This is a genomic window from Trinickia sp. (assembly GCF_051953955.1).
Classification (GTDB): Bacteria; Pseudomonadota; Gammaproteobacteria; order Burkholderiales; family Burkholderiaceae; genus Trinickia.
The window spans coordinates 55,710-171,052 of sequence record NZ_JBQCIF010000026.1 but is presented as its reverse complement, the minus strand read 5'-3'; the positions used below and the strand labels follow the sequence as shown (position 1 = coordinate 171,052).

Annotated in this window: 93 protein-coding genes, 3 pseudogenes and 1 riboswitch (2 of these 97 cut by a window edge); of the genes and pseudogenes, 47 read left to right on the top strand and 49 right to left on the bottom strand. The window is 63.5% G+C overall.

The window, feature by feature from the left end; genetic code table 11:
* Positions 1 to 1,168: the 5' portion of a peptide MFS transporter gene (locus ACTHNZ_RS05495; protein WP_440541480.1), read on the bottom strand. 344 nt of this gene lie to the left of the window's left edge; 1,168 of the gene's 1,512 nt are visible here — the first part of the coding sequence; its start codon is at positions 1,166 to 1,168; its stop codon lies beyond the left edge, outside the window.
* 386 nt (positions 1,169 to 1,554) lie between these two features.
* Here ACTHNZ_RS05495 and ACTHNZ_RS05490 point away from each other — a divergent pair, with 386 nt between their 5' ends.
* Positions 1,555 to 2,940: an OprD family outer membrane porin gene (locus ACTHNZ_RS05490; protein WP_440541479.1), complete on the top strand. Its 1,386-nt coding sequence runs from the start codon at positions 1,555 to 1,557 to the stop codon at positions 2,938 to 2,940.
* A gap of 124 nt (positions 2,941 to 3,064) precedes the next feature.
* On the opposite strand, the gene ACTHNZ_RS05485 is transcribed toward ACTHNZ_RS05490, so the two are convergent.
* The gene (locus ACTHNZ_RS05485) at positions 3,065 to 3,310 is read right to left on the bottom strand and encodes a hypothetical protein (protein ID WP_206957965.1); all 246 of its coding nucleotides are present in this window, start codon (positions 3,308 to 3,310) and stop codon (positions 3,065 to 3,067) included.
* A 256-nt stretch (positions 3,311 to 3,566) separates the two neighbouring features.
* Entirely contained in the window at positions 3,567 to 4,136 is a 570-nt protein-coding gene (locus tag ACTHNZ_RS05480; protein ID WP_440541478.1) for a TetR/AcrR family transcriptional regulator, read from the bottom strand.
* Positions 4,137 to 4,541: 405 nt separating this feature from the next.
* Here ACTHNZ_RS05480 and ACTHNZ_RS05475 point away from each other — a divergent pair, with 405 nt between their 5' ends.
* On the top strand, positions 4,542 to 5,204 hold the full coding sequence (locus ACTHNZ_RS05475) for a DnaJ domain-containing protein (RefSeq protein ID WP_440541497.1): 663 nt from the start codon (positions 4,542 to 4,544) through the stop codon (positions 5,202 to 5,204).
* Between the two features lie 37 nt (positions 5,205 to 5,241).
* On the opposite strand, the gene ACTHNZ_RS05470 is transcribed toward ACTHNZ_RS05475, so the two are convergent.
* The 3 genes from ACTHNZ_RS05470 to sbcD all read right to left on the bottom strand — a co-directional run bounded on the left by ACTHNZ_RS05470 (position 5,242) and on the right by sbcD (position 10,934).
* On the bottom strand, positions 5,242 to 6,081 hold the full coding sequence (locus ACTHNZ_RS05470; RefSeq protein ID WP_440541496.1) for an oxidoreductase: 840 nt from the start codon (positions 6,079 to 6,081) through the stop codon (positions 5,242 to 5,244).
* A gap of 147 nt (positions 6,082 to 6,228) precedes the next feature.
* Positions 6,229 to 9,696, bottom strand: a complete 3,468-nt coding sequence (locus tag ACTHNZ_RS05465; protein ID WP_440541477.1) for an AAA family ATPase — start codon at positions 9,694 to 9,696, stop codon at positions 6,229 to 6,231.
* Complete coding sequence (gene sbcD, locus ACTHNZ_RS05460; protein ID WP_440541476.1) at positions 9,693 to 10,934, bottom strand: exonuclease subunit SbcD; 1,242 nt, start codon at positions 10,932 to 10,934, stop codon at positions 9,693 to 9,695. Before sbcD ends, ACTHNZ_RS05465 begins: the two co-directional genes overlap by 4 nt.
* 216 nt (positions 10,935 to 11,150) lie before the next feature.
* On the opposite strand from sbcD, the gene ACTHNZ_RS05455 reads away from it, so the two are divergent.
* From ACTHNZ_RS05455 to ACTHNZ_RS05425, 7 genes and pseudogenes are all read left to right on the top strand, one after another.
* On the top strand, positions 11,151 to 11,483 hold the full coding sequence (locus ACTHNZ_RS05455) for a hypothetical protein (protein WP_440541475.1): 333 nt from the start codon (positions 11,151 to 11,153) through the stop codon (positions 11,481 to 11,483).
* Between the two features lie 116 nt (positions 11,484 to 11,599).
* A riboswitch (SAM-I-IV-variant riboswitch) is annotated at positions 11,600 to 11,703 on the top strand.
* A gap of 41 nt (positions 11,704 to 11,744) precedes the next feature.
* The gene (locus tag ACTHNZ_RS05450; RefSeq protein WP_440541474.1) at positions 11,745 to 12,095 is read left to right on the top strand and encodes a hypothetical protein; all 351 of its coding nucleotides are present in this window, start codon (positions 11,745 to 11,747) and stop codon (positions 12,093 to 12,095) included.
* Positions 12,096 to 12,400: 305 nt separating this feature from the next.
* The gene (locus ACTHNZ_RS05445) at positions 12,401 to 12,640 is read left to right on the top strand and encodes a hypothetical protein (protein WP_440541495.1); all 240 of its coding nucleotides are present in this window, start codon (positions 12,401 to 12,403) and stop codon (positions 12,638 to 12,640) included.
* Positions 12,641 to 12,740: 100 nt separating this feature from the next.
* Positions 12,741 to 13,028 (top strand): H-NS histone family protein, encoded by a 288-nt coding sequence (locus tag ACTHNZ_RS05440; protein WP_440541473.1) that lies wholly within the window; start codon positions 12,741 to 12,743, stop codon positions 13,026 to 13,028.
* Between the two features lie 105 nt (positions 13,029 to 13,133).
* Positions 13,134 to 13,277 (top strand): annotated as a pseudogene (locus ACTHNZ_RS05435) (NupC/NupG family nucleoside CNT transporter); the annotation flags it as partial.
* A gap of 154 nt (positions 13,278 to 13,431) precedes the next feature.
* On the top strand, positions 13,432 to 13,821 hold the full coding sequence (locus ACTHNZ_RS05430) for a cytidine deaminase (protein WP_440541472.1): 390 nt from the start codon (positions 13,432 to 13,434) through the stop codon (positions 13,819 to 13,821).
* Between the two features lie 28 nt (positions 13,822 to 13,849).
* Complete coding sequence (locus ACTHNZ_RS05425; protein WP_440541494.1) at positions 13,850 to 14,815, top strand: nucleoside hydrolase; 966 nt, start codon at positions 13,850 to 13,852, stop codon at positions 14,813 to 14,815.
* Positions 14,816 to 15,036: 221 nt separating this feature from the next.
* Here the strand turns inward: ACTHNZ_RS05425 and ACTHNZ_RS05420 are convergent, their stop codons facing one another.
* Positions 15,037 to 15,837 (bottom strand): CerR family C-terminal domain-containing protein, encoded by an 801-nt coding sequence (locus ACTHNZ_RS05420; protein ID WP_440541471.1) that lies wholly within the window; start codon positions 15,835 to 15,837, stop codon positions 15,037 to 15,039.
* Positions 15,838 to 15,958: 121 nt separating this feature from the next.
* Here ACTHNZ_RS05420 and ACTHNZ_RS05415 point away from each other — a divergent pair, with 121 nt between their 5' ends.
* The 6 genes and pseudogenes from ACTHNZ_RS05415 (at position 15,959) to ACTHNZ_RS05390 (ending at position 25,114) form a co-directional block, all read left to right on the top strand.
* A complete protein-coding gene (locus ACTHNZ_RS05415; RefSeq protein WP_440541470.1) occupies positions 15,959 to 17,101 on the top strand; it encodes an HlyD family secretion protein in 1,143 nt (380 codons plus the stop codon).
* A complete protein-coding gene (locus ACTHNZ_RS05410) occupies positions 17,094 to 18,695 on the top strand; it encodes an MDR family MFS transporter (RefSeq protein WP_440541469.1) in 1,602 nt (533 codons plus the stop codon). Before ACTHNZ_RS05415 ends, ACTHNZ_RS05410 begins: the two co-directional genes overlap by 8 nt.
* A gap of 285 nt (positions 18,696 to 18,980) precedes the next feature.
* Positions 18,981 to 20,771 (top strand): annotated as a pseudogene (locus tag ACTHNZ_RS05405) (glycosyltransferase); the annotation flags it as partial.
* A 308-nt stretch (positions 20,772 to 21,079) separates the two neighbouring features.
* The gene (galU, locus tag ACTHNZ_RS05400) at positions 21,080 to 21,970 is read left to right on the top strand and encodes a UTP--glucose-1-phosphate uridylyltransferase GalU (protein WP_440541468.1); all 891 of its coding nucleotides are present in this window, start codon (positions 21,080 to 21,082) and stop codon (positions 21,968 to 21,970) included.
* 310 nt (positions 21,971 to 22,280) lie between these two features.
* The gene (locus tag ACTHNZ_RS05395; protein ID WP_440541467.1) at positions 22,281 to 24,392 is read left to right on the top strand and encodes a phosphocholine-specific phospholipase C; all 2,112 of its coding nucleotides are present in this window, start codon (positions 22,281 to 22,283) and stop codon (positions 24,390 to 24,392) included.
* A 275-nt stretch (positions 24,393 to 24,667) separates the two neighbouring features.
* Positions 24,668 to 25,114 (top strand): HU family DNA-binding protein, encoded by a 447-nt coding sequence (locus ACTHNZ_RS05390; RefSeq protein ID WP_440541466.1) that lies wholly within the window; start codon positions 24,668 to 24,670, stop codon positions 25,112 to 25,114.
* A gap of 70 nt (positions 25,115 to 25,184) precedes the next feature.
* On the opposite strand, the gene ACTHNZ_RS05385 is transcribed toward ACTHNZ_RS05390, so the two are convergent.
* The 8 genes from ACTHNZ_RS05385 to ACTHNZ_RS05350 all read right to left on the bottom strand — a co-directional run bounded on the left by ACTHNZ_RS05385 (position 25,185) and on the right by ACTHNZ_RS05350 (position 36,919).
* Positions 25,185 to 26,648 carry a cytochrome-c peroxidase gene (locus tag ACTHNZ_RS05385; RefSeq protein ID WP_440541493.1) on the bottom strand — a complete coding sequence of 488 codons (1,464 nt, stop codon included), beginning with the start codon at positions 26,646 to 26,648 and terminating at the stop codon, positions 25,185 to 25,187.
* Positions 26,649 to 26,774: 126 nt separating this feature from the next.
* Complete coding sequence (locus tag ACTHNZ_RS05380; RefSeq protein WP_440541465.1) at positions 26,775 to 28,442, bottom strand: phospholipase C; 1,668 nt, start codon at positions 28,440 to 28,442, stop codon at positions 26,775 to 26,777.
* A 402-nt stretch (positions 28,443 to 28,844) separates the two neighbouring features.
* Entirely contained in the window at positions 28,845 to 30,011 is a 1,167-nt protein-coding gene (locus tag ACTHNZ_RS05375; RefSeq protein WP_440541464.1) for a porin, read from the bottom strand.
* Between the two features lie 386 nt (positions 30,012 to 30,397).
* Positions 30,398 to 31,294 (bottom strand): YihY/virulence factor BrkB family protein, encoded by an 897-nt coding sequence (locus ACTHNZ_RS05370; RefSeq protein ID WP_440541463.1) that lies wholly within the window; start codon positions 31,292 to 31,294, stop codon positions 30,398 to 30,400.
* 49 nt (positions 31,295 to 31,343) lie between these two features.
* Positions 31,344 to 33,521, bottom strand: coding sequence for an EAL domain-containing protein (locus ACTHNZ_RS05365; RefSeq protein WP_440541462.1), 2,178 nt, complete (start codon positions 33,519 to 33,521; stop codon positions 31,344 to 31,346).
* 96 nt (positions 33,522 to 33,617) lie between these two features.
* Positions 33,618 to 35,186, bottom strand: coding sequence for a methyl-accepting chemotaxis protein (locus ACTHNZ_RS05360; RefSeq protein WP_440541461.1), 1,569 nt, complete (start codon positions 35,184 to 35,186; stop codon positions 33,618 to 33,620).
* 325 nt (positions 35,187 to 35,511) lie between these two features.
* Positions 35,512 to 36,087, bottom strand: a complete 576-nt coding sequence (locus ACTHNZ_RS05355) for a chorismate mutase (protein ID WP_440541460.1) — start codon at positions 36,085 to 36,087, stop codon at positions 35,512 to 35,514.
* Positions 36,088 to 36,361: 274 nt separating this feature from the next.
* Positions 36,362 to 36,919 carry a hypothetical protein gene (locus tag ACTHNZ_RS05350; RefSeq protein WP_440541459.1) on the bottom strand — a complete coding sequence of 186 codons (558 nt, stop codon included), beginning with the start codon at positions 36,917 to 36,919 and terminating at the stop codon, positions 36,362 to 36,364.
* Positions 36,920 to 37,437: 518 nt separating this feature from the next.
* On the opposite strand from ACTHNZ_RS05350, the gene ACTHNZ_RS05345 reads away from it, so the two are divergent.
* Positions 37,438 to 38,685 (top strand): AVRPPHE avirulence protein, encoded by a 1,248-nt coding sequence (locus tag ACTHNZ_RS05345; protein WP_440541458.1) that lies wholly within the window; start codon positions 37,438 to 37,440, stop codon positions 38,683 to 38,685.
* 76 nt (positions 38,686 to 38,761) lie between these two features.
* On the opposite strand, the gene ACTHNZ_RS05340 is transcribed toward ACTHNZ_RS05345, so the two are convergent.
* The 6 genes from ACTHNZ_RS05340 to ACTHNZ_RS05315 all read right to left on the bottom strand — a co-directional run bounded on the left by ACTHNZ_RS05340 (position 38,762) and on the right by ACTHNZ_RS05315 (position 44,406).
* Positions 38,762 to 39,634, bottom strand: a complete 873-nt coding sequence (locus ACTHNZ_RS05340; RefSeq protein WP_440541457.1) for an ABC transporter permease — start codon at positions 39,632 to 39,634, stop codon at positions 38,762 to 38,764.
* Entirely contained in the window at positions 39,631 to 40,494 is an 864-nt protein-coding gene (locus ACTHNZ_RS05335) for an ABC transporter permease (protein ID WP_440541456.1), read from the bottom strand. Before ACTHNZ_RS05335 ends, ACTHNZ_RS05340 begins: the two co-directional genes overlap by 4 nt.
* Before the next feature lie 13 nt (positions 40,495 to 40,507).
* Complete coding sequence (locus ACTHNZ_RS05330; RefSeq protein WP_440541455.1) at positions 40,508 to 41,761, bottom strand: ABC transporter substrate-binding protein; 1,254 nt, start codon at positions 41,759 to 41,761, stop codon at positions 40,508 to 40,510.
* Entirely contained in the window at positions 41,758 to 42,882 is a 1,125-nt protein-coding gene (locus ACTHNZ_RS05325) for a LacI family DNA-binding transcriptional regulator (RefSeq protein ID WP_440541454.1), read from the bottom strand. The genes ACTHNZ_RS05330 and ACTHNZ_RS05325 overlap by 4 nt, the downstream gene beginning before the upstream one ends.
* Positions 42,875 to 43,615 (bottom strand): DUF1868 domain-containing protein, encoded by a 741-nt coding sequence (locus ACTHNZ_RS05320; protein WP_440541453.1) that lies wholly within the window; start codon positions 43,613 to 43,615, stop codon positions 42,875 to 42,877. Before ACTHNZ_RS05320 ends, ACTHNZ_RS05325 begins: the two co-directional genes overlap by 8 nt.
* A gap of 71 nt (positions 43,616 to 43,686) precedes the next feature.
* A complete protein-coding gene (locus ACTHNZ_RS05315) occupies positions 43,687 to 44,406 on the bottom strand; it encodes a MotA/TolQ/ExbB proton channel family protein (RefSeq protein ID WP_440541452.1) in 720 nt (239 codons plus the stop codon).
* A 572-nt stretch (positions 44,407 to 44,978) separates the two neighbouring features.
* Here ACTHNZ_RS05315 and ACTHNZ_RS05310 point away from each other — a divergent pair.
* Complete coding sequence (locus ACTHNZ_RS05310; protein ID WP_440541451.1) at positions 44,979 to 47,723, top strand: PAS domain-containing protein; 2,745 nt, start codon at positions 44,979 to 44,981, stop codon at positions 47,721 to 47,723.
* Here the strand turns inward: ACTHNZ_RS05310 and ACTHNZ_RS05305 are convergent.
* The 3 genes from ACTHNZ_RS05305 to ACTHNZ_RS05295 all read right to left on the bottom strand — a co-directional run bounded on the left by ACTHNZ_RS05305 (position 47,720) and on the right by ACTHNZ_RS05295 (position 52,622).
* Entirely contained in the window at positions 47,720 to 48,097 is a 378-nt protein-coding gene (locus ACTHNZ_RS05305) for a hypothetical protein (protein ID WP_440541450.1), read from the bottom strand. The two genes, ACTHNZ_RS05310 and ACTHNZ_RS05305, sit on opposite strands and share 4 nt — an antisense overlap.
* Before the next feature lie 133 nt (positions 48,098 to 48,230).
* Complete coding sequence (locus ACTHNZ_RS05300) at positions 48,231 to 50,441, bottom strand: glycerophosphodiester phosphodiesterase family protein (protein WP_440541449.1); 2,211 nt, start codon at positions 50,439 to 50,441, stop codon at positions 48,231 to 48,233.
* A 288-nt stretch (positions 50,442 to 50,729) separates the two neighbouring features.
* The gene (locus ACTHNZ_RS05295; protein WP_440541448.1) at positions 50,730 to 52,622 is read right to left on the bottom strand and encodes a hypothetical protein; all 1,893 of its coding nucleotides are present in this window, start codon (positions 52,620 to 52,622) and stop codon (positions 50,730 to 50,732) included.
* Positions 52,623 to 53,073: 451 nt separating this feature from the next.
* Here ACTHNZ_RS05295 and ACTHNZ_RS05290 point away from each other — a divergent pair, with 451 nt between their 5' ends.
* From ACTHNZ_RS05290 to ACTHNZ_RS05280, 3 genes and pseudogenes are all read left to right on the top strand, one after another.
* Entirely contained in the window at positions 53,074 to 53,307 is a 234-nt protein-coding gene (locus ACTHNZ_RS05290) for a hypothetical protein (protein WP_440541447.1), read from the top strand.
* A gap of 416 nt (positions 53,308 to 53,723) precedes the next feature.
* A pseudogene (locus ACTHNZ_RS05285) lies at positions 53,724 to 54,287 on the top strand (hypothetical protein); the annotation flags it as partial.
* 158 nt (positions 54,288 to 54,445) lie between these two features.
* Positions 54,446 to 54,988: a hypothetical protein gene (locus tag ACTHNZ_RS05280; protein ID WP_440541446.1), complete on the top strand. Its 543-nt coding sequence runs from the start codon at positions 54,446 to 54,448 to the stop codon at positions 54,986 to 54,988.
* A 260-nt stretch (positions 54,989 to 55,248) separates the two neighbouring features.
* Here ACTHNZ_RS05280 and ACTHNZ_RS05275 read toward each other — a convergent pair whose 3' ends face one another.
* Entirely contained in the window at positions 55,249 to 55,449 is a 201-nt protein-coding gene (locus ACTHNZ_RS05275) for a hypothetical protein (protein WP_440541445.1), read from the bottom strand.
* 423 nt (positions 55,450 to 55,872) lie between these two features.
* Here ACTHNZ_RS05275 and ACTHNZ_RS05270 point away from each other — a divergent pair, with 423 nt between their 5' ends.
* Positions 55,873 to 58,608, top strand: a complete 2,736-nt coding sequence (locus ACTHNZ_RS05270; protein ID WP_440541444.1) for a hypothetical protein — start codon at positions 55,873 to 55,875, stop codon at positions 58,606 to 58,608.
* Positions 58,609 to 58,624: 16 nt separating this feature from the next.
* On the opposite strand, the gene ACTHNZ_RS05265 is transcribed toward ACTHNZ_RS05270, so the two are convergent.
* From ACTHNZ_RS05265 to sctU, 12 genes are all read right to left on the bottom strand, one after another.
* On the bottom strand, positions 58,625 to 59,197 hold the full coding sequence (locus ACTHNZ_RS05265) for a LuxR C-terminal-related transcriptional regulator (RefSeq protein WP_440541443.1): 573 nt from the start codon (positions 59,195 to 59,197) through the stop codon (positions 58,625 to 58,627).
* 94 nt (positions 59,198 to 59,291) lie between these two features.
* A complete protein-coding gene (locus ACTHNZ_RS05260) occupies positions 59,292 to 60,638 on the bottom strand; it encodes an MFS transporter (RefSeq protein WP_440541442.1) in 1,347 nt (448 codons plus the stop codon).
* A 157-nt stretch (positions 60,639 to 60,795) separates the two neighbouring features.
* Positions 60,796 to 61,251: a CesT family type III secretion system chaperone gene (locus ACTHNZ_RS05255; RefSeq protein ID WP_440541441.1), complete on the bottom strand. Its 456-nt coding sequence runs from the start codon at positions 61,249 to 61,251 to the stop codon at positions 60,796 to 60,798.
* A gap of 59 nt (positions 61,252 to 61,310) precedes the next feature.
* Entirely contained in the window at positions 61,311 to 61,562 is a 252-nt protein-coding gene (locus ACTHNZ_RS05250) for a hypothetical protein (protein WP_440541440.1), read from the bottom strand.
* A 3-nt stretch (positions 61,563 to 61,565) separates the two neighbouring features.
* Positions 61,566 to 62,603, bottom strand: a complete 1,038-nt coding sequence (gene hrpD5 / locus ACTHNZ_RS05245) for an HrpD5 family protein (protein ID WP_440541439.1) — start codon at positions 62,601 to 62,603, stop codon at positions 61,566 to 61,568.
* A 45-nt stretch (positions 62,604 to 62,648) separates the two neighbouring features.
* Entirely contained in the window at positions 62,649 to 63,404 is a 756-nt protein-coding gene (locus ACTHNZ_RS05240) for a hypothetical protein (RefSeq protein WP_440541438.1), read from the bottom strand.
* A complete protein-coding gene (gene sctS, locus ACTHNZ_RS05235) occupies positions 63,401 to 63,661 on the bottom strand; it encodes a type III secretion system export apparatus subunit SctS (RefSeq protein WP_440541437.1) in 261 nt (86 codons plus the stop codon). Before sctS ends, ACTHNZ_RS05240 begins: the two co-directional genes overlap by 4 nt.
* A gap of 24 nt (positions 63,662 to 63,685) precedes the next feature.
* Positions 63,686 to 64,333: a type III secretion system export apparatus subunit SctR gene (gene sctR, locus ACTHNZ_RS05230; RefSeq protein ID WP_440541436.1), complete on the bottom strand. Its 648-nt coding sequence runs from the start codon at positions 64,331 to 64,333 to the stop codon at positions 63,686 to 63,688.
* Positions 64,317 to 65,381 carry a type III secretion system cytoplasmic ring protein SctQ gene (sctQ, locus tag ACTHNZ_RS05225; RefSeq protein WP_440541435.1) on the bottom strand — a complete coding sequence of 355 codons (1,065 nt, stop codon included), beginning with the start codon at positions 65,379 to 65,381 and terminating at the stop codon, positions 64,317 to 64,319. The genes sctR and sctQ overlap by 17 nt, the downstream gene beginning before the upstream one ends.
* An 18-nt stretch (positions 65,382 to 65,399) precedes the next feature.
* A complete protein-coding gene (sctP, locus tag ACTHNZ_RS05220; protein ID WP_440541434.1) occupies positions 65,400 to 66,185 on the bottom strand; it encodes a type III secretion system protein SctP in 786 nt (261 codons plus the stop codon).
* 14 nt (positions 66,186 to 66,199) lie between these two features.
* Positions 66,200 to 68,260, bottom strand: coding sequence for a type III secretion system export apparatus subunit SctV (sctV, locus tag ACTHNZ_RS05215; RefSeq protein WP_440541433.1), 2,061 nt, complete (start codon positions 68,258 to 68,260; stop codon positions 66,200 to 66,202).
* Complete coding sequence (gene sctU, locus ACTHNZ_RS05210) at positions 68,257 to 69,372, bottom strand: type III secretion system export apparatus subunit SctU (protein WP_440541432.1); 1,116 nt, start codon at positions 69,370 to 69,372, stop codon at positions 68,257 to 68,259. Before sctU ends, sctV begins: the two co-directional genes overlap by 4 nt.
* A 272-nt stretch (positions 69,373 to 69,644) precedes the next feature.
* On the opposite strand from sctU, the gene ACTHNZ_RS05205 reads away from it, so the two are divergent.
* The 10 genes from ACTHNZ_RS05205 to sctC all read left to right on the top strand — a co-directional run bounded on the left by ACTHNZ_RS05205 (position 69,645) and on the right by sctC (position 79,159).
* The gene (locus ACTHNZ_RS05205; protein ID WP_440541431.1) at positions 69,645 to 70,121 is read left to right on the top strand and encodes an HrpB1 family type III secretion system apparatus protein; all 477 of its coding nucleotides are present in this window, start codon (positions 69,645 to 69,647) and stop codon (positions 70,119 to 70,121) included.
* Positions 70,122 to 70,130: 9 nt separating this feature from the next.
* Positions 70,131 to 70,547 carry a hypothetical protein gene (locus ACTHNZ_RS05200; protein WP_440541430.1) on the top strand — a complete coding sequence of 139 codons (417 nt, stop codon included), beginning with the start codon at positions 70,131 to 70,133 and terminating at the stop codon, positions 70,545 to 70,547.
* Positions 70,548 to 70,558: 11 nt separating this feature from the next.
* The gene (gene sctJ, locus ACTHNZ_RS05195) at positions 70,559 to 71,353 is read left to right on the top strand and encodes a type III secretion system inner membrane ring lipoprotein SctJ (protein WP_440541429.1); all 795 of its coding nucleotides are present in this window, start codon (positions 70,559 to 70,561) and stop codon (positions 71,351 to 71,353) included.
* Positions 71,350 to 72,039: a type III secretion protein HrpB4 gene (locus ACTHNZ_RS05190; RefSeq protein WP_440541428.1), complete on the top strand. Its 690-nt coding sequence runs from the start codon at positions 71,350 to 71,352 to the stop codon at positions 72,037 to 72,039. Before sctJ ends, ACTHNZ_RS05190 begins: the two co-directional genes overlap by 4 nt.
* Positions 72,024 to 72,785 (top strand): type III secretion system stator protein SctL, encoded by a 762-nt coding sequence (gene sctL / locus ACTHNZ_RS05185; protein WP_440541427.1) that lies wholly within the window; start codon positions 72,024 to 72,026, stop codon positions 72,783 to 72,785. Before ACTHNZ_RS05190 ends, sctL begins: the two co-directional genes overlap by 16 nt.
* A 1-nt stretch (position 72,786) precedes the next feature.
* On the top strand, positions 72,787 to 74,109 hold the full coding sequence (locus ACTHNZ_RS05180; protein WP_440541426.1) for a FliI/YscN family ATPase: 1,323 nt from the start codon (positions 72,787 to 72,789) through the stop codon (positions 74,107 to 74,109).
* Complete coding sequence (locus ACTHNZ_RS05175) at positions 74,106 to 74,600, top strand: hypothetical protein (protein WP_440541425.1); 495 nt, start codon at positions 74,106 to 74,108, stop codon at positions 74,598 to 74,600. The genes ACTHNZ_RS05180 and ACTHNZ_RS05175 overlap by 4 nt, the downstream gene beginning before the upstream one ends.
* A 5-nt stretch (positions 74,601 to 74,605) precedes the next feature.
* Positions 74,606 to 75,442 carry a type III secretion system export apparatus subunit SctT gene (gene sctT, locus ACTHNZ_RS05170; protein WP_440541424.1) on the top strand — a complete coding sequence of 279 codons (837 nt, stop codon included), beginning with the start codon at positions 74,606 to 74,608 and terminating at the stop codon, positions 75,440 to 75,442.
* Between the two features lie 368 nt (positions 75,443 to 75,810).
* Positions 75,811 to 77,256 (top strand): helix-turn-helix domain-containing protein, encoded by a 1,446-nt coding sequence (locus ACTHNZ_RS05165; protein ID WP_440541423.1) that lies wholly within the window; start codon positions 75,811 to 75,813, stop codon positions 77,254 to 77,256.
* A 28-nt stretch (positions 77,257 to 77,284) separates the two neighbouring features.
* Positions 77,285 to 79,159, top strand: a complete 1,875-nt coding sequence (gene sctC / locus ACTHNZ_RS05160; protein WP_440541422.1) for a type III secretion system outer membrane ring subunit SctC — start codon at positions 77,285 to 77,287, stop codon at positions 79,157 to 79,159.
* A gap of 239 nt (positions 79,160 to 79,398) precedes the next feature.
* On the opposite strand, the gene ACTHNZ_RS05155 is transcribed toward sctC, so the two are convergent.
* The 4 genes from ACTHNZ_RS05155 to ACTHNZ_RS05140 all read right to left on the bottom strand — a co-directional run bounded on the left by ACTHNZ_RS05155 (position 79,399) and on the right by ACTHNZ_RS05140 (position 84,934).
* The gene (locus tag ACTHNZ_RS05155; protein WP_440541421.1) at positions 79,399 to 80,928 is read right to left on the bottom strand and encodes a hypothetical protein; all 1,530 of its coding nucleotides are present in this window, start codon (positions 80,926 to 80,928) and stop codon (positions 79,399 to 79,401) included.
* A gap of 72 nt (positions 80,929 to 81,000) precedes the next feature.
* Positions 81,001 to 81,750, bottom strand: a complete 750-nt coding sequence (locus ACTHNZ_RS05150) for a hypothetical protein (RefSeq protein WP_440541420.1) — start codon at positions 81,748 to 81,750, stop codon at positions 81,001 to 81,003.
* 424 nt (positions 81,751 to 82,174) lie between these two features.
* Positions 82,175 to 82,972: a response regulator transcription factor gene (locus ACTHNZ_RS05145; protein WP_440541419.1), complete on the bottom strand. Its 798-nt coding sequence runs from the start codon at positions 82,970 to 82,972 to the stop codon at positions 82,175 to 82,177.
* A gap of 618 nt (positions 82,973 to 83,590) precedes the next feature.
* Positions 83,591 to 84,934, bottom strand: a complete 1,344-nt coding sequence (locus ACTHNZ_RS05140) for a sigma-70 family RNA polymerase sigma factor (protein WP_440541418.1) — start codon at positions 84,932 to 84,934, stop codon at positions 83,591 to 83,593.
* 125 nt (positions 84,935 to 85,059) lie between these two features.
* On the opposite strand from ACTHNZ_RS05140, the gene ACTHNZ_RS05135 reads away from it, so the two are divergent.
* The 6 genes from ACTHNZ_RS05135 to ACTHNZ_RS05110 all read left to right on the top strand — a co-directional run bounded on the left by ACTHNZ_RS05135 (position 85,060) and on the right by ACTHNZ_RS05110 (position 91,231).
* A complete protein-coding gene (locus ACTHNZ_RS05135) occupies positions 85,060 to 85,404 on the top strand; it encodes a hypothetical protein (RefSeq protein ID WP_440541417.1) in 345 nt (114 codons plus the stop codon).
* A 72-nt stretch (positions 85,405 to 85,476) separates the two neighbouring features.
* Complete coding sequence (locus ACTHNZ_RS05130) at positions 85,477 to 85,821, top strand: hypothetical protein (protein ID WP_440541416.1); 345 nt, start codon at positions 85,477 to 85,479, stop codon at positions 85,819 to 85,821.
* 325 nt (positions 85,822 to 86,146) lie between these two features.
* The gene (locus ACTHNZ_RS05125; RefSeq protein ID WP_440541492.1) at positions 86,147 to 87,028 is read left to right on the top strand and encodes a substrate-binding periplasmic protein; all 882 of its coding nucleotides are present in this window, start codon (positions 86,147 to 86,149) and stop codon (positions 87,026 to 87,028) included.
* 144 nt (positions 87,029 to 87,172) lie between these two features.
* On the top strand, positions 87,173 to 89,332 hold the full coding sequence (locus ACTHNZ_RS05120; protein ID WP_440541415.1) for a response regulator: 2,160 nt from the start codon (positions 87,173 to 87,175) through the stop codon (positions 89,330 to 89,332).
* Positions 89,329 to 90,624 (top strand): response regulator, encoded by a 1,296-nt coding sequence (locus ACTHNZ_RS05115; protein WP_440541414.1) that lies wholly within the window; start codon positions 89,329 to 89,331, stop codon positions 90,622 to 90,624. The genes ACTHNZ_RS05120 and ACTHNZ_RS05115 overlap by 4 nt, the downstream gene beginning before the upstream one ends.
* Complete coding sequence (locus ACTHNZ_RS05110; protein WP_440541413.1) at positions 90,599 to 91,231, top strand: response regulator; 633 nt, start codon at positions 90,599 to 90,601, stop codon at positions 91,229 to 91,231. The genes ACTHNZ_RS05115 and ACTHNZ_RS05110 overlap by 26 nt, the downstream gene beginning before the upstream one ends.
* 21 nt (positions 91,232 to 91,252) lie before the next feature.
* On the opposite strand, the gene ACTHNZ_RS05105 is transcribed toward ACTHNZ_RS05110, so the two are convergent.
* The gene (locus tag ACTHNZ_RS05105; RefSeq protein ID WP_440541412.1) at positions 91,253 to 91,474 is read right to left on the bottom strand and encodes a hypothetical protein; all 222 of its coding nucleotides are present in this window, start codon (positions 91,472 to 91,474) and stop codon (positions 91,253 to 91,255) included.
* A gap of 341 nt (positions 91,475 to 91,815) precedes the next feature.
* Here ACTHNZ_RS05105 and ACTHNZ_RS05100 point away from each other — a divergent pair, with 341 nt between their 5' ends.
* The 5 genes from ACTHNZ_RS05100 to ACTHNZ_RS05080 all read left to right on the top strand — a co-directional run bounded on the left by ACTHNZ_RS05100 (position 91,816) and on the right by ACTHNZ_RS05080 (position 99,483).
* Positions 91,816 to 92,292 (top strand): hypothetical protein, encoded by a 477-nt coding sequence (locus ACTHNZ_RS05100; RefSeq protein ID WP_440541411.1) that lies wholly within the window; start codon positions 91,816 to 91,818, stop codon positions 92,290 to 92,292.
* Positions 92,289 to 92,753 carry a type III secretion system chaperone gene (locus ACTHNZ_RS05095; RefSeq protein WP_440541410.1) on the top strand — a complete coding sequence of 155 codons (465 nt, stop codon included), beginning with the start codon at positions 92,289 to 92,291 and terminating at the stop codon, positions 92,751 to 92,753. Before ACTHNZ_RS05100 ends, ACTHNZ_RS05095 begins: the two co-directional genes overlap by 4 nt.
* Positions 92,754 to 92,830: 77 nt before the next feature.
* Positions 92,831 to 94,579 carry a hypothetical protein gene (locus tag ACTHNZ_RS05090; protein ID WP_440541409.1) on the top strand — a complete coding sequence of 583 codons (1,749 nt, stop codon included), beginning with the start codon at positions 92,831 to 92,833 and terminating at the stop codon, positions 94,577 to 94,579.
* A 407-nt stretch (positions 94,580 to 94,986) separates the two neighbouring features.
* The gene (locus ACTHNZ_RS05085) at positions 94,987 to 97,596 is read left to right on the top strand and encodes a 2-oxoglutarate dehydrogenase E1 component (protein WP_440541408.1); all 2,610 of its coding nucleotides are present in this window, start codon (positions 94,987 to 94,989) and stop codon (positions 97,594 to 97,596) included.
* Positions 97,597 to 97,938: 342 nt separating this feature from the next.
* On the top strand, positions 97,939 to 99,483 hold the full coding sequence (locus ACTHNZ_RS05080) for a methyl-accepting chemotaxis protein (protein ID WP_440541407.1): 1,545 nt from the start codon (positions 97,939 to 97,941) through the stop codon (positions 99,481 to 99,483).
* Between the two features lie 89 nt (positions 99,484 to 99,572).
* Here the strand turns inward: ACTHNZ_RS05080 and ACTHNZ_RS05075 are convergent, their stop codons facing one another.
* The 5 genes from ACTHNZ_RS05075 to ACTHNZ_RS05055 form a co-directional block, all read right to left on the bottom strand.
* Positions 99,573 to 104,027: a type III effector protein gene (locus ACTHNZ_RS05075; RefSeq protein ID WP_440541406.1), complete on the bottom strand. Its 4,455-nt coding sequence runs from the start codon at positions 104,025 to 104,027 to the stop codon at positions 99,573 to 99,575.
* A gap of 143 nt (positions 104,028 to 104,170) precedes the next feature.
* Positions 104,171 to 105,289, bottom strand: coding sequence for a hypothetical protein (locus tag ACTHNZ_RS05070; RefSeq protein WP_440541405.1), 1,119 nt, complete (start codon positions 105,287 to 105,289; stop codon positions 104,171 to 104,173).
* Between the two features lie 61 nt (positions 105,290 to 105,350).
* A complete protein-coding gene (locus ACTHNZ_RS05065) occupies positions 105,351 to 106,097 on the bottom strand; it encodes a metal-dependent hydrolase (RefSeq protein ID WP_440541404.1) in 747 nt (248 codons plus the stop codon).
* On the bottom strand, positions 106,094 to 107,011 hold the full coding sequence (locus ACTHNZ_RS05060) for a fatty acid desaturase family protein (protein WP_440541403.1): 918 nt from the start codon (positions 107,009 to 107,011) through the stop codon (positions 106,094 to 106,096). Before ACTHNZ_RS05060 ends, ACTHNZ_RS05065 begins: the two co-directional genes overlap by 4 nt.
* 5 nt (positions 107,012 to 107,016) lie before the next feature.
* A complete protein-coding gene (locus ACTHNZ_RS05055) occupies positions 107,017 to 107,748 on the bottom strand; it encodes a hypothetical protein (RefSeq protein WP_440541402.1) in 732 nt (243 codons plus the stop codon).
* Here ACTHNZ_RS05055 and ACTHNZ_RS05050 point away from each other — a divergent pair.
* The gene (locus ACTHNZ_RS05050) at positions 107,740 to 108,159 is read left to right on the top strand and encodes a hypothetical protein (RefSeq protein ID WP_440541401.1); all 420 of its coding nucleotides are present in this window, start codon (positions 107,740 to 107,742) and stop codon (positions 108,157 to 108,159) included. The genes ACTHNZ_RS05055 and ACTHNZ_RS05050 overlap by 9 nt on opposite strands.
* Positions 108,160 to 108,405: 246 nt before the next feature.
* A complete protein-coding gene (locus tag ACTHNZ_RS05045; protein WP_440541400.1) occupies positions 108,406 to 109,902 on the top strand; it encodes a methyl-accepting chemotaxis protein in 1,497 nt (498 codons plus the stop codon).
* A gap of 285 nt (positions 109,903 to 110,187) precedes the next feature.
* Here the strand turns inward: ACTHNZ_RS05045 and ACTHNZ_RS05040 are convergent, their stop codons facing one another.
* Positions 110,188 to 111,279, bottom strand: a complete 1,092-nt coding sequence (locus tag ACTHNZ_RS05040; RefSeq protein ID WP_440541399.1) for an ABC transporter ATP-binding protein — start codon at positions 111,277 to 111,279, stop codon at positions 110,188 to 110,190.
* 346 nt (positions 111,280 to 111,625) lie between these two features.
* On the opposite strand from ACTHNZ_RS05040, the gene ACTHNZ_RS05035 reads away from it, so the two are divergent.
* A complete protein-coding gene (locus ACTHNZ_RS05035; protein WP_440541398.1) occupies positions 111,626 to 112,714 on the top strand; it encodes a porin in 1,089 nt (362 codons plus the stop codon).
* Between the two features lie 61 nt (positions 112,715 to 112,775).
* Here the strand turns inward: ACTHNZ_RS05035 and ACTHNZ_RS05030 are convergent, their stop codons facing one another.
* On the bottom strand, positions 112,776 to 113,687 hold the full coding sequence (locus tag ACTHNZ_RS05030; RefSeq protein WP_440541397.1) for a LysR family transcriptional regulator: 912 nt from the start codon (positions 113,685 to 113,687) through the stop codon (positions 112,776 to 112,778).
* Positions 113,688 to 113,817: 130 nt separating this feature from the next.
* On the opposite strand from ACTHNZ_RS05030, the gene ACTHNZ_RS05025 reads away from it, so the two are divergent.
* Together ACTHNZ_RS05025 and ACTHNZ_RS05020 are read left to right on the top strand one after the other, a co-directional pair.
* Complete coding sequence (locus tag ACTHNZ_RS05025) at positions 113,818 to 115,002, top strand: acyl-CoA dehydrogenase (protein WP_440541396.1); 1,185 nt, start codon at positions 113,818 to 113,820, stop codon at positions 115,000 to 115,002.
* A 13-nt stretch (positions 115,003 to 115,015) separates the two neighbouring features.
* Positions 115,016 to 115,343, top strand: the start of a protein-coding gene (locus ACTHNZ_RS05020) for a CaiB/BaiF CoA transferase family protein (RefSeq protein ID WP_440541395.1). 911 nt of this gene lie beyond the right edge of the window; only the first 328 of its 1,239 coding nucleotides appear in the window; its start codon is at positions 115,016 to 115,018; the stop codon falls past the right edge of the window.

Genomic DNA, 115,343 nt, shown 5'->3' with positions numbered 1-115,343 from the left:
CCAGCGAGTTCAATCCGTATCCCCACACCATGAACCAGGACGAAACGCGGCCGTCCACGGCGTAGCGGCCGCTCATTGCATAGATGACGAATCCGATCGCGACCGCGACGTATCCGATCGCGAATTTCGCGGCAATGCTGATGTCGCCGCGGCCTTTCGCGAGCCGCGTATAGGTCGATGCAAGCACGGGACTCAGCAGCATGATCCAAATCGGATTCAGCGCTTGGAACTGCGCAGCGCTCCACGAGAACAAGCGTGTGCCGAACAGGGTGAACGCGGGATCGACGTTGCGCAGCGCGAACAACGTCAGCGACGTCATCTGCTGCTGATAGAAGATGAAGAACAGAATCGACTGCAACACTAGGATCAAAGCCGCGATGAGGCCGGCCCGCTCCGAGCGATTGCATGTGGCGATCATGTAGCCGAACAGCGCAAGGATCACCACGCCGCCGATGTCGACGCAGGTCACGGCAAGCGCTTTATGACCCAGCACGTAGGTCGTCGCCGCACCGACCGCGACGGCGCCCGCGGCAACGGCGCCGAAGCGGCGCCAGACGATCGGCTTGGCGTCGGGTGCCGAGCCGACGTTCGACAGTGAACGGTAGCGCAGCAGGAAATTCAACACGCCCAGCACCATGCCCGCGCAGCAGACGGCGAATGCCGCGCGCCATCCCCAACGATCTTTGATCCAGGGCGTGGCCAGGATCGAGATCGTCGAGCCGATGTTGACGGCCATGTAATAGATCGTGAAAGCGCTGTCGATGCGCGCATCGTCGCCTTCGTAGATCCGGCGCACGAGATTGGCCGAGTTGGCTTTGAAGAGCCCATTGCCGACGACGATGACGCCGAGCGAAGCGTAGAGGAACGACAGATCTTCATTCGGCATCGCAAGCATGCCGTAACCGAACGAGAGCACGACGGCGCCGATCAGCATCGTGCGGCGTGAGCCGAGGATCTTGTCGCCGATCCATCCGCCGATCGACGGTGCGGCATAAACGAGTGCCGTGAACGCGCCCCACGTGAGGTTCGCGCGTGCATCGCCGAAGCCGAGCCGCTCGACCATGTAGAGCACGAGCAGCGCACCCATGCCGTAATACCCGAAACGCTCCCACATCTCGACCAAAAAGACCGTCGTGAACGATCTCGTTTGCGAAGCCGACGAATTCATCAAGTTCTCCCTCATAGGTCGAATGACGTCCGCATGTCGTGCGTGCGGATTCCGAATGCCGTGGATGGATTGCGCGCGGTAACGCGCGATGTTCCTAGCGTCGGCATCGAGCGTTACACGGGGTAGGCATCAGTGAGTGACCCCACACCGTTGCTAGCTGCGCTCGACGGCGCGCCCGTGCTCTGATGCGCGTTGCAATCGGCCGTTGCATCGTTTCGGCCACTTCCTTCGAACCGTTACTCGCCGTTATGAAATCAACGCCGCTCTTCGCGAGGGCGTCGTCGCGCATCGATGCGACGGGCGCTATCGTACTCGTACTCGACCGCCCGTGGTCGAGGCCCCACTCCCTTGATAGGGTCCCCAACGCGACGTCGCGCGTATTCGCAGTGGCGTGCGGCGTGCAGGCGCTTGCAGGCGTTGCCACCGCTTGGGCAGACGAGCCCCCACCACCGATGGCCCAGCAGGCCACGACACCGAGCGCCATCGTTGGCGCCGAAGCCGCGTTGACGCAAGCGCGTGCCGCGCCACGTTCGAGTCAAGCGGCGAGTGCTGGCTTCGTGGCCGACAGCCGGCTCGATCTGGAATGGCGCAACTACACCGACTATTTTCACGCGGCCGGGGTGAGCCGGCATGCGTGGGCCGAAAGCCTTCAGGCCAAATTCGATTCGGCCTTTACGCGCGGACCGATCGGTTTCGGCCTCGACGCCTCCGCCTTCGGCGAGCTCAAGCTCGATGGCGGACGCGGCGCACACAACATGGTGTATGTCGGACGGCACGGTGACGGCGAGCGCCGGCGGGCTTGGGCTTATCTTGGCGGTTATGGCGTCAAGGCACGTATTTCGGAGTCCGTACTGAAGTACGGTTTGCAAGACGTGTCGAACCCATTCTTGGATCCTCACGACAATCGTGCGCTGCCTCCGACGTTTCTCGGCGCTTCGCTGCTGAGCCGAGAAGTGAACGGTCTATCGATGCAAGCAGGCAGTTTCACGAAGGTGGACCCGCGCGGGCAGACGAATTTGGTCAGCCTGAGAACGTCGTACGGAGGCGTTCGATTCGAACGAGTGTCGTATGTCGGTGCAACGTGGGACTATTCGGCGAACGGCTCTGCATCGCTCTATGCCGATCAGGCCGACGACGTATGGCGCCAATACTATGCATCGCTGCAGCATGGCGTCGGCACCATTCAGTCGATTCGGCTGACGGGGTTTGCGAACCTCTACTCGACGCACGATACCGGTGCGTCGCTGCAAGGACCGATCGACAACAACGCCTTCAGCGTTTCATTGTCGGCACAGCACGGTGCGCATGGCGTATTGCTCGGCTATCAAAAGATTCTGGGCGATCAGTTTTTCGATTACATCGACGAGACGGCTGGCGTTTATCTCGTCAATTCGATGGACGTCGACTACAACGCGCCGCACGAGCAATCATTGCAGCTGCGTTATACGTTCGACGGCAAGCACGCCGGGATGCCGGGGTTTTCGGCCATGCTATGGGCCCAGCAAGGATGGGGTGCCGATGCATCGGCAGCGGCGCAGCGTTTCGGGCCCAATGCGCCGCCGTTCGGCTCGCTCTATGTCAGAAACGGGCAGCCCGTGCACGGGCGCCATCACGAATTCGGCTTCATTCCCACCTACGTCGTACAAAGCGGAACGTTGCGGAATGCGAAAGTCACCTTGATCGCGCAATGGCACGTCGGGTCCAGCTATTACTCCGACGGTGCGAACCAGGCATACCGTCTTCTCGTGACGATGCCCATGCAGATCTTTTGAGGCGTGGGACGATGGCCGACGCGCTCGTGGCGGCAGTCACGGCCGCCGCGAGCACTCGGGAATGGCTGATCCGACAAAGAGTCGAAGATGAGCAAAGACGGAAGCGAACGTTTTTCCGGTAATTTCAACGAACGTGCTGTTCGCCCGGTAATTCTGCCCCATGGGCGCGGATCGCCGCGATCAATTCCGCCGGCGTGATCTCATAGCGTACTTCGCGATGGATGCCGGGCTTGCGCTCGTCGATTTCGATCAGATGAATGCTTTTGCCGTCGTCTGTCGCTTCTAGCCGCAGTGTGCGGACGACGTGTCCGCCGGTGTCGTGGATTTCGGTGAGCAGGGTCATTGCCCCGGAAGAGCCGGTGGTGCGCATCGAACGTTTCCTCGAGTCGTGGTGAAGCGATTGTACGGGCTTACGACGGCTTCCGTCTGTCGCCGCGCGCGCATGGCGCCGCCTGCGACAGGCAGGCGCAGCATGCCTCGCGCCCATTTCATGCCAATGAGTGTATCGCGAAGTTCGAGCGCGTCAGCACCTTTTATCAGTGCGCGAACACAAAGCGCCACAGCAAGCCCGCCCGGGCTTGACGCTCCCGAATTTTCTCACCATCGGCGCCACGCGCCGGAATCGGTCAGGCGACGTGCATGCGTTCGTTCTCTAAGAGAGCGTGGGCGATTTCCCATGCATCGCGCGCCGCATCGACGCGGCCGCCCAGTTGCCGCGCGAGCGTGGCACCATCGAGCAGCATCGCGCAGCGGCGTGCGAGCCGAGTGGCCGTTTCGCCGTCGAAGCGTTCGCCTAGGATGCGCTCGAGCGAATGAACGAAGGCGCGGCGCTGAGCTTCCGACGCGGCCAGAATTTCGTTCTGCTCGGCATGAAATTCCGCCGCCGCATGGATCAGCATGCTGCCGTTGAATGCGTCGGAGCGAAACCACGTGTCGTGCCACTGGAAGATGGCATGAAGTTTGTCGAGCGCATCCGTATGCGCGGCCACGGCGGCCGCGATGCCTGCCGCCAATGCCGCGCCTTGCTCGTTCAGCACCTCGACGACGAGACGGCTCTTGGATGGGAAGTGTTTGTACATCGTCATCTTGGCGACGCGCGATTCGGCGATGATTCTGTCGATGCCTACTGCGTGGAAACCGAATCGCGAAAATAGGCGTGTTGCGGTTTCGATCAGCGCTTTCTTTTTTTCGCTCATTTTAGAGGCCCGCTTCTATAGTCAAAGTTATGTGTTTTCGCATCGAAACCCGCGGCCTGCGAGGCTTCTTCCTCGAAAATGGCTTTTGGAAGAAACGTTTCGCGGTGTGTGACGGGATTCGGCTTTGCCGCGCAGTCTCTCAATACGCGACAATCTCTCGAAGCCTCGTCATTCAAATCGAACCGCGCGCTGAAATCAAGCCCTCTGCGTTGATAATCGGCTGCACGCGCGTTTTATTCGCACGCTCGCCCGATGCGCGCTCGCGTCGGGGCGGCCTGTAAGCATGATCCTGACATTTTGCTTTCGGTGATATGCGCTGCGCGGCGTTGTTCGCGTCGGCCCCATGTCGCCGGGAGGGCTCGGTGATAGCATCGGTGGCCCGGCAACCGCATTCTTCGAGGAAAGATCGTGACGCTGTACGACACGCTTGGCGTGCGCGAAGACGCCTCCGTCGATGAAATCAAGCGCGCCTACCGAAGGGCGGCGATGCGCGCGCATCCGGATCGCAACCAGGGCCGAGAGGCCGCGGCGCACGATGCGTTTCAGGAGGTCAAGCAGGCCTACGCGATCTTGTCCGATCCGGAGCAGCGGCGCGTTTATGACGCCGTGTTCGCGCAGGAAATGAGCAAACTGCGCGAGCAAGAGGAAAGAGAGGCTCGGCACGCACGCGAGCGAGCCGAGCGCGAAGCGAACGCCGAGCGCGAACGTTACGCGCAATACGTCGCGCAGGCGATGCGTTTTGCGGAGCGCGGCCATAATCGCGACGTCGTGTTCGGCGTGCTGCTCGGCCGCGGGTGCGACGACGCGCTGGCTGCGCGCATTGCCGACGGTGTCGCGGCGCTCTCCGCGGCGCGCGCGCAAGGGTCGCCGACGAGCGAGGGCATCGATTCGACCGGCGCGGGCGAGGGCGAACGAGTGGCCGCGCAGCGAGCACGGGACGACCGGAAGGCACGATCGTCCACCGCGTCGTCACCCGTGCATGAAGACGAGCGCACGCAGGAGGAGCAGGCTACTCATGCGGGCTTGTTCAGCACCATCTGGCACGGCGTGTTCGGCTTGCGTTCTTGACGCTGCGGGCATGACGGCATCACCGCCTCACTGCCCCTCAAGACGAGAAATTCGTCGACGTCGACAGCGATTCCCAGGCATCGATCTGCGCTCGCAACGCGTCCAGCTTGTCGCGCACGCGCTTGACCGCATCCGGCCCTAGCAGCAGGTGCACGGGCGGGTTATCCGACGCAACGATCTCGAGGATCGCACGTGCGGCTTTGGCCGGATCGCCGGATTGGTTGCCGTCCAGCTCCTGTCGGCGTTCCCGGATGGGATCGAACACGGCGTCGTAGTCTGCGATGGAGCGTGGCGCGCGCACCATCGAGCGGCCCGCCCAATCGGTGCGAAACGCGCCGGGCGCCACGGCCGTCACTTTGATGCCGAAACCCGCTACCTCCTGAGCCAGGCTCTCCGAGATCCCTTCGAGCGCGAATTTCGTGCCGTGATACGCACTCAACCCCGGCAGTGCGAGGTAGCCCCCCACCGACGTAATGTTGACGATGCTGCCGCGCTTGCGCCGGCGCATGTAGGGCAGCACGGCTTGAATCATGGCGACGGCGCCGAACACGTTGACGTCGAATTGCTTGCGCCAGTCGGCCAGCGCCGACTCCTCGAGCGTGCTCTCATACCCGTAGCCCGCATTATTGACGAGCGCGTCGATTGCGCCGACTTTGCCTTCGATGTCCGCGATGACGCCGGCAATGGCGTCGATGTGCGTGACGTCCAGCAGCTTGCCGATCGCGCGGCCCGGGCCGAGCAGCTCGAATTCGCCGAGCGCGGCTTGATCGCGCAACGTACCGACGACACGATGGCCGTCGGCCAGCGCCTGCTGCGCCAGCGCCCGGCCGAGCCCGCTGCTGACGCCGGTGATGAGGAACACCTTGCTTTGCGTGATGGACATCGATCCCTCCGGATGGAATGAAGTCGAATGAAGCCGTCGGTGTCTATGCTACGGCAAGCGGCCGATGTCGGCGGGCTGTAAGGCAACCGCACCGGCAACCGCACCGGCAATCGCACCGGCAAGCGCTGTGACGTGCGCGGATTAGAAGACGAGACGGGAATGTCCCATTCCTCCGCCTTTTTCCACCTTGATTTGCGTGGCAATGCGCTCTTTGAGGCCTTCGACATGGCTGATGACGCCGATCATCTTGCCGCCGGCGTTCAGCGTATCCAATGCATCGAGCGCGATTTCCAGCGTGTCGCCGTCGAGCGTGCCGAACCCCTCGTCGAGAAACAGCGATTCGATGGACGTTTTATGGCTCACGAGGTCGGACAAGGCGAGTGCCAGGGCGAGGCTGACCAGAAAGCTTTCGCCGCCGGACAGCGTGCGCGTATCGCGAGCAATGTCCGCTTGCCATCCATCGACGATCTCGAGTTCTAGCTCCCCGGTCGATTTTCGGCGCAGCAGATAGCGTGCGTGCAGGCGATGCAGGTGCGTGTTCGCCAATCTCAGCAAATGGTCGAGCGTCAGGCCTTGGGCAAATTTCCTGAACTTGTCGCCACGTGCGGAGCCGATGAGCGCATCGAGGTGCTGCCACACGTCCGATTCCTTCGTTTGCGCATCGATCCGCGCGAACAGCGCCTGTTGATTGGCGCGCAGGGAATCGTCGCGCGCCAGTAGCTCGCGTTTTCCGCCGAGCTGCTCGTTGATCGACGTCGCCCGTGTCTCGGCCATATCGAGTTGCGCGTTCAATTCGTCGAGCGTTGCTTGGGTCGGGGGCGATGACTGCAAACGAGCGAGCTTGTCCTGTGCGGACTGAAGCAGCGCAACGGCTGCCTGCCTTTCTTGTTCGTGCCGCAGCTTGAGGTCCTGCAGCCTATTGCGCTCCTGCGGCGGCAGCAAGGCGGCGAGGAACGCCGCCGTATCGGCGAACGGGCTTTGCGCGATCGCCGCGTGCCAATTCGATTTAGCCTCTGCCGCCGCGACCCGTTGCAGTGACAGCGCACCTTCGAGTTGACCTACGCGTCCATTCAACGTCGCCAAGTCCGACACGCGTGTTTCGACGCGAAGCGCGCACGCCGCGAGGGCGGCGATCGGATCGCCGACCGCGGAAAGATCGGCGACCTCGTAAGTGGCGCTTTCCGCGTCAAGGCGTGCATCGCCGTCGAGCGCCAGCAGCTTTGCGTTCCAGGATGCCAAATCGGTTCGAGCGGCTTCGCATCGAGCCGTATGGCGCACATGTTCTTGGGACAAAACATGCAGCCGCTGCTGTATGCCCTGCCACTTTCGCCATTCGCTCTCGCGAGCCTTCAGCCAGGTGTCGGCATCGGTCGGAACGTCGTCCTGGGCGATCCCGGCTTCGCGAATCGACGCGAGCAGTTGATCGTTACTGCTTCCTTGCCCGATGCGAAGATCGGTGATTTCCTGTCCCAATTCGGCCCGGCGCTCGGCCATCGCTTGCACCGACCGCTCCAAGAGCGCACCGGCGGTGCGCGCCTCTTGTAGCGATTGCGTGCGCTGCGCGCTGAGAGCGCGAGCATGAGTCAGGTCGTGCTCGATTTGCTCGACGGCATCGAGCGTCTGCTTGAGTTGCATGGCCGCGCGCTCGGCGCACTCGCGGCGTTCCGCCAATCTCTGAGGATGCGACCAATCCGTCGGCTCGAGCGGCCCGTCGGCGCGCAGCGACGTCGCGAGCTCGTCCCAGGTTCGTTGGCTTAGGTCGATTTGTACGAGCAATTGCGCTTGCCGCGCGGCGTGCTGCGCCTTTCCAGCGCGGCTCGCCGCAAGCAGTCGTTCCACCTCTCGGCTCTGCTTCTCCAGCGACCGCGTTTTTTCGTTGAGCGTTCGTAGCGCACCTTCGGTCGCGGAAACGTCGATCGCGCGATATGCGGCGATGGCGGGGTGATCGCGTGACCCGCAGAGCGGGCACGCCTCGCCAAGCTGCAGCCGGTCGCGGTGGTCCGCGAGGCTGCGGATCAGTTGCTCTTGCTCGAGGAGTTTCTGTTTATCGGACGCTCGGGTCTGCAGCGCTTCCCGCTCGCCTTGAAGGGAGACGAGCGTGTTCTCTCGTTCCGCGATCTCCGTTTCTGCCGTCTTCAATGCCGATGCGAGGGTCTCGGCTTCGCCTGCTTGCTCACGCCGCAACCCGGCCGATGCTTCGAGCTTTTGCCATTGCGTGAGGCGGGTCTGCGCTTGCTGCCACTGTTGGCGCAGCAGGGCGAGCGTGTTGCCGGACAAGCGCTGCTGCTGAAGCGTTGTGAGCGCTTGGACTTGCGCGTCCGAATCGGCTGCCGACTTGACGGCGAGTTCGACGGTTGCCGCTTGCGCCGCGGCCTTCTTCTGTTCTTCCGCGAGCTTGATCTCTAGTTCGCCTTTCGTTTTTTCTTTCGCCTCGATGTCGGCGATCGTTTTCCTGCGCTGCTCGAATTGCTGGCGCCAGGCGCCGATCAACTCGCCGAGTGCCTGATGATGCGGGTTCTCGGCGCAAAACCGGTCGAGTTGGTTCCGCTCGGCTTCTAGGGCTTGCAGCCCATCGTGGGCATCCGTTGAAACGCGTGCGGCGAGCTGCACGGCGAGCGCATGCTCGCGGCGCCGTGCAGTCAGTTTCTCCTGCCGGTCGAGTCGCAGCGTATGAATGTCGTTTTCCGTATTGCGAGCCGCTGTTTCCGCATTGCATAGAAGATCGTAATTCGGACGCAACGCTTCGGCCGGTTCGCTCGATGCGAGCCTAGCGAGGTCGCTCGCCGCCATGTCGAGCGCCTGCGTTGCCTTTGCGAGGCGATCCTGCGCGGTCTTGACGTCGCTCTCGGCGGCGGACGAATCGACGCGCCACTGCCGATGCTCGCGAAGCACTTTCGAATGATGGTTGGTGGCTTCTCGTTGTATGACGAGCGCGGCGATCTCCTGCTGCGCGGCGTCTCGCTGCTCGCTCGTCAGCAGGTCCATCCCGTCCGCCTGGGTGCGGAGCTGCTTGAGCGTGTCTCGCGCCGCGGCGGCTTGCTCGAACACGCGCCGCGAGATTTCTCCGTAGATCTCCGTGCCGGTCAATTCCTCGAGCAGTTCGGCACGATCGTTGGCATTCGCATTGAGGAAGGCGGCAAAGCCACCTTGTGCCAGAAGCATCGAGCGAGTGAAGCGGGGAAAGTCGAGCCGCGTAATCTCGGCGATCTGCTTGAGCTTCTCGTTGATGTGGCTCGTCAGTATCGTGCCGTCGCCTTTGGCGAGCTCGACGCGCGGCTGTTGCAGCGCGCCGTCGACTTTGTCGCGTGCGCGCCGTTGGCTCCAAAATGCCCGATATAGCTCGCCTTTGACCTCGAAGACGACTTCCGCCAGGCAGTCGGCGGTGTGGCGCGTCATGATGTCGTTGGCCGATGCCGAAACGGTCTTCAGGCGAGGCGTTTCATGATAGAGCGCGAGGCAGATGGCATCGAGCAGCGTGGATTTTCCCGCGCCCGTCGGGCCGGTGATCGCGAAAAGCCCCGTCTCGGAGAACGGCGGCCGCGTGAAATCGATGTGCCATTCGCCTTTGAGGGAGTTGAGGTTCTTCAGGCGCAGCGTGCGGATCTTCATGCCGCGTCCTCCGCCGTCGCAGCCACGATCGTTCGATAGCGTGCGGTGAGCGCGTCGCGCAGTTCATCGCTCAGCGATTCTTGCTCGAGCCGCCGCGCGAACACGTCGTGCGGATCGAGTTCGTCGAGGGTGACGCCCGCATCGCCGCTCAATTGCGCAGCGGCGGTGCCGCGTTCCCGGCGGATGCGCAATACCTCGACGGGCAGGCCCTCGGCCAGCGCTTGGATGCGCGCCGGCAGGTCCGATAGATAGTCATCCTCGGCTACCGTGACCTCCACCCAGACGGGCCGCTCGTGCGTGGCGCTCTGTGTGGCATGCCGAAAAGCATCGGCGAGCGATTTCAGGTTGCCGCGCAGAGCAACGAGCATTTGGAACACCGGTACGGCGAGCGGCGTGATCTGCCGAAGTCCGGATTCGTCGAGGTCCACGAGCAGCACTTCCTTTTGCTGCGATGCCTCGTCGAAACTGAGGGCGATCGGTGAACCGCTGTAGCGCAGGTGCTCGAGGCCACCGACCTTCTGGGGGCGGTGAATGTGGCCGAGGGCCAGATAATCGACAGGCGGAAAAGCCGCGGTGGGAAAGGCGTCGAGCGCGCCGACGTAGATCTCGCGCACGGATTCCGTCGCGCTGGCACCGACCGTCGTGAGATGACCCGTGGCGATCAGCGGCAGCTTGCGGCCGACTTCGGTGGACAGCCGTTCTCGCAGCACGTTGGCAGCCTCGAAAACGGCTTCGTAGTACGCCGCGATCGAGCGCTGCAACTGTTGTTGTTTATCTTCGGCGCTTTGACCGAATTCGGTTTGCATGATGTCGCGCGCGCGAATGAACGGAATCGCACAGACGACGCAGCCCGGTTCGGCCTTGCCCTCGCGGCGGCGTGTCGGCAGTACGCGCACCTGGCTCTCCGGCGCTTCAGCCGACGGTACGACATGCGTGGAGAGGTATTCGAGCAAGGCGCTGCTTTCTCGCAACGTGGCGACGGAATCGTGGTTGCCGCCCAACAGCAACAAGGCCACCCCGGCTTCGTGAAGGCGCACGACGAGCTGGCTGTAGAGTTCGCGCGCGTAGCTGGGTGGCGCACCGGTATCGAAGATGTCGCCGGCAATCAGAACGGCGTCCACGGCATGTGCTTCGGTCTGGGCGATGAGCCAGTCGATGAGCGCCTGGTGCTCGGCTTGCCGGCTTTTGCCCATGAAGTTCTGGCCGAGGTGCCAGTCAGAGGTGTGAAGAAGGCGCATGGCGTATGGAGCGTGGAGCTTTAGGGAGCGGAAACCGCTTTCGAATTCGGAGCGCGGATGAGGTCGTGGCCGACATTTTAAGCGCGAGTCGGATTAGCTTCGCCGTGGTGGCGCGGGGAGCGGGCGGGCAGAGCGGCGAGGTCGATCAACTGCCCGAATGCCCGCTCGGTGGAGTACGATGGCTACGCATGCTGAAATTTCGGGGAGGGGCAGGCAATGAAGCCGACTTCTGAACATCTCGTCGCATCGAGCGTGGAAGCCATGGCGACGCTGTGCGAATACCTGGAGCTCGCGCTGGACAAAGGTGGCCATCTCGTCATGGTGAAAAGCCGAAGCAGCGGCACGAGCACACTCTACGTCGGCGATGTTTCCGTGCCCGACGAGGACCTGCCCAAGTGCGGCGTGATTCGGAACGACGTCGCGGATGCGATCCTCGACGCTACGCAGTCCGGCTTCAATGAGCTGAACATCAACGGGGAAGCGTATCGATTCATGCGCTTTTTCGCGGACGTCGGCAAGCAAGGCGCAATCGTGTTCGCGGCCGTTTAGCGTTGGCGTGCGGTACCGTACCGTTCATCGAAGTGTCGATCGAAGGAACGACTTGTTCCGCGGATAAAGTTCGGTATAATAGACGCAAGTTCGGCATGCCGAACGATGCGTAGTAAGCAATGCATCCAGAGTCGGACTATCCGACGCCAACCTGCCTTCCCGGGCAAGGTGGAAGCCTTTCAGGCGATGCGGCCGATTCACGGCAACGAAGCGGGAGCAGCGCAGCTGGCACCGGTTCGATAATCTTCATCCGGAGTAGCGATGCGCGCAGATTCCCTCTCTCCTACCGTCAGCGAAAGCTGGTCGCACTGTCTGCCTGGCTTCAAGTTGACGCATACCGTTCATCTGGTATCGAGTTTGGATCTCGATGTCGTTTCGACGGCAGCGGACGTGCTCAAAGCCGAGGACGCCGCGGTCGAGCGATGGGTCGTGACCCGATGCGGCGAGGTGCTCGAGCAAAAAATCGTCCTCGGCGAAATGACGGAAAAGCAAGCGGTTCGACTTCGCGATCAGCTCGCCGGGCTCGATGGGGTGCTGCGCGCTCGGATCGAACATCAATTCGTTCGGGTGCGGATACCTCAAGGCCCGGCTGTGTGGTCGCGCGGCGCCTAGCTCTTTTGAGGCTGGGCCGACGTTGTTCAACTGTGGTTTCGAGATTCGCTAGGCGGCCGTACCGCCTACTCAAACAATCCCCGTGACGTCATAAGAGTTCGAACCGTTGGGCTCGAATCGAATCGTGCGGACCGACGTGCGAATCGTCGATCGATATTTGAACGACGGGCGGCGCAAAGTGCGATCGCCGTCGTGGCATCCGTGCATTGGCGTGGCATACTCGGCCGTTCGAAAAAAATCAATGTTAGGCCAAGGAGTTCTTTGAAATGAAGGACACGTCTCTCTTTAATGCGCGCGTCCACGCGATGGTTCGCTCCGCGGTAGCGGCGACGGCATGCGCGGCTATCGTCGCCGGATGCGGCGGCAGCGCCCCCCTCTTCACGAGCGATGGGCGGCCTACCACGGTCGTCCAATGCTCGGCCGGCAGCGCGTGGGACAACTGCACCGAACACGCGCGCGCCATCTGCGGGGGCGACATCGACATCCTTCAACGATCGGACGCCGATGGGCAGCACAAGCTCCTATTTGCTTGCAAAGCCAAATGAGTCGGCATAGCGTAGGGCCTGTGGGATACCCGTCGATTGCACTTTTACGCGAACGGGCAGTCAGAGGAGCGTTATCCGTTAATCAACAAGGAGGGTTTTCATGCCGACTTACAAGCAGTTGACCGAGCAACTGGCGAAAGTGCAAGCGCAAATGGCGGCTGCGCGCGAAAAAGAGTTGACCGCTACCATCGCTCAGATCAGGGAGCAGATTGCGGAGTACGGCATTACGGCCGAGGAGCTCGGTTTTTCGAGCAAGCGTACTGCGTCGCGTAAATCGGCCGGATTGCCGCCGAAGTACCGCGATCCGAAGACGGGTGCCACTTGGAGCGGGCGCGGGCGGGCCCCCGCATGGCTCGGCAAGCGGCGCGACAAGTTCCTCATTCAATGATCCCGGCAGTGTGCATCTAGCAGTGCACGCTGTGCTCGCCGGCATAGGCGGAGCCGAACGAAAAGCGCATGTGCTTTTCGTTCGGTTGGTGGTTCGTTTAGCATCGCAGCCATCCACGATTTATTCGGCGGGTTCGTGCAATCGAAAATGTTCGCGCTTTTCGGTAGTGGTCGTTTCGTATTCGCCATGCGCGTATTGCCGGCAATCACTTTCGTGACGGCATTGATCTCCGTGCTTTATTACGTCGGTCGACGGTCGCCGGCATGTTTTTGACCTGGCATCGAGCGCCGCGTGGGGCCAGGCGGCTCGCAGCCATTCGAAGCCAATCGAAGCCGTTCGAGGCGATCCGAGGTCATTCGAGCAATCGAAGAACCAATCGAAGAACCAATCGAAGAGGACGTAAATGACATTGGAGCAATTGTTGGACCGGGCGAAGACGGCGCGCGAGAAGGCGTATGCACCGTATTCGAAATTCAAGGTCGGTGCGGCCTTGCTGACGAAGGACGGCCGTGTGTTCGACGGCTGCAACGTGGAGAACGCCTCTTACGGCCTGTGCAACTGCGCGGAGCGCACGGCATTCTTCAGTGCCGTGGCGGCAGGCTGCCGGCGCGACCAGTTCGCGGCGCTCGCGGTCGTCGGCGATACCGACGGACCGATCACACCGTGCGGCGCGTGCCGTCAGGTGATCATCGAACTGGGCGGCCCGGATCTGGCGATCAGGCTCGGCAACGTTCGAGGCGATGTGCGCGACACGACGGCGCGCGACCAACTGCCCGACGCCTTCTACCTTTGATCGACGTATGGCAACCGTGAACATGCCCATGCCCATCCACAAGGTCATCTACGACACCGATCCCGGCGTGGACGACGCAATGGCGCTCGTCTTTCAAGCGCTGCACCCGCAAATCGAACTGCTCGGCGTGACGAGCGTGTTCGGCAATTCGACGATCGAAACGACGACGCGCAATGCGCTTTATCTCGTCGAACGGTTCGCGCCCGGTGTGCCCGTTGCACGAGGTGCGGCAGCGCCGCTCAAATGCGCCGCGCCCGCGCCCGTCGGTTGGATTCACGGCGACGACGGCCTCGGCAATCTGGGCCTGCAGCCGAAGACGCAAAATGCACTCGATCCGCGCCCCGCGCATCGCTTCATCGTCGATACCGTTCGCGCGCATCCGGGCGAGGTCGAATTGGTGGCCGTGGGACCGTTGACGAATTTGGCCCTGGCGCTCGAAGAAGCACCCGATATCGCAACGCTCGTCAAACAAGTGATCGTCATGGGCGGCGCGTTCGGGACGAACGGCAGGAACGGTAATGTCTCGCCTGCGGCCGAGGCGAACATGCACGGTGATCCCGATGCGGCCGACATCGTCTTCCGCGCCGCATGGCCCGTTGCGATCGTGGGCCTCGACGTGACGGAAAGCACGATCATGACGACCGGCTATCTTGCGAAGCTGCGCGACGAGGCGGGCGAGGCCGGGCGGTTCGTCTGGGACGTTTCTCGGCACTACGAAGCATTTCATCGTTCGAGCGTGGCGCTCGAAGGAGTCTACGTTCACGACTTTTCGGCCGTCGCTTATCTGCTCGCGCCGGAACTCTATACGACGCGCAGCGGGCCGGTGCGCGTATTGACCGACGGCATGGCGGCCGGCCATACGATTCAAAAGCCCGCGGGTTTTGCGGCGCCGGCGCCTCAGTGGGACGATCGGCCCGCGTGCAAGGTGTGCGTCGATGCGGATAGCGGGAAGATCCTCGAACTCTATTCGAAGACGCTGCGTCGAGAAGCGTAGGCGCGGGCGGTCCGGGATGCCGGTCCACATACCGGCGTTTCGGCTGCGGACCGACTCCCGAAAACCCTCACCTCATGGGCCGCTCCACCCGCGGCAAAGCCATACCAGCGCTGGCGCGTGGCTTCGCGAATCGGGCCGGTCCCGGAAACACTCACCTTTGCGTTGATCCAGTCGGTGCATGAGCGCCGCGCGCTCGATCGGGATGCTCGCCGGTCGCTTCATCAGCGGCGTGTCGTGCTCCTCGACGCGGCTTGCTTCCGGCGCGGCGGGGCCGTATCCGGTGCGGCATCGGTGCGCGCGCGTGCTGGCACCGCCGGCGCATTGCGCTCAGTGGCCCACATCTGCAGTAGCGAGCGCGAGTTGGAAAAAACCGCGTGCTTCACGAACTCGACCTTTTCCGCGTCGAGATTGGGCCAGCCGAACAACGTCAGCATGCTGCGCGGCGCCATGTGAAACAGCGAAAACTGGCCGTGCAACGTGATCAAGCGGACGATCGTGAGCGGATCGTTCGGCGCTGTGCCGCACACTTTCGCGATGATCTTCGTGGCAACGTCGTTCAATGGACGACGCACGCGTGCTTGGATGATGTCGGTGGCTATTTGGGGCTCCTGGCCTCCCTGCTCCCGCACGAAGAAGAGCTTGAGCGCGGGCGCGCTCGGCGTTTGCAACGCTTTGTCCATCATCACGTCCTGCAAGTCGATGAACGCTTCGATCAGTGCTGCGTCGTCGTCCGTCGATTCGAGCGCGGCCGCTGAACGCCGCACCACCGGCTCGAACTTGCTCCACACCTCGTCGGCAAGATGCTCGGCGCACGCCCGATAGACCCCTTCTTTGTTCTCGAAGTAGTACTGCAGCGCGGGCGCGTTGACGCCGGCGCGCGCCGCGATGTCTCGTGTCGAGGCCGCGACGAAGCCGTGCTCGCCGAACAACTCGATCGCTGCCTGAATGATGCGAAGGCGCGTTTCCTCGCCGCGCGCATATCCCCCTTCGGTCGAGCGGCGCAGGCGCTTCGTCTCGGTCATGGCGTCGATCCTTTCTAACGGTTACGGCGGGTCTGGTCAGAAATATATCACTTGACACATTTTTTCCAACTGGAATAATTGTCGTCGAATCATTTCCTTCTCGCGGCAGGACACTCGGAACATGTCAACGACCATCGACGCGCGCCCGCGCGGCAACACGCAGCAAGAGGCCGGCGGCGGTGCCCCACGGCGTGCGCGCAGTCGCGGCTGGCTCATCGGCATCGTGCTCGTCGTGCTTTTGGCGGGGAGCGCGTTGTTCGCGCATTGGTGGACGGTTGGGCGCTTCATCGAAAGCACCGATGATGCGTACCTGCAAGTCGACAGTGTGACCGTCGCCCCGAAGATCAGCGGGTACGTCACGCAGGTGTACGCGCGTGACAATCAGACCGTCGACGCGGGCGCGCCGCTCGTGCGGCTCGATACGCGGCAGTACGAAGCGTCGCTCGCGCAGGCCCAGGCGACGGTCGACGCGCGCCAAGCCGATCTCGCGCGCGCCGAAGCCGATCTGAAGCAACAGCAGGCCGGTGTCGTGCAAGCACAGGCGCAGGAGCAAGTGGCGCGCGTCGCCGCTTCGCATGCGCAAGACGAGGTAGCCCGCTATGCACCGCTGACGGCCGCGGGCGCCGAGACGCGCGAACGGCTGGCCAGCTTGGTCAGCACGCGCGACCAAGCTCGCGCGACGCTCGCGGCCAACGCCGCCGCCGTGCGCTCGGCCCAGACGCAGATCGATGCCACCACGGCGCAAATCGCGCAGGCCAAGGCGCAAGTGGAAGCGGCACGCGCGAGCTTGCGCCAGGCGCAGCTCGATGTGAGCGACACGACGCTCTATAGCCCCGTCGCGGGCCGCATCGGGGATCGGTCCGTGCGTGTCGGCCAATACGTCCAACCGGGTACGAGACTGTTGACCGTGGTGCCCGTCCAAAACGTCTATCTCGACGCGAATTTCAAGGAAACGCAGATCGGCCATATGCGTCCCGGACAGCACGCGACGCTGCACGTCGATGCGCTTCGCGGCATCGATCTGCACGGCATCGTCGACAGCTTCGCGCCCGGCACCGGGTCTGAATTCGCGCTGCTGCCGCCCGAGAATGCCACCGGCAATTTCACGAAAATCGTGCAGCGCGTGCCCGTGCGGATTCGCATCGAGGCCGGCCCGCAAACGCGCGCGCTGCTGCTGCCCGGGTTATCGGTGACGGTGGACGTCGATACGCGTTCGGCGCAAGCGGACGATCGGCGCCTCGCCGCCGAGAACGCACATGGCTGATGCCTCGCCGAAGGCGAACGCCGGGGCTGCGCCGAGCAGCCCAGAGCGCGCGCACGCCGGCGATTGGATCGCCGTCGCCGCCGGTTCGCTCGGTGCCTTGATGGCGACGCTCGACATCTCGATCACGAACTCGGCATTGCCGCAGATTCAGGGCTCCGTCGGCGCGACGGGCACCGAAGGCACCTGGATCTCGACGGGCTATCTGATGTCCGAGATCGTCATGATCCCGCTTGCGGCGTGGCTCACGCGCGTGTTCGGGCTGCGCAACTTCCTGCTGACGAACGCCGCGCTGTTCATGGGGTTCTCGATGATGTGCGGGCTGTCTCATTCGCTCGAGTGGATGATCGTCGGCCGCGTCGGACAAGGATTCACGGGCGGTGCGATGATCCCGACGGCGCAGACGATCATTCGCACGCGGCTGCCCCGCTCGCAGATGCCCGTCGGCATGACGATCTTCGGTCTCATCGTGCTGCTCGGGCCGCTGCTCGGGCCCGTGCTCGGCGGCTGGCTCGCAGAGAACGTATCGTGGGCATGGTGCTTCTTCATCAACCTGCCTGTTTGCGTCGCGCTGGTTGCCTTGCTGGTCATGGGCTTGCCTGCCGATCCGCCGCATTGGCACGACTTCGTCAACGCCGATTGGGTCGGCATCGTCGGGCTTTCGATCGGGCTCAGTTCGCTCACGCTCGTGCTCGAAGAGGGGCAGCGTCTTCAATGGTTCGAGTCGGGCGAGATCGTCACGTTCGCGGCCGTCGCCGCGCTCGGGTTCATCTTGATCGGCGTATCGCAGTTCGTCGCGGCAAAGCCGATCATCCGGCTTTCTCTCTTGCGCAACCCGCGTTATGCGAGCGTGATCGTCATCGTTTCGGCCGTCGGCGCGGGGCTTTACGGCGTGTCTTACATCGTGCCGCAGTTTTTGAGTCTCATCGCGGGGTATAACGCGGAGCAAGCGGGCAACGTCATGCTGCTCGCGGGGGTGCCCGCATTTTTGATGATGCCGGTCTTGCCGAGGCTGCTCGGCAAAGTCGATTTTCGGTTGATGGTCGTGGCCGGCCTCGTCTGCTTCATCCTGAGTTGCATGCTCGATACGACCCTGACCGCGCAGAGCACGGGGCACGATTTCCTTTGGTCGCAATTACTGCGAGGCGTGGGGCAGATGCTCGCGATGATGCCGCTCAATCAAGCTTCGATGGCGGCCGTATCGCGTGAAGAATCGGGGGATGCCGCGGGCCTTTACAACATGGCCCGCAACCTCGGCGGCTCCGTGGGGCTTGCCATCATCGGCGTCCTCATCGATCGGCGCAATGCGTTTCACGTCGCGACGCTGCGTGAATCGGTAACGGCCAATTCGCTCATCGGTCAGGACCGAATCGCCGCGAGCGCGGCCAACTGGCTCGCACGAACCGGCGATGCCGCTCATGCGAAGATGCAAGCGCTTGCGCAATTCGCGATGCAGATCCAGCAGCAAGCGGCGGTGATGACGTTTTCGGAAACGTTCTACGCCCTCGCGATTGCTTTGTTGGCTTGCATTCCACTCGCGCTGCTCTTGAAGACTCCGGCGTCGCAGCCGGGCCATGCGCGTTCGATGGGGCACTGATCAGGTGCGCAGCGGCGAGCGACGAAGGGCCGGCAGCTTTTACAAGCAGTGTAATTTGGAAACGGTCATCGGCACGGCCGTTTGCTTTCGAAAGGCTGTCAACGCGATGGCCGCGCGCTCACGATCGGAAAAAATCGGCCAAAAACGTGATGGGGCGCAATGATCTACTGATGGCCCCCGCCCGCCACACGTACGGCGGGCGGGCCTCTGCATTTTTTTGAAATAATTTCGAGGATGTATCGGGAATACTTTGTTCGTAGGCTAGGGCGCCTAGAGGAGAAGCGCATGAGCCACGACATTTTCGCCGACGCATTCGCCGCGATCGATCGACACAGCGAGCCCTATCGGGCTGCGCAGCGGGCGCCGATCGCCCGTGTGCCCCGCGTGGCGATCGTCCACGATTGGCTGGTCACCTACGCCGGTGCCGAGCGCGTGCTCGAGCAGATGATCGCCTGTTTTCCGCAGGCCGACGTATTCAGCCTCGTCGATTTCGTCGAGGACCGGCGGTTCCTGCACGGCAAGCACGCGACGACGTCGTTCATTCAGCGGCTACCGCTCGCACGGAAGAAGTACCGCGCCTATTTGCCGCTGATGCCCCTTGCGATCGAGCAGCTCGACTTGAGCGCCTACGATCTCGTCATCTCGAGCAGCCACGCCGTTGCCAAGGGCGTGTTGACCGGCCCCGACCAAGTCCACGTCAGCTACGTGCATTCGCCGATTCGCTACGCCTGGGACCTGCAGCATCAATATCTCGAGCAGTCGAATCTGACGCGCGGCCTGCGCTCGGCGATGGCGCGCGTGGTGCTTCACTACATCCGCACTTGGGATACGCGCACGTCCAATTCCGTCGATCATTTCGTCGCCAACTCGCAGTTCATCGCGCGGCGGATCAGAAAGGTCTATCACCGCGAATCGCGTGTGATTTTTCCGCCTGTGGACGTTCAATCGTTCCTCGTCGGCGAGCAGAAGGAAGACTTCTATCTGACGGCTTCGCGTATGGTGCCGTACAAGAAGATCGACCTGATCGTCGAAGCGTTTTCGCGCATGCCCGGCAAGCGGCTCGTCGTGATCGGCGACGGCCCCGAGATGAAGGCGATCCGCGCGAAGGCAGGGCCCAACGTCGAGATCCTCGGGTATCAGCCGTTCGCCGTGCTGCATGATCATATGCGCCGCGCGAAGGCCTTCGTCTTTGCCGCGGAAGAGGACTTCGGCATTGCGCCGGTCGAGGCGCAAGCCTGCGGCACGCCGGTGATCGCATTCGGCAAGGGCGGGGCGCTCGAGACGGTGCGCGAGCTGGGACAGCCGCGCCCTACCGGCATCTTCTTTCGCGAACAGAGCGTGCCGTCCCTCGTCGCGGCCGTTCGCGACTTCGAACAGAATGCGCATCGCTTCGCGGCCCTCGATTGCCGCGCCAACGCAGAACGCTTCTCGATCGCGACGTTTCGCGAGCGCTTCATGGGATTCGTCGAACAGGTGATGCCGGGGGCGACGAAGCACGATGGCACACCGTCCGCAGGCAACTCGGACGGCGTTGGGCAAACGCGTGCGCCGGAAGCCGTCCGCGTGCTCGCGCTCGATCAGAGCGGCGGGCTCGACGAGGCGGAAGTATCGTTGCTGAACGTCGCCAGTCATCTGAAGGAATCGGTCGAAGTCGTGCTCTTCGACGACGGCCCTTTCCGTCTTGCGCTGGAAGAAGCGGGCGTGGCTGTCGACGTGCTCGATGCGCCCGCGCTTCGCGGCATGACGGGACGCCACGCCGCGCCGAAGTCGCGCACGCTGTCCGGTCTCGTGTCGCTCGTGCGTGAGACCGTGAAGCGAGCACGGCACGTCGACGTCATCTATGCGAACACGCCGCGCACGATGCTCGTCGGCGCGCTCGCGGGCATGGTCGTGCGGCGGCCGGTGGTATGGCACTTGCGTCAAAGCGTCGGGGCCGATCCCCTCGGACGAGCCCAGCGACTCGCACTGAAGTGGTGCGCACGCGTGGCGCTCGATCGCGCGATCGCCGACAGCGCCGCTTCGAAGCACGCATTCGAGGCGTTCACGAAGGCGCCGCGCTTGCGCATCGACGTCGTCGACGAGGAGCCGCAGATGCCGCGCGGCGGCGACGCAGTCAAATCACCATCGCATGCGCCTCGTAAGCAGATCGAGAGCGTCTCGGCTATTTTGGCGCAAGCCGCGGCCATGCGCGGGGCGCGTTGATCGCCGGATTTCGGCGGGTTCGAATGACGAATAGGCGCGCCGCTTCAATGGGCGTGCAATGACCGGGTTTGTATTGGCAGTGCGCGATCGCATGCGGTGATCGATCGTGTCCGAGCGGCGCGAGGCCTGGGATGGGCGCGCGCCGCGATTGCGTTATAACAACGACCCCAAGGGAACGAACGATGTTGAAAGTCACTAAAGCGGTGTTTCCGGTGGCGGGACTGGGGACTCGATTCCTTCCTGCCACGAAGGCGAGCCCCAAGGAGATGCTGCCTGTCGTCGATAAGCCGTTGATCCAGTATGCGGTCGAAGAGGCGATCGAAGCGGGCATTACCGAACTGATCTTCGTGACGGGGCGCAGCAAGCGCGCCATCGAAGATCACTTCGACACGTCCTACGAGATCGAGGCGGAACTCGAGGCGCGCGGCAAGGAGAAACTGCTCGATCTCGTGCGCAGCATCAAGCCGAGCCACGTCGATTGCTTCTACGTGCGGCAGCCGGCCGCGCACGGCCTCGGACACGCGGTGCTGTGCGCGGAAAAGCTCGTGGCCGACTGCCCGTTCGCCGTCATCCTCGCCGACGATCTGCTGCATAGCGAACCGCCCGTCATGAAGCAGATGATCGACGTATTCAATCACTATCACAGCACGATCGTCGGTGTGGAGGCGATCGCCCGCGAAGACAGCCGCTCTTACGGCATCGTCGAGGGCCGAGAGTGGGAAGAGGACATCTTCAAGCTGTCCGGCATCGTCGAGAAGCCTGCTCCCGAGATGGCGCCTTCGAATCTCGGCGTGGTCGGCCGCTACGTCCTGATGCCGAGCATCTTCGAGCATCTGCGCCGGCTCGAACCCACCGTGCTCGGCGAATTGCAATTGACCGACGCGATCCAGGCGCTCTTGACCGAAGAGCAGGTGCTCGCGTATCGGTACTACGGCCAGCGGTTCGATTGCGGCAGCAAGCTCGGCTATCTGAAAGCGACCGTCGAATTCGCCATGCGTCACCCCGAGGTCGGTTCGGCGTTCGGCACGTACCTGCGCGATTACGTTGGGCACCTCATGTCGCCGTCGCCGTAACGGCGTGGTCATGGTGTCGCGGCCCGCATAGCGGTCGCGGCGCTCGCGCGACTACCCTATCCCTTCTGCTGCTTGCATCGCACTTCGCGCGCGCCCGGCCGTCCGCCCGGCGCGCGCGAGTCCGTATACGCGCTCGCATCGCATTGCCTTCATCTTGCGGACATGGTTTCTTCCCATCTTGTTCACCATTTGAGCAGGCAGCCTGTACGCGGCATCGACCTGTCTGATGTGAGGACTTCCGCACCGGAGCGTCCAGTGCGATGATTGGGCGGCGATCGTGGGTCCCCTTCGTCCGATACACGAATTGAATATGACATCGACAAGCCGCCGTGATTTTCTGCGCGCCGCCGCTCGAGCGGCAGGCGCGGCCGCCGCGATGGGCGCATTGCCCGCCGGCATTCGCAACGCGCTCGCGATTCCCGCGAACGATGCGACGCGCAGCATCAACGACATCGAGCACATCGTGATCCTCATGCAGGAGAACCGCTCGTTCGACCACTACTTCGGAACGCTTCGCGGCGTGCGCGGCTACGGCGATCGTCGCGCGATCCGTCTGCCGAACGGCAACGGCGTCTGGTATCAGCCGGGGCCGGCGGGTGCCGGCTATGTCCTGCCGTTCAGGCCGAGCGCGCCCGATCTCGGGCTGCAGTTCCTGCAGGACTTGCCGCACGATTGGACGACGACGCACAACGCGTGGAACGGCGGCCGCTACGATCAGTGGGTCGGCGCGAAAGGCACGACGACGATGGCGTATCTCACGCGCCAGGACATTCCATTCCACTATCAACTCGCCGATGCGTTCACGATTTGCGACGCCTATCACTGCTCGGGCATGACGCAGACCGATCCGAATCGCTACTACATGTGGACGGGCTGGGTCGGCAACGACGGCAAGGGCGGCGGCCCCGTCATCGACAACACCGAGGCGGGCTATTCGTGGCCGACTTATCCTGAAGCGCTGCAGGCGGCCGGCATCTCGTGGAAGATCTATCAGGACATCGGCACGGGCCTGAACGCGGCCGGCTCGTGGGGCTGGACGCAGAATGCCTACATCGGCAACTACGGCGACAACTCGCTGTTGTACTTCAACCAATACCGCAACGCGCAGCCGGGCGATCCGCTCTACGAGAACGCGCGCACGGGTACGAACGCGGCCGGCGGCGACGGCTATTTCGACGTGCTGAGGAAAGACGTGCAGAACGGCACGCTGCCTCAGGTGTCGTGGATCGTCGCTCCCGAGGCGTACTCGGAACATCCGAACTGGCCCGCGAACTACGGTGCGTGGTACGTCGACCAAGTGCTGCAGATTCTCACGTCGAATCCGGCGCTGTGGAGCAAGACGGCGCTGCTCGTCACCTACGACGAGAACGATGGTTTTTTCGATCACGTCGCGCCGCCGTTCGCCCCTTGGTCGAACGAGGCGGGGCGCTCGACGGTCGATACGGCCAACGAGTATTTCGCCGGCAACGCGACCTATCCGGCCGGCCCCTATGGCCTCGGGCCGCGCGTGCCGATGCTCGTCGTGTCGCCCTGGTCGAAAGGCGGTTGGGTGTGCTCCGAGACGTTCGACCACACGTCGATCATCCGCTTCATCGCGCGGCGCTTCGGGCATGCACACGATCTGTGCGAATCGAACATCACGCCGTGGCGCAAGGCTGTTTGCGGCGACTTGACGCGCGCATTCGATTTCGCCGATCCCAACGCGGCATTTCCGCCGCTGCCGAGCACGACCGGATACGTGCCGCACGATAGGGCGCGCCATCCCGACTACGTGCCGCTGCCGCCGCTCGTACAGGCGAAACCCCAACAGGAACCCGGCGTGCGTCCGGCGCGCGCGCTGCCCTACGAGCTGTTCGTGCGCGCGACGCCCGACGCCGAACGAATGCAATTGCGCTTGAAATTCACCAACACCGGCCACGCCGGCGCAGCGTTCCAGGTGTACAAGGCGCACAGCATCGACGCGCCCCGTGCCTACACCGTCGAGCCGCATAAGCACCTCGTCGACGCACTCTCGCTCGATCCGGACGGCAGCTACGATTTCGCGGTGCACGGCCCGAACGGATTTGCGCGGCGTTTCGCAGGCCGCGCCGTTGCCCCAGCGCACGGATGGAACGCGGGCGTGGCCATGCCGGACATCGTCGAGTCCTATGACGTGGCGAACGGCAACATCGAATTGCGTCTCGAAAACAAGGGTTCAGCGGCGTGCGAGTTCACGATCGCCAATGCGTACGACGGCACCACCGTGAAGCGCCGCGTCGCCGGCGGCGAAAGTGTGGACCTGTACGTCGATTTGCGCGCCTACCATGCGTGGTATGACCTCACAGTGACCGTCGACACCGATCCGCATTTCGTTCGGATGCTGGCCGGTCACGTCGAAACGGGCCGCTCGAGCATGAGCGATCCCGCGCTCGGCATGGCCTGAGTCTTACCTGAGTCTTCCCGCCGAAAGCCGCATGGTCTCCGGGTTCGCCCCGTTCGGGCAAACCCTTTCAATCTCGTCGTCGATGGCACTCGCCGTTCGACGACGCGCCTTCCTCCAACGAAAATAGTCGGCCCCACGCAACAAATCCCCCTGTAAACACGATCTCGAAACACAAATTAGATGCATGAAGCCGCGCAGCGCTTGTAGAATCCGGCGTTGAAGCGGCGCACGTCGTGCCCGTTTCGTGCGTTCAACGACCAACAGGTAGGAGAAACATGTCGACTTCCGCAAAGAAGGTTGCGAAAAAGGCTGCTGCCGCACCGGCGAAAAAAGCAGTTGCAAAGAAGGCTCCCGCGAAGACTGCGGCGGCTAAGAAGGTCGCCGTGAAGGCGTCCGGCGCTCCGTCGCCGATCAAGGACACCTTCACGAAGGCCTCGCTGGCTACCCACCTCGCAGAGCGTTCGGCTGTCGAGCCGAAGTCCGTCAAGGCCGTGCTCGCGGCGCTCGAAGATACGATTCTCGGCTCGGTCCACAAGAAGGGTGCCGGCGAATTCACGCTGTCGGGCCTGCTGAAGATCGTCGTCCAAGCCGTGCCGGCGAAGAAGAAGCGCTTCGGCAAGGACCCGTTCACGGGTGAAGAGCGTTGGTTCCCGGCCAAGCCGGCAAGCGTTCGCATCAAGGCGCGCGCGCTGAAGAAGCTGAAGGACGCGGCATCGGCGTAACTTGCTTTCGGCGAAAAAAACCCGCGAAGGTGCATGCCTTTGCGGGTTTTTTATCGCCTGCGCGGCACGATCATTGTGTGTTCGTGTTCGTGTTCGTGTTCGTGTTCGCGCTTGGCTGGTAGCCGTCCGTCAGCGTTCTCAAGAACGCGATGACGTCCTTGATGTCGTCGTCCGTCATCGCGGGTGCGTCGCCCAGGTGGCGATCGAAAGGCGCATCGGCCTTGTCGATGTTGGTGCGGTATGTCGCCGGCAGGTCGTCGTATTGCAGGACTTTCCCGTGTGCATCGCGCGGATAGATCTTGTCCGGCGCGACGTCACGCAGGTTGTAGAACTTCATGACGTCGTCGAGCGTGTGATAGACACCGTTATGGAAGAACACGTGGCGCGTGGCCGCGTTGCGCAGCGTCGGCGTGAGGAACATGCCGCAGTATTGCGTTTGCGTGCTCAGATCGGTGCGATGAGGGCCGCAAACGCCCATGTCGTAGTAGCTCGGGTTGCGGTTGACGGCGAGTGCGGGATTGCGCGGCACCCCGAGCGCCTCGTATTGGTAGTCGGTGAACATCGGCGGCAGGCCATCGCGCGAAGGCTTGGACAGGTGACACCCCGCGCAATTGGCCTTCTTAGGATCGTTGAACAGCTGCAAGCCGTGCAGCTCGGCATGCGTCAGGCGCGCGCGGCCCTCGAGCCAGTAATCGTACTTGCTCGTGTAAGGGTGGAACGATGAGCTCTCCACCTGATAGCGCGCGACGGCGAACATCGCCTCCGACAACAGCATGCGCCGATTCTTGAAGATGTCGGCGCCGAACAGTTGAACGAAGGACGTGCGATATGGGCTGCCGGCGAGTTTGCGCGCGAAGTCGTCCTCGCTCGCGTTCGCCATTTCGACCGGGTTCATCAGAGGCCCGAACGCTTGCGCCTGCAGCGTATCGGCACGGCCGTCCCAGAACATGCCGCCTTGCGGCACCATCGCCGGGGCCGCGGGTGCGATGCCTGCCGTCTTTTGCGCGCGAGCGACGCCCGATGCGGCCGCCGCTTCTTGCGCGAAATTGGCGGCTTCGTCGGCATCGCCTTTGTCGGGCCCGATGCTGAAGTTCGGCTGCCGGTACAAATACATCAGCGAGGGCGGTGGCCGATCGCCTTGCAGCGTCATCGAAGGCCCGCCGAATTGGGCGGGCAATGCGTTCGGCGGACCATACGCCTGCGCGGGGCTATGGCACGACGCGCAGGAAAGCTTGCCCGAAGCCGATAGGTGCTGATCGAAAAATATCTGCTTGCCGAGTTCCGCCATCGCGCTGAGCGGCGCGACCGGGGGGCGCTCGAGGTGCACCGGATGGGGATTGGCGCCGGTCAATCGCTCGACGATGTCGCCCACGGCAGCCGGTGCACGTTCGGGGTAAGCGAATGCCCATGCGCTGGCGCCGGCTGCGGCGATGACGATGCCGATGGCCGTGGTGCGGACGTGCGCGCGGCGGCGCGTCGTGCAAGCGCCGCGATCGGCGGGCGGCGTCGGCGAGGCGGAAGCGAGCGGCGGCATCGTGTCGGTCGTGAAGCGTGGCATGCGGTTCAACAAAAAGCCGCAGCCCGTTGCCGGGCTGCGGGGTTCATCGGTCGACTCGCTCGCGTCGAGGCGCGCTGACGAGTCGAGCTACTCTACGGTCGATCAGCTCTTCGGTGGCGTGCTGACTTGGATGCCCGTGTTCGTGTCGAGGTACATCGGCGTCGTGTTCGGCGTGCCCGAGAAGTCGAACATGCCGTTGATGCTGCCCGCCGTGGCGTCGAACGAGCCGCCGCCGATGCGCTGGCCGCCGAGCCAGTTGTCTTCGATGAAGCGGACGATCGAGGCTTGCGAGATCAGCGTATGGTCGACGTAATTCGGCTTCGCGTACGGCGAGATGACGAGGAACGGGATGCGCGTGCCGGGGCCGCAGCGGCCGTTGACAGGTTGGCCGTTGACGCCGTTGGGCGCCGTGCCCGTACCGCAGATGCCGTTGCCGTTCAGTTGATCGGCGCTCGAGAACGAAGCCGAGGTCGGCGTGACGAACTGATGGTCGTACCAACCGTCCGAATCATCCCAGGCCACGATCACCGCGGTGTTCTGCCAATCGGGCTGCTGTTCGAGGAAGTTCACGACCTTCGTGACGAATGCTTGCTCGTCGAGCGGATCCGAGTAGCCCGCGTGGCCGTCCTGGTAGGCGGGTGCCTTCAGGAAGCTGACCGAGGGAAAGTTGCCGGCGCTCACGGCCGCGAAGAAGTCATCCGAGTCGTACTGGTGGTTGGCCGGATCGACGGTCGTGGTGCCGGGCACCGTCGTGAAGCCGATGGCCGCCGTCGACGTCGGGCGCAAGTGCTTCGGGTTCGACGTCGATGCGTAGTACTGGAACCAGTTGTGGTGAGCAATGTAGTCGGCCGTCGCTGCGCCAACGACTGACGACATCGTGCTGCGCTGGCAGCCCGTCGTGCCGTTGCCGTTCGTCGTGGACAGGTTGAAGCCGCCCATGAAGCCGCCCCACGTGACGTTCGCGGCGTTCAGCAGGTCGCCGATGTTCTTGCCCGTCATCATGGCTTGATCGGTCGCGCTCGAGCACACGTCGCTGCCCGGATCGACGTCGTTGATCATCGTCAAGCCGCCTTTGCCGTCGTCCACATAGTAGGAACTCCTCGACGACTTCACGATTTGCATGCCGTTCGTCTGACCCGCGATGGCTTCGAGCGCACCCGGTGTCGAGGGGCCGTACGTATCCGTAAACGCGTTGTCGCTCATCGCGAACTTCTGTGCGTAGTTCCAGAGCGCCGTGACGGTGTTGCCGTCGTAGTAACCCATGACCTGGCCCGTGGTGCCGAATGCCCCCGCGCCGCCGCTCGTGCCTTTACCCGTGTATTTCGGGAAGAGATCCATGACGCCGTTGTCGTACGCCTGCTCTTCGGCCGTATATGCGTGGTTCTGGTCGGCCGTTGCAGCTTGCGTGCGGTCGAGGCGGAACGGGTTCGTGGCGCCGGTGCCGTTGGCGGCGTTCGTCGAATTCGGGTTGTTCGTCAGCAGAGCACCGCTCAAGCCGTTGACCGTCGGCGTGCCCGCGGCGGCCGTGAACGACGGCTCTCCCGGTGGATTCGTGGCGTTCGGGTAGGTCGCGAAGTAGTGGTCGAACGAGACGTTTTCGCCGTAGATCACCACGACGTGCTTGATCGGCGTGGCGGTTCGAAGCGCGTCTTGCACCGCGACGGCCGGCGTCGAGCTGCCGCTGGTGCTGCTGCACGCGGCGATGACGGTGAGGGAGGTGACGGCCACCGCGATGGCTGCGGCAATAGAGACGTGCTTACGGCGAAACATGCGAACGCACTCCGGGTTTGTCGTTGCCGCGCTTTCCTCATCGGTGCGTCGTCATCCCTTCCCGTGAGACAACAGCCAAGGCGGTCGCGGCCAACGATGGTTTTTTGGATTGGACGGGGCGCATTGGACCACGCGCATGTGAAGGCTCCGCGACATCTAGCTTTCTAATTCATTTCCATGTCGTGCCATTGAACACATCCCGAGGCCAATCCGATTCACGGCTCGAATCCGTAAAGGTCTCCGAAAGACGGCCTCGCTCGCTCTGCCGCGCAAGGACGCAATCGAGGCGATGCGCCGTCGCCGCTCCGCGATGAAAAAAGCCAGCCGGAAGAGATCCCGGCTGGCTCGATGCTGCTTGCGTACTGCTGAGTTTTTGTCTCGCCGATTGCTCGTGAGCGCGTTTTAGAACTTGTGGCGCAGGCCCAAAGCGACGAGTTCTTGCGAGTTCGTGCCGTTGTAGCCGTAGGAGCCGACCGAAGCCTGCGCGCCCACCACATTGCCCGTGCCGGCATCACGGGTGTTGCCGCGTGCGTGCTGATACGCGCCCACGAGGTACACGTCCGTGCGCTTCGACAGCGAGTAGTCCGCACCCAGCGAAGCTTGGTGATAAGTTGCCGACGTATCGCCGCTCGACTTCATGTAGGTGTAGCCAAGGCCCAACAGCAGCGCCGGCGTTGCCTGGTAGTTGAAGAAGCCGCTACCCGAGTTGTACTTCTCGGTCGACCCGAACGTCGAGAAGGCATCCGACTTGTACTGCGCGTTGCTGTAGCTCGCGCCCATCGTGAACGGACCGACCGTGTACTGCCCCGCGACGCGCGCGATGCCGATCGACTTAGCCGTCTGATACGCGAGGTTGATCGGGCCGTCGAACGTGCCGCCCGACGTGCCGTTCCAGGCGGAGCGCAGACCGTTCGTCAACGTGTTCGTGTTATTGGCACGGAAGTAGCCGGCAGCCAGGCCGATCGGGCCGTTGTTGTACGCGGCAGCCAGCGACCACGTTTGACCACTGCCCGTCGAGCCGGCAACGCCGCCGAATGCGTACATGGCTTCGGCTTGGAACCCGGCGAATACCGGCGACACGTACTTGACCGCGTTGTCCGTGCGCGAGCTGTTGTCGTAGTTGTCGACGTCGCCCGGCGTGGCGAATGCGCTGCCGAAGTAGTTGTCGGCCGTGATCGCTTGGACCATGTCGACGACCGGGTCGTATTGACGGCCGAGCGTGAACGTACCGTAGGTTTGGCTCGTCAGGCCGACGAACGCTTGGCGGCCGAATTCGCGATTATTTTGGCCGAGACGGCCGTTCGACGGGTCGAAGCCGTTCTCGATTTGGAAGATCGCAGCGAGGCCGCCGCCGAGGTCTTCTTGACCCTTCAAGCCCCAGCGCGTACCGGCCAGATCGCCGCCGCTGGCGTTGCCCAGCGCCCACAGGCTCTGGTTGCCGTTTGCGTTGTGCACGTACGTGAGCGAATTGTCGATTACGCCATACAGCGTCACGCTGGTTTGAGCGTGGGCAGCACCGGCAACGCCGAGCAAGGCGAGCGAGAGGGTTGACAAAGCGATTTTTTTCATCATTTCTCCACGCGAAACGTTATTAGACTGTTGCGGGAGGGAGAATAGCGCAATGCTCTTGAAAGGATGAGCGGAAAAAAAGTCACTGTCGTCAAAACGTAACAGAGCCGTCGTCCGAACCGTAAAAATGCCTATCGATTATTGTTGACTCGGAAATACTGCATTTGAGAAATCGCAAAATTGCGACGCAAACACGCAAGTTTTTCCCCGACACGGGGCATCGCGCACGGCGGTGGCTCATGTAATACTCTGGATCCACGGCACTTTGCCGCTTGCCGGTGCATCGGGCTCCCGGTGCCTCCGGCGCACTCGTCATTGCGCCGATCCGTATCTGGACAAGCTCCGGGAATTATGTTGGTGCGCAATGCCACCGCTATTAGTCAGCTTTATTCCGCTGCTTTGGGTAAATCGCCGCGCATTCGACCGCGTCCTCTCGCGGCAGCATATTCGGCACCGAGCAACAATACAGCGGCGGAGAAGTAAAGCCACATCAATAAGACGGCGAGCGAGCCCGCGGCCCCGAACGCATTGGAGAGCCCGGCGTGGGCCAGATAAAGCGCGAACAGCTTCTTGCCCGCGGTGAAGAGCAATGCGGCGACGATGCCGCCCGTGAGTGCGTCGCGCCATGCGACGTGCGCGTCGGGCAGAAACTTCAGCAGCGCGGCGAATGCGAAGGCCAGCACGATCACGCTCAGCACCAACTGCACGATGTTGCCGATCACGACGAAGGGCGTGCCTCCCAAAAGCCAGTCGCCGATGAAGGTCACGACCGTATCGAGCACGAGCGAAACGATCGCCAGAAAGGCGACGCCCAGAACGAGACCGAATGAGATCAGCCTTACCTTGACGAGCGCGATGACGCTCGAGACGCGTTCGGACGCGTCGGCCGGCCAGACTACCGAAAGTGCCGTATTCAGCGAGGAGAACGTGGCCGATGCGCCCAGCGCCAGCGCCACGAACGAGATGAATGCGGCCATGCCGCCCGAGCCGCTGTGCGAGCGCGCATTGGCGACGATCATCTGCACGGCCGCGGCGGCTTCGTCGCCGATCAGTAGATGCGCATCCTGGAATATCTGCCCGCGTATCGCGTTGGTGCCGAAGAACCAGCCCGCGACCGCGATCACCATGACGAGCATCGGTGCCAACGAAAACGCCGAGTAAAACGCGATGCCCGCTGCCAACGTCGCACAGCGATCGTTGCCGAACTGCTGCACCGCGTCTAGTGCGCAGGCCCCTTCGACGCGCGCGGCGCGCGGCAGACGACGCAGCGTGGAGATAGCCATTGGTCGACTCTCATGCTTTGGCCCCGGACGCTTTACGCTGTCGCAGGCATCATGCCAGTCCGACATCGCAAGGCACCGGCCAGCTCCTGCCGGCGATGAACCGTGCGCAGACATCCGGCGCCAGCGGATGGCTGAAGAAGTAGCCCTGGAAGCGATGGCAGCCCAAGGTGGAAAGGCGCTCGAGCTGCACCTCGGTTTCGACGCCTTCGACCACGAGCGAGAGCGAGAGCGAGCGGCTGAGGTCGGCGATGCTCTTGACGATGTGTTCGTTGATGCTGCCGGCCGTGACGTCCGCAAGGGATTTGTCTATCTTGACGGTATCCAAAGGAAATTCGCGCAGATAGTGCAGCGAGGTGTGACCCATTCCGAAATCGTCGAGCGCGACCTTGACGCCGGCCGCGCGAAGCCGCTCGAGGTTATTGAGTGCATTGGACTCGGGAAGCAACGCCGTGTATTCGGTGATTTCGAGCTCGAGCACGGACGGCGAGAGCAACTCGCGATCGAGGATGTCCATGACCTTTCGATGAAATCCGCGATCGAGCAATTGCCGGGGCGATAGATTGACCGCGATCACGAAGTCGTCCGGCACGATCCCTTGCCAGGCTGCGCGTTGCCGGCAGGCCAGTGAAAGGATATGGAGGCCGAGGACGTCGGTTTGCCCCGTATCGTCGGCGAGCGTCACTGCAATGGGTGGTGCAATGCGGCCCACGACCGGATGTTGCCAGCGCAGCAGGGCCTCCGCGCCGAAGATTCGCCCGGTCTGCATATCGATCTGAGGTTGGAATTCGAGGAAGATTTGATCGCCTGTCTTCATCGCTTCGCTCAAATCGTTCGCCAGCACCACCGCCATTCTTCCCTCGTTGCCCGGGAGCTCCAAGAAGCGCTTTGCTTTCAAGACGGACTCGGGCGATTCGGCGATCTGAAGCAGCGAGGCGAGCACCTGCCGCGTCTTTTTCGCGGCGAGCGAGTCGGCCACGCGAACGAACGGCGCATAGATCAACGCGCCGGCGGCCAGGCAAAGCAACTGAACGAGCGTTCCGGAAAGCGAGCCGGTCACCGCGTAGCCGCTGTACAAGGCCGGGGTGGTCCACGCAATGCTGTGACCCACTTTCGGCATGACGTGCAATGCGATCGCGGCGTAAGCGAGCAGGGCTTGAGCCAGCGGGGCCAACACGAACGGAACGGCGTAGATGGGATTGAGCACCAACGGCAGGCCGAACAGCAACGGTTCGTTGACGTTGAACACCGCGGGCAACAGCATCAGCAACGCGAACTTGCGCTGGCGGGCGGTGCGGCTGACTGCCAGCAATGCGAGGATGAGGCTCAAGGTGCCGCCCGATCCGCCCATTCGCGCAAACGCGAAAAAGAAATCGAACGTGAAAATGTATGGCAAAGGCGCGCCATTCACGGCGGCCGCCATGTTCGCGCTCGCAGCCGGGTCGAGCACGTGTTGCTCGACGACGTGCAGCGCATTCGGCCCGTGGATGCCGAGCAGCCAAAGCAGTTGCGAGGCCGCCTCGTAGCTCATGCAGAACGACAGGCTGTTGGCGAGCGTCAGGATAGGTTTGCCGATCGCCGCAGTCATCGTGTCGACGAAGTCGGGCCAGCCGAGGCCGTTCAGTACCACTTTCAGCACGGCGAACGTGAGGATCGTCAGCGATGCGGCTGGAATGACGGTGAACACATCGCTGACGAGCGGGTCATTGCCGAAATTGCCGGTCGGGATGCGCAGATGCCGGATCGTGCAGAGCTTCAGAAACAAGCTGCCGCCGATGGACGCCACGATGAGCGCACCGAACAAGCCTTGCCCGAGCGACAGCGATGCAACGAGCGCCGCGTCGTTCCTGGGGGCAAGCACGGTAAAGAAGCACGCCGTCACCACCATCGTGGCGACGGTCGGATTCACCAGGCGATGACCTAATCGCTGGTTGTGCAGTGTCGTCAGCGTTTCCGCGAAACCGTACATGGCCACTAGCGAGCCGATCCCGAACGTGCCGGCGAGCACGCTGTTGCAAAACGAGTCGAGGCGGGGGCCGAACGTATCGAGCAGCGACGCGCGAATGCTTGCAGTGGGAGGGAATCGGATCAGTAGCGCGAACGCGCCGACCATGATGAGCGGAAGCGGGAGGGCGAGTCCCCGCCGGATGGCCACGAAATAAAGCTTGCTGTCGAGCCGCTCGATGGTGGCCTGCAACGTCCGCCAGGGAGCGGATATTTTCGCGATCATCGAATGGAACCCTTATCTTCCGCTTGGATGCGAACAAGCTGATGCTTGCCGTGGTCGGCTAGGTTTCTGCGCAGCCTAGCCGGCACCTGCAAACCGTCAATGCCTCAATGCGCTCGGGCGCGCCGTTCGTCGCGCAAGCATAGGCTGCAGCGTCGACGCGCGCGCGCCCTCGAGCTTGAATACAGATACCGCTTCTGTCAACTTCGCTGCCTGCTCGTCGAGCGAGTGGGCTGCTGCCGCCGCCTCTTCGACGAGCGAGGCGTTCTGCTGAGTGACGTCGTCCATCTGCGAGACAGCCTGGTGGACTTGTTCGATGCCTTGGCTCTGTTCTTCCGACGCAGCAGCAATCTCGCCGACGATATCCGACACTTGCTTGATGGCTTGCTTCACCTCGCCCATCGTCGAGCCGACTTCCGTTGCTTGGCTGGCGCTGCTCTGAATCATCGACACGGACGAAGCGATCAACTCCTTGATTTCCTTCGCCGCCGCTGCGGAGCGCTGAGCCAGCGATCGCACTTCACTTGCGACGACGGCGAAGCCGCGGCCCTGCTCACCCGCTCGTGCCGCCTCGACGGCTGCGTTCAATGCGAGGATGTTCGTCTGAAATGCAATGCCTTCGATCGTACTCGTAATCGTCGAGATTTTATCCGAGCTCGAACTGACCTCGCCGATGGACCGGACCATGCCTTGCACGGCTTCGTTACCGGCGTCCGCCATGTCCGTCGCGCGCGTGGCCAGCGCATTGGCCTGGCGGGCATTGTCGCTGTTCTGTTTCACCGTTTGCGTCAGTTGCGTCATGCTCGCGGCCGTTTCCTCGAGCGACGCGGCCTGTTGCTCAGTCCGCGCCGACAGTTCGGTGTTGCCGCTCGCGATCTGCTTCGAACCCGTGCCGACCGTCTCGGCCGATTGCCGCACCGATTGCATTGCCTCGCCCACGCGTGTCATCAACGCGTTGAACGCCGTCGCCGCCGCGCCGATCTCGTCGTGGGCTAGGACGGGCGCGCGCTCGGCCAGATCGAGCGACGTGCTGGCGCGCTCGAGGGTGGCCTTGATGCTATCGAGCGCGCCCAGAATCGAGCGCGAGAGCGCGGTAATCCAGCCCACGACGAGCACGAGGATGAAGACGAGCACGGTAGTGATCGTCAAATTGGCTTGTTTTCTAGCCCGCTGTGCCTTGCCCGCGCTTTCCTGCGCTTTGTTACGCGTGTCTTCCGTGGAGCGCTCGAGTAGTGCCTCCAAGGGCTTGAAGCTCGTGCGGTAAAGCGCCACCATTTGCTCATTGGCCGTCTTTGCGTCGCTCTTTGCCAGATTGATGATGTCTTGCGACTCGTGGTCGTAGTCTGCCCATCGGGCAAGGATGTCGGTTAATTGTGCTTGCGTTGCGGAATCGGCTATCAACGGCTTGACTCGGTCAGTCCACTTCACGATGTCTTGCTCGGCCTTCGCGAAGACTTGCTTCGTATCGTCGGACGTCGGATCCATTTCGATCGTCGCGTAGGCGTTCGCCTTGATTTCCGTCACGCCCTGCGAAACCTGCAGCGCGTGTCGCGTGGCGATCTGCGCGTCGTTGGCCGAGCTCAAGCTCAGCTCCGCAATGGCAAGGCCGCCGCTGATGGAAACGATGGACACCGCCACGAGGAGTTGGAGCTTTTGCTTGATGTTCATAGACGTAGAAAAATTGAAGACTGACTAGTCTATTAACGGGTACGACGCCGATGATTTGAGGGTAAGGAAATCCTTATTTGCTTGTAATCATGGCAAATGGCGTCATCGCGAGAGAACGACAATTGAATGGAAAACGTTTGCGATCGACGGAATCGAGGTATTTATGGCGAATTTTGAATGCGCGCGCTTTCCGCATGACGATGCAATTAGTCGTTTACCGCGATGATGCGAGGGGATGCCGGCCCACGATCGAAACGAACGAGGGCCGCGGCTATCGTGCCATTGCGTGCGGATGCGAGCAATGCTCTGCGATAGTCGCATTCAATCAGTAGACGCGGCAAAACCCGGCCATGGCGCGATCGAGGGCGAGCACCGGCAGATCGGCCGGATCGAATTGATGCTCGAACGCGTAGCGGCCAACTGCTCGGGCCACTTCCTTTGCGCATTCATTGCTATCGAGCAAGGAATCGGCATTGGCGAGCTCGGCAATCATCTTCGTTTGCAGGCGATCGAGTTCAGGGCGGATTTTTCCGGCGAGATCCACCGGTGCATGCTGGGGAGCGGAGCCTGCACGCCGCCACCTTGCGAGCAGTTCATACTGCACGAGTTTGTTTGCCTCGATTTGCGCTTTGAAAAAGCGCGTCACGTCGGCGGCGGCGAGATTCGCGCGCTGACCCTCCGCGACTGCGTTCGATATCACGGCGCTCTCGCGCGCCAGGTCTTCTACGCTCTTGCCGCTGTCCCACTTCGACACCGCCACTTCTTCGCCGATCTCGAGCCGCTGCGCCGCGCTTTCGACGAGCGGGCGCAGCGCGTTTTTCGCGTCACCGGCGTGCGCCGCCTGCATGCCGAGTAGAAGGAGGGCGGCGCATAGCGTCGCTTTCAAACGATGAGGTTTCATATCGATCCGGATGTTTCGTTGGTTGATTCGAAGCGCCATTCACGCGGTGAGGTAATTTAAATAAATTTTGGTTAAAAGGAAAGCGTTAAATTGAGTTTTCTATAAGCGTAAGGATTTTCCGTAGGGGTATTCAGCCGATGCTTCTGTTTTGAAATTTCACGACCAGCGCCCTTCACTGTGCGGGACCAACACCGGCATGGTCATCGTTCGTCTTGGTGCAAAAATTTTCGCTCACGATCATCGATAAAAGTAAGCGCGTGCCCCTTGCTCGCGGTCAATGGCCACTATAGGTCTCGTATCCGATTTCTCCGTTATCCTCGATCGTCGCGGAGATGAAGTGAGACTTGAATCCGTCGGAAAGGGGGCCCTTTTCGAGCGGAACGTTCATGCCCTCGAGCATTCCTTCCAAGGCCGCTCGCACGTTCCGTCCGGCTTGAGTCGTGCGGTCCCCACCGGCGATGACCGCATTGACTTCAAAGCCGGCCGCGCGCAACACCCGCACTTTTCGTGCAATGGCCACACCTGGCGACGGTACGCCGGGCAAAACGTGAAAAATCGATACTGACGAAGCGGCCACGCTGCCGTCGTCATCGCGGCGTACACCGCCGACGGCTACGCCGGTACACAGCGTGAGTGCAGACGTGCGCAGCGACTCTCCAGGCTCTCGAATGGTTTGTCGCTCTACCTTTGGGGAAAAATCAACCACGTTACGGTACGCGTCGGTTTCGGTCACATGATGCGATGGGCCGGCCTCTTGGCCTCTCCGCGGCAGTCCGGAAAGGACACCTTCTTCCGGATTGCGCGCCGACCACGACGGTTGTTGCTGTGGCACTCCCGCTGCCTCGGAGGAGTGGGCGTATGACGGCACGCCAGAAGTTGACGCGGTCTTTCCGAAACAAATACCAATATCGATCTCCTTTAAAACTACTATTGTCTTCGCATGCCACCGTATGTCGCCGAATCGAGGCGAAACGTATTCTGCGTTGGCGAATTCGCGTGAGCGATTTATCAATGGAACATCGCAGTTCTCTCTGCTGAACGGTGGCTTTTCCGTTGCTTTCGTTGACGCGGCGGTCGCTATGGTGAACGCCGTATCGAGAACGTCCAGGCTTGGAAGCTAGCCCCATTTCGTCGTGGGCTGGACTTTTTCGTTCGGGCGGAGCGGCGTCATTCGGTCTTCGCGCGAGAATGCCGTGCTCATTCGCGAGAAGTCGCACAGGCCGCGAAGCGCATCGCCGAGGTTGCGATGGACCCACAGGGATATCCGTTGAGATCGCATCCGGAACTGGCCTCGGACGACGATTTTTAGCCAACGATTGCTTGCGCATTCCACGCGTAAAGGAGACGTCCATGCCTTCCTCTCTGAAATCGATCCTGAATTGCTTTTGCGCGACGGGGCAGGCGGACGACGACACGCCACGGCATGCCGCCAGTCATTTCGATGCACCCTCGACGAGCGCCCTCCGCGCTTCCGGCGCGTTGGAGGGCCTGGCGCCGCGGCGCAGCAGCGCGACGGCCTCCCCTGGGCGTGATGACCACCGGACGAGTACGGCACTGTCCGATGGCCAATGCCAATTAGGCGGTTACCTGCTGGCCCGCCACCGGCTCGGCGAAACGGTAGGAGGCCCAGCGCTCGATATGCTGATGGGCGGGAACGCGACCGTCGCGGCAACTCGCCAAGCGCTGAGGTATGGCCGCGGCAACGTGCATGACGACATCCGCGATAGCAGCGGCGAGAGCTCGATCCGGACTGAGGCTGGCCGCACCTTGATGAATAAGGTCCCGTCCAAGGTCAAGATCGGCGGTAGGAAGGTCGATGTCTCGGCCGGTGTTCGCAGGGCGGCGGGAGCCATGGTTGCCCAAGCCGGCAGTTGCGGCGAGCACGCCGGCGTGGCGACCTTTATGCACGCAGCGAAGCTGGGGGAGGGGGAAGAGGTCCACTGCGTAGGCAGCAATCAATTGGACCACTCTTGGGCGGAGTTGCACGGGGCGGGTTCCAGCCGCGGGCAACACGTCGTCATGGATCCGTGGGGCAAAGGCCCCGCGATCTTCGCGGAGGACTCCGCCTTTGCGGCAAGCGAGCATGAGGTCGAAGGCAGGTACCACTACGACCGCGCGACCGGCGCCGATGCGCACGGGCAGATGCGGGCGATCCAGCAAAAGCATCAGCGTCGAATGGAAAAGCAACTGCGCCGCGAGATGGAAAAGCTCGGCCCCAATTTCCGGTATTCGCAAGACGGATTGTTTCATCCGACGCCGATCGTCTCCGTTGACTTCGCGTACCGCGCGGCTAGCAGAATGCAGCACGGTCCCCACCCGGACCTGCTGGTCCCGCCCGGCGAAAGCAGCACCGAGCCGTTCGCCGAGCAGGTGTTCGATGCTGAACTGTGGAAGGCGCCGTTGCGCCAGGAGATCCAAGCCACCGAGACGGCGCGAATATTGGGCGCCAGCGGCGTCCACGAGATCGCGCAGGCTGCCACGCGCATCGCGGATGTGGCTACGGATCTGCGTGGCTATCCGCTGGATTCGCATCCGGCGCAGTACGAGCACGGTTACGGGTATGGATACGGATATGGTCATGGGCACGAGGATTACTAGCAGCGCCGGCTCTCAACTCGTGGCCTGGGCGGCGGGATGAGTGTAATTCCCGGCTTGCGCGACGACAGCCGCTCGCTCAGCTTCCCGCTTCGAGGTGACTCGCGGTATCGATTTGCTCGGGCGATTCGCCTCGTTGGTCCATCTTCGCGGCGCGAGCGGCCACGATGAAGATGAGTAGTCCCGGCAGCGTCAGCAGCAAGCTCGATACCGCGGCGACCGGGAATACGATGCCGGCGCCGTCGAGCCGAAAGTAAAGCAATACGGGCAGCGTTTGAACGTTGGGGGCGCCGATCACGAACGTCTTGTCGAATTCTTCCAAGCTCGACGCGAATACGACGAGACTGCCGGCAAGCACCGCATTTCGCGCCAACGGCAGGCCGATATGCCAGATTGCCTGATAGACGTTGGCGCCAAGCGAACGCGCGGCCGCTATCGCATCGTCGGGCAGCCTCATGAAGCTCGCGCACAAGATGCGGATCATGAGCGGCAGCGTGCCGATCAATTGCGCCAGCACGACGCCGGCCCAGGTGTAGCTGAGATGGGCAAGCAAAAGCAATTTACCGAGCGTCGTCGCGATGACGATCCCGGGAACGATCAGCGGAGTAAGAATGGCCCATTCGAAAATGCGGCGGGTGCGCGGTGCCATCCGCGACATCGCCCAGGCCGGTGCAATCGACAGTAGTGCCGACGGCACGGTCACGAGAACGGCGATGGCGATGCTCGAAAGCAACGCGTGACCCAGTAGCGGATCGCTGAGCGCCTCGCGCCAGTGCGCATCCGTATAGGCTTGCGGGAATACGTCGGGCGGGAACCATCCGTCCGATACCGACCAGAGCACGAGCAGCATGAGCGGAACGCCCAGCACCAAGGCCAATTGCCCATACAGGCCCGCGCTGAGCAGCACGCGGCACAAAGCGGCTCGCGTGCTCGGCCCTCCGTGTCCGCTCATGACCTTGCTCTCCTATTGGCATCATGCGTTCGGGCGCCGAGGTCGCGATCGACGAGCGTTTGGATGATGCCGTAATAGAGCCAGGCGACGACGATCGAGGCGGCCGCAAACACCGTGCCGATGGCGCAGACGCGAGGCCAGTCGCCGTATTCGAATGCTTCGTACAAGAGCACTAGGATCGGTTTGGGATAAGCAGGACCGAGCAGACTCGGAATGGCGAACGCGCCGAGCGCCCGCACGAAGCCGAGCAGCGCGGCGGCTGCAATGCCCGGCATGGCGGCGGGCACCTGTATCAGCCAAAATGCACGCCATGCCGTGGCGCCCAACGAGCGGGCGGCCTGCACGACTTCCTTGCGCAAGGTGCCGAATGCGCTCGCGACGATCGCGCCCATCAGTGGCGCTTCTTTCCATGCGAGTGCGATGACGGTACCCGCACCGGCCGGATCTCGCACGATGCGCGGCAATGCGATGCCTAACGGCGCGATCGCCCTCGCCAAAAAACCGCCCTGTTCGAGCAGCGTCAACATCATCAGCGCCACGGCAACGCCAGGGATCATGATCGGCGCCCGGCTGAGCACGCCGAACCACCGCTTTCCGGGAAAGGCGCGGTGCATGAGCGCCGCCCAGGCGAGGCCGTAGACCAGCGCGGCGCTCGTCGATGCAAGCGCATATTCGAGGGAGAAGAACAGGCCGCGCCGCACCGATGCATCGCGTAGCAGCGATTGGTACGCGGCCAGCGAGACATGATGTTTGCCGTCGGCCACGCTGCCGTAGATCGCCCCCGCCAGCGGCACGTAGAACAGCAGCGCCAATACGCAGAACGCCGGCGCGATCGATAACCAGAGTGCAGGCCGTCTCATCGCGTTCGGTCGATCATCGCCGTGCGGCGACTCGAGCGTCGAATGCGCGATCGAGCGCGGTCATCATCGAGACCGAAGGCCATGTCAATCGCGAATTCAAGGACGATTCGGGAACCATGAAGCGCCTCGCCGGGCTCGTGTCGGGCGTGCTGCCGTTGATGTCGACGCGCCCCGTGCGCGATGCCATTTCGTCGAGCTTCCATTGCTGGATCGGGCGGGACAGGGCGAAGTCTATCAGCAGCAGGGCCGCGGCGGGGTGCTGGGTTCCGGCAACGACGAACAGCACGTCCGACGAGCCGGGCATGCCGGGTTGCGGGATCGTCAGCGCAACGGTCGGCTCGAGCAGTTTCTCTCTGCGGAACGTGTACGCGCCGTCTTCCCAGACGGTGCCGATCGTCACGGCTTTGTTGGCCAATAGGTTCTGCGTATCCGCATTGCCGTTCGTGAAGACCGATACCTTCGCTAACGCACGCAGGTATTGCCAAGCTTCGTCGAGGCAACCGCTCGTTTGCACCCAGCGGCTTGCATCCGCATCGTTACGCCATGCATCGGCGAACGTCTTTCGGCATGGCTCGTTCATGAAGCGGTACGCCGCCGCGAGCATCATGCCCTCCCCCGAGCCGCCACTGCGTGGCGCGGTGAATGCGAACTGATAGGGGTGCGCTCGCGCCCATGTCAGCAATGCATCGAGATCGCGCGGGACGGACGCGGCCGATAGGCGCGCACTGTCGTAGGCCAGCGCGGTTTGGTTGAGGTGGAACGGCACGAAGCGGCCGTCCCGCGCAGTCAGCGAGAGCAGCGCAGGCGGATAGGCCGATGCTTGTGGCAAGAGGGAAGCGAGATCGTAGTCGGCCGCTAGCGCGGCGCGGCGGTAGAGCCGCATATGGCCGCCCGGCGCGAAATAAACGTCGGCGGGCGGCGTGCGGCCGAGCGCGCGCAACGCGATCAGCTGCTGATCGGCTAGGACCGGCCGCGTGTTGAAGAAGTTGACCTTGATACCGTATTTCGCTTCGAAGCGCGGAATCACGATCTTCTTCCACAACGGCGGGAAACTGGGCGCGAAACTGTAGAGATCGACGGAGCCTTCCGCCTGCGCTCGAGGTACGACCACTTGATAGAAGTTGTCGCGATCGAGCGCGCGGACATCGAACGCATCGGATGCATTGGCCGTGTCGGCGTGCGCGGGGACGCGCTGCAAGGCCGCGACGGTCAGCACCACCGCTGCCACGACGGCTGCCCCGATGCCGGCGAGCGCGTATCGATTCACAAAACCGCGCTCCGCCGCCGGCTCTTGGGCGTCGTCGATGCGGGCGTGATGGGCAGGGCATGCACGGCGGGCGTGCTTTCGCGCACGACCAAAGGCGCCTCGAAAAACTGCTGGCACTCCGCCAGCTTGGCTTTTCCTTCGATGTGCGCGAGCAGGAACTTCACGGCGGCAACGGCCATGTCGTGTATCGGCGAATGCACGCTCGTCAACGACGGAATACTGAATTCGTCGTATTGCATGTTGTCGAATCCGACCACGGCAACGTCGTCGGGCACGCGGACGCCCAGGTCGTGCAGGCCTTTGAGCGCGCCGAGCGCCATGCGGTCGCTCGCGAAGATCAAGGCGTCGGGGCGGTCGCTTTCGTCTTCGCACAACTCGCGTGCGATCCTGTGGCCGCTGGCCAGCGTCCAGTCTCCGGCGGTCAACCATCGCTTGTCGACGCGCATGCGGTGCTGTTTCATCGCGCGCATGAAGCCGCGCAGCCGGTCGTTCACGTCGTCGTTGACGTGCCCGTCGCGCTGGCCGCCGATGAAGGCGATGCGCCGGCATCCGCCGGCGTGCAAATGATCGACGATGCGCGCAGTGGCTTCGTCGTTGGCCTGTACAACAAAGGGATATTTCGCGTTGGTCGTGCCGAATACGACGAACGGGAATCCTTGACGCTCGAGCTCGGGCAGGATGGGATGCGAGCCCTTTCCGACGACGGCCACCATACCGTCGATCCGGCCCGCCGCGAACAGATGATGAATTTCGCTCAGCGCATCCGTATCGGCATCGGGCAGGTTTCGTTGCAACAGGGCATAGCCGGCCGAATCGGCGACACGCGTGAGCATCTGCACGACGTTGTTCAGGTACGTGTCTTGGATCTGGAACGAGCGATTGTCGTACGAAGCGCGCGGCCCGAAGAAGATGCAGCCGAGCGTGCGTGTGGGATGGCTTCGCAGCGAGCGCGCGGCCATGCTCGGCACGAACCCGAGCGCATCGATGGCGCGCTTGACGCGCTCGCGCGTTTCGTCGGCGACACGCTCGGGGTGATTGAGGACGAGCGATACCGTTTGAAAGCTGACGCCCGCCCGCTTGGCGACGTCGCGGATCGTGATGCGGCTCGCTGCGCTACGCATGGCGAGCGGCAATCCCGAGCGCAATGGACGGCTGCCCTACCAGGAGTTGCATATCGAAAGCATACATATCGTTGAACACGCAGAATTCCGGTGCGTCAAGCTCGAGCACGGAGACATTCTTCTGCAGGAAACGAAGGCAATCGGGCTGAAGGGAAAGATATTCCTCCGTTTGCTCTTCGCTCATCCAATTCACCAAGTATGCCAGCGTCACATGAAAGCCATATTGCTCGTGACCGGGCGCCCGGATTTGCAGCAGATCCGCGATTCTATCGCGCAGGCAGCGAAGCTTCCGGTTTTCGGCGCCGTCGATCGGCTCGAGCCTCACCGTCGCGCCCGAATCCCGACGAGCGCTGAACTCGACGATGCGCATGCGAAACGGCAGCGGTGCGTCGAGTTGGAAATTCGCCAGCTTGCGCTCGAAATGCGCCGTGCAGATGTCGAGCGGCGTATCCAAAGGCAGATCCGCCGGCCAATGGCCGGGCTCGCGCACCTTGTCGCGGGCGCCCTCGAGAACCGTCATGTGATAGCTCGTCGGCGGAGTGAACGCGAGGCAATGGCTGAACGAGCGGTTCTTGATCGCGTCGCGCACGGCGATCAATGCGTTCGACGCCGTCGTCCCGAGCGCGATGTGCGAGAGCACCGTATTGCCGGTGAAGCGGAGCACGCCGCCCCGGGCATCGAACTTTCGATCGACGTCGGCGGGATAGGGCGCGCCGGAATCGGCCGGACGCATGGTGGGCCGTGTCTTGGCTATCGCGCCGGTGCCGCCGCCGCACGAGCGGTTTCGGCAGCGTCGACTCAAGGTCAGGCTCCCGACTTGCTGCCGTTCGACGTGCGCTTGATGGCGTAGAGGGCCGATGCCTGTCCGTCGGGACCGTTGTTTTCGGCGGCGGTGCCCGAGCGCGCGCTCAAGCAGAGGCGCCGGATGCACGCAAGCTTGAGCAACTCGAGCTGCTGCATGCATGTGCTCACGCGCTTGGACAAGTAGCTGTTCGCCGCGGCCCCGACGATGGCGACCGCGAGCCCGCAGCCCACCGCGGTCAGCGCGTGGCCGACGCCGCCCGTGATGGCCTGCACGTTCGGGCCTGCCGCACTGAGCACGTTGAGCGATTCGCCAATCCCGACGATCCCCCCGAGCAGACCGATGAGTGGGCCGAGCGTCGCGGCCGCGTCGAGCAACCACAAGGACCTGTCCAGCGAGGGCAGCGTGCGCATGATGGCTTCGTCGATGTAGCGGTCCATGCTGTCCGCGTCGGCCAAATGGGACGCCTCGACGACCGCCTGCAGCGTGCCGCCGAAAATGCTCGGGCGAAAGCGGGCGGCGAGCTGGCGCAAGAGCGCCTCGTGACGCATATCGACCGTGGGCAGTGTGCGCTCGAGCATGCGAGCGGCCGGCGCCGCGCGGCGGAAGAACACGACACGTTCGACCGTCACGGCGAGGACGATCGCCAGCATGAAAGCGAGGATCGGAATGATGCCGAGCGACAGCTCGCTCAACTGAGCGAAACGCATGAGCGCATCCATGAGTGTTCCTGTTCCTTAGTAAGTGCTTAACGGGTTGGAAGTCCCAATGCGTTATCTGCCGCGGGAGTTTCATCAATCATGGTCGCAGATTTTAGAACGTTCTAAAATAGAGATTAGAACGTTCTAACCAGAACGCATTGTCGGCGGGCTATGTGACGAAAAGATTACGAGCGGATGCAGGGCGCCTCGGCTTGGCCCGGCGAGGATCACCGTCGCCAGCGGCGACGCGCGACCGCTTGGCCGAGCATTGGGAAGGGTGAGGGAATGCAGACTGGAGAAGCAGTGCAGCGGCGGGCTGACCGTGCTTGAAGGCCGACCATCAGCGCTCGACAATCCAATGTCGGCCGATTCGTTCGCATGTGCTCCGATTCGCCGGCCGAGCGAATCGGGCACCGCGGGTGCCGTATCGTCGAGCGGTCACGAACGCCCGATGCGTCGCGCGCGAGCTCTGTCCGCGTCGGGGATGAAGCATATTAATACGATTTGCTCGGGTCGGTCGTGATATCGTTTCTGTCAGCCCAGTTCGAGCCGCGGGCCCATGAGCGGCCGGCTGACCCCCTTGCAGGTAACGCATGAACAATTCTTTGCGTGATTCGCAATTCGACGCACAGGCGCTGCGGCGAGAGAACGCGGCCTTGCGCGAGGCGCTGCAGGCGCTGGAACGGCAGTTGGCCCAGCGCGATACGCGCCTCGTTGCCAAGGACGACGCGTTACTCGACGCAGAGCATCGCTTCGATCTGCTCTTCGGATGTTCGGCCGATTTGCTCTTCCTGCTCGAAGCGACGCCGAGCGGGCGCTTGCGGTTGTCGCGGGTTAACCCGGCCTGCGCAAGCTTGTTCGGGCTTCAGGCCGCCGAACCGGCCGGCGTGTTCGTCGACGAACTCGAATCGAGGGACATCGCGGATTTCATCGATGACTCGGCACGCCGCTGCCTTGTTCAGCGGGCGAAGTTCGAGGACGAGCGCACGATCGCATTGGCCGACGGACGCCGCGATCTGCATGCGGTGCTGCTGCCGCTCGTCGATGCTTCCGGGCGCGTCGAGCGGATCCTCGGCATGGCGCGCGACGTCACGGCCGATAAACGCACGGCCTCCTTCGAAGCGATTCGGTCCGAGCTCGAAGGACAGTTTCGAAGCCTGGCGGAAAGCAGTTCCGACATCATTTGCCGGTACGACCGCGCATGCCGCCTGGTGTTTGCGAATTCGGGATTGACGGCGCTCATGCGCCGGCCGCTTCAGGATCTTTTGGGCAAGACGCCGATCGAGCACGAGCTCGATCAGCGTTTGGCACCCTATCAAGCTTTGCTCGAGCAGACGATCGAGACCGGAGTCCGGCGCGAAATGGAATTGATGTTGCCGGATACGGGCAACGGCGTTCGCTATCACCATATCCGAATTTTCCCGGAGCGGGCGCTCAATGGCGAGACGGTCGGCGCGCTGGCGCTGGGCAGCGACGTGACCGAACGCAAGCTATCCGAAGACCGGCTGCATGCGAGTGAGCAAGCCTTTCGCGCTGTCGTCGAGCACTCGCCCGATTACATCGCGCGGTACGATCTGAGCTTCCGGCGCATTTATGCGAATCCTGCGTTGCGCTCGCTCACGAACTTCGACGTGATAGGAATGACGCCGGCCGAAGGCGGCGCATTCGTCGATCCCGTGCACTACATGAACCGCTTGCGAACGGTCGCGGAGACACGGCAGGAAGTGACGGAACAGATGCGCCTGCGCGATGGGAAGGGGCGGATTCGCTGGGGGCATATTCGCATCGTCCCCGAGTTTTCCCCGACCGGCGCAGTCGCAAGCGTGCTCGCCATCAGCCGCGACGTCGACGACCTGAAGCGCAGCGAGGACCTTTTTCGCACGCTGACCGAGAATTTCCCCGATCTCATCGCGCGGTTCGATTCGAATTATCGGTATCGGTATGTGAATCCAGCGGTGACCAAGGCGTTCGGCATCGCGCAGAACGTAATGGTCGGCAGGCAGCTCGGCGAGTTGCACATCGCCGGTTCGGCGGAGTTGATCGCGTGCATCCACTCGGGTCTGCGGCGAGCGTTCGAGGAAGGCGCGTCGAACGAAGCGGAGGCGCGCTGGCATACCGACGACGGTGTGCGCGTGTTCGAGCTTCGGCACATTCCGGAGCACGATTCGGAAGGGCACGTCATCAGCGTGCTTGGCGTGGCGCGCGACATTACGCGCCTGCGGGCGACGGAAACCGCGCTTCGCGATAGCGAGCGTGCGTTTCGAACGTTGGCCGAGAATGCGCCGGACCCGATCATTCGCTACGACCTCGACTGCCGCCGCATTTACGTCAATCCGGAGTTCGAGCGCGTATGCGGCCTCGATGCGACGAACCTGCTCGGCCGTAAAGCCGGGAATGTGTTGTCCGCGCCACCGGCGATCTCCCGCCGGTTCCGCGACAGGATGAAGACGGTCATGCGAACCGGCGTGTCGGCGAAGTTCGAGCTCAACTGGGAAGCCCCCGGCAAGTCGTACTCGTGGTCCATACAAATGGCGCCCGAATACGACGCGGACGGTGCGGTTCAAAGCGGGCTCACGATCTGGCGCGACATCAGCGAAAGCAAGCAGGTCGAGCGACGCTTGCGCGAGTCGTACGAGATGCTGCGCGAGTTGGCCTCGCGCCGGGAGACGGCGCGCGAAGAAGAGCGCAAGCGCATTGCGCGCGAACTGCACGATGAGCTCGGGCAGCAATTGACGGCATTGCGCATGGGGGCCTCTACGCTCAGGATCCGGTTCGGGCCCGACAACCCCGAGCTGACTCAGCACGTTCAGGATCTGCTGGGGCTGGCAGACCAGACGATGCAAGTCGTTCGCGACGCCGTTTCGTCGCTGCGTCCGGGTGCACTCGACGCGGGCATCTCGGCCGCCATCGAGTGGCTGGCGGCCGAGTTTTCGCGAGGCACGCAGGTGGCTTGCTCGATATCGGTGCCCGACGAGAGCCTGCCGCTCGCGGAGGAGCGCGCGATCGCGCTGTTCAGGATCGTTCAGGAGGCGCTCACGAACGTCGCGCGGCATGCGCGGGCGCGCCACGTATCCGTGGCGCTCGAGCGCGTCGGCAACGACTGCCTGCTCCAGGTGCGTGACGACGGATGCGGATTCGATCCCGTCGCGATACGCAAGCGGTCGTTCGGTCTTGCGGGCATGAAGGAGCGGATGCTGATGCTGGGCGGCAAGATCGACATTTCGAGTGCGCCTGGCAGGGGCACGACGATCAAGGTCGATCTGCCGATTCGACAAGGAGAGGACATCCCCGTCGTATCGGCGCCCGAATGCGCCGCGTCATGCGCGTACCGGAGTTAGGCGTCGCTATATTGCAGTGCCTGCGCGGTGCAGTCGAACACCACCGAGTAGGACCTGACCTCGCACCATTGCTCGAACATCGCTTTCGTTCGCATGGACGGCCATCGCTTTTCGTCCTCGCTCCAGTCGCGCAAGATGTGTTCGAAGAGGATCGCCCAATTTGCTTTGAGCCACTGCGCTCCCGGTGCGTCGAATTCGTCGGGATGGGCCGGGATCAAAAACGCATTGGGATCCGCCCGCGCGGCGTCGAGCGAAACGGGGGTACGCACGTGGGGGCACGCTCGATCGATCCATTCGACGAGTGGCGCTTTCGGCAATACGACGACCACGACCCGGTTCAGGACAAATTGCGGTTCTTCTATCATCGGTTCCAATTGACGTTCATCGAGAGGGGGATATGCGGTGGCGGCGCGCACTATCACATGGCGCTTAGCTCACTTGAAGTCGGTCGAGCCGGATTCTCTTGTCAGAACTTCCTGATGCGCGGCACGCTGTCGAGCGTCGGGCTTAGCTTTTCGCGGCATGCCGCCGATCGGCGGCAGCGCCTGCGCGGACGTCTTCGATCAGGCTTTGGTCGGGCTCGACCTTCGGCGTGCTCCATTCGCGAACTCGTGCGCTCTCCGCAGCAAAGTTCGTATCGATCTTCGCGCCCGGCGGCATTTGCACTTCGAACCCCGAGTGGCCGCGATCCAACTGCCGATCATGGGCGATGGCCCAGACTTCTTCATCGGGCTGATCGGTGAGCAAGTTTTGTGCGGCGTGGCGAAACGCGCCGGCCGTGCCGCGGCGTGCGCCGAATTCCCCCTCCCGCTTCGCATCGAGAATGCGGCCGTGCAAGCTCCAGTAGTAGTGACCTTTGCGTTCGCCCTTCGGCTGCGCCGAGAAATCCTCGTAGCGGTAGCAGAATGCGAACGGCAGCTTCGAATAGGGATGGGACGGATCGCGTAAGCGATCACGCACGATCTCCATCGCCTTGCCCTCGGGCGTCTCTTTCTTCGACTGGACGACTTGGAGCAATACCGGCTTTGCGCCCTGCCAACTATCGAGCCAATCCATCGCGAGTTGGGCGATCTGCTCCGGCTTCATGCGTTGGCCCGGTTCGACGCCCGGCTGCGGGTAGTACTTCAGTAATTCGGGATTCTTCAATTCCTTTTGCGGCATGATCGGCACGAATTTGATTTCCTTGAGATCGGCGCGCAATCGTTCACGCCGTTCGCGGTGTTCCGGTCTCGTCGGGCTGATGCCATAGTGCCGCATGAGATTGCCGAGCAACTGATCGAAGCCGCCCGAATACGCCTGCCCGTAAAGCTTGACCGCCGTCATCGATCGTAGGTGCGGTTTGTCGATCAGCAGCGCGACGGTCATGTCGGCCGACGTCTCCTTGCAGTCGAGCATGACCGTCTTGCCGGGGTGCTGCGCCAAGATGTGCTCGAGCGCCTGCTGGACGGACGGCACCTTTTGATCGGTCGTGACATAGTCGCCGTTGACCGGATTGCGAATGACGAGATTGCGCTCGAGTAGATCGGTGGATGGGATGTGGCTGATCAACCGGTTGTCTGGATCTGCCGTCATCCGGCCCGCCGTGAAGTCGTGCAGCAGGACCGGTACTTCATCGGCCGTGACGGCCACGTCGATTTCGACGCTTTGATAGCCATGCTCGAACGCATTGTCGATCGCCGCGATCGAGTTTTCCGGTATGCCGTTGTGATTGTCGATGAGGCCGCGGTGAACGGCGATGTCTTGGTAGCCCGCGTTGTTCGGGTCGTCGAAGTAGTTCGCATGGGCGAACGAGGGGCGCACTGCATTCGCCCAGCCTTCGAGATCCGCGATGCCGTGGTGCACGTCCGCCTTGTAGAAGTCGGCGCCGCGCGAGGTCGAACCTACTTCGCGCCCCGGATACGGATATTCCAGATGGAGCGCATTGCGATGCCGCACGGGCCAGGGGCGACTCGGTTCGCTGCGCGGGGGGGCACCATTTGGCTTCGTCGATGCCGGCACCGACTGTCCGTTGCCTCGTTTCTTGCCGGGATCGAGCTTGCGCGATGCGGGCGCCGGCGCCGTGGCCGGGCGCCACGCATCGTCGGGGATGCCCGCGTCGTGCGTGCGAAACGCACGGCCGATTCCTTGCAGTGCCGCCGGCGTCAACTCGTCGCCGGAGAAGGCACGCGAGGTATCGACGACGAGCGCCTCGCGGCGCGAATCGAGAAACACCGGGAACCGGTGCGGATCGCCTTCCATGCTGCGGCCGGCTGCCCGCGCCAGCTTCGAGAATGTCTGCTCGTCGACGAGAACGTGATCGAGCTTGCCGGCTGAAAACCGCGCGAGAGGATGATTCCCCGGAAGCGCGCGAACGGTGCCGGTCTTGGCGAACTTCGTCTGAACGGCTTGCAGTGTGATGCGATGAGCCGTCAGCGTGGCTTCGGCCTGTTCGGAGAATTCGCCGCTCAGCGGAACCAGCAGTTTGCCGAGTGCCCGACTGTTTCTCGGCGCGGCGGACGACGGATATTCGACGAGTGGCGGACCGGACTCGAGTATCGGCCGATGGCCGACGGCGGGTTGACCGCGGGCGGAAAGCCGATCGAGCAGGCCGCCGCGCGACGGTGCCGTTTGCCCAGGGATCGGCCGCGACGGGGGGGCGGGCAGTTTCCCTTCGGCGGCCGGCGGCGTGGAAGGCGAATGATGGCCGTGGAGCGTGTAGAACTCGGCAATGTTCTTCATAGCGTATCCGGCGAATAATTAGGATAACTAATCGATATTCGCCGAACGGGGGGAAGCATAGATAGGGCGTTCCGCGGCGGCGACAAGACGAGGAAACGACGAGCGAACAGACTCGTCTATCTCACGCAGCGTACCCGATATGCATGACATGGCCGGACAACTGCCGAAATCGTGGCGCTGCCGGCGAATGTTCGAGTGGGGGGGAGGTGGTGGGGTGGCTTGGCATTCGATCGGCGCGCCGCGAACGGCACGCCGGAGGCACTGCAGCGATCCGTGCCGAGAATCGCTTCAGGCGTTGCGGCCAAAGGCGCGAAGCTGGCCGAGCACGCCCGCATCGATCTTGCCGCGATGCACCGATCCGAGCGCATTCGCCATTTGCTCCCATCGCGCACCGAGCCTGCGGTGAGCCTCGGTTTTGACGTGGGCGGCGGTCAGCTTTCGGAACGGCACGGTGGCTGCCGCTGCGGCATCCATGAGATCTGCGGTATGCAAATGCAAGAACAATGGGCGCGCCGCCTCGCCGCTCGAAAGGGGGCTCGGCCGGATTGCGATTTCGAAGAGCGTGCCTTTGTTTCCCACGTCGCCCGCGGACGGCAACCGGATCGGTGCGCCGACGTGCTCGAGCCCGTTCAGTTGCAGCAAACGCTTCAGGTGCTTTGCTTTCGGGCAGGGCAGGGCCTTGAGGGCGTCCGATTCTGCCGTGGCGATATGCTGGTGAATCGTCGTCAGCGCATCGAGCCGGTCGGTCAATTGTTCGGCCCGTGCCGGATTGGCGGCCGCGCGGCGCACCGACTTGCGCAAGTTGTCCATGTCGCCGAGCCAGCTTTGCACTGCGTTGCGTGCATAGTGCGCCGACTCGATCGGATCGAAGGCGGGATTGCGCAACTGCTCGAGCGTGCCGGTGTCCTTGCCGAGCGCATGGGCGAACGCAATGACGTCGCCATTCGCCTGCTGAGCAAGGGCGCGGTAGCTGACCCGCGGACGCTGAGACGAGGCGGTGTCTTCGGCCGCTGCGGGTTGCGCGCTAACGGCGCCGTGCGCGGGTGCATGAGCGGGCAGCGTGGTCGTCGCCGGCGTTCGCTCGTCGTCCAGCAGCACGGGGGCTGTTGCTGCTTGCTGTCCCGCGATGCTGGACGATGCGCCGCGCGAACCTTGCGCGCTCGTTGCCGGCAGCGCCGGGGCGGCGTCCGCCGCCGACGTCGTCGATGCCGCGGGCGCGCCAGCGCCTGGCCGGGCTTCGTCGAGCGACGCGCGCAAGTAAGATCCGTACGTCTGAAACGCAGCGGCCGTATCGAGCGTGCATCGCCAGAGTTCCGGGTTGTCGTTCGTTTCGATCAGGGCCGCGGTTTCGATACACAGCTGCTCGCTCAGCGCGTCGACGCCGTCCAAGTAGGCCGACGCAATGGCTTTGACATCGGCCAGCGTCTTTGGATCGAGTGCGTGCGCTTCATCGAGCGCATCGAACGCCGCCTGGATGACGGGAACGTCGGCGAGTGCGCGGATCGTTCTAGCATTCATGCGATCGACGATGCGCTCGATCGACGTCCCGGCCAAGTCGAGCCGGTCGACGTGGAGCTCGACGCACAGCGCGTTGATGTCTCGCATGGCGGCCCGAGCGACGATCTTCGATAGCCTCGCCATGTCGACGAATGAGGCATACGCGCCGCCTTGCGCCTGATGAGCGGGGAAGGCATCGACGATTCGTTCGTAGACGCCGTGCCGTTGGCGCGCGTCAGCCAGCTTGCCCAGCCCGAGCGCAATGAGATCGGCCCGCGAAGGAGCCGATGACGGTCCTTGGGGCCGGCGCGAGGGCCCTGGCGCATCCGGGGCGGCGGACGAATCGATTCGGCCTGGCGCGCCGGCCGGCTCTGGCTCGGTGTCGATGTGCACGCCCGTGTCGTGCCATTGCGTCAGTTGATCGAGCAACGCGACGAGCCCGGATTGAGCCGCTTGCAGCATGTACCGCTGCAAACGCCCTCTGACGGCTTCATACCCTCCGGGTGGCTCGGAGCCCAGTTCATAAGCATCGTCGAGTGCGCGCAAACCGCGATGCAAGTGCGCGATGACGTCATCCGCGAGCGCAAGCGTCGTTGCCTTATCGAGCGCGCCCTCGAGTGCCGTTTGCACCTGCCAGCGCCTGGCGTGCCGATCCGCGGCGTCGACGGCGGCGACGGATTCCACGATGCGCTGTTGCGCACTGGGTGCCGCCGCGCCGCGCTGAGGCAACGTTGCGACCCGGCCCGGGCGTTCGGAGGCGGCTGCGCCAGCGCTCGCGCGGCGCGCGCGCAAGCGGCTCAATAGTTCCGAGCGGGACGGCGCGGTTGCCTCGCCCGCTCGGGCGCGGCTTGGCGCCGCAGTGGGCGAGGCCGTGCCGGACGAAGAGGCTTCGCTGGGATCCGCGGGCGCCGTAGGGCGCGCACGACCGATTCGATCGTTGGACATGCAGGCCGATTAGTTCGCCGACGTGCCGTAGAGCGCGCCGCGGGCAGCGTTCGTGTCGACATGGAGGATGGCGGTGGAGCGCCACGTGTGAGAGCGATCCATCGTTCGCTCACGGAGCTCCGGTGATGGCGCGAGCAGCAGAGCGACAAGTGCCCCGCCCGCGAGCAGTTCGGGCGCAACGCGACGTAGTTTGCGGATCATGGCGGATCTCCAGTTTGAACATCGAACGTTCGATGAGGTGCGCGAATCGCCGCCGTCACATCGCGGGGCACACGCCGACCTCAATGCGGGACAGTATGAGGAGAACGAACGAGGTGGCGCGATCGAACCGGCGAAATCATCCATCGCCGAACGAAAGCATGGCTCGCGCAATGGAATGAACGCGCGTTGCGCGGTGCGTGAGCGTGGCGACGATTCGCCGTGAGCAAGCGGTTTTCGCTGGCAGAGGCGCCGCAGACGAATGCGTGCCGCTATCGTCCCGATGGAGCGACGCGTTCGTCCAGGATTTGGGCGAACGTGAATCTTCGCGCTGCTCCCGCGAAAGGACGGCCGTGCGCATACGTGACGGCCACATTGACCATCGAGGCCCTCATGAACGTGAACGTTTCTACGAATAACCAAGTCAACGCCGAACCGATCGGCGAGCCCGCATCCGAATCGTCGTCCAGCCGCAGCGGGATTACCGCTGACTACGAATCGCTCTATGAGTCGGCAATGTCGTCGCTCGAGAAAATGCTGCAATCGGTGCTGGGCAATTTGGCGCAAATCGATTCGGCCCCGGACACGAACGCCGCGCAGGACACGCGAGGAGCCGGGGCGACGCAGCAGGCGGCCCCCGGCATGACCGCGCAGAGCGCAGCCGGCGCCCTGGCCGCCTACATGCATGAGCACAACGTCAACACGGTGAATCCGGACCAGCTCTACGAGTTGGCGTATAAGCCCGACGCCGGCACGCCGCCGGAAGTGTCGCAGGCCGCCAAATTCATGCTGAGCAATCCCGACACGTTCAATCAGGTCGAGACGCACGATGTAGCGGGTTCGGATGGCATTGCCGGCGTGAACGACTTCGATTGGGCCGCGCAGGGCGGCTTGTCCGCTTCGGCCGGTGCTCAAGCGGGTGCGTCCGCCGGCGGCCAAGCCGCGTTCGCCGGCGGAATGGCCGGCGCCGCCGGTGCGCTCGCGGCGTTCATGCATGAGCACTCGATTGCCACGCTGACGCCGAGCAAGCTCTACCAACTGGCGTTCAATCCGCCCGCGGGCACGCCGTCGACGGTGTCGCAAGCGGCAAAGTTCATGCTCGGGAATCCCGACGCGTTCAACCAGATCGAAACGCACGACGTGGCGGGTTCCGACGGCATCGCGGGTGTGAACGACTTCGACTGGGCAGCGCAAGGCGGCCTCGACAAGAAGTGATCGCAAGCGGCCCGCTCGGCTTTCAGGCAGCAACCCTGCCTGCGCCGAGCGGGTGCGCACTTGAAATACGGCGCGCCGTCGCGATGCCCAGTGCGTAGTCGATCGTTCATCGATCGAATCGATGCGATTTCATCTTCATGTGATACCGAATGCCTACCCCGCTCAATCGACTGACCACGCCATCCCACGTCCACTCGTCTCCCGAATTGCCCGGCGAGCGTCCGCGCCCGTCTCCTCAATCGCCGTCAGTGGGTTCGAAGCGCAACGCGGCTAGTGCGCAGCTCGACGCGTTGTCGCCACGGACGTCGGCCGATTCGTCGGAGTCGCACGCTGCGGCGCCATCGCCGGGCCCGGCCAGCAAGCGTCCGAGGTTGGCGCTGCAAGCGCTGTCGCGCCTGTCCGCGGGCGCTTCTGTGGAGGCCGAGCCGGTTTCTTCCCATGCGAGCGCGGGTGCGGGTGCGCAGGCGGAAGGTGTCAAGCCGGAGCCGCCTGTGTTGGGCCGGCACTTCAATGCGCACGAGAGCCATCGATTGGAAGACATCATGCATCGGCTCAGAACGCTGCATCACGACTATGGCTCGGAATTGACGCCGAAATCGATGGAACAGCTCAAGCGTGAAATCAGCGAGCTTCATCAAATTGCGAAGATGGTGCTCGACGTCAAGCGTCGCTTGATGAGACGGATGAAATAACGGACGAAATAACGGGCGAATGAATGGGAATTGCCGATGCGGCGTTCGATAGGAACGCGTGCCGAAATGCGGATATATAGGTGTCGGGGGTAAAAACGAGAAAGGCAGGAGGTGATGCTGTTGCATCGATGAATCGCAAGAGACGATTCGATATTGCTGACGAAACCGCTGGGGCGGATATCCTTACTACTGGGTGCGACAAAGAAAAAAAGGGTGCGCCCCGCGCGGCGCGAGGGCACACCTGAGCGCTGCCTAGTGCATTAGCTCTGCGTCAAGCTCTTGGCATTCTTCGGGCCGGCTTCAGCGAGCTGGTCCTTCGTCATGTCGTTGTTGATCGCGTTTTCGAGCTGCGTCGCGTAGTCTTGCAGGGCGATGCTTTCTGCCGTGTTCTTACCCCAGTCAGCAGCAGCAGCAGCGTTTGCACCCGAACCGACGGCCGACGGGACGTTAAATTTAGGCATGTTCAACTCCTTGATTCACGGTTAAGCCCTAGCGGGGCAATGGTTGAATCGTACTTGCGTACGGGTAACAACTTTCGGCTTGCAAGCTTGTTCGCTTTGGGCCACGCAATGTTGTCTGCGTTGGAATGAAGTTTGCCCGCGTTCCAAAGCCGAGATCGATATGGCAACGAATTTCCTAGGACGATAGCGAATCGACGATGCGGCGGATAGTCGACGAATCCATCGGAGAATCAATCGGTCAATGAAATTCAATGCGATGCGATGCCGCTTTCGCTTCGACGCGTCCCATTTCGTTGCGTGAGTGGGGCGCCGGCGTCGATGCGCAATAAGCTTTCCGTTTCCCTTGATCTCCATCGTTCGCCGAGTGACGGTCGTTCGTTCCGGCAGCGCGCGAATGATGGTTGACGGCTAATGGAGGCAGTCATGGATATCAACCGATCGCACGCTTCGAGCACGCCTGCCGGATCGCCAACGTCGACCGAAGAGCCACGCAGCCCCGCTTCCGCCGCGCAACCCGACGTCAGCGCGGTGACGCAAGAACGCGACGGCACGTTGGCGTCGCTAGCGGGCCGTCGCCGATCGCGCTCGCCCGATGCAGGAGGAGCAGGGACACCCGAGCAGGCGGGGCCCTCGAGCGGCGGCGAGCGGCCGCGCAAGAAGCTGCGCACGGCGCGAGGCGTGCGCTTTGCCGAACCTGCGGGCGACGGATCGTCGCGTGCTGCGCGATCGTCCCCGTCGCAGCCCATGCAGCGTTTGCACGCGATGCCGAGGCATGAGGCCGACGATCCGGAACAGCGCAGCGTCAACCGACAGATCGCACAAAATCAGCGCGCGCTCGCCGATCGGTTGCATGTCGAGCGGCAACCCATGGCGGCGCTCATGCGGCACGACTGGTTTTTGGCCGAAACCGGCCGGCTTTTGCATCCTTCCGACCAACTCAGCTTCTGGAACGACGTCCTGCACTTACCGGAAGAAGCGCGTGCCGAGTTCGCGCGCCTACTGCCGGCAGGGTCTGCCGGCGCCTACCTCTCGCGCGACGAAGAAGCGCTCGCTCATTCGCTCGACGATGGGACACCCGATGTCGTCGTAAGACGCAGCAGCTGGTTGATGCGTGCTGGGCTCACGGGGCGGCATTTCCCGGGGGCGGCGCTGTCGGAATCGATGTTGCGCACCATCGAACAAGCCGAATCGGAACTTCGAGCGCATTTCGAACACGGCGGGCCCAACTCGCAAGCAGAAGCGGTACTCAATTTGGTTGCATCGGTGCTGTTCACTCGGACGCTCGAAGATACTCACCGTCTCGCGCAACTGGTCTTGCAGCCGCGATATGTACGGGCGTTGCCCGATAGCCAGCGGGCAACCACGCTGTGGCTGTTGGCGAACAGCCTGCAATCCGCCAATTACTTTGCCTGGAGCGACTTGTCTTCCGACGCTGCCGGTATGGGAGCGGGTGATGCGCAGGCGCCGGCGGCCGGTGCCGGGGCCGCGCGCATCAACGCATTCGCCGCGATTCATCGACGCAATCTTGCCGAGACGATCCCCATGCTGCTCGAGGCGGCACGCGGCATCGCGCCGATGCCGTCGAACGCAGCGCAAGGCATGTTGTTTGCCGTAGCGCAGATGGCGGCACGCGGTATGCCCGATGTGCCAGCTCAGCGGGCGCTCCTGGATCTGTACGGTCTGCTGTTGCCCCACGTTCACGGTCCTGCGCGAGCCCAGGCATACACCGACCTCGCTTCAATGTTGTCGACCCTCGGCGAACCCGGACTTCAGCGGCGTGCGTTCAATCTCCTGACGCAGCACCGCCCCGGCGTCCCCCGGACGGACGATCGGCTGGCTCACCTCGATCCGGTGGCGAGCACGAGAGTGCTGCTGAGTGTGGTCTATCAACTGAACGTGCTTCCGCAGGAAATGCGCGACGACGCGTTGGCATTGCTGACCGATCAAACGGCGCCTGGCGTCATCGCGCGGTTTTCGGGCGACGATCGCAGGCGTCTGCTCGAACAGGCGCGCGAGCTCGACGTGCCGCCGGGCGACAATTTGACGCTGCTCGCCATCGTCGGGCGTCTGCTCGATCACGCCCCCGTCGATGAGGTCGTGCAATCGCTGCAAGTGCTGCTGGGCCACGCCGATACCGCGGTCGAGGACGATGCGCTCGACGACGCGGTATGGGCAATGTGGGACAGATTCCTGCCGCAGCTGCCCGCCGATCGCAGCGGCAACTTGTTGGCGCACGCGGTTGCCGTCGACACAGCCTACTTGCCGGTGGCCATGCGGCGCTTCGCCGGCGCCGAGCCGAACCGGCTGTATGCCATGCTTGCTGGGCTGAACGACAACAGAAGCCAGCCGTTGGCGAACGAGCTTGTCGAGCTGGGCATTGACGACCCCGACGCGCTTCATGCGTCCTTGCGGGGCATCCTCGACGAACAGCCCCCGGCGCAGCGTGCCGCGGCGGCGGCATCGATCGTCCAAGTGCTCGCATGGGCCGCCGGCGTGCAGCCGGACGCGGAACGCCCGCGGGCGATCGGAAACACGTTGCGGGAAGCGACGCGAATCGTCAACGATGCGCCGGTCCAGGCGCGTGCCGAGATACTGGCCGCCTATTTGCGGCCCGAGCCGTCGGGCAGAGCCGGCGTGTTGGCGTTTCGATATTTGGCCGCGGCGATGTCCACGGGCGGAGAGCCATTTCATCGATGGCTCTCCACCATACCGAGAGGGCTCAGGCTATCGATGGCAACCGGCGTCGCGCGTTTGCTGTCTACGATCCGGAATCCGGACGCGGCCGCACGCGCCGTCACGATCGTCGAAGCGCTCTACCCGCGATCGCTCGATTCATGGAGCGATCATCACGGGCTGGTGGGTGCCTTGACGGACACCGTTGCTCGCTGGCCGGCGACGTTCGGCGTCGAGCGCATGCGCATCGGCGCCATGATCGAACATGGCCTACGTGCGCTGCCGCCAGGGGCCGAGCACGAACGAGCGTTGCGCCAACTTGCCGCGATTGCACGGCACCTTCCGCAGGGCGCTTCGTCGAGCGGCGAGGTGCCGCCGGGTATGCATGCATGGGCGATGCAGTTGATGGAAGCGGAGTTGGCGCGAACCGATGTCGAAGCTCGCGCGCGCGTGCTCAGCGCATTAGGGGATGACCGCGGACGGTGACGAATGCGCGCGCAACCTACGCCACCAAGCGCGCGATTAGATCGTGCGTCGTGCGCACCTGGTATTTCCGCAGCAAACTCGCACGATGAATATCGACCGTACGCGGACTGATGCTCAGCTCCTTGCCGATTTCCTTGCTGGTGAGGCCATGAACGAGGAGTGCCGCGACGTCGCGCTCGCGATCGGTCAGCGTACTCGTGGCATCGGGATGCTTCGCGTTCTCCGATAAGTCGGTGAATGTCCAGATCGCGAGTTCGAACGGCCGCTTCGGGTTGTAGCCGAAGCCGCAGACGGTGACCCAGAAGTGGCTGCCATCGACGCGCCGCATGATGCGCTCGTCGCTGAACCCGGCGCGCTTCGCGAGCAGCGGCGCGAGGCGCCGGCCGATCGTCGCGAAGTCCTTCTGCCGCGGGTAGAGCGTCGCGAACGACTGGTCGATGACGTCGTTGCGGGTTGCCCTGAACAGTTGCAACGCCTTCTCGTTGCATTCGACCATGATCCGCTCTTTCGCCACGATCGCCGCGACAGGCAGGTGCCTGAAGAGGTCTTCGTAGTCGAGGGTGGGCATCGTGTCGGTCATGTTCGGCATCGTGTCGGCGGGTCCGAATCGCGTTCGGACCCACGTTGTCGGGTGGGTTGGCACCTGCCCGTTCGTCGATTGTCGATTGTCTTGCCGCGGTCCGTCAAACCGCGCGTTCGACTCCGCGCTTCGCGCTCTGGCCGGCTCTGCCGGTTGCCGGACCGGCATCTTCGAGCGCCGTCTTCGACGTTTCCGGCAGCGCGAGGCCGCCGATCATCGCGAGGATCGACATGGCAATCAGGTAGTACGCCGGCGACAGGTTGGTCCCGGTCGCGGAGATCAGCCACGTCGCGACGAGCGGGGCGGTGCCGCCGAAGATCGTGTATGCGAGGTTGTAGGTGAGCGCGGAGGCCGTATAGCGCGTTTTCGTCGCGAACACTTCCGACATCAGCGGTGCCGTCACTACGCCCGAGAACACCGCGCCGATGGCCAGCAGTGCGACACCGAGCAACGATTGCGGCAACATGCCCGAACCGCCCAGCGAGAACGCCGGATACACGGACACGATGATGAAGATGCCGGTCGTGGCGATCGTCGCGCGGCGGCCGACGAGGTCCGAGAAGAAGCCGGCGACCGGGCACAACGCTGCCGCGAAGAAAAGAGCGAGGACCGTCACGAGCAGCGACGTGCCGCGCGACAGGTGGCCGGCCACTTGCAGATATGTCGCGAAATACGTGGTGAACGTGTAGAACGACAGCGCCGTCACGGACACGAACGCACCGAGCTTCAGGATGTTCCCGGACTGCGAATGCAGCGTTTCCATCAGCGGCGCATGCGCGATGTCGTGCTTGCCTGCGAGCGCCTGGAAGGCGGGCGTTTCATCGAGGTTGACACGGAGATAGACACCGATGAGGCCGACCGGCGCCGCGATCAGGAATGGCACGCGCCATCCCCAGCCGATCATCGCTTGCGACGACAGCGACGATTCGAGCAGATAGGCGACCACCGCCGCGCAAGCGAACGACGAGAACGTCGAGACCGGCACGAAGCTGCCGAAGAATGCGCGGCGGCGGCGCGGTGCGTGCTCCATCACGTATGCGCATGCGCCGGCGTATTCGCCACCGGCCGAAAAGCCCTGCACGCAGCGGATGATCGTGAGCAGTAGCGGCGCCCAGTAACCGATGCTCGCGTGGGTCGGCAGTAGGCCGATCAGCGTCGTCGAGCCGGCCATCATCAGGATCGTCAGCGCGAGCGTGCGCTTGCGGCCGATCCGGTCGCCGACGACGCCGAAGACCAGGGCGCCCAGCGGCCGAAAGGCGAAGGCCACCGCGAAGACGGCGAACGTCTTCAAAAGACCGATCGTCGGGTCGCCGCTGGGGAAGAATTCGCGTGTCAGGATGGTGGCGAGAAAGCCGTATGCGGCGAAATCGAACCATTCGACGAAATTGCCGATGGACGCCGCGGCGATTACGCGCCGGAGCGTTTTGATGTCGACGTCGTGGGTGGTCATGGTCGTGTCCTCTCTTCGTGTGGGCGCTCGGATCTGCGTCGAGAACCCATGGTAGGGAGGACAATTACCTAGGTCGATAGGTGTCGATTACCTAGGTAATCGGGGCTGGACGGCGGGTGAGACGCGCGATCCCCGTGTCGCGCGGGGCGAAGCCGGGCTAAGCCCGAATCCAGATATAGTCGCCGTTCGCCAGGTGCCGGAACATCTCGTCATCGGAGAGCAGGATGTTTTCGCGCCAGTAGCGGCCGTGCTCGACGTAATGCTCGATCAATTCGACGAGCCATCGACCGTCGGTATTGGCCTCGAGCACGGCGCGCACGATGAGCACGACACCGCCGGTATTGGCTTCTACGCCCAACTGAGCCTGATCTTGCGCATAGACGGAAAGATTGGCCTCGAGCAGCAGCCGGAAGACCCGTAGCGTGCGCCCGCCCGATACGACGCCGAACTGAAAATTGACGTAGATCGCCGCCGGGTCTTCCTTGTAGAAGTCGATTGCAACGTCGAAGTCGTCGATCGCGATGACGCCGCGTTCGATGACGAGATCGGCGTTGCCGATTCCTCTCAAGCTGCAGAGTTCCCGAATGAGCTGGTTTCGACGTTCGAGACTCATGGTGCGGCCGCCTTGTTATGTCGATCGCGACCGCACGGCGGCTCGCCCTTTCGCACGTGTTATTCGGGACGCGTGTCGATTGCCGCGCGGCACAGCTGCGCCGCCGCGCTCAAGCCGTCCACGACGGTCGTTGCTTGTTGGCGGGCCATCGGATCGCTGACTTTGGCGGCTTGCGTGGCAACCGCAGCCGCGGCACGTTCGAGTCCCGCCGCGGCGTGCGCGAGCGGCCGGCGGTCGGAGTCGGGCGTGTCCGCCAGCGTGCCGGCCTTATCGATGGTTTCGATCATTTCGGGCGTAATTGCGTCGTACATGGTTCAACCTCCGTGCGTTTGTCGTGTGTCGGTGTGCGAATCGATGAATTGCTTCGTGCCGTCGCTGGCTTCCACATATTGCAAGGCGTCCACGGCCAGCGCCGATTCGACGTTGGCGGGTGCCGCAAAGCTGTCGTTCAGTGCAAAGCGCTGGTCGATCCGCGTGACCATCGGCGCCAAGTCCGTGCTCATTCGATCGAGCGTCTCGTGTACCGCGTTCGCGTTTTTGGCCAGGCCGGTGACCGCGAATTCGCGGTGCCCGAGATAGCTGACCTTCAGCCCCGGCTCGTGTAGCGATTCCTGCAAGTCGCGTGCGATCTGATCCGCACACCCGAGCCGCCAGACGATCTTGCCGGGGGCCACCTCTTCCAGCGCCGTGCGCAACGGTGTGTCGTGCGCGCTGTCCGGTACGATGCCGACGACGGCGAAACGCGCGCCCATCTGCGTGACCGCCACGTCCGAGGCATGCAGCCGATCGAGCACGCGCTGCAGCATCGCCGCGGTCGGGGCGGGGAGGGTGGTTTCAAGCGCGCTCTTTCCGCGAGGATGCAGAACGGCGGGCAGGGCGATCCCCGCGCATCCGATCGCCATGAGCGCGATGCCGGCGACCGCCGCGGCATGAAGTCCACGGCGTGCGCCCGTGCTGGCGGTGGAACCCACGGGTCGTGCCAATTCACTATGCGCCGCGAGCGTCATCGGCACCGATGCGGGCTCGGGCGACGGCGTGGCCGTCGGCGACAACAGCGTCTCCAGCAATGTGATGTCCGATGGCCACTCGGCATCGGAATCGCCGGCGCAGAGCACGACGTTGCCGAACCGGTGCGGCTTGAAGTCCTCCATGACGACGGCTTCGCTCGCCTCCTCGCCGGCGACGATGATCAAGGCGCCGTCGTCGCGTCGCACCACCTGCATGGCGCGCTGGTCCCAGTCGCTGATCTGGATGTCCGATTCCTCGTCGTTTCCGATCACGGTCGGCAGCGCGTTCAGCGTCACGCGCGCCCCGGCGTGGCGGCCGGTGAGCAAACGTATTTCTTTGGTCATGATCGACCCCCTTATGATGAAGTGCCGCGCGTGGCGCGGCGGCGATTAAACGGCGACACGGCGGCGACTGATCAGCGACTTCAAAATGGCGGTGCCTCGCGCGCGCTCGTCGTCCGTTCGTCGTCGCGAGAGATTGAGCAGCAGCAACGGCAGCAGCAAATTGGCCGACTGTTGTTGCTGCGGCGCCGCCCCGGCAGGTTTGTCCACTGCTTGCACCAAGCGCTCGCGCACCTGCGCGAGCCGGGCCAGTGAAGTTGCATCGCCGCTTGGCAGCGCCAGAAAGTCGAGCATCACCTTCAGCGCCTCGTAAGTCGAGCAGGCCGTGGGCTGCGCGGCGGCCTGCGCTTTGCGGGCATCGAGCAGTGCCTGCTCCGCGCTCTGCCTGGCCGCTTCGGTCTCATCGACGCTGCGCAGGCCGCGGTGGAACACCTTGCCGCTCAACCCCCGAACCGCCGACTTGTCTTCTTTGTCCTGCTCACCGCCGTCGTCGTTGCCGCCGCCCGATCCCGAATGCTCTCGAGCGTTGCGGTCGCCCACTCGCATGACGCTTTCCTGCGTCTTTTGCAAGTGTTCGGTGAGCATCATCAAGAGCTCCTCGCTGGCGCCGGCCTCGTCGATGCCGTCCTGCGAGTCCGCTCCGCGCCTGCGCTTCGTGCGCGAGCGGTTTGCGCCCTTCTGAAGGTGCTGCGCATGATGGTGCCGATGATGGGCTTGCTGCGCCTGCTGACCGAACGGGCTGTCCGAGTCGGTCGGGTCGTCGACCGGAACGACGGTCGTGCCGGAAATGCGAAGGCGGCTCATGGGAACACCGTATGCATGACCGACTGGGCGAACTGCAGGACGGCCGACGCGCCCCAGGGCGCGGCGACGATGATGACCACCGTGACGATGAGGAACTTGACGCCATGCGAGATCGTCGAGTCCTGTAGCGACGTCACCGCCTGCAAGAACGCGATCAACAAGCCTGCCGCGGCGGCGACGCCCACCGCCGGCAGCGATACGAGCAGACACAACGTCAGCGCGTTGGTCGTCAAATGGGTAATCGCGTCAGTATCCATACGTCACCTGTTACTTGTTCCCTGCTACCTGTACGTCGAAACAAGCCCGTGAATCAGCGTCGACCATCCATCCATCGATACGAACAGCAGGAGCTTGAAGGGAATCGCCACGTTGGTCGGCGTCACCTGCGACAGCCCGAGCGCCATCAAGAGGTTGGCCACGATCAGGTCGATCACGACGAAGGCGAGATACAGCAGGAAGCCGATCTTGAAGGCGGAGGTCAGCTCCGTCAGCGTGAATGCCGGTGCGAGCACGATGAGATCGTCGGGCTTGAGCGCCGCAACTTTGTCCGCCGGCCAGATCTGCTGTGCCGAGCGCATGAAGAACGCTTTCTCGCGTTCGTCCGTGTGTTTCAGCAGAAACTGGCGGAACGGTTCGCGGGCCGCATCGAAGATCGGCATGACTTGGCTCGTGGGGTTCTGTTCGGTCGACACCTGTGCGCGGTGCATGGCGTCCATGCCGACGGGTGCCATGACGAAGCACGTGACGATCATCGCGATGCCGTTGAGCACGGTGCTGGGCGGCACCTGTTGCACGCCGAGCGCATTGCGCAGCAGGCCGAGCACGACGACGATTTTCGTGTAGGACGTGACGACCATCGCGGCGAACGGCAGCAAGCCGAACGCCAACAGCGCGACCAGCAGCGAGGCGACGTCAAGATTGCCGTTCATCGCTCGCCGCCATTCGTTCGATTTGCACGCCGAGGTTTTCGCCGACAGCCACCAGCTTGCCGAATGCGAGCGTTTGTCCGTAGGACACGAGCCGCACCGTGCTTTCGTCGAGCGGCAACGGCAGATCGAGGACATAGCCGGGCTGCAGCGCGCTTACTTGCGCGATGCCCAGATTGACACTGAACAGTTCGACGTGGACCGGCATTTCCATCGACGCAACGGGCACTGGTGGTTCGGTCAGCGGGTGGCTTGGCGCGCCTTCGAGCGGGTCGAAGTCGTCGGGTTGTGTGGTGGCCAGAGTCACGGGGGTCTCCAAAGTAACGGTGTTCGTCTCGACGCATACGGCGGCATGCAATTGCCGGCCACGTGGCGCACCGATGCGCAGCATCGCTCCCGGTAGCGGCTTGCCTGCCGCATAGGCGAAGCGCGGCTGCCACCCGAGCAGGATGTCGCCACGCCGCAGCGAGGCGAGCATCCCGGGCGAGCAGCGGCGGCTGCGCAATCGGATGGCACAGGCGAGCGTGAAGCCATCGAGCGTATCGAGGCTCGCGTTCGGGCCGGGCTGCGCCCAACGGCGCTCGAATTCGGCCGCCAGCGCGGCCGGCAGCTCGAGTACCGCGCAGTGGCATTCGATGCCCGCGGCAATGAACGAAAACGACAAGCCGCGGTGCGTTTGCGCATTGCGCGCGAGCGTGAAGGATCGAATCGCGGGCGCGCTACCGCTGCCCGTATCGCAGCACGCGAGGAGATCGCCGAGCCACAGATTGGCCAGCGCGGCTGCGCGTACCGGGTCGCAATCGTGCGCGATCGTTTGCAGCGCAGTGTGATCGGTCACGTCGACGACGAGTGTGATGGGGCCGTGCGCGGTATCGACGACTATCGTTGCATGCTGCTCGCCGCGCACTCCGGCCATCCCGTGCAGCCGCAGGTCATGCGCGGCGCCTGGGCGCGCCGAGCCGCGCATGCCCAATGCCCGCGCGAGTTGTGCGAGTTCGCTCGGATAGCTCGGCAGTTTGCCGTTGAGCGAGGTCGGGCGGGCTTCGAACATGATCCGGTGATCTCCTTGTCAGACGCTCGGTGCGGCCACTTCGACGTCGATGTGACGACCTAGCGCGTCGGCCAGCCGCACACGCAGTGCGTCGGCGTTATCGGAGATTAATTGCAGCGCTCGCGCATTCGGCGTTTCAAAGCGAATTGCGATGGACGACGGCGAAAGTTGAAGATGCAGCAGCGTATCGGGCAGCACGGTCGGATTCATCGGCAACGTCACGGCCCACGATGATTCACCGCCTTCGCCCGACATCGAGCAAAAACGCGCGATGCGATCGGCGAGTTCGCGCGTGAGCAGATCGCCGTGCGCCGCTGCCGTGCAGGCGTGCACGATTTGGCGGCCGAGGGCCGTATCGTGCTCCGGCTGCGGCGCATCCGATGCCTTCGAGCTTTGTGCGCGCTGAAGCCGTAGCGTGCGCGGCGCGCTGCTTCTAGTGGCTTGCGGGGCTTGCACGGCGGGCGCGTCGCGCCCGTCACGCCCCTCACGTCCGCGGGAGGGCGGCGACGGGGCCGCGTCCGTCGGGCTGTGCGGGCCTGTGGGTTCGCCACCGAGCACGTCGCCGGCGAAGTGATCGGCTGCGCCTTGTTCCTGTTCGTCGTGCCCGTCGCGATCGGAAGCGTTGCCGTCATCGGGCGAGACGAACGAGGGGCCGGCTGCGCTTCCCATTCGCGCCTCCAGCAAGCGAGCAAACTGCGCCGCTGCTCCGGCCGATGCGCGGCCTGCAGGCGCACAGCCCGTGGCGGCGGTGCCCGCGGCGGGCAAAATACGGACGTCCCGTGCGTTGTGCGTGCGGTTCGACATGACGACCCCGATCGTCAGAAGCTGAGACGGCCGGCAGGCGTCAGATGCGCGTCGGATCCGAGTTCTTGGAACGAATAGACGGGCAGCGCCGGAAAGCGATGCTCGATCATCCGACGCACGTAGCGGCGAATGTCCATGGCGGTGACGATCGCCAGATGCTCGGCCGGCGCGGGGCCGCGGAGCTGCTCGAGATTGCCGAGCAGCACGTCGATCGTGCTCGGCTCGAGCGCGAGAAAGTTGCCCGCCGGTGTCGGCTTGATCGATTGCCGAATCGTTTGCTCGACGTTCGGATCGAGCACGATGGCGGGCAGCTCGCCCGTGCCGCCCGTGGCGCGGTGCGCGATGAAGCGGCCGATGTCGCCGCGAACGTACTCCGTCACCATCAGAAGGTCTTTTTCCTTCGGCCCCCAAATGATCAGGCTTTCGAGAATGGCGCGCATGTTGCGAATCGGCACGCGTTCTTCCAGCATGCGCCGCAGCACTTCCGCGATGCGTTGGGCCGGCAGGGCTTTCTGGACTTCCGCGACGAGCCCCGGATACTCGGTGCCGGCGCGCTCGAGCAACCATTGCGTTTCTTGCAGGCCGACGAACAGCTTCGCTTCCGCGCCGAGCTGCGCGATGGCGTGCCCCGCGATCAACGCTTCGCGGCTCAGGATCGCTTTGGCCGAATCGGGCGGCACCTTATCGGTGTCGATCCAATAGCTGTGCGCGAGCCCCGCCACGTTGCGCCGTTCCTCGCATTGCGGACGCAGCGCTTCCGGCGCTTCGCCCAAGACGGAAAGGCCGGGCGGCAGATCGACGCTCGGCGAAGGCACGTCTTGCACGATCAATTGATAGCTGTGCCCCGTCAGATCTTCGGCGACCCATAGGGCGGTGCGCGGAAACGGCAAGCCGAGGTCGGCAGTCAGCGCGCGGCGCCCTTTTTCGAAGGCATCGTCGAGCTTGCCCGCGTCGATCAGCGACGCCAACTGCGGCGAGAAGCGAATGGCGAGCGGGACCGCGAAGGACGGCGCCCGCTTCGCGATGGTCGGTGCGCTTTCCTTGGACCCTTCACGCGTGAGAGCCGGCAGTTCGGGACCGGCGGGTGCATCCGCTTTGCGCTGCTTGCGGATGAGCGCAAAGCCGCCGGCCGCCAGCGCGCCCGCCAATACGACGAACAGCACCGACGGAAATCCGGGAACGAGGGCGAAACCGCAGAGCAGGGCAGCGGCGCTGAACAGCGCTCGCGCGTTCCCCGACAACTGCTCGATGATTTCCGTGCCGAGCGAACGGGGCTTGCTGTCTTCGTCGGCAACGCGCGTGATCAGCACGCCGGCCGCGACCGAGATCAGCAGTGAAGGAATCTGCGACACCATCGCGTCGCCGATCGAGAGAACGGAGAAGCGGTTCGCCGCTTCGCCCGCCGTCATGCCGTGATAGGTGACGCCGATGACGATCCCGGCCAGGATGTTGACCATCGTAATGACGAGGCCCGCGATCGCATCCCCCTTGACGAATTTCATCGCGCCGTCCATCCCGCCGTGCAACTGGCTTTCGAGCGCGAGCAGAGCGCGCCGCTTCTGCGCTTGCTCGGACGTGAGATTGCCCGCGCGCACGTCGGCGTCGATACTCATCTGCTTCCCAGGCATACCGTCGAGCGTGAAACGCGCGCCTACTTCAGCCACCCGCTCCGAGCCCTTGGCAATGACGATGAACTGCACCGTGGTGATGATCAGAAAGACGACGAGGCCGACGACGAGGTTGCCGCCCACGACGAGCTCGCCGAAGCTCTGAATGATGTGGCCCGCTTCGGCCTTGAGCAGAATCGACTTCGTCGAAGCGATGTTCAGCGAAAGCCGAAACAGCGTGGTGAACAGCAGCAGCGACGGAAACGACGAAAGCGAGGTGGCGTTCGGGATGTACATCGTCACCATCAGCAATACGACGCTGGCCGTGATGTTCACGCCTAGCAGCATATCGATGAGGAACGTGGGCAGCGGGAGGATCATCAACGCGACGACCGCGACGATCACCCCGGCGATGCCGACTTCACCGCTGTATTGCGAAGCTCTGGAAAGCGTAGCGCCTTTTGTCATGACGGCAGTCCTTCATTGGGTTGTACGTGCATGCTCATTGCGGGCCCGGGGGATGCTTGGCTGCCGGCGCCATCGCCGGCTTGCATGTCCTCGACCCACGCGAGCACGGCGGCCACGGCCTTGAAGCACGATTCGGGAATCGCGTCTTCGAGCGGGACCAGATAGAGCGCGCGCGCAAGCGGCGGATTGCCGATGATCGGCACGCCATGACGCTCGGCCATGCGCCGGATTTCGAGCGCGTCGGCATCGACGCCTTTCGCCACCACGCGAGGCAGGTCGTATTCGTCGGGCTCGTAGCGCACCGCGACGGCGTAGTGGGTGGGGTTCACGATGACGGCGCGGGCACCGGCCACGGCTTTGTCGGGGTTTTCCTGAACGATCTCGCGCGCGATCTGCTTGCGCTTGCCTTTGAGCTGCGGATCGCCTTCCGAATTTTTGAATTCGCGCTTGACTTCGTCCTTGCTCATCCGGTGATCGCGCATGAACAACCAGCGTTGAATTCCGTAATCGACGACGCCCAGCACGAGATAAAGCACCCCGCCGACGGCGAATAGACGACATAGCGCCGACCAGGAAATTTGGATGAGATCCGGTATCGGCTCGTAAGCGACGCCGACGATCAGCGGCATGAGCGAGATCAACGTCTTATAGAGCACCGCCGCAATGACGACCGCCTTGATCGTCATCTTGATCAGGTCGACGAAAGAGCGCATCGAGAACATCCGCTTCAATCCCGATCCGGGGTTGATGGCGTTGAATTTGGGTTCGAGCGGCTTGAACGAGAGCACGAAGCCGACTTGCGCGGCCACCGAGACGATGGCCGCCACCACCGCCACCCCCAACGGAATGGACAGCAGCAGCGCTTGGATGCCGATGCGGGACATCGCGCGGCGCAGGTCCGCGTCCGTCGTACCGACGGCGTGCACGTCGAGCGCGATGCGCAGCAGCGCGCTCAGATGCTCGCCCATCGTAGGCCCCGCGAGCGATAGACCGAGCGCCGACACGAGCAGCAACATCGCAAACGACAAGTCCGCGCTCTTGATCGTCTCGCCGTCCTCGCGCGCGTCCCGGAGCTTTTTCTCTGTCGGCTCTTCGGTTTTCTCGTCGGACATGGCGCGCTCGCAGGTAAGACCATCAATTCATCGATCGAATTGGCCGCGAGTGTCGCCCGGTACCGCTGCCCATGTGCTCGCGCCCGACGAAACGGCGCGTCATCGGGCGAAAACCCGATGCCCGATTCGTTGTCAGGCGCCGAAATTCGCCGCGTATGCCCGGACGAGCGGACGAACCCCGTTACGTTACGAGGCATCGGCGGCGCACCTTTCGTGTACGGCCGTTCCGGGCGGTCAGCCCTGGTTTCGATTGGAACTTCGCGAGGGGAAAGATGGATCTCACGACATGCAGTAAAGACCTGATATCGGCGCTGGTGGAGATGTTGACTTGGGCGGCTCGTAAGGGTCATTTGGACGAAGCCGAGCGGATGCTGGCAGCGCTTCACGTCATGCGTCCGGACTTTATCGAACTGCATGCCTACGATGCATGGCTGCAAATCCGCCGAAATCGCCCTGCCGATGCCGCGCAATTGCTGCGGCAATTGGAAGGCCGCGATTTGAAGCCGCCATTCGGCCCCTACGTGACGGCGCTGCTCGCGCTTTGTCTGTCTTCGCTCAAGGATCCCTCGTGGCGCATCTACGCCAATGAAGTGCTCGAGCGCGACGAAGACCCCGAATCGGTCGGCCTCATGAAGCTCTTGACCGGCAAACGCGACGAGGCGGCACAGGAGAGCGCGCCGGCCGACAGTAAGGGTGCCGATGCCGATCTGATGCGGCAAGCGATGTCGTTCGGCTATATGCGTGCGTGAGGTGCCGACATGACCGTTCCCATCTCAGCCATCACGCCCCCTGTCTCGCTGCCGAGCGTCACTTCCGCGAGCGGTCCCGCCGACGCCACGCCAGCCACCTTCGGCAATCATGCACCGGAGGGCCTCGGTGCGCGCTTTCGCGAAGCGCTCGAACAAGCGCGTCTCGTTCCCGAGCAGTCGGGGCATATCCAAGGCCCCTCGACGTTGTCCCAGGCCGTCACCAGACAGGATGAAGCATTCGGCGCATTGACGGAGCGCATCGACGCGTTCGAAGCGCAGAGCGGCAACATGTCCGTGCAGGAAGCCGCGGCGCAGACGATGGCGATCCAGCACGCCGTCACCGACGAAATGGTGAAGATCTACACGGGCACGGCCGTCGCGCAAGGCGGCAAGAGCACCGTGCAGACCCTGATGAAGAACCAATGACGGAGGGCGCCATGCGCCGCTTTTTGAGCTTGCTGCGAACCCTGGCGATTCTTGCGGCCATGACCGCGGCGCTTGCCGGATGCAGCAAGCAACTGTATGCGCAACTGACAGAGCCCGATGCGAACGACTTGATGCGCGTGTTGCTCGAGGCCGGTATCGATGCGAGCAAGTCTTCGCCCGACAGCGGGAAAAGCTGGACCGTCGAGGTCGGCAGCGACGATTTCGCGCGCTCGATGGAAGTGCTTCGCGCGCATGGGCTGCCGCATCCGAAGTACACGTCGCTCGGCGACATGTTCAAGAAGGATGGGTTGATTTCCACGCCCACGGAGGAGCGCGTACGGTTCATCTACGGCGTGTCGCAGCAGCTCTCTGAAACGTTGTCTAAGATCGACGGGGTGGCGGTGGCAGAAGTGCAGATCGTGTTGCCGAACAACGATCCGTTGTCGAACATCATCAAGCCGTCGTCGGCGGCCGTCTTCATCAAGTATCGAGCCGGCGTCGACATCCAAGCGCTGGTGCCGAGCATCAAGAACCTCGTTGTGCATAGCGTCGAAGGCTTGACGTACGACAACGTCAGCGTGACGCTGGTGCAGTCGAGCCAGCCGATCCCGGACGGATTGATTGCCGAACGGGAGCGCGCGGGCGCATCGACGATGTGGATCGCGGGCGCTGCCGTCTTGGGCGTCATCGCCGCCGCCGCCGCACTGTGGCTGGCCTTTGCGCCGCGTGCATGGAGAGACGCGCTGCCGAAGCGTTTCAAGCGGGGGAAAGACAAGGAGAGCGGTGTTCCCGCCGTCGCGCCATGAGCACGAACGATCCGATCATTCACGCGCTGCGAGAGTTCGATTCACGGGTGCAAGAGCTGACGGCGGCGCTCGCGCTCGAGGCCGCGCGCAGATCGCCGGTAGGGGCGCCGAGCGCGCCCTTCGGGCGGCGCACTTCGGCGCTGCGGTTCGCTCAAGCGCGACGCTTGTGGTTCGTCGCCCCGGTGCCGGCGGAGGCGTTCCTGCGAGCGGGCAATCGCATCGCGATCATCGCCGCGCATGCGTTGAGGCCGATACTCGCCGCCCGCGCGCTGTTCGGCTGCCGCGATGCGATTCGGCGCTGCGTCGATCGGCAGACGAGGCGCGTGCTCTCGCTCAGCATCGGGCCGGTGGCATTCGCCGCGCTGCAAGAGCATGCGTTGGCAGCGACATCGGCTCAGTCTTTACCTGAAGACCTGACCGCGGATGCGCTGGCGCGAGCGGGTTGGGACTTGATGTTGGCGGACGGCGCGTGCACTCATCCGACGTTGCGTCGCACCGTCGAGCTCGGACTGGAGCTCGCCGCGGGCGGCGATATCTGGCAGAACGCGCTGACGTTTCAGCGTACCGCCGTCTCGCAAGCGGGTGTCGTCATCGGCACCGAAGCGGCGACGGGCACCAGCGCCACGGATGAGTTCTTTTCCATCGCAGGCCACTTGTTTCCGGAGTTTCAATGGCTATTTGGTTGAAGCAACAACCGAAGGTGATTGCGATCGAGAACGATATCGTTCGCGCCGGGGAGTTCGCGCGGACGATGGAGCTGAACGAGGCAATGGAAGCGCTCGACGAAGTCGTGCACGCGACGATGCACGATGCGACCGAGCGGGCCGAGCAACTCGTCGAAACCGCGCGGCGCGAGGCTGAAGCGTTCGTGGCGGCGGCGCGCCGCAAATACGACAACAGCGCTCGCCTCGGCTATGCGGCGGGCCAGCGTCGCGCCATGGCCGAAGCGCATGTCCAGTGTCTCGCGCGTATGCGGGACGAGCGCGAAGAGCTTCACGATCAATCGGCCCGGCTCGCACGGCTGGTGATGAATGCAGTAGAACAAGTCATCGCCGAAACGGATCGCGATGCGCTGATGCGCCGCATCGCAGCGAGCGTGTCGCGAGCGATCGACGATGCGACCCATCTGAGCGTGATCGTTTCGGAGGCCGACGCGGAGAGCGCGAGGCGCACCTTCGGCGTGCTTGCGCGGGAAGCGAGCCCGCCGCTGAACCTCGAGGTGATCGTCGACGATGCGATCGAGCAAGGCAGTTGCGTCTGCGAGTGGGACTACGGCGTCATCGAAGGGAATCTTCGCGCGCAGTTGGCTGGGCTTCAACGCGCATTGAAGGGTGCCGTGCCCGCAATCGTGGACTTGATGGCCGAGGATCGGCGGCCGCGGGGCGAGTGGGACGACGACACGTTGAACGAATACGACGGCGAGGAAGAGTGAAATGAGCGCGATCGCCCGCTTTGCGGATCAGTTCGAGGCCGCGCTCGGCCAAAGTGCATCTCTGCAATCCTATGGGAAGGTGCTCGAGGCCGTCGGCACTTTGATCAAGGTGGGCGGGTTGGACGCGCAACTCGGCGAGCTCTGCGAGTTGTGGGGCGCGGACGGAACGCTGATGCAGCGGGCGGAGGTCGTCGGCATCGCCCGCCAGTACGTGCTGCTGGCGCCGTTCGGCAACATGACGGGCATTTCGCGCAGTACGCGCGTGACGGGCAGCGGCGAGCCGCTTTCCGTGCCGGTGGGGCCCGGGCTGCTCGGACGCGTGCTCGACGGGCTTGGCGAGCCTAGCGACGGTCTCGGCCCGATCGACGCACTGCAGCGCATGCCGGTGTTCGCGAATGCGCCGGATCCGCTCGAGCGGCGCATGATCGAGACTCAGCTCGGCACCGGCGTGCGCGTGATCGATGGTCTGATGGCGCTCGGTGAAGGGCAGCGGATGGGCATCTTCGCGGCGGCGGGCGTCGGCAAAAGTACGCTGCTCGGCATGCTCGCCCGCGGCACGGAGTGCGACGTCAACGTCATCGTATTGATCGGCGAGCGTGGGCGCGAAGTGCGCGAATTCATCGAACTCATTCTCGGCGAAGAGGGCATGGCGCGCAGCGTCGTCGTCTGCGCCACCTCGGATCGTTCATCGATCGAGCGCGCGAAAGCAGCCCACGTGGGCACGGCGATCGCCGAGTACTTCCGAGATCAAGGCCAGCGCGTGCTGCTGATGATGGATTCGCTGACACGCTTTGCGCGGGCGCAGCGCGAGATCGGGCTGGCGGCCGGCGAGCCCCCGACACGCCGAGGCTTTCCTCCGTCGGTGTTCGCCGAATTGCCGCGCCTGCTCGAACGCGCCGGCATGGGACGAGACGGCTCGATCACGGCGTTGTACACGGTGCTGGCCGACGACGAAGAAGGCGGCGATCCGGTCAGCGAGGAAGTGCGCGGTATTCTCGACGGGCACTTGATTCTCTCGCGCAAGATTGCCGCTCGCAACCGGTATCCGGCAATCGACGTACTGGGCAGCTTGAGCCGCGTGATGCCGCAGATCGCATCGCCGGCGCACTGTGCCGGGGCCGGCCGTGTCCGCCGCTTGATGGCCAAATACGACGAAGTCGAGATGCTGCTGCAAATTGGCGAATACAAGAGCGGGTCCGATCCGCTTGCCGACGAAGCCATTGCGATGCATGAGGAGATCGAAGGGTTCGTGCGTCAGCGCACCGACGATTTGGCCGATTTGGCCGAGACGCGCGATGTGCTTTGCGGCTTCGGCGAGCCATGAGCCGCGCGGTCGAGCACGTTTGGAAGATCGTCGTTGCGGCCAAGGCGCGGGCAAAGGAGCGCCTCGAGCGGGCGCTCTCCGACGCACGGCACGAACTACAGCGGCTCGTGAGCGAGGCGGAAGAGGCAGAGCGCGAACTGCAAGCGGCGCAGGGGCGTCGCCTCGCGCATGAAGAGCGTATCGCGCAATTGCTGGGCGACCCGAACGGATTGTCGCCCGTGACCTATCTCGATCTCGACCGCTATAGGACGCCGTTGGCGCAGGCCGTGGAACAAGCGCGTGCCTCAGTGCGCCGCGCGACCGACGCCGTGGAAGCCCAGCAAGGTGTCATCGAGCGACTCGGGGCCGACGTGCGTCGCGCCGATGTGTCGCTGGAAGCCGCGCGTGAACAATTGCGAAAGGTCATCGCGGCGGCTCAGCGTCGCATCGAAGAACGGGCGGACGACGAAGCGGGCGAAACGGCCGCGGCGCGTCTCGTTCGCGGAGGGTAGGAACGATGAGCGACGCAATGATCGCAGCCCGCGCGCTAGCGGAGCTGTTCAACGAGTACCAGGGCTTTTTTTTCACGCTGGCGCTGAGCGCATCCCGCATCGCCGTGGCTTTTTCGATTTTTCCGCCTACGAGCGGCGATATGCTGCCCGGTATGGCGCGCAACGGCATCATTTATGTGCTCGCCGTGTTCGTGGCCGCCGCGCAGCCTGCCCACTACTTCGACGGGCTCGGGTCGGTGCAGTTGCTGATGATTTCGCTGAAGGAAATGTTCCTGGGCGCATTGCTCGGCTTTGCCGCCTCGTCGGTGTTTTGGATCGCGCAATGCGTCGGCACGCTGATCGACGATCTCGCCGGCTACAACAGCGTGCAGATGAACAACCCGCTGCGGGGCGATCAAAGCACGCCTACATCGAATACGCTGATGCAACTGGCCACGGCGTTGTTCTACGTGGGAGGCGGCATGACGTTCCTGATGGGCGCGGTGTTCGAATCGTTCAAATGGTGGCCGCTCGCATCACTGACGCCGTCGATGGCGAGCGTGGCGGAAAGCTTCATCATTTCGCGCACGGATTCGATCATGGCGGCCACCGTGAAGTTCGGCATGCCTGTCATGCTCGCATTGGTGTTCGTCGATCTATCGATCGGCATGCTGGCGCGCGCCGCCGAAAAGCTCGAACCGTCATCGCTGAGCCAGCCGCTGCGCGGCGCTATCGGCCTGCTGATGCTGATCCTGCTGGTGGGCGTGCTTTCTCAACAGATCCTCGGTTCGCTGCGCCTCGATGGCTTCGTGCGAGAAGCGGCCGCACTGGCGTCGCCCGGCGCTACACATACGCCGAACTGATTCGGTTTACGAGCCCTTCGCGTTCATTCTCTGATCCTCTGTTGCGCAGGTCCTCTCGTCGCGCAACGGGCGAGTAGCCCGTTCGCCTGCGCTCGTACCCCGCCCCACGCATAGCGCGCTACACGAAAACACCGTTCGATGGTGCCGCGTAGTCAGAATTTTTGTGCTTTCGCACAGCAGAAATTTTTGCGTCGAATCCGTAGTCAGAATTGTTGTGGATGGACGTGAGATTGTTGAAATTATCGAATCGGCAGCCGACTAATATCGACTCAAGCACGGTGATACGCGAAGACTCGCGGTTCGATCCGATGCACGGCTTAGCCCGGTCGGCCGACAAGTGACAGGGCGAATTCCAAGAGTGTCGAGCTATGTATCCGACGGTCTACCTTGCGCTGCTGTCCGCCCTCAAATCCCGTAACAGTGTGCCTCGCTATTGCGCCTCGATGCTCGACGGCGATTTTGCGAAAGCCTATTGCGTTGTCGACGACGTCGCCGATCAGAGCGAACGTGTGCAATTGCAGGCACGCGGGCAATCGAACCACGAGTTGACGGCGTTGGCCGACGTGTCCGTCATCGCCGGCGATTTGGAAGCGGCCGAGAATCATTACCGCCGCGCGCAAAAACTGATTTGGAAGGACGACGACCAATTGCGCGTGCAGTCGTGCCGCAATACCGCCTGGATCAGTTTGTTCCGTGCGCGCCCGGCCGTGGCGCAGCGCAGTTTCGCGCGCGTTAGCGCGGAGCCCGGCGCGCAGGTCGAGCAACGGATCGAAGCCTTAATCGGCATGGCGCTCGCGCATCATCAGCTTGCCCAGCAACAAGCCGCGGACGGTGCGCTGTCGCGAGCGGCGGAATTGGCCGACGAACACGAGGAACCTCGCTTTCGGCTCGTCGTCGATTTGCTCGCGCAGGAGTTCGACGTCAGGTTGAAGGTGCGTGCGTCGCGCGCGCTGGACGACCATGCATTTTGGCAATCGTCGTTGGCCTCGGTATCGCTCGCCGCGGGCAGCCGGGTGCCGCTCGCACCGGCCTCGGCGGTGGCGGTGCGGCCGGCCTTGCTGTCGCTGCATCAAGAATTGCTGCACACGATGGAGCGCCTGGGGAGCGGCGAGTGCGGCACGCCTGCCTCGGTGATCGCGGCGCGCATTTCGCGCGCGGCCCCGAATCCCGATTTCGAGTTTCATGCGATGTTGGAGATGGCGTTGGCCGCGTTCGCGGGCGGGCAAGACGATCTCGGTGCCGAAATGATGAGCGCCCTCTCGAAGTTCGACGGCAGGGTGCATCGCAATGTCGACTACTTTTACAGCATGGCGAAAGTCGCGACGCGTCGCGGCGAACACGCGCAGGCGCTGAAGTTCTATTGCCAATATACGGCCGAAGCGCTGCGTTGCCTGCGCAGCGATGCGGCGCCGACCCGCGCGGCCGGCACTGCGCGCACCCATGGCTCGACGCTCGTGAGCGACGAAGTGTCGGCCCGTCTTCCGGCGAAGTATCGGCGCGCCTATCGCTACATCATCGAGAACATCGATCGCGAAGATCTGACGACGCGCGAGGTCGCGGCCGAAATGAACGTGACGATGCGCACGATCCAACTCGTGTTCAAACGCGCGCTCGGCATAACGCCGTGCGGCCTGATCCGATCGCTGCGGCTCGAGGGCATTCGCCGCGACCTGCTCGACGAGAATGGTCCCGCTGCCTCGATCTACGACACCGCGAACCGCTGGGGGCTCAAGAGCCGTTCGACGCTCGCGAAGGGCTATCGCAAGCACTTCAACGAATCGCCGTCACAGACGATCGTGTCCTGCACCCGGTAACGGCATCGATTTTCGCGGAGCAAGAACAATGAAATATCAAGGACGCATGCGCTGCGTCAGAGCGCTCGTGTTGTCGGCGTTGATGGGAATGGGCTTGAGCAGCGGCGATGCGCTTGCGCGGCCGATTCCTTGGAAATCGAATCACTTCGCCTACGTGGCCGATCACAAGGACGTCAAGGAAGTTCTGCGCGATCTCGGTGCGAGCGAAGGCGTCATGACGTGGATTTCGCCGCAAGTCGAGGGTGTCGTGACGGGCCGCTTCGATGAAACGCCGCAGCGCTTTCTAGATCGCATGGCCGATTCGTTCGGCTTCATCTGGTACTACGACGGGTCGGTTCTGCGCGTGTCGGGGCCGAACGAGGCGCGCAGCCAAACGATCGGGCTCGTGCATGCGACGACCGACGACTTGCGCGCGGCGCTAGCGAGGCTCGGCGTGAACGACCCGCGCTTTCCCGTGCTCTACGACGACAAAACGCGGACCGCCGTCGTATCGGGGCCGCCGCGCATGGTGGAGCTCGCCTCGGACGTCGCGCATTTGATCGACCGCGACGTCGAGCGCGGCGATACGCCCGAGGTGCGTTCGTTCAAGCTGCACTACGCGTGGGCGACCGATCGATCGCTGATGATCAACGGAGAGCCGGTGGTCGTGCCGGGCGTGGTGACCGTCTTGCGCAGTCTGTATTCGAACGATGCGGACCCGAGGGTCGGCAATGCCTCCGCGAAGATCGGCGCCGATGCCTATCGGCTGCGCAGCATCGGCGGATCGCCGGGCGTGCAGGAGACGGGCGCGAACGGACGATTGTTCCCGCCGTTGCCGGGCTTCCTCGGCGGATCCGGCCCATCGCAGGCAGCGGCCGCGCCGGCGGGCGGTGCCGATTCTGCGCGCAACGCTTCGATTCCGCCGTTGCCGGACGACATGATGAGCGCGAGCGCGGGGGCCATGGGGCCGGCGTCGACGCATCCGGACGCGCCGATCATTCGCGCCGATGCACGCGACAATGCCGTGCTCGTCCGCGCCCGCGCGGAATCGATGCCCGCGCTCGAACACCTGATCACGTCGCTCGATCGCCGGCCTGGCGTGTTGGAAATCGACGCGAGCATCATCGAGATTTCGGAAACCGGCTTGAAGGAGCTCGGAGTCGATTGGCGGCTGAACGCGAGCCACATCGATATCGAAACGGGCAACGGGCAGAACGCGCAGGCGGGTTTCCCCGGCTCGATCAACCCGCAGGGCTTCCCGAATGCGAATTCGAATACGTCGTCGACGCTAACGGGCGTCGCCGGTGCAGCCGCGGCGATGACGCCTGTGGGCGGCGTATTGACGGCGGTCATCGGAGGCACGGGGCGCTATCTCCTGAGCCGCATCAGTGCGCTGGAGCAAACGGACAACGCGCGTATCACGGCCAGCCCGAAGGTGACCACGCTCGACAACGTGGAGGCCGTCATGGACAACAAGCAGACGTTTTATGTGCCGGTGCAGGGCTTCGAATCGGGAAGCCTGTACAGCGTATCGGCCGGCGTAGCGCTGCGCGTGTTGCCCAGCATAGTCTCGGAGCAGGGCAAGCCGCAGATTCGGCTCGACGTGCACATCGAAGACGGCCAGTTGACGAGCCAAAACGTGGGACAGTTGCCCGTCGTCAGCAAGAGCACGATCGATACGCAGACATTGATCGATCAGGGGCAGAGCCTGCTCATTGCCGGCTATACCGTGGATCAAGACGATCGCAGCGAGTCGGGCGTGCCCGTTTTGTCGAAAATTCCCGTGATCGGAGGGCTGTTCAGATTCAAGCACCATCAAGGGCAGAAATTCCAGCGTCTGTTCTTGCTGACGCCTCGCGTCGTATCGGCGGCCGCCGCGACGGATGATGCGTCCGCTTGCTGCGGTGCGGATTCGGCGATGTAGCTGCGGCTTTCCCCCGCTCGAAGCATCGAGCTTTGAGCATCCGCACCGCCGCAGGCGGGCGGATGCTTTTTTATCGTTTGCAATGCTCCTCATGCTTGCGCCTACGCTCGCTGGCAAAAAAAAGACCGGCTGAAATGCCGGTCCAAAGTATTGCGACTCAGTGCCGAACGCATCGTGTCGGCTGGCCCGCGGTTTCCGCACGGCCCAGCCTGGCGATGGACGCGATGCTTCGATCGAGTTCAGGTATTCGAGCTCGGATCGTCGCCGCCCACGAGGCTCGCGCTGCGGCCTGCTCCCGGCGAGCCCGGAGGCATCATGAACGGCGAGAACCCAGGGGGCATGCCAGCGGGAGGAGTGTTCGATGCCGTGTTGTAGGCTGCGGCGTTGTCGGCTGCGTTTTGGGCATTGTCGGCGCGCTGTTGTTTCTTGTCGTGCGCGTCTGCCTCGCCGTGGGCCGCATAGTTCGCATGACTGCTGCTTCCCGAACCGGCGTGTCCCGCGGAGTAGAACTCCTGCTGGCCGCCAGCGTTCGCCTTACCGCCGAATTTGCCGAACTTGCCCGAACCGCCCAGCTTGCTGAAGCTGGCGAACTTGCTCGACATGCCAGAGCCGCCGGAACCGCCCAGCTTGCTGAATGACGCGAACTTGCCGGAAATGCGGGACCCGCCGGAGCCGCCGCTGGATCCGCCAAACTTGCCGAACGAAGCGAACTTGCCGGAGATGCCGGAGCCGCCGCCGGAGCCGCCAAACTTGCCGAACGAGGCGAATTTGCCGAACTTGCCGGATCCGCCGAAGCCACCCGATCCGCCCGATCCGCCGTGCGACTCGTGCGAGCCTTTCCCGCCGAACGAAAGCCCGCCCGCTGCGAAGCCCAAAGCGCCTGCCGCCACGACGGTCGAATCCGATCCGCCTGCCTTCGGCATGATCTTCGATTCGATGCCGCCGAGCGCTTTTTGCGCCACGTTGCCGGCTTCCATTTCGCCAACGTTCTTCACGACGCCCTTGACGGTTTGCGCGACGTTGCCGTGCAAGGCGCCGCCGATCGCGGCATCCAATTGGGCATTGCCGATGTGGGCATTGATGAGGACGTTCGTGCCGATTGCGGCTACGGCGCCTTCGGGCGTGAGATCCGACGCCACGTTGACGGCGTCCATACCGGCTTTGCCCAGATCGCCGAGTGCCGCGCCCCACTTACCGTGCACGGCGTCCTTGCCAGCCTGGATCGTGCTCGAGATCGCGCCGACGGTGCCGTTGATCACTTCCGAGCCCACTTGGTCGACGCTCGACTTGATGTCGTTGGTGAAGGCGTCGTAGCCTTTCTCGACCTTCCCCATCGCCTTGTCCATGCCCTTGCTCAGATGCATGTTGGCGAGCGAATCGACGGCGACGTGGCCGACTGCCGTGACGGCGTCATAGTAGCCGTTGAACGCATCCTTGCCCGTGTTCACGGCATCGTGCAGGGCATCTTTGAAGTGTCCGTGAACGAGGTCGCTGCCCGTCTTTTTCAGATCCTTGCCGACCGTTTCCGCATCCTTGACGAGGTTCTTGCCGACTTGCTCGACGCCGTCTTTGATGCCTTTGCCGATCTTGCTGAAGACATGCTCGATGCCCTCGCCGATTTTCGTGTTGGCGAACGGATCGAGGTGCTCGACACCTTGTTTGATGTCTTTGCCGACGTTTTCCACACCATGCTCGACGTCCTTGGCGACATGCTTGATGTCGTCGCCGAGGTGCTCGAAGCCGTGCTTGATCTTCGAAAAAATGCTCATCACATTTCCTTTATTTGCTGTAGCAATGGATTGATGAGGGCCGGCTCCTCGAGCCGGCCTTCACCCGCACGCTCACTTCCCGCCCGCACTCGCCGACGCCTGCGGCATCATCTGCTGCAGCATTTGCGTGATCTCCCCGAGCATCTGCACGATTTGCTGGTTGCCGTCGCCGCTTCGCCCGTCGCTGTTCCCCGATTGACCGTGCTGCGAAGTCATCTGTTGCAGCATCTTCAGGATTTCCTGCAGCATCGATTCGATCGACGATTGCGGATTGCCGCCCGTTGCCGCTTGTGCGCCGCCGGCTGCGTCGCCACCGGCTGCGCCGCCTTGCGCGCCATTCGCTTGCTGAATCTGTCCGAGCATCTGCGCGATTTCGCCGAGCATCTGCAGCATCTGGCCGTTGTCTTGGCCGCCGTTAGCCTGATTGCCGCTCGATTGCAGTTGCTGCAGCATTTGCAAGATCGTCTGCAGCATCGATTCGATCGATTGCAGGCCGCCGGCACCGCCGGCTGCATCAGCACCGCCTGCGGCATCAGCACCGCCTGCAGCATCGGCACCGCCGCCCGCGTCTGCACCGCCGCCCGCGTTCGCACCGCCACCGGCGTCAGCCGGAGCGGGGGGCGCCGAACTGCCCTTGGTGTCGATGCCTGCGATTTGGTTTTGCTGTTGAATGGCCTGCGCCAGCATTTTCTCGATCATGTTGAGCATCATGCCCAGCATTTTTTCGATTTCTGCCGTGCCGCTCGTGCCCGCATCGAGCGACGCCGAAAAGTCGACGCCGTTGAGTCCGACTTGGGAAGAACTGCCGATCGATAAGCTCATGAATGACCTCGTCGTCATGAATAGTGAATGCGCGCCGCCGAGAGGCAGCGCCTAGGTGTTTCGCCGCGCGACGAGGCCCGCGCGCATTCCTGCCGGGACAGGAGACACTGGGCGCATCGTTCGGTCTCGACGATATCGATTCGCTTTCCTCTATGCGGGTGTCGCGGCGAACTCTATTTGCCGGGCGCGAAAGAATTCGGTAGTTGACGCGTAGTGCGAACGAAAATCGGCGCTGTGCGTTTGCAAGACGACTGATCGGGCGGGTAGCCGGCGTAGGCCGAACCTGCCCGATCAGTGTGTAGTGAGTGGGGAGAGGAAGTCATGCAGCGGAAATCATGAAGCGGAAATCATGAAGCGGCTCGGGGCGGCATGAAAATGCAAGGCGAGCCCCCGCCGGCAACGCGAGCACTGCGATTCGGATCGCTCAGCCTTGCACTGCCGCGACCGCGAACGTGACGCCGAAGGAGCGGGGGGTGGGCCTCGCGGGCGCCGTGTGGTTGCGGGGCGGCTCCCAATCCGCCGATTCCTGGCTCGGGCCATCCTGCGAGGAGAGATCGAGCTTGTAGCCGAGCGCGTAGACGGTCTTCAGATTCGCGCCTCCGTTGCCCGCCAAGCGGAGTTTTTTGCGCAGCTTGTAGATATGCTGCTCGATCGACCGGCCGGCCACGTCCTCGCACGCCCCCCACACGCTGCTCGCGATCTGAGCACGGCTCAGAAACTTGCCGGCATTCGAAAAGAGCAGCCACGCCATCGCGAATTCGCGCGGCGTGAGCGCGACTTCTTCGCCGTCGATCGTCAGCGTTTCGCCGTCGCGCCGCAACACGTAGCTGCCGCACGAGATGACGTCGTCTTGCTTGTCCTGCGCATGGCGCCGCAGTGCAATGTGCGCACGCAGGCGCACTTGCTCGAGGTCGAATCGATTCGCCACGTCGGTGGCGCCCGCGTTGATCCATCTGAGCATCGCGGACCAGTTCGAGAACGGTGTGAGCACGATGATGGGCAGGGACGTCGCGCCGTTGCAGTTCCTCCACGACAACAGCGAGTTGACGAGCATCGAGTTGTTCTTGGCGTCGATGATCACGGCATCGAAGGCCGTTCCTCGCATGGCACGAAACAACGACAACTCGGCGTTGAACGGTTCTATGGCAATGCCGTCTTCGTCGAAACTGTCGCCGAGGCTGGCACTCAACTGCGGATCATCGGTAACAAGAGCGAATCGCACTTTTATTCTCCAGTCAGCGCGCTCGATCCACGTTCGATCGCGCCACAACTGCCGCGCCGCCGCACAAGCGTCGGCGATACATCGGCTATTCACTGAGACGTACCATCCTCTCTCGTTCGAGGTACGTCTCGGTCAGAAGCGCTCGCGTCGATGGCGATGTCTGCTCCCCACGAGGTGCGCTCGGCCGCACCTTGCTTCATCGATGAAGTCTTCGTTTCTTTGTCTGTTAGTGTCGTCAGCGATCGTTCGAGATACCCAGGGATTTAACGGATGTCGTGAACCCTAGTTCGACCTCGTGCGAACTCCTTACGCCGCTCGCGCCGCGTGTCGCGGCTTTGCGCGATTCGGCGATGGGGCGCTGTCAGAATTGCCCTACATTCGAATCCGACTGATCTGATCGAAAGGCACTGCGCTGCTCGGTGTTTTTCGTTTTGATGCCTGAAATAGGCACCTTTTATGAGTTTCCGCGGACGGCGATTCGGAAGTGGATGGCGTGAAACGACGACGTCCTATACGGACGGCGCGCGGTTTCGTTCGCTGTTTTGGCGGGTGTCGAGCGCTTGCGGATGTTCGTCGATCGCACGGTGGTGGAGTGCTTGGTCGACGCGTGAGCGTCCATCAGCCGATTTGGCCGATTCCCTCGCGGAGCTTTTCCTTTGCCCTGCGCAGGCGCGCCTTCACCGCGGAAGGCGTCGAGTGCGTGATTTCGGCTACTTCCTCGGTCGAGTGCCCGAATACATAAGCAAGAGACATGGCGAGCCGCTGATCGGCAGGAATCTGCGCCATCGCTTTCTCGAGCAGGTCCGCCGATTCGTAGTCGTGTGAAAAATGCGCGGTGAGATGCTGCTCGTAGACCATCTGTGCCGTTTTCGCGATCCGAAGCTCGCTGCGGATGATCTGGCAGGCGCAACGATAGGCGATGCCCATCAGCCACGTCGATACCGACGATTGGCCGCGAAATTCCGCAGCTTTGTTCCAGACGACGAGGAACACGTCGTTGACCACCTCATCGATCATGTGGTTGTTCCACGTCACCTTGTTGAGGAACCGCTGGAGCCGTCGCGCGTACTGCCGGTGAAGCTGCGCCAACGCGCTGGCATCCCGGTTCGCGATGCGCGCGAGCAATAAGCGATCGGCATCGGCGCGCGCTTCGGCAGCCAGCGCGGAGGCGCCGTGATCGGCCGCATGGCGCATGAATTCTTGGAGCGCCTCCCGCACCTCCTGCTCAGCCGTGCACGCGTCGATATCGTGAACGGTGCCGACGATGCCGGTGACGTCCGCGCCGTCATGAATGACGCTCTTGTAAAAGCGGACCTGCCCGACTTCGCCGGACGGCTTGGGCAGGCCCGTGATATAGATTTGCACGCCGCCGCGGGCTGCCAGCGAGAGATCCGCCTGTTGGTAGACCAGTGCAAGATCCGAAGGCGCGATGTCGTAGACCGTCTTGCCGAGCAACTGCTCGCGTTCGCGGCCCAATCGGCGCTCGAAGGCCGCGTTGCAGCCGGTATAGGCGCCCTCGGCGTTTTTGAAGAAGATGGGCGAAGGCAAATCGTCGGCGACGCGTTGCAGCCAATCCGTGCCGCCGCGGCACGTTTTGGCCAGGTGCATCAATCGCGCCTCGTCCTGCGATCGGCCGACGATGTCGTCCGGGCATTGCAAGTCGCTATACCCGCTCACGTCGTTGGCGCCGCGCGTGACGAGCGAGACGACGATTTGCGGCGCAACTTGCGGCACGACCGGAATCAAGTACGGTGCCGCGCCGTGACCGCGGCGCCACTTGTCGATCTCCGCTTCCGCGTCCATATCGACGCAGTCGATGAACACGACCGAAGGGTCGGCGTCGTCGATGAAGTCGGAGACCGATATCGCTTGCGCACCGTGCGCCGCCAGCTCTGGCGGTGCGGCGCGGCCGAGTGCGCTAGACCAAAGAAGGCGTGGCTCGCCACTGCTCGTCGTTGCCATATCTTTATCTGCTCCCTTCCAAACTGCCACTGCTTGCGCGGGCGTCACCGCGCGTTCGTCGCGGCGGCGCCGCAGTTGCGGCCGTGCCGTCACGAAGTGTGCGCGGTTCGCCGTGCAACGCTGCAATGCACGTCGCAGCCGCGACCAAGATTTCGACATTCCCGATGCTTCGATGCTGGCCTCGTGGGCGGGAATTACCGTCTTCTATCGCCGCAATTTACTTCATCTATCGGGGTGGCTGGAACGCATGCGGATGTCAGGAAATCCTGAAAATCGAGCAAGAAAAGACTGACTTTCTCGTCATCCCGTTACCGTGGCGATGGCACTGTGCGCAGGCGGCCGACCGGCTAGCGGCGCTCGGCGCGGTATTCGTTTGTCGATTCGAGGCGTGCCGCGGCGAGCCTCTTAAGGAAATCCTTACGCCCGAATCAGCCGATTCGACCCGCGAGGCGCCGGCGCTCGGCCATTAAAATCCCCTTCCCGGCAAGCAAGGCCGTCAACGAAAGTGGCATGTCGCCCCAAGGCGGCGCGCGGGAGCATGAATGAATCAATTGAACGAGGCAGCACGCGCGGAGGATACGCCGTGCAAGCCCGAGAATGGTGATGCCTACCACCCGGATGAACTGCGCGAGGCGATCGTCAGTTTGTCCGGTGCGCATAGCAGCGCGATTATCCAGCACGGCACTTGGATGCTCGTCGCGGGCGAAATGCTCAATTCGATCGTGAGCCATCTGCCGCCGCAGACGCGAGCCGACATTGCCGGCACGTTCCGCGAACGAATCGAGCGCCTACTCGCGCTCGGTGACGACCGCGCGTTGCCGAGCACTTATACGGGCGAGCTGCTCCGAGAGGTGAATCGATATCTGAAGGTTCTCGAATCGAAGTGACGGCGCACCCCGGCAAACCTTGGCCGGGTGTCGACGACTGACCTGCATTCCCACGCGCAAGCAAGCATAGCGCTCCTTTTAGGCCGTCGATCGACGGCCTTCTTTTTGGTGCACCGTAATATTTCGCACGCGCCTCACACTGTGGGATATGAGTTTGCCTGTTCGGAACCACGGGTCAATCGTGCGATGCTCCGGCGAGAAGAACCGGTTCGATGGTGGAAGGAGACGTTTGGGGATTCGTTGGATGATCGCTATGACGCATGACGTGCTGTCGCGTTGCAGTTCGCCCCGCAGGGCAGGTGCGAGAGCCCGATGGCGAACGATGATGGCGGTGCTGCTGGGACTGCTTTGCGTGCATTCGTTGCCTGCCTGGGCGGTGCACTTCGATATCGTGTATCCGCGCGTCACCGAATTCGACGATCCGCGCGCCGCATTCGCCAAGGCCGTGCTGGATTTGGCGATGCGCGAAGTGCACGCGCAGTACACGATTCGGCCTTCGAAGGACGTCATGGAGCGCGGGCGCGCGTTGCATGAATTGGCCGAAGGCAACACGATCAACCTGCATTGGTCGAGCATGTCGCGCGCCGACGAGGCGAGGCTGCATGCCATCCCGATCCCGATTCATCGCGGGCTGATCGGATACCGCGTGCTCGTCATTCGCAGGGATCGCCAGAGCGAGTTCGACGAGATCGACACACTGGAGCAGTTGCGGGCGATGACGGGCGGCCAAGGCATCGGATGGGTCGATACCGACATTTTGCGCCGTGCGGGACTGCACATCGATACGGCGCCCTACGATGCGCTTTTTCGAATGGTGCAGGCCGGACATATCGATTATTACCCCCGCGGCGTGATCGAGGCCTACACGGAACTTGAAGCCAGGCACGAGACGAATCCCGATCTCGTGGTCGAGCATCATTTGTTGCTGGCTTACCGATCCGATTTCGTCTTTTATACGAACAAGAGCAACAAGCGCCTGGCCGAGGCGATCGAGCAGGGCCTGACCAAGGCTTATGCCGACGGTTCGTACATGCGGTTGTTCGATTCGCATCCCTATATCCAAGCCGCGCTCAGTCGTGCCGAGCTCGATCACCGGACGGTGATCTGGCTGGACAACCCCGATCTGTCCGCCGAAGACCGCCGCATTTCGGCCCGTTATTGGATGGAACTGCGCTCGAACGATGGCCGAAGCGGGCCGCGCGAGTAAGTCCCGATGACGTAAGGATTTCCTGACGAGATAATCAGCAAATTGCCAATGCTGTTTGCCGTCTTTTCCTCGTTGCGCTCGCGCAGGGCTTGCTCCAACGCGTGCACAATACCGTATGCCCAACGATGCCCGTATGAAAGGGACATGGACGTCAGCGCCTCATTCTTCCAGTGGAGCCCGATCGATCGCCTGCGCCGCAGCGTGAGCGTGCGGCTGTTCGCCGTCATCTTCGCGTTCAGCTGCGTGCTTACCATCGTGCTCGCGGGCGTGCAGCTCTATCGCGAGTATCTGCATGGCGTCGAGCTCGTGCAGTCGAAGCTCTCGGAAGTCGGGCGCAGCTACCGCGACGGCTTGGGCGAGGCGCTTTGGCGGCTCGATCAGCGGCAACTGCAGTCGGAGCTCAACGATATGCTCAGCCTGCGCGATATCCGCGCGGTCAGCGTGCGCGAGGCCGGGGCCGAGCCGCTCGTCGTGTCGGCGGGCGAATCGCCGGTGCAGGGATCGGCCATTGCACGCGATTTCTCGATCGTGCGCCGCGTCCGCGGCAGCGATCGCGTGATCGGCACACTGCACGTCGTCGCCACGCTGGACCGCGTGCTCGCCGACGTGGCGGGGACGGCAGTGTTGATTCTCGTGGGCCAGGCAACGAACACGTTCCTGATCGCGCTATTCATCAGCTGGTTGTTGAACCGGCTGGTGACGCGGCATCTGGGCGCCGTGGCGCAGGCCGTCGGCAGCTACGACTACCGAGAACCGCCGCTGCCGCTCGTGCTCGACCGCAACGCGCGCACCGCGCCCGACGAGTTCGACCGCCTCGTGCAAGCGTTCAACGCAATGAGCACGCGGGCGCATCGTGCATACGTGGAGGAGCGGCAAGCCGCGGCGGAGCGTGAAGCGCGGCGCGCGGCCGAAGCGGCGAATAGTGCGAAGAGCGCGTTTCTCGCCAGCATGAGCCACGAACTGCGCACGCCGCTCAACGGGATCTTGGGCTACGCGCAGATTCTTCAGCGCGACGGTTCGCTGCGGGTCGCGCAGCGCGACGCCGTCGCCGTGATCATGCACTGCGGGGAGCAACTGCTCGCGTTGATTCGCGACGTGCTCGACTTCGCGATGATCGAAGCCGGGCGCATGAGAATCGAGATCGGCGACGTTCCCGTGGCGGAAACGATCGGCGCCGTCAGTGAAGTCATCGCGATCAAGGCTGCGGACAAGGGGCTCGCGTTCGTCACGCAAATCGCGCCCGATGCACCCACGGGCGTGCGGGCGGACGAGCGCAGGCTGCGTCAGGTGCTGGCGAATCTGCTGACCAACGCCGTGAAGTTCACGGCGGCGGGCACTGTCGTGATGCGCGTGAGCCGGGCCGCGTCGGGCGGTGCGCGATTCGAGGTGGCCGATACGGGCATCGGCATCGCCGAGGATTGTCTGGAACGGATTTTTCTGCCCTACGAGCAGGCGCGGCGTCCCGGCGGCAACGACGGCGGCATCGGCCTGGGCCTTGCCATCAGCCGGCAGTTCGTGCGAGCCATGGGGACCGATATCGTCGCGCACAGCACCGTGGACAAGGGCAGCGTATTTTGCTTCGAATTGCCCGCGGCCGAAGCGGCGGGCGACGCTCGTGCATTGCGGTGCGAGCGAAACGCGACGGGCTATCTCGGCCGCAGGCACACGGTGCTCGTCGTGGACGATGCGGAAGTGAACCGGGCAGTCATCGCGGATTGGCTGAGCACGCTCGGCTTTGCAGTCGTGAAGGCTGCAACCGCCGAAGATGCACTCGAGCAATTGGCGCGATCCGATGTGTCGATCGTGCTTTCCGACGTGGTCATGCCGGGCATGAGCGGTCTCGAGTTCATCCGTCGTCTGCGCGAGTTGCCCGAGTACGTCGACATTCCGATCGTCGCGTTGTCGGCGAGCGCGTCGGAAAGCGACCTCGACAAGACGTTCCGGGCAGGCGCAAATGCGTTCCTCCTCAAACCCGTGGAATTCGGGCGGCTGCAAGCGGCCATCGCTTCGCTGCTCGGATTGAAGTGGATCTATGCGGGAGAGCCGGACGAGCTGCCGTTGACGCCTGAGCGCCTCTCGCAACTGCGTTTGCGGGTGCCGCCCGCCCAGCGCATGCGCGATTTGCACCTGCTGGCACGAATGGGCGACATGCGCGGCGTACGCCGCTGGGCCGAGGAAATCGCCTCGGCCGACATGAGCTACACAGCTTTCGCATCGACGCTGCATGCGCTGGCGCGGACCTATCAATCGAAGGCGTTGCTCACGTTCGTCGAGCGCCATCTCGAAGAGGCGCCATCGGCATGAAACGGCTCCCGGAATACCCCACCGAGTATCCGCCTCGCACCGCAACGGTGCTGATCGTCGACGATACGCCCGCAAATCTCGGCTTGGTCGTCGACACGCTCGCCGACCGCGGCTTTCGCGTGCTGATCGCGCTGGACGGCGCGGAAGCGATCGAGCGCGCGCGCTACAGCCTGCCCGATCTGATTCTGCTCGACGTCAACATGCCGGGCGTGAACGGATTCGAGACGTGTCGGCTGTTGAAGAGCGATGCGCAAACGCGGGACATTCCCGTCATTTTCATGACCGTGGCGGACGGTGTGAACGAAATGGTCGAAGGGTTTCGCGTCGGCGGTGTCGATTACGTCACGAAGCCGGTGCGTATCGACGAAGTCGTCGCTCGCATGAACGTGCATCTGACGATGCGCGAAATGCAAGAGACGCTCGTCATGCAAAACCAGCAGTTGCAACAGGAAGTCCGCGTACGGCAAGAAGCCGAGCGCGAGCTGTCCCGCATCCGCGACGAGTTGGAGCTACGCGTGACGGAGCGCACGAGCGAGCTCGCTCGCGCCAACGACGATCTGCGGGCTGAGATCGAGGTGCGGCAGCGGATCGAGGGGGTCTTGCTCGAATCGCGTGAGCAGTCGCGCCAGCTCAGCGCGCACATGGAAGCGATCCGAGAGGAGGAGCGCAAACGGATCGCGCTCGAAATCCATGACGAGCTCGGGCAATTGCTGACGGCTCTGAAGATGGACGTATCATTGCTGAAAATGCGGTTGAGCGATGCGCCTGCGTTGCTGAAGAAAGTGGCGGACATGCGAGAGTTGGTCGAACTGACGATTCTCATGGTGCGCAACGTTGCCAATCATCTGCGCCCCGCAGCCCTCAATTTCGGTCTCCTATCGGCGCTCGAGTGGCTTGCCGAGGATTTCACGAAGCGCACGGGGATCTCGTGCCAGCTTCTCGCGAACGGGTGCGAGCCCGTCCTCGACGATTCGCACGCGACGGCCGTATTCCGTGTCGTTCAGGAGTCGCTGACCAACGTGGCGCGTCACGCCGAGGCGACGCGTGTGCACGTTACCGTCATATGCACGGAAGATACGCTGCGGCTGAACGTGAGCGATAACGGCTGCGGTTTCGAGCCGGCGGCGGCAGGCAAGCGCGATTCATACGGGCTGCTCGGCATCAGCGAGCGCGCGCGCCTGATCGGCGCCTCGCTGCAGATCGACAGCGCGCCCGGTTGCGGGACGGTGATTTCAATTTGTATTCCTGCTAGAGATGGAAGCGAACATGATCAAGATTCTCATCGCGGATGACCACGCGGTGGTGCGCAGCGGGTTGAAGCAGATCGTGGCGACGGCCACGGATATCGCCGTGGTGGACGAGGCGGTGAGCGGGGCCGATGTGCTCGGCAAGCTGAGGAGCACGGAAGTCCACTTGCTGATGCTCGACATGACGATGCCGGGTATCAGCGGCGTCGACCTCATTCGCCGCGTGCATGGCGAATATCCGGAGATGCCGATCCTCATTCTGAGCATCCACAACGAGGCGCAAGTCGTCTCGCGTGCGTTGCGTGCCGGCGCCGCGGGCTACGTCACGAAAGACAGCGATCCCGAGGTATTGCTGGCCGCGATCCGCAAGCTCGCCGAGGGCGGGCGGTTCATCGATCCGAAGCTCGTCGACGCCGTCGTTTTCGAGCGTCATTCGAGCGACGTGCCGCCGCACGAGATCCTATCGGATCGCGAGTTCGAGGTGCTGCGCGCACTGGCGAGCGGCCGCAGCATCAACGACATCGCCGATACCTTCGCGCTGAGCGCGAAGACGATCAGCACGCACAAGCGGCGCCTCATGCAGAAGCTCGGCTTGAGCAACAACGCCGAGCTGATTCGCTATTCCATTCGCCACGGGCTCGCGGCGCATTGAGCGCCGCCGCGGTTCAGCCATTCAATGCAAGGCGCCGAATAGGGCGCCTACTCCCTCGACCGGTGTGAGGCCGGTCGCGAAGTAGCCTTCGAGCCGTTCGGCCGTGGCCGTGTCCAGGTTATACGTCGTTTCGATTTGGCCGTCGGCCACCGCGTAGAGATACCACGCGATCATCCATTGCCGAAATGGCAGCGAAGCCTCAGGCAGGCCTGCAAGATCGCGATCGAGGCACGAAGTACTCATTTCCCCTAGCTCCCTTTCAATCGCACTGCGCCCGAGCGGGTTCGGTGTCGCGCCCGCTGTCGACAGCCCTTCCAGAATCAATGCTACTTGGGTGAGCGGTCGCTTCCGATCAGGAGATGCCCAAACTTCAGGTAGGAAAGTGTTGGTTTGGGTGTAGGGAATTCCTTGCAGCACCCGAGCGGGCCCGTCTTGCTCGTATTCCCCAGTGGAAACGGTTTTCTTTCGTTGTCGCGCCATGCATTTCGCCGGCCGTCGCCAGGGCCCCGCATGGCGCGCCTAGACTCGTTTCGCGTCGGCAAACATCAAGCCGGCGTCGCTTACGCAACCGTTTGGGGATAGACATGGATATGGTCAACGCCGGGCAGGACGGACAGGAGGTGCGACGGCCCGCACGTCGCGACGATGCGGCGCTCTTGACAGAGCTGGCACGCATGATCGGATTAGGAGAAGAAACCGCTCGGCAATTCGCCGGCTCGGGGCGCTTGCGCCTCGACGACATGGAGTTCGCGCTGCATGCGGACAGCGGATCGGACTATCCGCGCAAATTGATCGCGAGCGCGACGGTGCCTTGCCCGCCCGAGCTCGAGCCTTCGGCTTGGCACGACGCGCTGCTCGTGGCCAACGAGGGGGCCATGATCGCGGGCGAATGGGGCTTTGCGCTCGAAGACGACGGCGCGGCCAGCCTGCTCATGAACGTGAGCGATTCGATGCAGACGCCGGCATGCTTGCGCGCCGTGCTCGAAGGCATGTTGGGTCTTTGCTCCACCGTGCGCGAGGGCGCGCTGGCCAAGCACGCTTCCGCGGGGATCGCACAATGAAAGCCATTGATGCGCAAGCTGCGCACGAGACGCGCGCCACGGCGCCCGTCGACACCCAGTGGCAGGAGTTCGACGCACCTCGGGACGTGCTCGTTCTCGTCGCCGAAGTCATGCTCGTGCTCGGCGCCGCGCCCGACGTCGCACGCGAGGCGGCTCGCACGGGCCGCATCCTGCTCGGGTCTCAGCGCTTGCTGCTCGCGTGCTCGCCCGATGAGTCCGCGCTGATCGTCGGCGCGCTGCTCGATCCCGGCTGGGCCGCCAGCCCCGAGCGCCGCCTTCATCTGCTCAAGGCAAACGCACCATTGCTGTTGACCGCGGGCGTGAGTTTCGCGGCGGGCCCGAGCGGCCCCCAGTTGCTTTGCCGATGGGATCTCGAGCCGCGCAAGCCGGTCGCGCTAGCGCACTGGCTGCGCAATTTCGCCGCGCTCGCGGCCGACATGCAAGCGGTGCGTGCTGCCTGACGCTCGCTTGCGCTCGCGATCGAGCCGGACCGGTCGTTCATTCATGAGTCCGGCAGTTTCTCATCGGGGTTAATGTCATGTTCAACAAAGGTATTGCGAGCACGTCGGGCACCGCTGGCGCGCGACACGACGCTCACGTAGATGAAAGCGCGTCGCGGCAACAGCCTGTCGCGCACACCGAGGGCGAACCGTCGAGGCGCTCGACCGATTCGCGATTGGGCGGATTGAGCGCTCGCAGCAATGCGGCCGCGTTGCGCGCCGTCGTCGTCGCCGGCCGGGCCGACGACGAAATCGACGAAGATAATGAAAGCGTCACGAGCAGCTTGTACGTGGGGCCATCTTCCGCGCGCATCGACGCGTCCAGGCTGCCCTCGATGGCGCGGGGCGCGACTCATACGCCCTTTCACGGGACGGCGCTCGAGATCGACTATCCGCAGGCGCAAGCGGGCGGAAGTTGGAGAGCGGTTGCGGCTACGCTGCAGCAAGCCGGCGGCCGGGTAAGAGGCGCCGCCGCGAGCGGCCTTGCCAAGGCCAAGAGCGGCGCAACGGCGGCCGCCGGCGCGGTGGCCGGCGGTGTCGCGGCCGGCATGGAGGCGGGAAGCCGCGTGGTCGTTGCCGGCGCTCGGCACACGGCGCAAGCGGCGACGAGTGCGGTTTCGGGGCTCAGCGTCATGGGCGTCGAACCGCAGTTGATCGGCGCCGCGGCCGGCCACTTGATCCACCAAACCGCGGCTGTCGGCGTGACGACGTTCGCGCGTGAAATGGCCTACGAGGCGCTCGTCGCGGTGCTGCGCCAACTGCCGCACGAGGCGTTGACCGCGATGCAAGTGACGTCGGGCGTGACGGCGCTCGGGCTGCATCGCTTGCGCCAATATCGCGAGCAGCGCAACCCGGAAGCGGCCGCGCGAGGTTTTCACAACCTGAGCGCGGCGCAATGGGAAGCATTGGCGCCTGAAGAGAAGCAAGCCAAGATGAAGGAGCAGCGCAGCTACTCCGACGCGGTGACGACGCTGGCGACCGCAAGCGTCGTCACGAACGTGGCGATGAGCGCGCTCGGGCCGAGCGCCGGCCAGCCGCTGCTGCCCGCGCAGGTGTTGGCGACCGAGTTGAAGGTGGCGGCTTACTCCGTGGCACGCGATGCGATCCAAGCGTCGTTCCGCATGGTCAATCCCGAGGCCGAGACGAACGGTGGAGTCAGCGGCGCGCACATGGATGTGTCCGGCGAGTTTTACGGCAAGGCAAATTTCGTGGCGAACTACGCCTATGGGGCCGTTCCCGCCGGGTTGGGCGAGGCCCGGACGAAACTGGCGGCCGTGTTCGGCGACAAGGACGCGCAAAAGACGCTCATGGCGCATCCCTCGCCGCTCTCCACGGGGCAGGCACTCGGCACCATCGCCCATTCATCGGCGGTCAAGGCCACCATCAATACGCTGCTCGAGACATCCGACTGGATCAACTTGACGCAGCAAGAGGCGAACGAAGCGGGGACGAAGCAGCGGTACGCCCCGGCGATCACGGGCACGGACTATGGGCGCCTGGCCGATCACACGATCGCTCGCACGGCTGCTATCAACTCGAACATTTCGCTGGGCAACGCATTGGGATTGATTGCCGCCAAGCTGCAGGCGCCGCCATGGCTGAACGGATTGCTGACGAACGGCGCACCCGCCGTCGTGGCGGGCCTCGGGTACAAGGCCATCGGCGGTACTTGGCAAGCTGCAGGCGCCGTGCGGGCGGTGGAGGATCGGCGTTCGAGCACGTCGGCGGCCGCGAATCCAAACCCTAACCCGCATGTCACCGAGGAGGGTGGGGCAAGCAACGGCTGATTCCGTCGTTGCCTTCTCGTTCCGAACGAATGCGTCCGGGGACTCGATTCCACGGGCGCTTTCCGTCAATTCCCGCGCCGGGAAAACCGGCGCGGCGACACGCATTCTGATGGACTTTTCAGGAAGTCCTTACATCAAGAATCGCCCCAAGCTTCCGTTTACACCAAGAGCGCCCTCGCTGGCATTGCAGATGTGTGGCATCGCACGTTGCACGTTTTGCGACACCCTGCATGACCGGTCGATGGCCGCAAAAAAATAGCAGCTCCGCTGAAGGAGACACGCGTTCGAGGGCCTTTTCGAGCACGATGAGAGAGGAGAGAGACGGCGGCACGCCGCGCAAACGTTTGCTGCGCGTGGGCTCGATGTGCCGATTTCATTGAACGATCTCTTCTGGATACTTGCTCGATATGACTGACAATGTCTTCGCGGTGGATGTCGCCCCTGCCGTCGCACTGCAGGCCGTTTCGTCGCAGAACGCTGTCGTGAATGCCTTGCCGCTGCAGGCTCGGCTCCAGGCGCTCATCGATGCCTATCGCAAGCACGGCTATCGCCGCGCGTGCGCCGACCCGCTCGAGCTCGCCTTGCCGGTGCACGTTCCCGAATTGACGCTGGAATTTCACGGGCTCACCCCACAGCACGTCTTAGAACCGCGCCGCGACGATTTTCCCGACGTGCCGACGGCGGCGGTTTTGATGCAGCGACTGCTTCATGTCTATTGCGGCACGCTGTCGCTCGATTGCAGCGGCGTGCGCAACGATGCGCGCCGCCGCTGGCTCGAGACGCGCATCGAGGCCGATCGCGACGCGTCGCCGCTCGGCAAGGACGCGCGCCGTGCGCTGCTACGGCGGCTCATCGACACCGAGGCTTGGGAGCATCGCGTCGCGCAAGCGCTGCCGCACGCGAAACGGTTCTCGCTCGAGGGATGCGAAAGCCTCGTTCCCATGCTCGACGCGCTGATTGAAACGGGCGCGCGTCATGGCATCGAACACATCTTCATCGGCATGCCGCATCGCGGTCGTCTCAACGTGCTCGTCAACGTCATGGGCATGGATCATCTAGCGATGCTCGTGCGCCTCGACGGACGGTCCGACGTTGCCGCCGCGCAGCGCGACCTCGCCTATCATCTCGGCACATCGGCCCGCAAGCGCGTCGCAGATCGCGACGTCGCGATCACGCTCGCTCACAACCCCTCGCACTTGCAAAGCGTCTACCCCGTCGTGTGCGGCATGACGCGCGCGTATCAGGACGATGATCCCGATACGCTCTGCATGCCGCTGATCGTGCATGGCGACGCGGCATTCGCGGGGCAGGGCGTCGTCGCCGAAACGCTGAACCTCACGCGTAAGCCCGGCTATGCCGTGGGTGGGGCCGTTCACGTCATCGTCAACAACCAGGTCGGCTTCACGACGCCGAACCGGATGTCTCCGCATGAGGGCACCTACTGTACGGACGTGGCGCGCATCGTCGATGCGCCCGTGTTGCGCGTGAATGCCGACGATCCCGAGGCCGTTCTTCGTGCCGCCGCGATCGCCGTCGACTATCGCATGGCGCACGGCGCGGACATCGTGATCGACCTCGTCGGTTATCGGCGCCTCGGGCACTCCGAGCACGACATTCCGTCGATCGCGCAGCCGGCCTTGCACGCGGCCGTGGCTCGGCACCCGCGTGTCACGCATCGCTATCACGCGAAGATCGCCGAGCCCGTGCCGCTCGACGTGCTGCTGGCCGATGCGCTCGCCGCCGCGCGTTCGCCCGATGCCGCGATCTGCCTCGATGGCGAGAGCGCACGGACAGCCAACGAGCCATCGCGGATGCCGCGTGAGCCGATGTCCGTCGAGCGATTGCGAGCGCTCGGTACGGCCCTCACGAACGTGCCGGCGCATATGAAACTGCATGATTGGCTCGAGACTCGGCTCGACGGTTGGCGCAAGGCGCTGCGCGATGACGCTCGCGCGATCGATTGGTGCTTCGCCGAAAACCTGGCCTATGCCACGGTGCTCGACGACGGGCGCGGCATCCGCATTTCCGGAATGGACGTCGGGCGCGGCACGTTCTTGCATCGTCATGCGCTCTGGCATTCGCAGTCGCCGGAGCAGCTCGGCGCAGTGTCTTACGTTCCGCTGCGTCACGTGTCGGCGCGGCAGGGGCCATTCGATATCGTCGATTCGCCGCTCACCGAAGAGGCCGTGCTCGGCTTCGAGTATGGCTATAGCGTGCAGTCGCAAGCACGGTTGCCGATTTGGGAGGCACAGTTCGGCGATTTCGCGAACGGCGCGCAAGTGTTCATCGATCAGTACATCGCTTCGGGCGAGTACAAATGGGGCTACCGGTCGGCCCTGACGATGCTGCTGCCGCATGGCCACGAAGGCGTCGGGCCCGAGCATTCGAGCGGTTATCTCGCGCGCTTCCTGCAACTGTGCGCCGGGGACAACCTGCGCGTGGTCATGCCTTCCACGTCGTCCCAGTGGTTTCACTTGCTGCGCGGGCAGGCCTTTGCCTGTCCGCCGCGTCCGTTGATCGTCATGTCGCCGAAGACGGAGCTATACGGCCGCACCGATTCGCACGCGTCCTTGACGGCGTTCGTCACAGGGGGCTTCGCACCCGTGCTCGACGATCCGGATATGTCCGACGAAGCCGCTCGCGAACGCGTGACACGCATAGTTCTGTGCGCCGGCAAGCTCTTTTACGAACTGCATGCCGAGCGAGCGCGACAGGGTGCCGGCGCGAGGGCGCTGTTGCGCGTGGAGCAGCTTTATCCGTTTCCGACGCAAGCGCTGAGCGCGGTGTTCGCGCGCTACCCCAACTGCACGACGATCGTCTGGGCGCAAGAAGAAGAGAAGAACCATGGCGCTTGGCACTTCGTGCGCGAGCCGATCGAATCGATCCTGCCGGCTCGCTGCCGTTTCGTTTGCGTGTGCCGCGATGCCACGCCGTCCGGTGCGCATGCATCGATGCAGCGCCATGCGCAGGCGCAGCAGCGCGTGCATGCCCAGGCGCTCGACCTCGGCGAAGCATAGCGAGCTGCGCGTTTCTCGCAGCCCGCTGCCGGAGAGGATCGGCATCGAAATCGGACTGCGAACGATGAGCCGGTGTAGCGGTCAGGATATCCCTACCCGTAATTCCTTAAATGATTACGTGCTTATCGCTGCAGACTCATCTGAGGAATGTCGTTTACCACTGAACGCCCCCTGTTGGGGGCGTCGTCGGATTTCGCAGGGTCGCTGCCTCCGGTTCGGCGCCAGCGTCGTTCGTTCGCCGGCAGTGTGAGAGAGGGACTGTGCGTTGGCGCTCGGGCGGAGCGCCAACGCGTCGGGTCGTGTTTCGTCAGTAGTTGTAAACGTTTTCTATCGAGATTTGACATGAAAATTTCTGATCTGCGGATCGGCGTGCGGCTGGGTTTGGCCTTCGCAACGGTCGTCGCGCTGATGATGGCGACCATCTTCATCGGGGTTCTACGGCTGCAAGAGGCGAACGCGAAGATGGATGCGCTCGTCAAGGAGCGCTATTCGGTCATCGCACTCAGCAATCAGATCAAGAGCGTGGGCTACAAGGCCAACGGCATCGTTGCCGCGCTCGCGCTCGGTGCATCTCCCGAGCGGGCGCAGCAGCTGATGGACCAATACGCCGGGCTTCGAACGGCGAACACGCAGGCTTACGCGCAACTCGAGAAGTCGTTGCAGGACGATGACGAGAAGGCGATCTACAAGGAGCAGATCGAGGCGCGCAAGGCCTACGGCGCGACGGTCAAGCAGTTCTTCGAGTTCCTTCGCGATCAGAAACAGCAAGAGGCGCGCGATCTCTATCAGGGCAACATGTCGAACAAGCAGGACCTGTACTACGCTCAGGTGGACCGCATGGTGGGCCACCTGGCGCAGGAGATGAGCGAGGACGTCAAACGGGCAGGCGACGACGCGCGCAGCACGACGATCCAACTGATCTTGATCGGTTCGATCGCCGCGGCGCTGGCCGTCGCCGCCGGCATATTCATCACGCGGACGATCACGGCGCCGATCGGCCGCGCGGTGCTGCTTGCCGAAGCCGTGGCGCGCGGCGAATTGAGGGACCACCCGGAGGTCGAATCGCGGGATGAGGCAGGCCGTTTGCTGGCCGCGCTCGGCGAAATGATCCATCGCTTGCACGACATCGTCGGAAACGTGCGCAGCGGCACGAATACGATCGCGAGCGCGTCGCTGCAGGTTGCCACCGGCAACGTGAATTTGTCCGCACGCACCGAGCAGCAGGCGTCTTCGCTCGAGCAAAGCGCGGCGGCGATGGAGCAGTTCACGAGCAGCATCAAGCACAATGCCGAGAACGCGCGCGAAGCGAACGAGTTGGCCTCGAAGGCGTCGACGATCGCGGCATCGGGTGGCGACGCCGTCGCGCAGGTCGTCGATACGATGAACGCCATCCACGTTTCGTCGCAGAAGATCGTCGACATCATCGGCGTGATCGACGGCATCGCGTTCCAAACGAACATTCTGGCGCTCAACGCGGCCGTCGAGGCAGCGCGTGCGGGCGAGCACGGGCGCGGGTTCGCCGTCGTGGCGAGCGAGGTGCGCGCGTTGGCGCAGCGCAGCGCAGTGGCCGCGCACGAGATCAAGGCGCTGATCGGCGACTCCGTCGATCAGGTCGGCGCCGGCGGAAAGCGCGTGGAAGAGGCCGGTCAGATCATTCAGTCGGTCGTCACGAGCATCAAGCACGTTGCCGAGCTCGTCGCCGAAATCAGCACGTCGAGCCAGGAGCAGAGCGACGGCATCGAACAGGTCAGCCGGGCGATCATGCAGATGGATCATGCCACGCAAGAGAATGCCCAACTCGTGGAAGAGAGCGCGGCGGCCGCGCAGGCATTGAAGGAACAGGCGGCGAACCTGAGCCGCGTGGTCAGCGCGTTCGTGCTCGACTAGGCACGAGGCGAGGCGGCAACGCCGGCGGCGCAATTTGCCGCCGGCGTCTCCGAACGATCGAACTCGCCGAGGCTTGCCGACGGCGGGCGTCATCTCTTCTTGTCGAGCTCCAACACTTCGCCGAGCGTCACGGGCCGGCTCACGGGCTCGAGTTCTTCCGGAAGCGCATTCAACCACTCCCCGACGCGCTCTTGAGTGCGCTGAGGGTTGCGTCTGGGCGGGCGCACCGCGTGCTCGACGGTGTCCTCCAACCAATTCTCGACGGCCGCTTGCGCGCGCCGGGGATTGCGCCGGGGCGGTCGCACTGCGTGGTCCTCGGTCGCCTCCAATCCGTTCTCCCCGCGCTCGGCGGCGCGCTGCGCATTGCGCCGGGGCGGTCGCACTGTATGGTCGGCGGTCGCCTCCAACCATTCCTCCACGCGTTTGGCGGCGCGTTGCGGATTGCGTTTGGGCGGCTGTACCACATGGCCGTCGGTCGCCTCCAACCAATTCTCCACGCGTTTGGCGGCGCGCTGAGGATTGCGCTTGGGCGGCTGCACTACGTGATCGTCGGTTGCCTCCAACCCGTCACCTACGCGTTCGGCGGCGCGTTGCGCACTACGTCGGGGCGGACGCACTGCTTGATCGTCGGTATTCCCCAAGCCCGCGGCGCGTTCGGCAGCGCGTTGAGGTGCACCGCTCGGCCGTTGCACGGCCTGCTTGCCGGCCGCTCCCGCGAACCAATTCCTAATGCGTTTGGTGACGCTTTGCGAACTGCGTCGTGGCGGCTGTGCTCCGGGCGTTTCCTTCGAAGGTGACGCCGCTTGCGTTGCCGTTCCATCGCGGGGGATCGGTGCGGTCTTTGCTTCGGCTGCTTCGGTGGATTCTTTTGCTGCCTTGACGTCCTGGGCCTGTCCGTCTTGCTCGGCTTGCATGTCGTCGCCGTGCGCATCGCGTGCGGAAACCGGCGGGGCCGCGGCCGACGCTTCATTCGGGGCTGGCGCGGAAGCCGAGCGAGCCTGCGGCGTTTCCTCTTGCAAGAGGTGCACGGCTTGGAAGTGATTGCCGAACATGACCACGCCGACGGGTTCGCTACCCAGCGCCGAGGGCTGGAAGCGCACCGGACCATCGGCGCTCGGCGTGACCAGCTGAACGTTCATGTCGACCTGATGGTCCTGATTGATCGCGCGAATCAAGGCTTCGATGGCCGGCTCGTCGTCGTAAAGCATGCGATCGCCTTGCTCGATCTCGGGGTACGTCTGCGCCAATCGAGCTCGATAGCCCGCCGCGCGTGCGGCCAGTTCCGGCTCGGATTGGGTATCGTAGCGGCCCGTTGCATGCTGCAGTAGCGAGATGATCAGGCAGTCCATCCCGTGGCCGCTGTTGTAGGCAGCGCCGATGCCGCGCTGCGCGAACCATTGCAGCGTTTCGTCGCGACCTGCCCCCATCATCATGCTGCGCTGGTCTTGGAGCGCGCGATTTGCCTCGGGTTCCGAGGCGGCCGGCGTGACCTGCACCGGCCGAGGGCGGAATGCGGCCTCGGGCCGCGCCGCCGGCGTGGCACCTTGGGCACTGCGGCCGCTCTGCCCAAGCTCGGGAATGTCGGCCAAAGCGAGCGCCGCCACGCGCGGATCGCGCGTTGGCGTCACCGGCGCATCGACGCGTGCCGCCTCGTGCGTTTGCGGCGTTTGCGGCGTGGACGGCGCATCGGCATGAGCCACCTCATGCGTTTGCGGGGCGGACGGCGCATCGGCGCGCATCGGCTCGGTCGTTTCCGCTGTTTCCGCGGTGGCAGGCGTATCGGCATGATCTGCCTCATGCTCCGGCGCGATGGCAGGCGTGTCGGCGTTCGCGGGTTCGTGCGTTTGCGATGTCGACTCGCTTTGCACGGGCACGGCCGGTGGCGTCTCGTCATTCGTGCTCTGCCGCGTGGCAAGGTCCGTCAGACGCTCGCGCACACCGGCGCTCATTTGGTTGCCGCGATCGACGGCGCGGCGCGTCGTCGCCAGCGGAATCTGTGCGACGGTCTGCGCGACCGGGCTCGCCACGGAAACGCGAACGCTGTCGGCGAACATCTTCGCTTGGCTCGCCACGAACTTTGCCTTCGTCGCGAACGGCGCATTGCGGTAGCGCCAATCGTAGTGCCCCGTCGTGCCGCTGAGCTTCGCCGAGGCGAGTTTTGCGCCGCCGATCGAAATGGCGATTTCATCCGGGATATCGTTGCTCGCTTCGATTGCGGCGATCAGCTTGTCGAGCGCCGCATCGCTGTGCCGGTCGCTCAAGTTGATCAGCATCGCATTCGGGGCCGGCAGTTCGGCCTTCAGGACGACCGGGCCGCCTTCGCGCTCGAGCGTATTCACCAGCTTGCTCATGCCCGTCTTCTGAAAGCGCGCGCGCTCGGCGGCGGAATACGGCGCCGTCACGGGTGCGCTGCCCTGCACGAGCAGGCGGGCGTCGTTCTGATCGCCGAACTTGGCCTGCGGATGAATGCCTTGACTGGCTGCGATGTCCTTATCGATGTTGAGCGCGAGGCCAGCCGTCGCGCCGAACGCGTTGACGACACCGGCCAACGCCGTCGGGCCTGCGTTCGTCATCGTGTAGCGTTCGCGTTCGCCGATCGTGCTGGCTTTGGCGAGCTTGGTCGCCTCCACCTGTTTGCGGGCATCGGTGCTGAACAGATCGCGCGCATCGTGATTTTCGATCGCCGCCAGCGCTTGCGCGGCCGTTTGCAAGGTGGCGCGCGCTTGCAGAGGATCCTTCTCGGCAAGCGCCGCTTTCATGCGCGATTGCGCGAGTTCGAAGTGAAGCCAATCGCGCAGGCTGGCTTTGACTTCCGAATACTTGCCCTGAGTTTGGGCGCGCCTGGCAGCGGCGAGCCTGGGGTCGCGCGTGCCGGTGTGCGCCGGTTGCGCTTTGAAGTCGTGCAGCGAAACGAGCGATTCGGTGACCTTCCCGAGCAACAGCCGTCCCATGCTGTCGAATCGCATGCGCTCCGGCGTTTTCCATCCGCTGGAGATCGTCGAGGTTTTGAACTGGCTCGCGTGGCTTTCCGCGAATGTCTCTTCGAGTGCCTTCACCGCGGTGTCGTCGGCGCCGGCGTTCGCTATTTGTCCTCGAAGCGCCGCATAATCCGTCCAATTCTTGACCGGATCGAGGTCGTCCTTCACGGTGTCGCGGCTTGCGATTTCATCGAGCGTCGCGAGGAGCTTTGCCTTCGCTTGCTTGCGCACTTCGGGCTTGCCGATCACCCGTTTTTCCGCGATGTAGGTTCGATACGCCGCGCCGCGCTCCGATTGCTGCTTGGCGGCGTTGCCAGCCAGCAGGTCGAGCGACTTGGCCAGGGCGACGACGGCGCGCTTGGCCTTCGCTTCGCCGTCTTTGCTCGGCCCGGCGCTCAGTTGATAGCCGACATAGAGCGTGGCGGCCAATGCGACGGCGGCCGCCGTGGCCCCGGCGGTTACCGTCGCCGACACGACGACGGGCGTGAGAATGCCGAGAACCGTCGCCGTCATGCTCGCCGCGCCTGTTGCCACGCTGACGCCGAGTGCGCGCTGATTGCCGCGGTATTCGATCTTTGCGCTTTCGGAGGCGGTCTTGTAATCGGATTTCAATTGCGCACGCATGCAAAAGCGCGCATAGGCGATCGACAGCGCCTGGCCGGCCGTGTGTAGGTCCTTCTCGGCTTTTTGTCGCTGCTGCTCGGTGGCGCCCGGGTTCGACAGGCGCGCGTGCGCATCGTCGAGGTCGGCCTGCGCACGCTCCATTTTCCGGACGGCTTGGCGCGCCTTGCCGAGGTCCCATGCAACCCGAGTGGCTGCCTGCATGACGTTCGGCCCGGTTTTCGCGCTCGGCGATGCGTCGGCCTTGCCGAGCGGCATGACCTCCTCCGTTCCCGAGTTGCGGAACCGAAGGTCGGCCGACTTGAAACCGAGCTCGGTCGTGAGACCCGTCATGAGTGCCTGCACCGCGGACAGCGCCGTTTTGGCGGGCAGGTTCGCGGACGCCGCCAATTGCGCGACGCTGAATGCACCGCTGGCAACGGAGGCGGCCGTCGTGTGCTGGCGATGCAAGCTGCCGGTGCCGGCCTTCTTGAAGCTATCGATGACCGCATCCGTATCGTCGAGCCCGACCGTCTTCAGGAACGTCGCGATCATCTCTTGATAGTAGGCGTCTTCGCCGGAGCCTTTGGGCAAGAGCCGCTGATGTTCGAGCTCGGGCGGGATCGCGTCGGGCCGTGCTCGTTCGAAGTTCAGCGCCATCAACCGCGAGAGGCCGACGATCGACGGCTGCACACGCTGGCTTTCGGCCCAACGCTCGCAAATCTCGAGCGTCGCCGCTTCGTTCCACTGCGCGACGCTGACGGCCGGTTCGTGCTGCACCTTCTTGATATTGAGCAGCTGCGCCAGCCGCCCCCGCACGGTCCCTCGCGATGAGCGTGAAGCGCCCGCTGCCTGCGCGTCGGGCGCGGCGGACTTGGCGTGCGATGCATCCGGCGCGTGGGTTGCGGGGGCCGCATGGGTGCCGTCCTGGGGGACCGATGGGATGTTGCTCGATGCAGGTTTCATGGCGGGACGAGGCATGGGCGAAGGGGTGCTCGCATGCTAGTCCGGCGTGCATTTTGGACGATTCGCGCACCGCGAAACGTTTTGCCCCCCAGCGAAATCGATTGCGATGTGCGAGCATCCGAATCGCACGCTGGGGCAGCGGATCAAGCGAGCGCGAATTCGACGTTTGCCCGCTGCCGCGAAGGCGTGTCCGCGTTCGCGTTCACGCATTCGCCGTTTTGCGAGAAATCCACTTCGAAGAGCCTCACCACGGAGGTCGTTCCCGGATACGCCAAAAACTGTGGCAGCAGCGGATCGTCCTCATGCAGCGTGGCGAGCGCGTAGAGCCATCTTCCGCTGGACAATTCGTTGGAGACATGGCGCAACAGCGCGGCGCACAGCGGAGCATCGTCGTCTTGCACCGCGATGAACGCCAGATAAAGATAGGGCAGCGGCTCACCGAGAGCCGGGAGTTTGGGCAGGCCGCGCACCGAGGCGAGGATGTTATAAGGGACCCTAAGCAGTTGCGTGACGCGCGCGTACCGCTCGATATGCGCTTGCCGCAGCCGGCCCTGGTCCCAGGCGGCGACCGTGGCGCAGATGCGCCCGTGTCGCCGTGCCACGAAAAAGTCCTCGGCTCGCAGCGTATCGCATCGGCCGCCCGGGCTGAAATCGGCCCGATCCAGCGCTGCCGACCATGGGTGAGCTGCACGGCGCGCATTGACGAAGTACACGATTTCGTCGAGCTCGTCGGCGGTCGCGCGACGCAGCTCGATTCCGGGCAATGACCGTTCGGCTCGTTGGCGCCCGAGCCTGATCCCGCGCGCGATCAGGCGAGCGCGCGGCACATAGCGCGGCAGACCGGCGCGTCCGCCGACGAGGCTGCCCAGCGCCTTTTGATTGTCTTCGTAGATCAACGTATGGCAGGGCAGCGGATCGGCTTCGTGCAGCGTTCTCAAGTAGCGATATACGCGCGCGAGCAAAAAGCCGTTGCGGTGCTCCGGGTCGATGCGCAGATCCGACAGGTAGGCCACGCGCTGAGGTTTTCCGTCGAGGTGGGCAGTCGCGACCGAGCGACAGCCCGTGGCAACGATGCGGCCCGTCGATGCGTCGCGCCCGACGATGACTTGCACGGGTGCGCCGTACAAACGCGATCCGGCGAAATACGACGGCTCGCGCCGCAAGCTGATCGCCGCGGCGCCTTCGATCCGGTCGCGCGCCATCCGTTCGCGAAGTTGGGCATCGTCCGCGGAACTGGCCAAGGAAATGGTGTAGCGAGTCATAGACCTTACGAAGAGGGGGAAGCGGGTGTGCTCGTTTTCGGCGTGACCGGGGCCGGCCGCCTCAGTGCGTGCAGCGCGAGGGCGACAGCAGCAGCGCGAACCAGTGCCGCGTCATGCGCATCAGCGACGGGATGGCGCCGAACGCGAACCGTGCGGTGTCGGCGAGCAGGGCCCATCGGCGCGTTCCTGCGCGAACATCGCAGCGGCACAGTGCGAACGTGTAGCGCAGCAAATCGCCGGCTAGATAGCCCGTTGCCAGCAGCAGCGCCAGCGTGAGCACGCCGCGTCCGAGCCCGGCATGCCGCGCGACGAGAACGGCGACATGGCGGTGCCCCAATTCTTCGCGCGCGTGCCACTTCCAGAGCCGACCCGCACGCGTGTTCTCTTCCGCGATAAAAAAGCGATGCGCTTCGATCTCTTGGGCGAGCACCGCGGTCAAATGTTCGAAGGCAGCCACGAGCGCCAGTTTCATGGGCATGCCGAAGCCGGTCAGATCGTCCGCGATTCGGCCTGCACGCTCGGCGACGGCCTGCACGGACGGCAGCGCTGCCACGAGCGCGGCGTTGTAATTCGCGTGCGCTCGGCGGTGGGCTTGCTCCTCGCGGATGAATCGGTCGACTTCACGGCTCAGTTCGCTGTCGGCCGGCGGCTCGGATGCCGCCCGCCACGATTGCAGCGTATCGATGAGAAACTGCTCGCCGGCCGGCAGCAGCAACGAAAGGGCATCGAAGAAACGGCTGCGCACCGAGGTGCCGTTCCAGGCGTGCGGGCCGGCTCGATCAGCGATGATTTGCGGTTTTGGCTTCATGGGTGACGCGCCGATTGAGCCGGAGCCGAGGCAGCCGCATTCGCCGGCTCGCCTCGGGCTGTCAGCCATAGTCTCGGGCCGCCGGCGAGCCACATGCGAACGAAGGCGCCATATGGAAGCGGCGTCGCTAGTGCGTCGGCGTCCATCGCGCGGGGCGCATCGAACCAGCGCAGCGAGGGGTTGCCGTGGTGAACGCGGTGGAGCGTGCGATGCAAGGTCAGCCATCCGAGGCCGAGCGGCAGAACGACATCGTGACTAGCGGCGAGCGGATCGGGCCGCTGCGCGTAGGGGCGGATGGGAATGCCGTAATGTTCGGCCTGCGTCAGGAGGAAGTCGAGCCACGAGAACAGCACGAGTGGAATCAGATAGGCAAAGGCGATCGTGTGCGGCGCAAGGTGCAATAGCGCAACGACGAGCAGCCCGAAGGCTACCATCCAGGCGAGCGCAGCGTTGCGCTGCCTGCGCTCATGCGGCGGGACCATCGGCCATGCGGTGCGGCCGATATGCCAGGCGACCCACGGCAGTTCGACCGGTGCGAGCAACCAAATCCAGCGCGTGCGCCAACTGAGCGAATAGAGGCACCCTTCCGGATCGGCCTCGGTGCAGGTTGCCCGATGATGCGCGAAATGAAAGTAGCGGTAGGCGATGAAGTTGACGCCGAACAGCGCGGCGCACGCTATCCCGATCGCGTCGTTCAAACGGCGATTGCCGAAGAATGTCCGATGCACGCAAAGGTGCTTCGCTTCCTGGCATCCGATCATCAGCAGCGCTTGCAGCAATGAGAGCACCGCAAGCGGCAGCGGGGCTGCGGTGCGTGCGATCAGCACCGTGTTCGTTGCGACCGCGACGAGGAACAGCGCGCTCGGGAGGTCGGCGCTCGACCAGGCGGGGGCTCGTCCGGTCCGCGATGTCATGGGGCTCACAGCAGCGCCGAGAGTGCGTGCGTGACGCGCCGCACGGAAGCGAACGGCATGGCGGCCCAAAGCGGCGCGCATGACGAAAGCGGCACGGAGCCGCGCAGCAGCACACCGTAATCGAGCGAGCGCTCGTGCGGGAAGTAGTCCGGCTTGACGCACACGATCTTCGTGAAACCGCGCGACCGGTAATAGCGCAATTGCGGATCGAGCGGTGCGCCGCCACGCCGTGCCAGCACGTACTCGTTCACTGGCCGATGCGGGTTGGCGGCGAGCCAATCGCGCAGGCCGGGCACGGGGGAGCCGAGGTAAATATGACGGTAGCCGCGCTTGAGCGCATACGGCCAGAAGAACTGGAGCAGCGCCGCGACACCCTTCTGATCGCGGCTCGTCAGGCTGATGCCGAACAGCGTCGAGCTTGCACGCGGTGCGGGCGATTGCGTGCAATCGCTCCAGGTGCGCACACGCCGATAAAAATCGTCGGCGACGGGCCGCATGAAGAGAGACGCGAGAAGACGGCCCGATCGCGGGCAGAAAGCGCCGACGGCGAGCTCGGGATGCGCGTCGATTCTTGCGCACAGATCGGCTTTCGTGGCCGCTTGAACTTCGTTCCATTTCTGGTGCTCGAGCTCGAGCAGGGCGGGCAAATCTCGACGGGTGAGAAATCGCGCCGCCGCGCGTTCGCCGTGAATGGGGCGGGCCGCGAATGGCGTTAGAAAGTGAAGGCTATGATCCATGACTCACAGGCTGCACAGCTCGACGTGCAGACGATTCGATTGCAAACCGGCCGGATTCTGTCGAATTTTTATGTCATCGATATGAACGAATGGATGAGAATGCATCGATGCCGAGCGAAGATCAGAGATAAAACCGCCTCTATCGCGTTTCGCTTGAATGTCGAATTAAATAGTACTAAAAAGGAAATTCCTGTGGTGAATTCAGTTATTCCTTACACCGTGACCGCGCAGGCTGCGGCCGGCGCGCTGCAGGCCCCGGATTTGCGATGGCAGAGCAAGCATGAGCGCTGCAGGTACGTGCTGCTTCCGCAGCCTGCCGAGCGTGTTCGGGCGAGCGGTGCAATCGGCCGGGCCCACGGCGGCAGGCGAGAGCGAGGGCATGCGGAACCGCGGATACGAAGCTTTTCCTGACACGCATTTGAGGTATTGCTTACCGCTTTTTAATTCAAAAAAATATCGTCGCGAACCGTAAACATCTTTGATGGTCGGTGTTCGTCGGCGCCCATTCGGCGTATTGGACGAGGCTGTCTTTCTCGCGAGACAACCGTTCGGTGGTACGGCTTGTCAGTTTCGAAAAATCAAAGTCAGTGGGGAATAACAATGCTTCGGGGATTGACTGTCGGTAAACGTCTCGGTGCGGCTTTCGGATGCGTGGTGATGCTGTCGATCGTCGCCAGCCTGATCGTATTCATCGGCTTCAGACAGGTGGTGGATGCGGCCCATTGGAACGTGCACAGCGCGCAAGTGCTACGCACCAGCGATGGCGTGTTGACCAACATGCTCAACATGGAGACTGGCGTTCGAGGCTTCGTGGCCTCGGGCGACGAAAATTTCTTGGATCCCTATACGCAAGGACAGGAAAAAATTGGCAAAGCGCTCGAGTCCCTCAAAGGGCTCACGGCCGATAACGCGAGCCAGCAGGAACGGATGGCCGCCCTCTATGCGCTGTACGAACAAGTTCACAAGGTGCACGAGCAACTGATCTCGATGCGTCGCGGCGTCACTGCGCAGACTACGCCGCCGGATGCATTGACGAAGTATTTCGGCGAGGCTCACGACAAGCAGTTCATGGATGCGTTCCGGGCAAAGCTGGCCGAGTTCGACAAGGCCGAATCCGACTTGCAAGTCATGCGACAGGATCGCGTGACGACGCTCGAGCATTTCGTGGCGATCATCGTGATCGTATCCGGCTTGGCGATTGCGCTTGCGTCGAGCGTGCTCGGGGTATTCATTACGCGCAGCATCATCGATGCACTCGGCGGAGAGCCTCATGCGGCGGGTGAAGTGACGCGGCGCATGTCTACCGGCGATCTGTCGCGCCCGATGTCCGTCAAAACGGGCGATGCGAGCAGCGTCATGGCCGGCCTCGAAACCATGCGAACGCAGTTGGGCACGACGGTCGCGCAAATCCGGTCGGTGGCGGGCTCGATTGCCACGGCCGCTCAGGAGATCGCGAGCGGCAACGTCGATCTGTCGGCGCGTACGGAAAAGCAGGCTGCGTCGCTGGAAGAGACCGCCTCCAGCATGACGCAACTGACCGAAACGGTGAAGCAGAACGCCGACAACGCGCGGCAGGCCAATACACTGGCGACGCGTGCGACCGACAAGGCCGACGCCGGCAATGTAGCGGTGCAAGAGATGGTGCAAACCATCGTCGAGATCAGCAATCGCTCGACGAAGATCTCGGAAATCACGGGGACCATCGAAGGCATCGCATTCCAGACGAACATCCTCGCACTCAACGCGGCCGTCGAAGCGGCCCGCGCGGGCGAGCAAGGCCGTGGCTTCGCCGTGGTGGCGAGCGAGGTTCGCAGCTTGGCGCAGCGTTCCGCGGCTGCGGCCAAGGAGATCAAGGACCTGATTGCTTCGTCGGTGACGATGATTCATGGCAGCGCTCAGCAAGCCACGGGCGTGGGCACGACGATGGGCGAGGTGAGACAGGCGATCAAGCAGGTATCGGACATCGTCGGCGAAATCGCTGCGGCATCGGAGGAACAAAGCCGAGGCATCGACCAGGTTCATCACGCTGTCTCGCAGATGGACGAAGTGACGCAGCAGAACGCGGCGCTCGTGGAGCAAGCGGCCGCTGCCGCACAATCGCTCGAGGCGCAAACCGAAAGCCTGAATCGCTCCGTCTCGGTGTTCAGGCTCTAGCATCGAGATTACGGAATTTTCAGGAAATCCTTAACGATGGTTTTATCAAATTACGATCCATTGAAGTTAGACTGCGAGGGCGTTACGACCTGTCCGTAATAAGCGTCTACTATTCGATCGGTCGTCACGCGGTTCTCGAGTGGGTTTTGGCTTACCCCGGGTCAAAACCGTTTGCACGCCATGCCGCTTGCATGGCGTGCTTTATTTTTTGAGCCGACGAACCGCGGAAAACGTTTTTATTCTGAGTAAGCCCGACGCTGGGCGTGACGTTTTCAATCGTCGAGTTCACCGTGCCGATTCCATATCGGCGACATGAGGAACATCCGGCGCACCGTCCTCGACGAGATGGAGCGGCTGAAGAAACCGCACGTCGACGCGCGTGCCGGGCGAGAGCGGAGCGCTGTCTCCATTTGCGATTGCGCGCAGTTCGAGGTGATGCAACGCGACGCGATACTGTACGAGGGCACCGATGAACTGACGTTCGACGATCGTGGCGTCGCCCTCATCGTTCAACGTCAAACGGATCGATTCGTGCGGCAGCAGTGCCAGCGCCCGCGCCCGTGTTCTGCCCTCGGGGGCCATGCCTGCAAGCGGAACGAGCCGGCCACCGGGCAGCACGGCCGCTCCGCGCTCGAGTGCGACCTCGATCAAATTCCCTGCGCCGAACAACTCGGCGGTGACGCGATGTCGCGGCGCGCGATAGAGCGACTCGGGTGTGCCCGATTCGACGATGCGTCCGCTTTGCATCACGATGATGCGGTCGGCCATGACCATTGCCTCGGTGGCGTCGTGCGTGACGAAGAGCGCCGCTCTGCCCAGGCTGCGGTGCAGCCTTGCAATATCGTCGCGCAAACTTTGCCGCAGCTTCGGATCGAGATTGGAAAGCGGTTCGTCGTATAGCGTGACGGCCGCTTGCATGACGAGCGCGCGCGCTAAGGCAACACGTTGCTGCTGACCGCCGGATAACTGCGAGGGCATGCGCTCGACATATCCATGCAGTTGGCAGAGCGTCACGATCTGATCGATGCGTCGCTGCTGCTCGCCGGCGGGCACGTTCTTCATGCGCAGCCCGAACGTGAGATTGCGGCGCACGCTCATATGCGGAAACAGCGCATGCGACTGGAACACCATGGCCATGTCGCGCGCCTCGGGCGGGATACCGTCGATGCGCTGCCCCGCGAGATAAATCGACCCGCCGTCGGATGCCGCGATACCCATCAGCAAGCTCAGTAGCGTCGACTTACCGCATCCGGAAGCACCCACGATGCACACGAACTCGCCTTGCGCGATCTGCAACGACGTGGGGTGCAGTGCCCATGCCGAACCATAGCGCTTGGCCAGGTCGCGCACCTCGAGCAGCGGAGTCGGTGCCGTCATTGCGGTGTCGCAGCCTGCAAATCGGATGAGCGTCCTGTACGCGAGACCATTTCGTCGAGCTTCCGTGGCGGAATAGGCGAGAACGGAGAAAGTCTATCAGTTGTGGCGTTGTGGGCGCGCAACGATGCGCGGTGCCGGCTCTGGCGAATTTCTAGCGAATATATAGCGCGATAGCGCCTCGAGCCGAACGGTGGCGAGACTATTCTTGACTGCGCGATTTTGGTCGACGATTATCGCTCCCGCCGTGAAATAGCGACTAACCGTTGTATTTCCGGCCGCCCAACCACGGAAGAGTATCGTTCTTCTTCGAAAGATGTTGCGCGAACAACCATAAAGGAGAGCAAGAATGAAGAAAGCCCTTAGGGGGAGCTGCTGCGGCGCCGCTGTTTTGTTGTTTTTTAGCACCGGTGCATTTGCGCAAAGCTCGGTTACGCTGTATGGGATCGTCGACACGAGCGTTCGATATTTGTCGAGTGCGAACGCGACGAACGACAGCTTGATTTCGATGGGCGACGGCGTCGAGACACCGAGCCGCTGGGGCTTGAAGGGCAGCGAAGATTTGGGCGGCGGCACGTCGGCGATCTTCCGTCTCGAAGACGGATTCCAACTCTATTCCGGAAAGCTTGCCAGCACGAATACGCTCTTCGGGCGCCACGCCTACGTCGGGCTTTCGAACAAACAGTACGGTACGTTGACGTTCGGCCGCCAGCAGTCGCCGTTCTTCGAGTTGATGGGCAACATTTACGACCCGATGACGGTCGGCGATTACTGGCAGGACAGCTGGGTTTATAACCCGGCCGGACCGTTCCTGACGGTCAACAACTCGGTCAAGTACACGAACGACTTCGGCGGATTGCACGTCTCCGCGATGTACAGCTTCGGCGGCGTGGCTGGCAGCATGGCCCAGAACAGCATGTATGGCCTTGCCGCTTCGTACACGATGGGGCCGCTGCAGGCGATGGCGGGCTGGCAGCAAGCCGATTTCCAGGGCAAGAAGTTCAACCTCGGCAATGTGGGGCTCGTCTACGCGTTCACGCCGACGGTGCGCGCGCTGGGCGGCTGGCTGCATTCGCAGGATCACACGGGGCTTGCCGACGCCGACATGCAGCAGTCCGGCGCACCGGCGCTGCCGCGCGTGAGCCCGAACCGCTTCGACGATAGCTTCTATCTCGGGACGCAATGGCAAGTCACGCCGCCGCTGGCGATCACGGTGGCCGGCTACTACGACCACGCGCGCAACGCCGCGAAGACGGACGGCTCGCTCGGCTCGGGCGTCAACTATTCGGCGACGGTGCTCGCCGAGTACTCGCTGTCCAAGCGGACCGAAGTGTACGGCACGATCGACTACGCGCGCGGAAACGGCGCGTTCGTGGCGGACTACCCGGGCCACAACCATCAGGTTGGCGCCGCGATCGGCCTGCGCAACATCTTCTGATATCCGCGGATCGTCGCGGATGACGATGCCGGCGTCGCGCTTCGAGCGGCGGCGCCGGCACTCAGCCCAACCCCAACGGCTCCCGATAGCCGCGCGCTTCCTCTTCGATCCAGTCGCGAAACGTCACGAGCGGGGCGCTGTCCGATTTCTGCTCGGGATAGATGAGGTAATACGACCGGTCGCTCAGATAGTCGTGCCGGGCGATCGGAATCAGCACGCCGCGCTTCAGTTCGTCCTCGATCAGCAGACGCGGAAGCAGGGCGATGCCGATTCCTTGGATCGCCGCTTCCGTATGCATCGAAAACAACTCGAACCGCGGCCCCGACATATCGCCTTCCACGCGCAGGCCCAGCGATGCGAACCAGTCGCGCCATGCATACGGACGAGTGCTCTGCTGCAATAGACGATAACGGGACCAGTCCGATGCCCCGAGCTTCTCGCGCGGCGCGATCAGGCGGGGGCTGGCCACGGCAATCAGGCTCTCGCGCATGAGGAATCGGCTGCCCGTGCCGGGCCACGTCGCGGGGCCCGCGTACAGAGCCGCGTCGAACTCCGTGTCGCCGAATAGGAACGGGCGCGTGCGTGTCGTGAGATTGATCGTGACGTCGGGATAGGCCGACATGAAGGCCGGCATGCGCGGCAGCAGCCACTTCGTCGCGAAGGTCGGCACGACCGCGACTTCGAGCGTGCCGCCCTTGCCGCCGCGACCCATCAGATCCACCGTGTCGCGCTCGACGTCGTCGAGCCGGGCCGCCACCTTGCGGCTGTACGCGAGGCCCGCTTCCGTCAAGGCCACCCCGCGCCGGTCGCGGCGAAACAGCTTCAGCCCCAGGAAATCTTCCAGCGAGGCGATTTGTCTGCAAATAGCGCTTTGCGTCACGGCCAACTCGTCGGCCGCTTTGGTGAAACTCTGATGGCGCGCTGCCGCCTCGAAGGCGGACAGGGCGAGGGTGGACGGAATCTTGCGGCGCATGATGCGATCCTTCGGCGAACGGGATGGCTGATTTGTGCGATTTTCGCACAGGTGGCTGACAAGAAATCGGTTGCCGGCCTGCAGTGCCAGCGATAAATTGACGCCACGATCCATACCTTCCGAGTCAGAAATGAGCCAACAGCACAAGTCTTCGTTTCAATGGGATGATCCTTTACTGCTGATGCAGCAATTGAGCGAAGAAGAGCGGATGGTCGCCGAATCGGCGCGCGCCTATTGCCAAGATCGCCTCGCACCGCGCGTGCTCGAGGCATTCCGTCATGAGCAGACCGACCCGGCGATCTTTCGCGAAATGGGCGATCTCGGGCTGCTCGGCGTGACGATTCCCGAGGCTTACGGCGGCGCGGGCCTCAACTACGTCAGCTACGGTCTCGTGGCGCGCGAAGTCGAGCGGGTCGATTCGGGCTATCGCTCGATGATGAGCGTGCAGTCCTCGCTCGTGATGGTGCCGATCAACGAGTTCGGCAGCGAGGCCGTCAAGCAGAAATATCTGCCGAAGCTCGCGCGGGGTGAGTGGATCGGCTGCTTCGGCTTGACCGAGCCGAACCATGGCTCCGATCCGGGCAGCATGGTGACGCGCGCGCGAAAGGTGGCGGGCGGCTATCAGTTGACGGGCAACAAGATGTGGATCACCAACAGCCCGATCGCCGACGTCTTCGTCGTCTGGGCGAAAGACGACGAAGGTGCGATTCGCGGCTTCGTGCTCGAAAAGGGTTGGAAGGGGCTGACGGCCCCTGCGATTCACGGCAAGGTCGGATTGCGGGCATCGATCACGGGCGAGATCGTCATGGACGAGGTGTTCTGCCCCGAAGAGAACGCATTCGCCGACGTGCGCGGCTTGAAGGGGCCGTTCACTTGCCTGAACAGCGCGCGCTACGGCATCGCTTGGGGCGCGCTCGGCGCGGCCGAGGATTGCTGGCACCGTGCTCGTCAGTACGTGCTCGATCGCAAGCAGTTCGGCAAGCCGCTCGCGGCGAACCAACTGATTCAAAAGAAGCTCGCGGACATGCAAACGGAAATCACGCTGGGCCTGCAAGGGTGTTTGCGGCTCGGCCGCATGAAGGACGAGGGCACCGCTTCCGTCGAGATCACGTCGATCATGAAGCGCAACTCGTGCGGCAAGGCGCTCGACATCGCGCGCATGGCGCGCGACATGCTGGGCGGAAACGGGATCAGCGACGAATTTGGCATCGCGCGCCATCTCGTGAATCTCGAGGTGGTCAACACCTACGAAGGGACGCACGACATCCATGCGCTGATTCTCGGGCGTGCCATCACCGGCATTGCCGCCTTCTGATTTTTCGATCGCCATGAACGATACCTTGCAAGCGGGGGCGCTCGCCGGCGTGCGTGTCCTCGATCTCTCGCGCGTGCTCGCGGGACCGTGGGCGGGCCAGTTGCTTGCCGATCTCGGCGCCGACGTCGTCAAGGTGGAGCGTCCCGGCGCGGGCGACGACACGCGCGCGTGGGGGCCGCCCTGGCTGAACGATTCAGACGGCCAGTCGACGGGCGAGTCGGCTTACTACCTCAGCGCCAATCGCAATAAGCGCTCGGTGACGATCGACATCGCGAGTGAAGCGGGCCAGCGCGTCGTGCGCGAGTTGGCCAGCCGTGCCGACGTCGTGCTCGAGAACTTCA

Bases quoted from the DNA above. Each gene is read 5' to 3' on its own strand.
- ACTHNZ_RS05485 (WP_206957965.1), bottom strand. From the start codon at position 3,310: ATGCGCACCACCGGCTCTTCCGGGGCAATGACCCTGCTCACCGAAATC.
- ACTHNZ_RS05270 (WP_440541444.1), top strand. From the start codon at position 55,873: ATGGATATCAACCGATCGCACGCTTCGAGCACGCCTGCCGGATCGCCA.
- ACTHNZ_RS05070 (WP_440541405.1), bottom strand. From the start codon at position 105,289: ATGACTCGCTACACCATTTCCTTGGCCAGTTCCGCGGACGATGCCCAA.
- ACTHNZ_RS05430 (WP_440541472.1), top strand. From the start codon at position 13,432: ATGACATTGGAGCAATTGTTGGACCGGGCGAAGACGGCGCGCGAGAAG.
- sctT (WP_440541424.1), top strand. From the start codon at position 74,606: ATGAGCGACGCAATGATCGCAGCCCGCGCGCTAGCGGAGCTGTTCAAC.
- ACTHNZ_RS05385 (WP_440541493.1), bottom strand. From the start codon at position 26,648: ATGCCGCCGCTCGCTTCCGCCTCGCCGACGCCGCCCGCCGATCGCGGC.
- ACTHNZ_RS05040 (WP_440541399.1), bottom strand. From the start codon at position 111,279: ATGACGGCACCGACTCCGCTGCTCGAGGTGCGCGACCTGGCCAAGCGC.
- ACTHNZ_RS05445 (WP_440541495.1), top strand. From the start codon at position 12,401: ATGGTTCGCTCCGCGGTAGCGGCGACGGCATGCGCGGCTATCGTCGCC.
- ACTHNZ_RS05095 (WP_440541410.1), top strand. From the start codon at position 92,289: ATGAAAGCCATTGATGCGCAAGCTGCGCACGAGACGCGCGCCACGGCG.
- sctV (WP_440541433.1), bottom strand. From the start codon at position 68,260: ATGACAAAAGGCGCTACGCTTTCCAGAGCTTCGCAATACAGCGGTGAA.
- ACTHNZ_RS05065 (WP_440541404.1), bottom strand. From the start codon at position 106,097: ATGAAGCCAAAACCGCAAATCATCGCTGATCGAGCCGGCCCGCACGCC.
- ACTHNZ_RS05250 (WP_440541440.1), bottom strand. From the start codon at position 61,562: ATGTACGACGCAATTACGCCCGAAATGATCGAAACCATCGATAAGGCC.
- ACTHNZ_RS05260 (WP_440541442.1), bottom strand. From the start codon at position 60,638: ATGACCACCCACGACGTCGACATCAAAACGCTCCGGCGCGTAATCGCC.
- ACTHNZ_RS05265 (WP_440541443.1), bottom strand. From the start codon at position 59,197: ATGCCGAACATGACCGACACGATGCCCACCCTCGACTACGAAGACCTC.
- ACTHNZ_RS05280 (WP_440541446.1), top strand. From the start codon at position 54,446: ATGCCTACCCCGCTCAATCGACTGACCACGCCATCCCACGTCCACTCG.
- ACTHNZ_RS05465 (WP_440541477.1), bottom strand. From the start codon at position 9,696: ATGAAGATCCGCACGCTGCGCCTGAAGAACCTCAACTCCCTCAAAGGC.
- ACTHNZ_RS05140 (WP_440541418.1), bottom strand. From the start codon at position 84,934: ATGGCAACGACGAGCAGTGGCGAGCCACGCCTTCTTTGGTCTAGCGCA.
- ACTHNZ_RS05355 (WP_440541460.1), bottom strand. From the start codon at position 36,087: ATGAAACCTCATCGTTTGAAAGCGACGCTATGCGCCGCCCTCCTTCTA.
- ACTHNZ_RS05120 (WP_440541415.1), top strand. From the start codon at position 87,173: ATGGACGTCAGCGCCTCATTCTTCCAGTGGAGCCCGATCGATCGCCTG.
- ACTHNZ_RS05085 (WP_440541408.1), top strand. From the start codon at position 94,987: ATGACTGACAATGTCTTCGCGGTGGATGTCGCCCCTGCCGTCGCACTG.
- ACTHNZ_RS05075 (WP_440541406.1), bottom strand. From the start codon at position 104,027: ATGAAACCTGCATCGAGCAACATCCCATCGGTCCCCCAGGACGGCACC.
- sctQ (WP_440541435.1), bottom strand. From the start codon at position 65,381: ATGTTCGAAGCCCGCCCGACCTCGCTCAACGGCAAACTGCCGAGCTAT.
- ACTHNZ_RS05130 (WP_440541416.1), top strand. From the start codon at position 85,477: ATGAATCAATTGAACGAGGCAGCACGCGCGGAGGATACGCCGTGCAAG.
- ACTHNZ_RS05090 (WP_440541409.1), top strand. From the start codon at position 92,831: ATGTTCAACAAAGGTATTGCGAGCACGTCGGGCACCGCTGGCGCGCGA.
- ACTHNZ_RS05360 (WP_440541461.1), bottom strand. From the start codon at position 35,186: ATGAACATCAAGCAAAAGCTCCAACTCCTCGTGGCGGTGTCCATCGTT.
- hrpD5 (WP_440541439.1), bottom strand. From the start codon at position 62,603: ATGACCAAAGAAATACGTTTGCTCACCGGCCGCCACGCCGGGGCGCGC.
- ACTHNZ_RS05365 (WP_440541462.1), bottom strand. From the start codon at position 33,521: ATGATCGCGAAAATATCCGCTCCCTGGCGGACGTTGCAGGCCACCATC.
- sctL (WP_440541427.1), top strand. From the start codon at position 72,024: ATGGCTATTTGGTTGAAGCAACAACCGAAGGTGATTGCGATCGAGAAC.
- sctC (WP_440541422.1), top strand. From the start codon at position 77,285: ATGAAATATCAAGGACGCATGCGCTGCGTCAGAGCGCTCGTGTTGTCG.
- ACTHNZ_RS05440 (WP_440541473.1), top strand. From the start codon at position 12,741: ATGCCGACTTACAAGCAGTTGACCGAGCAACTGGCGAAAGTGCAAGCG.
- ACTHNZ_RS05240 (WP_440541438.1), bottom strand. From the start codon at position 63,404: ATGAGCCGCCTTCGCATTTCCGGCACGACCGTCGTTCCGGTCGACGAC.
- ACTHNZ_RS05100 (WP_440541411.1), top strand. From the start codon at position 91,816: ATGGATATGGTCAACGCCGGGCAGGACGGACAGGAGGTGCGACGGCCC.
- ACTHNZ_RS05125 (WP_440541492.1), top strand. From the start codon at position 86,147: ATGGCGGTGCTGCTGGGACTGCTTTGCGTGCATTCGTTGCCTGCCTGG.
- ACTHNZ_RS05165 (WP_440541423.1), top strand. From the start codon at position 75,811: ATGTATCCGACGGTCTACCTTGCGCTGCTGTCCGCCCTCAAATCCCGT.
- ACTHNZ_RS05275 (WP_440541445.1), bottom strand. From the start codon at position 55,449: ATGCCTAAATTTAACGTCCCGTCGGCCGTCGGTTCGGGTGCAAACGCT.
- sctU (WP_440541432.1), bottom strand. From the start codon at position 69,372: ATGTCCGACGAGAAAACCGAAGAGCCGACAGAGAAAAAGCTCCGGGAC.
- sctP (WP_440541434.1), bottom strand. From the start codon at position 66,185: ATGTCGAACCGCACGCACAACGCACGGGACGTCCGTATTTTGCCCGCC.
- ACTHNZ_RS05455 (WP_440541475.1), top strand. From the start codon at position 11,151: ATGAAGCCGACTTCTGAACATCTCGTCGCATCGAGCGTGGAAGCCATG.
- ACTHNZ_RS05200 (WP_440541430.1), top strand. From the start codon at position 70,131: ATGACCGTTCCCATCTCAGCCATCACGCCCCCTGTCTCGCTGCCGAGC.
- ACTHNZ_RS05375 (WP_440541464.1), bottom strand. From the start codon at position 30,011: ATGAAAAAAATCGCTTTGTCAACCCTCTCGCTCGCCTTGCTCGGCGTT.
- ACTHNZ_RS05035 (WP_440541398.1), top strand. From the start codon at position 111,626: ATGAAGAAAGCCCTTAGGGGGAGCTGCTGCGGCGCCGCTGTTTTGTTG.
- ACTHNZ_RS05370 (WP_440541463.1), bottom strand. From the start codon at position 31,294: ATGGCTATCTCCACGCTGCGTCGTCTGCCGCGCGCCGCGCGCGTCGAA.
- galU (WP_440541468.1), top strand. From the start codon at position 21,080: ATGTTGAAAGTCACTAAAGCGGTGTTTCCGGTGGCGGGACTGGGGACT.
- ACTHNZ_RS05175 (WP_440541425.1), top strand. From the start codon at position 74,106: ATGAGCCGCGCGGTCGAGCACGTTTGGAAGATCGTCGTTGCGGCCAAG.
- ACTHNZ_RS05380 (WP_440541465.1), bottom strand. From the start codon at position 28,442: ATGTTTCGCCGTAAGCACGTCTCTATTGCCGCAGCCATCGCGGTGGCC.
- sbcD (WP_440541476.1), bottom strand. From the start codon at position 10,934: ATGCGCCTTCTTCACACCTCTGACTGGCACCTCGGCCAGAACTTCATG.
- ACTHNZ_RS05315 (WP_440541452.1), bottom strand. From the start codon at position 44,406: ATGGATGCGCTCATGCGTTTCGCTCAGTTGAGCGAGCTGTCGCTCGGC.
- ACTHNZ_RS05345 (WP_440541458.1), top strand. From the start codon at position 37,438: ATGCCTTCCTCTCTGAAATCGATCCTGAATTGCTTTTGCGCGACGGGG.
- ACTHNZ_RS05325 (WP_440541454.1), bottom strand. From the start codon at position 42,882: ATGCGTAGCGCAGCGAGCCGCATCACGATCCGCGACGTCGCCAAGCGG.
- ACTHNZ_RS05060 (WP_440541403.1), bottom strand. From the start codon at position 107,011: ATGACATCGCGGACCGGACGAGCCCCCGCCTGGTCGAGCGCCGACCTC.
- ACTHNZ_RS05410 (WP_440541469.1), top strand. From the start codon at position 17,094: ATGGCTGATGCCTCGCCGAAGGCGAACGCCGGGGCTGCGCCGAGCAGC.
- ACTHNZ_RS05335 (WP_440541456.1), bottom strand. From the start codon at position 40,494: ATGAGACGGCCTGCACTCTGGTTATCGATCGCGCCGGCGTTCTGCGTA.
- ACTHNZ_RS05190 (WP_440541428.1), top strand. From the start codon at position 71,350: ATGAGCACGAACGATCCGATCATTCACGCGCTGCGAGAGTTCGATTCA.
- ACTHNZ_RS05080 (WP_440541407.1), top strand. From the start codon at position 97,939: ATGAAAATTTCTGATCTGCGGATCGGCGTGCGGCTGGGTTTGGCCTTC.
- ACTHNZ_RS05155 (WP_440541421.1), bottom strand. From the start codon at position 80,928: ATGAGCATTTTTTCGAAGATCAAGCACGGCTTCGAGCACCTCGGCGAC.
- ACTHNZ_RS05320 (WP_440541453.1), bottom strand. From the start codon at position 43,615: ATGCGTCCGGCCGATTCCGGCGCGCCCTATCCCGCCGACGTCGATCGA.
- ACTHNZ_RS05420 (WP_440541471.1), bottom strand. From the start codon at position 15,837: ATGACCGAGACGAAGCGCCTGCGCCGCTCGACCGAAGGGGGATATGCG.
- ACTHNZ_RS05255 (WP_440541441.1), bottom strand. From the start codon at position 61,251: ATGAGTCTCGAACGTCGAAACCAGCTCATTCGGGAACTCTGCAGCTTG.
- ACTHNZ_RS05205 (WP_440541431.1), top strand. From the start codon at position 69,645: ATGGATCTCACGACATGCAGTAAAGACCTGATATCGGCGCTGGTGGAG.
- ACTHNZ_RS05110 (WP_440541413.1), top strand. From the start codon at position 90,599: ATGATCAAGATTCTCATCGCGGATGACCACGCGGTGGTGCGCAGCGGG.
- ACTHNZ_RS05395 (WP_440541467.1), top strand. From the start codon at position 22,281: ATGACATCGACAAGCCGCCGTGATTTTCTGCGCGCCGCCGCTCGAGCG.
- sctJ (WP_440541429.1), top strand. From the start codon at position 70,559: ATGCGCCGCTTTTTGAGCTTGCTGCGAACCCTGGCGATTCTTGCGGCC.
- ACTHNZ_RS05340 (WP_440541457.1), bottom strand. From the start codon at position 39,634: ATGAGCGGACACGGAGGGCCGAGCACGCGAGCCGCTTTGTGCCGCGTG.
- ACTHNZ_RS05025 (WP_440541396.1), top strand. From the start codon at position 113,818: ATGAGCCAACAGCACAAGTCTTCGTTTCAATGGGATGATCCTTTACTG.
- ACTHNZ_RS05055 (WP_440541402.1), bottom strand. From the start codon at position 107,748: ATGGATCATAGCCTTCACTTTCTAACGCCATTCGCGGCCCGCCCCATT.
- ACTHNZ_RS05425 (WP_440541494.1), top strand. From the start codon at position 13,850: ATGCCCATCCACAAGGTCATCTACGACACCGATCCCGGCGTGGACGAC.
- ACTHNZ_RS05030 (WP_440541397.1), bottom strand. From the start codon at position 113,687: ATGCGCCGCAAGATTCCGTCCACCCTCGCCCTGTCCGCCTTCGAGGCG.
- ACTHNZ_RS05415 (WP_440541470.1), top strand. From the start codon at position 15,959: ATGTCAACGACCATCGACGCGCGCCCGCGCGGCAACACGCAGCAAGAG.
- ACTHNZ_RS05390 (WP_440541466.1), top strand. From the start codon at position 24,668: ATGTCGACTTCCGCAAAGAAGGTTGCGAAAAAGGCTGCTGCCGCACCG.
- ACTHNZ_RS05045 (WP_440541400.1), top strand. From the start codon at position 108,406: ATGCTGTCGATCGTCGCCAGCCTGATCGTATTCATCGGCTTCAGACAG.
- ACTHNZ_RS05150 (WP_440541420.1), bottom strand. From the start codon at position 81,750: ATGAGCTTATCGATCGGCAGTTCTTCCCAAGTCGGACTCAACGGCGTC.
- ACTHNZ_RS05105 (WP_440541412.1), bottom strand. From the start codon at position 91,474: ATGAGTACTTCGTGCCTCGATCGCGATCTTGCAGGCCTGCCTGAGGCT.
- sctR (WP_440541436.1), bottom strand. From the start codon at position 64,333: ATGAACGGCAATCTTGACGTCGCCTCGCTGCTGGTCGCGCTGTTGGCG.
- ACTHNZ_RS05310 (WP_440541451.1), top strand. From the start codon at position 44,979: ATGAACAATTCTTTGCGTGATTCGCAATTCGACGCACAGGCGCTGCGG.
- ACTHNZ_RS05180 (WP_440541426.1), top strand. From the start codon at position 72,787: ATGAGCGCGATCGCCCGCTTTGCGGATCAGTTCGAGGCCGCGCTCGGC.
- ACTHNZ_RS05450 (WP_440541474.1), top strand. From the start codon at position 11,745: ATGCGCGCAGATTCCCTCTCTCCTACCGTCAGCGAAAGCTGGTCGCAC.
- ACTHNZ_RS05135 (WP_440541417.1), top strand. From the start codon at position 85,060: ATGCACGTCGCAGCCGCGACCAAGATTTCGACATTCCCGATGCTTCGA.
- ACTHNZ_RS05115 (WP_440541414.1), top strand. From the start codon at position 89,329: ATGAAACGGCTCCCGGAATACCCCACCGAGTATCCGCCTCGCACCGCA.
- ACTHNZ_RS05480 (WP_440541478.1), bottom strand. From the start codon at position 4,136: ATGAGCGAAAAAAAGAAAGCGCTGATCGAAACCGCAACACGCCTATTT.
- sctS (WP_440541437.1), bottom strand. From the start codon at position 63,661: ATGGATACTGACGCGATTACCCATTTGACGACCAACGCGCTGACGTTG.
- ACTHNZ_RS05300 (WP_440541449.1), bottom strand. From the start codon at position 50,441: ATGAAGAACATTGCCGAGTTCTACACGCTCCACGGCCATCATTCGCCT.
- ACTHNZ_RS05050 (WP_440541401.1), top strand. From the start codon at position 107,740: ATGATCCATGACTCACAGGCTGCACAGCTCGACGTGCAGACGATTCGA.